This is a genomic window from Larkinella sp. (assembly GCF_965227735.1).
In the GTDB taxonomy this organism is placed as follows: Bacteria; Bacteroidota; Bacteroidia; order Cytophagales; family Spirosomataceae; genus Larkinella.
Window position 1 is genome coordinate 4,374,043 of record NZ_OZ245776.1, and the last position, 115,343, is coordinate 4,489,385.

The 115,343-nt window shown below is 53.7% G+C and carries 90 protein-coding genes (2 of these 90 only partly in view); 37 read left to right on the forward strand and 53 right to left on the reverse strand.

The window, feature by feature from the left end; all coding sequences use genetic code 11:
• Positions 1-895: the end of a TonB-dependent receptor domain-containing protein gene (locus ACO064_RS17165; RefSeq protein WP_421828476.1), read on the forward strand. It extends 1,508 nt beyond the left edge of the window; only the last 895 of its 2,403 coding nucleotides appear in the window; its start codon lies beyond the left edge, outside the window; the stop codon is at positions 893-895.
• A gap of 82 nt (positions 896-977) precedes the next feature.
• Positions 978-2,048, forward strand: a complete 1,071-nt coding sequence (locus ACO064_RS17170; RefSeq protein ID WP_421828477.1) for a fatty acid desaturase family protein — start codon at positions 978-980, stop codon at positions 2,046-2,048.
• Positions 2,049-2,162: 114 nt separating this feature from the next.
• Here the strand turns inward: ACO064_RS17170 and ACO064_RS17175 are convergent, their stop codons facing one another.
• Both ACO064_RS17175 and ACO064_RS17180 read right to left on the reverse strand, forming a co-directional pair.
• Complete coding sequence (locus ACO064_RS17175) at positions 2,163-2,591, reverse strand: DUF4345 domain-containing protein (RefSeq protein ID WP_421828478.1); 429 nt, start codon at positions 2,589-2,591, stop codon at positions 2,163-2,165.
• Positions 2,592-2,682: 91 nt separating this feature from the next.
• A complete protein-coding gene (locus tag ACO064_RS17180; protein ID WP_421828479.1) occupies positions 2,683-3,390 on the reverse strand; it encodes a MarR family winged helix-turn-helix transcriptional regulator in 708 nt (235 codons plus the stop codon).
• A gap of 198 nt (positions 3,391-3,588) precedes the next feature.
• On the opposite strand from ACO064_RS17180, the gene ACO064_RS17185 reads away from it, so the two are divergent.
• The 7 genes from ACO064_RS17185 (at position 3,589) to ACO064_RS17215 (ending at position 9,917) form a co-directional block, all read left to right on the forward strand.
• Positions 3,589-4,272: an ABC transporter ATP-binding protein gene (locus ACO064_RS17185; RefSeq protein WP_421828480.1), complete on the forward strand. Its 684-nt coding sequence runs from the start codon at positions 3,589-3,591 to the stop codon at positions 4,270-4,272.
• 4 nt (positions 4,273-4,276) lie between these two features.
• The gene (locus tag ACO064_RS17190; RefSeq protein ID WP_421828481.1) at positions 4,277-5,221 is read left to right on the forward strand and encodes an HlyD family secretion protein; all 945 of its coding nucleotides are present in this window, start codon (positions 4,277-4,279) and stop codon (positions 5,219-5,221) included.
• 20 nt (positions 5,222-5,241) lie between these two features.
• Positions 5,242-6,366, forward strand: coding sequence for an ABC transporter permease (locus tag ACO064_RS17195; protein ID WP_421828482.1), 1,125 nt, complete (start codon positions 5,242-5,244; stop codon positions 6,364-6,366).
• Between the two features lie 111 nt (positions 6,367-6,477).
• A complete protein-coding gene (locus ACO064_RS17200) occupies positions 6,478-7,836 on the forward strand; it encodes a TolC family protein (protein ID WP_421828483.1) in 1,359 nt (452 codons plus the stop codon).
• Positions 7,837-7,995: 159 nt separating this feature from the next.
• Positions 7,996-9,129: a hypothetical protein gene (locus tag ACO064_RS17205; protein WP_421828484.1), complete on the forward strand. Its 1,134-nt coding sequence runs from the start codon at positions 7,996-7,998 to the stop codon at positions 9,127-9,129.
• A 142-nt stretch (positions 9,130-9,271) separates the two neighbouring features.
• Positions 9,272-9,556 (forward strand): type II toxin-antitoxin system RelE/ParE family toxin, encoded by a 285-nt coding sequence (locus ACO064_RS17210; protein ID WP_421828485.1) that lies wholly within the window; start codon positions 9,272-9,274, stop codon positions 9,554-9,556.
• Between the two features lie 46 nt (positions 9,557-9,602).
• Entirely contained in the window at positions 9,603-9,917 is a 315-nt protein-coding gene (locus ACO064_RS17215) for a HigA family addiction module antitoxin (protein ID WP_421828486.1), read from the forward strand.
• A gap of 228 nt (positions 9,918-10,145) precedes the next feature.
• On the opposite strand, the gene ACO064_RS17220 is transcribed toward ACO064_RS17215, so the two are convergent.
• The 7 genes from ACO064_RS17220 to ACO064_RS17250 form a co-directional block, all read right to left on the reverse strand.
• A complete protein-coding gene (locus ACO064_RS17220; protein WP_421828487.1) occupies positions 10,146-11,705 on the reverse strand; it encodes an ABC transporter permease/substrate-binding protein in 1,560 nt (519 codons plus the stop codon).
• Between the two features lie 19 nt (positions 11,706-11,724).
• Positions 11,725-12,621: a DUF1207 domain-containing protein gene (locus tag ACO064_RS17225; RefSeq protein WP_421828488.1), complete on the reverse strand. Its 897-nt coding sequence runs from the start codon at positions 12,619-12,621 to the stop codon at positions 11,725-11,727.
• 54 nt (positions 12,622-12,675) lie between these two features.
• Positions 12,676-14,055: a dipeptidase gene (locus ACO064_RS17230; RefSeq protein WP_150878344.1), complete on the reverse strand. Its 1,380-nt coding sequence runs from the start codon at positions 14,053-14,055 to the stop codon at positions 12,676-12,678.
• 105 nt (positions 14,056-14,160) lie between these two features.
• Complete coding sequence (gene plsY, locus ACO064_RS17235) at positions 14,161-14,820, reverse strand: glycerol-3-phosphate 1-O-acyltransferase PlsY (protein WP_421828489.1); 660 nt, start codon at positions 14,818-14,820, stop codon at positions 14,161-14,163.
• A gap of 244 nt (positions 14,821-15,064) precedes the next feature.
• Entirely contained in the window at positions 15,065-18,250 is a 3,186-nt protein-coding gene (locus ACO064_RS17240) for a PVC-type heme-binding CxxCH protein (protein WP_421828490.1), read from the reverse strand.
• A 54-nt stretch (positions 18,251-18,304) separates the two neighbouring features.
• Positions 18,305-19,207 carry a ThuA domain-containing protein gene (locus ACO064_RS17245; protein ID WP_421828491.1) on the reverse strand — a complete coding sequence of 301 codons (903 nt, stop codon included), beginning with the start codon at positions 19,205-19,207 and terminating at the stop codon, positions 18,305-18,307.
• Positions 19,208-19,328: 121 nt separating this feature from the next.
• Complete coding sequence (locus ACO064_RS17250; RefSeq protein WP_421828492.1) at positions 19,329-21,233, reverse strand: sensor histidine kinase; 1,905 nt, start codon at positions 21,231-21,233, stop codon at positions 19,329-19,331.
• A 229-nt stretch (positions 21,234-21,462) separates the two neighbouring features.
• Here ACO064_RS17250 and ACO064_RS17255 point away from each other — a divergent pair, with 229 nt between their 5' ends.
• From ACO064_RS17255 to ACO064_RS17265, 3 genes are read left to right on the forward strand one after another with little or no spacing between them, the layout of a single operon-like run.
• Positions 21,463-22,023: a sugar O-acetyltransferase gene (locus ACO064_RS17255; protein WP_421828493.1), complete on the forward strand. Its 561-nt coding sequence runs from the start codon at positions 21,463-21,465 to the stop codon at positions 22,021-22,023.
• Between the two features lie 22 nt (positions 22,024-22,045).
• On the forward strand, positions 22,046-23,002 hold the full coding sequence (locus ACO064_RS17260; RefSeq protein WP_421828494.1) for an ABC transporter ATP-binding protein: 957 nt from the start codon (positions 22,046-22,048) through the stop codon (positions 23,000-23,002).
• A 12-nt stretch (positions 23,003-23,014) separates the two neighbouring features.
• Positions 23,015-24,574: an ABC transporter permease/substrate-binding protein gene (locus ACO064_RS17265; protein ID WP_421828495.1), complete on the forward strand. Its 1,560-nt coding sequence runs from the start codon at positions 23,015-23,017 to the stop codon at positions 24,572-24,574.
• A 327-nt stretch (positions 24,575-24,901) separates the two neighbouring features.
• Here ACO064_RS17265 and ACO064_RS17270 read toward each other — a convergent pair whose 3' ends face one another.
• The 15 genes from ACO064_RS17270 to ACO064_RS17340 all read right to left on the reverse strand — a co-directional run bounded on the left by ACO064_RS17270 (position 24,902) and on the right by ACO064_RS17340 (position 46,378).
• Entirely contained in the window at positions 24,902-26,587 is a 1,686-nt protein-coding gene (locus ACO064_RS17270) for a M28 family metallopeptidase (RefSeq protein ID WP_421828496.1), read from the reverse strand.
• 61 nt (positions 26,588-26,648) lie between these two features.
• Positions 26,649-27,440, reverse strand: a complete 792-nt coding sequence (locus ACO064_RS17275; RefSeq protein WP_421828497.1) for an SDR family oxidoreductase — start codon at positions 27,438-27,440, stop codon at positions 26,649-26,651.
• A 1-nt stretch (position 27,441) separates the two neighbouring features.
• Positions 27,442-28,386, reverse strand: a complete 945-nt coding sequence (locus ACO064_RS17280; RefSeq protein ID WP_421828498.1) for a Gfo/Idh/MocA family protein — start codon at positions 28,384-28,386, stop codon at positions 27,442-27,444.
• A gap of 32 nt (positions 28,387-28,418) precedes the next feature.
• Positions 28,419-29,357, reverse strand: coding sequence for a hypothetical protein (locus ACO064_RS17285; RefSeq protein ID WP_421828499.1), 939 nt, complete (start codon positions 29,355-29,357; stop codon positions 28,419-28,421).
• Entirely contained in the window at positions 29,354-30,319 is a 966-nt protein-coding gene (locus tag ACO064_RS17290) for a dihydrodipicolinate synthase family protein (protein WP_421828500.1), read from the reverse strand. The genes ACO064_RS17285 and ACO064_RS17290 overlap by 4 nt, the downstream gene beginning before the upstream one ends.
• 6 nt (positions 30,320-30,325) lie before the next feature.
• Positions 30,326-31,360 carry a hypothetical protein gene (locus tag ACO064_RS17295; protein WP_421828501.1) on the reverse strand — a complete coding sequence of 345 codons (1,035 nt, stop codon included), beginning with the start codon at positions 31,358-31,360 and terminating at the stop codon, positions 30,326-30,328.
• A gap of 11 nt (positions 31,361-31,371) precedes the next feature.
• The gene (locus ACO064_RS17300) at positions 31,372-32,637 is read right to left on the reverse strand and encodes an MFS transporter (protein ID WP_421828502.1); all 1,266 of its coding nucleotides are present in this window, start codon (positions 32,635-32,637) and stop codon (positions 31,372-31,374) included.
• A gap of 82 nt (positions 32,638-32,719) precedes the next feature.
• Positions 32,720-33,925, reverse strand: a complete 1,206-nt coding sequence (locus ACO064_RS17305; RefSeq protein WP_421828503.1) for a sialidase family protein — start codon at positions 33,923-33,925, stop codon at positions 32,720-32,722.
• 200 nt (positions 33,926-34,125) lie between these two features.
• Positions 34,126-35,763: a glycoside hydrolase family 32 protein gene (locus tag ACO064_RS17310; protein ID WP_421828504.1), complete on the reverse strand. Its 1,638-nt coding sequence runs from the start codon at positions 35,761-35,763 to the stop codon at positions 34,126-34,128.
• Positions 35,760-37,562: a hypothetical protein gene (locus tag ACO064_RS17315; protein ID WP_421828505.1), complete on the reverse strand. Its 1,803-nt coding sequence runs from the start codon at positions 37,560-37,562 to the stop codon at positions 35,760-35,762. Before ACO064_RS17315 ends, ACO064_RS17310 begins: the two co-directional genes overlap by 4 nt.
• Before the next feature lie 230 nt (positions 37,563-37,792).
• Positions 37,793-39,175, reverse strand: coding sequence for a sialidase family protein (locus ACO064_RS17320; protein WP_421828506.1), 1,383 nt, complete (start codon positions 39,173-39,175; stop codon positions 37,793-37,795).
• A 35-nt stretch (positions 39,176-39,210) separates the two neighbouring features.
• Complete coding sequence (locus tag ACO064_RS17325) at positions 39,211-40,551, reverse strand: sialidase family protein (RefSeq protein ID WP_421828507.1); 1,341 nt, start codon at positions 40,549-40,551, stop codon at positions 39,211-39,213.
• Between the two features lie 95 nt (positions 40,552-40,646).
• Positions 40,647-42,128 carry a RagB/SusD family nutrient uptake outer membrane protein gene (locus ACO064_RS17330; protein ID WP_421828508.1) on the reverse strand — a complete coding sequence of 494 codons (1,482 nt, stop codon included), beginning with the start codon at positions 42,126-42,128 and terminating at the stop codon, positions 40,647-40,649.
• A 14-nt stretch (positions 42,129-42,142) separates the two neighbouring features.
• On the reverse strand, positions 42,143-45,364 hold the full coding sequence (locus ACO064_RS17335) for a SusC/RagA family TonB-linked outer membrane protein (protein WP_421828509.1): 3,222 nt from the start codon (positions 45,362-45,364) through the stop codon (positions 42,143-42,145).
• A gap of 144 nt (positions 45,365-45,508) precedes the next feature.
• Positions 45,509-46,378, reverse strand: coding sequence for an AraC family transcriptional regulator (locus tag ACO064_RS17340; RefSeq protein WP_421828510.1), 870 nt, complete (start codon positions 46,376-46,378; stop codon positions 45,509-45,511).
• Positions 46,379-46,578: 200 nt separating this feature from the next.
• Here ACO064_RS17340 and ACO064_RS17345 point away from each other — a divergent pair, with 200 nt between their 5' ends.
• From ACO064_RS17345 to ACO064_RS17395, 11 genes are all read left to right on the forward strand, one after another.
• Positions 46,579-46,968, forward strand: a complete 390-nt coding sequence (locus ACO064_RS17345) for a RidA family protein (protein WP_421828511.1) — start codon at positions 46,579-46,581, stop codon at positions 46,966-46,968.
• Positions 46,969-46,983: 15 nt separating this feature from the next.
• Complete coding sequence (locus ACO064_RS17350) at positions 46,984-47,961, forward strand: 3-hydroxyacyl-CoA dehydrogenase family protein (RefSeq protein WP_421828512.1); 978 nt, start codon at positions 46,984-46,986, stop codon at positions 47,959-47,961.
• A gap of 9 nt (positions 47,962-47,970) precedes the next feature.
• Complete coding sequence (locus tag ACO064_RS17355) at positions 47,971-49,281, forward strand: aspartate aminotransferase family protein (protein WP_421828513.1); 1,311 nt, start codon at positions 47,971-47,973, stop codon at positions 49,279-49,281.
• A gap of 58 nt (positions 49,282-49,339) precedes the next feature.
• The gene (locus ACO064_RS17360; RefSeq protein WP_421828514.1) at positions 49,340-50,305 is read left to right on the forward strand and encodes a 3-hydroxyacyl-CoA dehydrogenase family protein; all 966 of its coding nucleotides are present in this window, start codon (positions 49,340-49,342) and stop codon (positions 50,303-50,305) included.
• A complete protein-coding gene (locus ACO064_RS17365) occupies positions 50,302-51,384 on the forward strand; it encodes a dipeptidase (protein WP_421828515.1) in 1,083 nt (360 codons plus the stop codon). Before ACO064_RS17360 ends, ACO064_RS17365 begins: the two co-directional genes overlap by 4 nt.
• Positions 51,385-51,474: 90 nt before the next feature.
• Positions 51,475-52,857 (forward strand): neutral/alkaline non-lysosomal ceramidase N-terminal domain-containing protein, encoded by a 1,383-nt coding sequence (locus tag ACO064_RS17370; protein WP_421828516.1) that lies wholly within the window; start codon positions 51,475-51,477, stop codon positions 52,855-52,857.
• Positions 52,858-52,881: 24 nt separating this feature from the next.
• Positions 52,882-53,631 (forward strand): phytanoyl-CoA dioxygenase family protein, encoded by a 750-nt coding sequence (locus tag ACO064_RS17375; protein ID WP_421828517.1) that lies wholly within the window; start codon positions 52,882-52,884, stop codon positions 53,629-53,631.
• 1 nt (position 53,632) lies between these two features.
• The gene (locus ACO064_RS17380) at positions 53,633-54,589 is read left to right on the forward strand and encodes a 6-bladed beta-propeller (RefSeq protein WP_421828518.1); all 957 of its coding nucleotides are present in this window, start codon (positions 53,633-53,635) and stop codon (positions 54,587-54,589) included.
• A gap of 103 nt (positions 54,590-54,692) precedes the next feature.
• Entirely contained in the window at positions 54,693-55,499 is an 807-nt protein-coding gene (locus ACO064_RS17385) for an HpcH/HpaI aldolase family protein (protein ID WP_421828519.1), read from the forward strand.
• Entirely contained in the window at positions 55,499-56,455 is a 957-nt protein-coding gene (locus ACO064_RS17390; RefSeq protein ID WP_421828520.1) for an aldo/keto reductase, read from the forward strand. Before ACO064_RS17385 ends, ACO064_RS17390 begins: the two co-directional genes overlap by 1 nt.
• Before the next feature lie 13 nt (positions 56,456-56,468).
• A complete protein-coding gene (locus ACO064_RS17395; protein ID WP_421828521.1) occupies positions 56,469-57,245 on the forward strand; it encodes an SDR family oxidoreductase in 777 nt (258 codons plus the stop codon).
• On the opposite strand, the gene ACO064_RS17400 is transcribed toward ACO064_RS17395, so the two are convergent.
• The 5 genes from ACO064_RS17400 to ACO064_RS17420 form a co-directional block, all read right to left on the reverse strand.
• Positions 57,242-57,931 (reverse strand): GDSL-type esterase/lipase family protein, encoded by a 690-nt coding sequence (locus ACO064_RS17400; protein ID WP_421828522.1) that lies wholly within the window; start codon positions 57,929-57,931, stop codon positions 57,242-57,244. The two genes, ACO064_RS17395 and ACO064_RS17400, sit on opposite strands and share 4 nt — an antisense overlap.
• A gap of 132 nt (positions 57,932-58,063) precedes the next feature.
• The gene (locus ACO064_RS17405; RefSeq protein ID WP_421828523.1) at positions 58,064-59,077 is read right to left on the reverse strand and encodes a D-2-hydroxyacid dehydrogenase; all 1,014 of its coding nucleotides are present in this window, start codon (positions 59,075-59,077) and stop codon (positions 58,064-58,066) included.
• Positions 59,078-59,082: 5 nt separating this feature from the next.
• Positions 59,083-60,339 (reverse strand): mandelate racemase/muconate lactonizing enzyme family protein, encoded by a 1,257-nt coding sequence (locus ACO064_RS17410; protein ID WP_421828524.1) that lies wholly within the window; start codon positions 60,337-60,339, stop codon positions 59,083-59,085.
• Positions 60,340-60,722: 383 nt separating this feature from the next.
• The gene (locus ACO064_RS17415) at positions 60,723-62,570 is read right to left on the reverse strand and encodes a hypothetical protein (protein WP_421828525.1); all 1,848 of its coding nucleotides are present in this window, start codon (positions 62,568-62,570) and stop codon (positions 60,723-60,725) included.
• A gap of 9 nt (positions 62,571-62,579) precedes the next feature.
• Positions 62,580-62,786: a hypothetical protein gene (locus ACO064_RS17420; RefSeq protein ID WP_421828526.1), complete on the reverse strand. Its 207-nt coding sequence runs from the start codon at positions 62,784-62,786 to the stop codon at positions 62,580-62,582.
• 76 nt (positions 62,787-62,862) lie between these two features.
• On the opposite strand from ACO064_RS17420, the gene ACO064_RS17425 reads away from it, so the two are divergent.
• A complete protein-coding gene (locus ACO064_RS17425; protein WP_421828527.1) occupies positions 62,863-63,234 on the forward strand; it encodes a hypothetical protein in 372 nt (123 codons plus the stop codon).
• 9 nt (positions 63,235-63,243) lie between these two features.
• On the opposite strand, the gene ACO064_RS17430 is transcribed toward ACO064_RS17425, so the two are convergent.
• Together ACO064_RS17430 and ACO064_RS17435 are read right to left on the reverse strand one after the other, a co-directional pair.
• On the reverse strand, positions 63,244-64,671 hold the full coding sequence (locus tag ACO064_RS17430) for a phytoene desaturase family protein (protein WP_421828528.1): 1,428 nt from the start codon (positions 64,669-64,671) through the stop codon (positions 63,244-63,246).
• 279 nt (positions 64,672-64,950) lie between these two features.
• Positions 64,951-65,172, reverse strand: a complete 222-nt coding sequence (locus ACO064_RS17435; RefSeq protein ID WP_421828529.1) for a hypothetical protein — start codon at positions 65,170-65,172, stop codon at positions 64,951-64,953.
• Positions 65,173-65,275: 103 nt separating this feature from the next.
• On the opposite strand from ACO064_RS17435, the gene ACO064_RS17440 reads away from it, so the two are divergent.
• From ACO064_RS17440 to ACO064_RS17470, 7 genes are all read left to right on the forward strand, one after another.
• A complete protein-coding gene (locus tag ACO064_RS17440) occupies positions 65,276-68,359 on the forward strand; it encodes a SusC/RagA family TonB-linked outer membrane protein (RefSeq protein ID WP_421828530.1) in 3,084 nt (1,027 codons plus the stop codon).
• A 140-nt stretch (positions 68,360-68,499) separates the two neighbouring features.
• Positions 68,500-69,921: a RagB/SusD family nutrient uptake outer membrane protein gene (locus ACO064_RS17445; protein ID WP_421828531.1), complete on the forward strand. Its 1,422-nt coding sequence runs from the start codon at positions 68,500-68,502 to the stop codon at positions 69,919-69,921.
• Between the two features lie 371 nt (positions 69,922-70,292).
• The gene (locus ACO064_RS17450) at positions 70,293-71,846 is read left to right on the forward strand and encodes a sulfatase (RefSeq protein WP_421828532.1); all 1,554 of its coding nucleotides are present in this window, start codon (positions 70,293-70,295) and stop codon (positions 71,844-71,846) included.
• Between the two features lie 92 nt (positions 71,847-71,938).
• Positions 71,939-73,504 (forward strand): sulfatase, encoded by a 1,566-nt coding sequence (locus ACO064_RS17455; RefSeq protein WP_421828533.1) that lies wholly within the window; start codon positions 71,939-71,941, stop codon positions 73,502-73,504.
• A complete protein-coding gene (locus ACO064_RS17460) occupies positions 73,467-74,594 on the forward strand; it encodes a formylglycine-generating enzyme family protein (RefSeq protein ID WP_421828534.1) in 1,128 nt (375 codons plus the stop codon). The genes ACO064_RS17455 and ACO064_RS17460 overlap by 38 nt, the downstream gene beginning before the upstream one ends.
• Positions 74,595-74,624: 30 nt before the next feature.
• A complete protein-coding gene (locus tag ACO064_RS17465) occupies positions 74,625-75,488 on the forward strand; it encodes a chromate resistance protein ChrB domain-containing protein (RefSeq protein WP_421828535.1) in 864 nt (287 codons plus the stop codon).
• A gap of 120 nt (positions 75,489-75,608) precedes the next feature.
• Entirely contained in the window at positions 75,609-75,806 is a 198-nt protein-coding gene (locus ACO064_RS17470) for a hypothetical protein (RefSeq protein WP_421828536.1), read from the forward strand.
• Between the two features lie 5 nt (positions 75,807-75,811).
• On the opposite strand, the gene ACO064_RS17475 is transcribed toward ACO064_RS17470, so the two are convergent.
• Positions 75,812-76,225 carry a c-type cytochrome gene (locus ACO064_RS17475; protein WP_421828537.1) on the reverse strand — a complete coding sequence of 138 codons (414 nt, stop codon included), beginning with the start codon at positions 76,223-76,225 and terminating at the stop codon, positions 75,812-75,814.
• Between the two features lie 322 nt (positions 76,226-76,547).
• Here ACO064_RS17475 and ACO064_RS17480 point away from each other — a divergent pair, with 322 nt between their 5' ends.
• Positions 76,548-79,928 (forward strand): putative Ig domain-containing protein, encoded by a 3,381-nt coding sequence (locus tag ACO064_RS17480; protein WP_421828538.1) that lies wholly within the window; start codon positions 76,548-76,550, stop codon positions 79,926-79,928.
• 52 nt (positions 79,929-79,980) lie between these two features.
• On the opposite strand, the gene ACO064_RS17485 is transcribed toward ACO064_RS17480, so the two are convergent.
• The gene (locus ACO064_RS17485; RefSeq protein WP_421828539.1) at positions 79,981-80,313 is read right to left on the reverse strand and encodes an ArsR/SmtB family transcription factor; all 333 of its coding nucleotides are present in this window, start codon (positions 80,311-80,313) and stop codon (positions 79,981-79,983) included.
• Between the two features lie 201 nt (positions 80,314-80,514).
• Here ACO064_RS17485 and ACO064_RS17490 point away from each other — a divergent pair, with 201 nt between their 5' ends.
• From ACO064_RS17490 to ACO064_RS17500, 3 genes are all read left to right on the forward strand, one after another.
• Positions 80,515-81,609 carry an efflux RND transporter periplasmic adaptor subunit gene (locus tag ACO064_RS17490; protein WP_421828540.1) on the forward strand — a complete coding sequence of 365 codons (1,095 nt, stop codon included), beginning with the start codon at positions 80,515-80,517 and terminating at the stop codon, positions 81,607-81,609.
• A gap of 349 nt (positions 81,610-81,958) precedes the next feature.
• Positions 81,959-85,027, forward strand: a complete 3,069-nt coding sequence (locus tag ACO064_RS17495; protein WP_421828541.1) for an efflux RND transporter permease subunit — start codon at positions 81,959-81,961, stop codon at positions 85,025-85,027.
• 331 nt (positions 85,028-85,358) lie between these two features.
• Positions 85,359-86,705 (forward strand): TolC family protein, encoded by a 1,347-nt coding sequence (locus tag ACO064_RS17500; RefSeq protein ID WP_421828542.1) that lies wholly within the window; start codon positions 85,359-85,361, stop codon positions 86,703-86,705.
• Positions 86,706-86,793: 88 nt separating this feature from the next.
• On the opposite strand, the gene ACO064_RS17505 is transcribed toward ACO064_RS17500, so the two are convergent.
• The 6 genes from ACO064_RS17505 to ACO064_RS17530 form a co-directional block, all read right to left on the reverse strand.
• Entirely contained in the window at positions 86,794-88,029 is a 1,236-nt protein-coding gene (locus ACO064_RS17505) for a sterol desaturase family protein (protein WP_421828543.1), read from the reverse strand.
• A 213-nt stretch (positions 88,030-88,242) separates the two neighbouring features.
• Entirely contained in the window at positions 88,243-89,403 is a 1,161-nt protein-coding gene (locus tag ACO064_RS17510; protein WP_421828544.1) for a methionine aminotransferase, read from the reverse strand.
• A gap of 168 nt (positions 89,404-89,571) precedes the next feature.
• Positions 89,572-93,588 (reverse strand): PVC-type heme-binding CxxCH protein, encoded by a 4,017-nt coding sequence (locus ACO064_RS17515; RefSeq protein ID WP_421828545.1) that lies wholly within the window; start codon positions 93,586-93,588, stop codon positions 89,572-89,574.
• 336 nt (positions 93,589-93,924) lie between these two features.
• Entirely contained in the window at positions 93,925-96,339 is a 2,415-nt protein-coding gene (locus ACO064_RS17520; protein WP_421828546.1) for a gliding motility-associated C-terminal domain-containing protein, read from the reverse strand.
• Between the two features lie 190 nt (positions 96,340-96,529).
• The gene (locus ACO064_RS17525) at positions 96,530-97,483 is read right to left on the reverse strand and encodes a D-2-hydroxyacid dehydrogenase (protein ID WP_421828547.1); all 954 of its coding nucleotides are present in this window, start codon (positions 97,481-97,483) and stop codon (positions 96,530-96,532) included.
• Between the two features lie 156 nt (positions 97,484-97,639).
• A complete protein-coding gene (locus ACO064_RS17530; protein WP_421828548.1) occupies positions 97,640-98,608 on the reverse strand; it encodes a YheT family hydrolase in 969 nt (322 codons plus the stop codon).
• A 63-nt stretch (positions 98,609-98,671) separates the two neighbouring features.
• On the opposite strand from ACO064_RS17530, the gene ACO064_RS17535 reads away from it, so the two are divergent.
• On the forward strand, positions 98,672-99,136 hold the full coding sequence (locus ACO064_RS17535; RefSeq protein WP_421828549.1) for a hypothetical protein: 465 nt from the start codon (positions 98,672-98,674) through the stop codon (positions 99,134-99,136).
• A gap of 23 nt (positions 99,137-99,159) precedes the next feature.
• Here the strand turns inward: ACO064_RS17535 and ACO064_RS17540 are convergent, their stop codons facing one another.
• The 9 genes from ACO064_RS17540 to ACO064_RS17580 form a co-directional block, all read right to left on the reverse strand.
• Positions 99,160-100,356 (reverse strand): retropepsin-like aspartic protease family protein, encoded by a 1,197-nt coding sequence (locus ACO064_RS17540; RefSeq protein WP_421828550.1) that lies wholly within the window; start codon positions 100,354-100,356, stop codon positions 99,160-99,162.
• 234 nt (positions 100,357-100,590) lie between these two features.
• Entirely contained in the window at positions 100,591-100,797 is a 207-nt protein-coding gene (locus ACO064_RS17545) for a hypothetical protein (protein ID WP_421828551.1), read from the reverse strand.
• An 89-nt stretch (positions 100,798-100,886) separates the two neighbouring features.
• Complete coding sequence (locus ACO064_RS17550; RefSeq protein WP_421828552.1) at positions 100,887-102,158, reverse strand: hypothetical protein; 1,272 nt, start codon at positions 102,156-102,158, stop codon at positions 100,887-100,889.
• A 212-nt stretch (positions 102,159-102,370) separates the two neighbouring features.
• Positions 102,371-102,769 (reverse strand): inner membrane protein YiaA, encoded by a 399-nt coding sequence (gene yiaA, locus ACO064_RS17555; protein ID WP_114404373.1) that lies wholly within the window; start codon positions 102,767-102,769, stop codon positions 102,371-102,373.
• Positions 102,770-102,958: 189 nt separating this feature from the next.
• Positions 102,959-103,414 carry a hypothetical protein gene (locus tag ACO064_RS17560; protein WP_421828553.1) on the reverse strand — a complete coding sequence of 152 codons (456 nt, stop codon included), beginning with the start codon at positions 103,412-103,414 and terminating at the stop codon, positions 102,959-102,961.
• Positions 103,415-103,539: 125 nt separating this feature from the next.
• A complete protein-coding gene (locus ACO064_RS17565) occupies positions 103,540-104,853 on the reverse strand; it encodes a MutS-related protein (protein WP_421828554.1) in 1,314 nt (437 codons plus the stop codon).
• 70 nt (positions 104,854-104,923) lie between these two features.
• Complete coding sequence (locus ACO064_RS17570; RefSeq protein WP_421828555.1) at positions 104,924-105,739, reverse strand: serine O-acetyltransferase; 816 nt, start codon at positions 105,737-105,739, stop codon at positions 104,924-104,926.
• A 64-nt stretch (positions 105,740-105,803) separates the two neighbouring features.
• On the reverse strand, positions 105,804-107,786 hold the full coding sequence (locus tag ACO064_RS17575) for a family 2A encapsulin nanocompartment cargo protein cysteine desulfurase (RefSeq protein ID WP_421828556.1): 1,983 nt from the start codon (positions 107,784-107,786) through the stop codon (positions 105,804-105,806).
• The gene (locus ACO064_RS17580) at positions 107,770-108,690 is read right to left on the reverse strand and encodes a family 2A encapsulin nanocompartment shell protein (RefSeq protein WP_421828557.1); all 921 of its coding nucleotides are present in this window, start codon (positions 108,688-108,690) and stop codon (positions 107,770-107,772) included. The genes ACO064_RS17575 and ACO064_RS17580 overlap by 17 nt, the downstream gene beginning before the upstream one ends.
• Positions 108,691-108,977: 287 nt before the next feature.
• On the opposite strand from ACO064_RS17580, the gene ACO064_RS17585 reads away from it, so the two are divergent.
• Positions 108,978-111,458 (forward strand): cation-translocating P-type ATPase, encoded by a 2,481-nt coding sequence (locus ACO064_RS17585; RefSeq protein WP_421828558.1) that lies wholly within the window; start codon positions 108,978-108,980, stop codon positions 111,456-111,458.
• A 101-nt stretch (positions 111,459-111,559) separates the two neighbouring features.
• Here the strand turns inward: ACO064_RS17585 and ACO064_RS17590 are convergent, their stop codons facing one another.
• From ACO064_RS17590 to ACO064_RS17610, 5 genes are all read right to left on the reverse strand, one after another.
• The gene (locus ACO064_RS17590; RefSeq protein ID WP_421828559.1) at positions 111,560-112,339 is read right to left on the reverse strand and encodes a GNAT family N-acetyltransferase; all 780 of its coding nucleotides are present in this window, start codon (positions 112,337-112,339) and stop codon (positions 111,560-111,562) included.
• A gap of 14 nt (positions 112,340-112,353) precedes the next feature.
• Positions 112,354-113,118, reverse strand: coding sequence for a glycosyltransferase family 2 protein (locus ACO064_RS17595; protein ID WP_114404368.1), 765 nt, complete (start codon positions 113,116-113,118; stop codon positions 112,354-112,356).
• On the reverse strand, positions 113,115-114,104 hold the full coding sequence (locus tag ACO064_RS17600) for a glycosyltransferase family 2 protein (protein WP_421828560.1): 990 nt from the start codon (positions 114,102-114,104) through the stop codon (positions 113,115-113,117). The genes ACO064_RS17595 and ACO064_RS17600 overlap by 4 nt, the downstream gene beginning before the upstream one ends.
• On the reverse strand, positions 114,088-114,903 hold the full coding sequence (locus tag ACO064_RS17605; RefSeq protein WP_421828561.1) for a phytanoyl-CoA dioxygenase family protein: 816 nt from the start codon (positions 114,901-114,903) through the stop codon (positions 114,088-114,090). Before ACO064_RS17605 ends, ACO064_RS17600 begins: the two co-directional genes overlap by 17 nt.
• Positions 114,904-115,069: 166 nt before the next feature.
• Positions 115,070-115,343, reverse strand: partial view of a hypothetical protein gene (locus tag ACO064_RS17610; protein ID WP_421828562.1) — the final stretch only. Its footprint extends 677 nt past the window's final position; only the last 274 of its 951 coding nucleotides appear in the window; its start codon lies beyond the right edge, outside the window; it ends in the stop codon at positions 115,070-115,072.

Here is a 115,343-nt window from a genome sequence, read left to right on the forward strand (position 1 = left end):
GCGGATGGAGATGACGAACATCAACGCCAATTTTATTTCGACCAGCACGAAATTTACCGACCGCTACCAGAATTTTCTGCCGAACGTGACCATTTCGAAGCGGTTTGGCGAAGAACGACGGCTGAAACTGAACTATAGCCAGCGGATTCAGCGGCCGTCTATTTTCTACCTGAACCCGTACGTCAATTACTCTGATCCGAAAAACATCCAGACCGGAAACCCGTATCTGGACCCGGAACTGGCGCATTCGGTCGAATTGTCGTACAGCACGTTTACCAAAGGCGGGACAACGGTGAACGCGATGGTTTTCGGACGGCAGACCAACAACGCCATCGAGCGCATCACGACGGTCGACACGAGCGGTATTTCGAGCAGCACGTACCGGAACATCGCCCAGAATTCGACCTATGGAATGAATCTGTTTGGGTCGGCGCGTCCGGTGAAACAGTGGAACATCAGCGGGTCGTTCGGGCTGAACTACAACATTCTGAACAGCAACGCCTTGAACATTACCAACGAAAACTGGAGTTACCGGGTTAACCTGAATACGTCGCTCCAGTTGCCCCACGATATCAGCCTTCAGGCCAACGGTTCCTACAATTCGCGCCGGATTCTGTTGCAGGGGCAATCATCCGGTTTTTACTACTACGGTTTTTCGGGCCGGAAGGAATTCAAGAAACAAAAAGTGACGATTACGGCCAGTGCCGAAAACCCCTTTCGGCGCTACAACACCATCGCGACCTTGCTCCGCACACCCACTTTCATCTCGGATGGCTCCAACTACAACGTCATCCGGAACATTCGTCTGTCGGTCAACTGGCGATTCGGAAAAATGAACGCCGGCCAAAACCGCGAGAAGAAAAAGATTTCGAACGACGACGGAAAGCAGGGGTAACAGGATAACTATCCCGGAATAAAGGCTTGGTTTTGGCTGAAAATGCCTACCTTACTCAGCAAATCACGAACTTTGTTTGCCAATGAGAAGATTGCCTGCCCTTCAGGATCCTAGTTCCGTAGCCCCTCCTTCCTCCGCTGTCGACCGTTTTTTACTGCGTTTTATCCGGGACAGCCGTGATCTGCCGTTCCTTTATCTGACGCTAAAAATCTCCTTTACGCTGGTCCCGCTGGGTATTTTGTTGTTCATCCCAGGCATTACCGGCTGGGTTTGGGGCGTATTGGCGTTTGCCTGTTTTGCGTCGTATGCGATCTATAAAGGGCCATTTGGACTCATGGTGCATTGCGCGGCCCACCGTCCGCTATTCAAACGGGAATACAGTGTGCTGAACTATTACATGCCGACGTTTCTGGCACTTTTCTTCGGAATGTCGCCCGACACCTACCAGAGTCACCACATCGGCATGCACCATCCCGAGAACAACATGCCCGAGGATCTGAGCAGTACGATGACCTATAAACGCGACAGCGTCAGGGGGTTTCTGATGTACCTGGCTAACTTTTTCTTTCTGGGCGTGATCACGCTGATTGGCTATCTGAAGCGGAAAAACCGGCAGAAAATGGCTTTCAAAGCCATGAGCGGTGAAATCCTCTTTTTGACGATGTGCGCGGTTCTTCTGTGGGTGAATGCCCCTGCCACGATTGTGGTGTTTCTGCTTCCGTTTGTCATGACGCGCGTTTTTGGCATGATCGGCAACTGGACGCAACACGCTTTTATCGACCGGAACGATCCGGCGAATGCCTACAAAAACAGCATCACCTGCATCAATGTCAAGTATAACCGCATGTGCTGGAACGACGGCTACCACATCAGCCACCACTGCCGCCCGGCCATGCACTGGAGCGAACACCCGAAGTTTTTCCTGAAAACCCTCGATCAGTATGCGGCCCACAAAGCCATTATTTTCGAAGGACTTGACTACGGACAGGTTTTTGGCTTACTCCTGAGCAAACAGTATCATCGACTGGCCGCCCACGTCGTCAACGTCAATGGGGCGTTTCAGAACGAACAGGAAATTATCGAGTTGATGAAATACCGGGTGCGGCCAATTTTGGAATGGAACCCGGAGAAGGCGTCAGTAGTTGCGGGGTAAGTAAAAAAGGAATTTAAAATGTAAAATGATGAATGCTAAATGTAAAAGTGTTTGGAACGCGCCAGCCCACTTTTACATTTAGCATTCATCATTTTACATTTTAAATTCCTTTTTTCATTCGTGGCTCCTCTGAACCGAAACCGCCGTGGTTCGGGAATTGGCCCGCAACAACACCAGCGCAATGACAAAAAATACTGATTCGGTCACCAGCCATTGCCGGCCAAAATCGCCCAGGGCTCCTTCGGCAAAAACCGTAATGGTGCGCGACAGCGCGTAAAAGCCCCATACCAGACACAGAAAAGCCAGGCCTTTGTTGACATCGGTCACCATCAAATACAGCAGGCTGATGACAATCGTTGCTCCCACGCCCCCATACACGCCCCGGATCGAGCTGAAGGCATCCGTGTTGGTAAGTTGGACATGAACCAGATCCATGACGGATTGGGGGTTGGAAAAAGCCATGATGCTGACCGTGAGGAGGGCCAGAGCCGAGAGCAGAATGAATCCCTGAGCGGCCCGTTTTACAATCGTTTGCGTTTGCATGTTCGTCGTAGTTGTTGGTTTACGAGGCAAAGTTGCAGACGTTTTTCGTCAGAAATCTTGGTCTTGACCAGGATTTTAGCAGAAGATCAACCTACGGAACCATCCGGTCATACACCTCGTCGAACCCGGCGTTTTTGCTCAGTTTGTAATGCTCCGCATGGTAGCGGTCGAGCTTGTCCAGAATCTGGATCAGCAGGGCTTTTTCACTCTCGGTCAACGAACTGTAGGCAACATCGGCCACCCGGTTCATCACCGGAAAACACTGCTGAAGAATGGTCAGGCCCGCTTTGGTGATGCGCAGGCGTTTGGAACGCCGGTCGTTTTCGTCCGGAAATTCTTCAATGTAGCCCATGCCCACCAGCCGGTTCACCACGTCGATTCCGGAGGCAAACTCCACCATCATTTCGTAAATCAACTCGCTTTTCTTGGGCGTCCCCATTTGCGCCAGCACAATCAGGTAAACCGGCTCGTCGATGCTTTTGAAGTTGAGCGGAAACATGGCCTTTTTGGAATAAAAATAACCATACTTCGACAACCGCCCGATCAATGCCGCCAGCCGCGCCGACGGCCGGATCTCGGTCAGCGACCGATTGGCGGTTCCCGTTAGGCTCTCCACCCATTTTTCATCGTATAACCCATCCGGAGAAGCCACCGGCTGGTGCTGGTTGAGGGTCGCGGGCTGCGCGGTTTCGGTTAAATAATGCAGGCAAAATCCGGCCACATCCGCATCGGGCGTGGCCTCACTATACCTGGCCCAGGCATTCACTAAATCAACAAGCTGCTGTTCTCCCCGGTCCATATTATTATGATTTCATACAAAATAACGGATAAGCACCCCTATTTAACTACGTAAATAAAATATTTTTTCAATTTTAGTAAACAATAATTATGTTTTCGTAGTAATATTGCAAATGTACACAGTTTATAATTACGAAAGCATAGTTTTGGTCCCCAAATAAAAATGCCACGACTGAATTTCTATACTCCTTCAAAACCAATGATAGCAGAACTGAAAAACGTTGGAAAGGAATACCAAACCGGCGACCAAACCATTGTGGCCCTGCAACCCACCACCCTGCAATTGAACGAGGGGGAACTGTTGCTCATCATCGGACCGTCGGGTTCGGGCAAAACCACCCTGCTCTCGCTGTTGGGTTGTGTCATCTATCCCAGCTACGGCGACCTTTGGGTCGATGGAAAGTATGTCAATAAGTTGAATCAGAGCGAATTGGCTCGTCTCCGGCTCAACACCATCGGATTTGTGTTCCAGAATTTCAACCTGCTGGCTCCTCTCACCGCCGAAGAGAACGTGATCATGCCGCTGAAACTACAGGGCGTGAACAGCTCCGAAGCCCGCGCCCGCACTGAACAAGCCCTCAAAACCGTGGGCATGACCGACCGGCGTAAAAATCTGCCGAAACAGCTGTCGGGCGGGCAGCAGCAGCGGATCGCCATCGCCCGCGCCCTCGTCACGAACCCCCGGCTGGTGCTGTGCGACGAGCCAACGGCATCGCTGGACAAAAATTCGGTGGGCATTGTCATGCAGGAACTCCGCACACTGGCCGACGAAGGCAAGTCGGTAGCCGTTGTAACCCACGATCCCCGCCTGAAACAATACGCCCACCGGATCGTGGAAGTCGATAACGGGGTAGTAAACGAAGTGAACGAATTTAACGACTAAGGCTATGAAACCGGTTTACTTATTTGGTCTATTGATTGGACTCGCGTCCTGTGGAGGTAGCAAAGACAAGACTGCGGAGTCGCAGGATTCTGTTCGGACGGTGCAAACGCCGAAGCGCATCGACGAGGTGCTGGGCATCGCGGTGATCGAACCGGCAAAACGGATCAGCCAGTTATCCGCCGAAACAGGTGGGCTGGTCAAGAGCATTGCCGTCAATATTGGTGAAGAAGTAAAAAAAGGACAGGTGATTCTGACGATGGATAACGCCGTCGAATCGGCTCAACTACGGCAAGCCAGCGTTAAAATCAAAACCCAGCAGGACGCCATCGAAACCGCCCGGCAAAACGTGCAGACGCTGCGCGTACAACTGCAAAAAGCCGAGGCCGATCTGCAACGCAACCAGACGCTGTTTGCCGGGAAAGCCCTGACGCAGAAGGATCTGGACGATTCGAAGTATGAAGTGACGAACCTGCAACAGCAAATCCGGGCGTCGGAAGCGCAGGTTCGGGAGGCTCAAGGGCGCATTAGTGAACTCCGGGCCGACGTCCAGTATGCCTCGACGGTGGCCGGGCTGAAAACCGTGAAAGCACCCGAAGATGGCACGTTGCTGAGTCTGGATGCCAAAGTAGGCCAGTTTTTGTCCAGCAACCAGTCCATCGGCGATTTTGCCCCGGCGGGTCCGCTGGTGGCCTTGACCGAAATCGACGAACTGTTTGCGCTGAAAGTGAAAGTGGGCCAGAAAGCCTACATCCGACCCCAGGGCAGCGACGAACGATTGACCACGGGAACGGTGGTGCTGACGTCGCCCTACCTCCGCAAAAAATCGCTCTTTGCCGACAATGCCGCCAACCTCGAAGACCGGCGCGTTCGCGAAGTTCGGGTACAACTGGACGAGCCAGGCAACGTCATCATCGGGGCCCGGGTCGAGTGTCTCATTTCCATTCAATAAGGTAAAAACCGCCTTTTGCCATGTTTAGAATTGCGTTCAAATTCATCCGGTATGATGTGGCCAAGTCGCTCGGCGCACTGGCTGGTATCGTGATTTCGGTGTTTCTGGTGGGGCAGCAGGCCGGTATTTTCATCTTCCTGACCGACGCCATGCGGAGCATTGTCGACAACAACAAGGGCTACATCTGGGTGACGGACGAAACCACGACCAACGCCAACCAGCTCAGCCAGCTCGACGTTCGGAAAGGCTACGAAATCGGTTCGCTGCCGGGCGTAGAGCGGGTTTATCCGGTGGTCATCGCCGGAGCCGGGGCCAAATTCGCCAACGGCACCACGAGCGGTTTTTCGCTGATCGGCTCCGAAGCCCCCGCTTTTGTCGGCGGCCCGTGGCGGCTCTACACCGCCAAACCGGCCGACATGATTCCGGAAGGCGCACTGATTACGGATTTCTACGACGCCAAAGCCCTCGGCGGACTCAAACCCGGCGATTATTTCGAAGTCAACGGAAAGAAGGTGTACAACGCCGGTCTGACGCGGGGTGCGCGCTCGTTTGGCGGGGGATTACTGGCGTTCACGACCATCGAACGCGCCCGGTATCTGGCCAACGTCCCCACCAACAAAGTGAGTTTTTACCTTGTCAAACCCAAAACTGGTGTTCTGGAGGCAACGGTTATTCGGCAGATTAACCAGAGCATCACCGGGGTCCGGGCCTGGAATGCCGACGATCTCTCGCAGGTTACGGTCAAAACCGTGTTGGCGACCAACGGCATTGCGGCTTCGTTCGGTAGTCTGATCGGTTTTGCGGTCATTTCCGGCCTGGTCATCATTGGATTAACGCTCTATTCGGCGGCCATCGACCGCATCAAGGATTACGGCACACTCAAAGCAATTGGCGCCACCAACGGTTACGTCAGCCGCCTGATTCTGACACAGGCACTCCTGTTTGCCGTCGTGGGCTACGTGGTTGGCCGGGGATTGGCCGAGGCTTTCCGGCTGGGCATTGCGCAGTCGGGAACGCTGTTTTTCTTCCCGATCTGGTTCGAATACGCCCTGTTCGTTATCACGCTGGTCATCTCGCTGGGCGGCTCGGTATTCGCCATCCGACGCATCAACTCGCTGGAACCGGCCACGGTTTTCCGGGGGTAGTATCATTGAGCGATTGTGTGACGGGGCCGCCAGCGCGGTGAGCTAATGAGTGGTCATGCCCGGCCATTCGTCTTCATTGGTCAATATTCTTTATTTTCAACAAGATACACTATGAAACCGGCCGTATTCCAACGTTCCTTTTTCTTCTTTAGCTTCATGGTGGTAGCCCGATTCGCGCTTTTGCTCGTCGGTCTGCTTTCATTCCATCACGCATTCGCTCAATCGCTCAATACTAAAATCACGCTCGCTCAGGCGTTGCAACAGGCGCAGGCGAACCGGCTGGAACTGACGAATCAGCGGTTGCAAACTCAGATTACGGAGAGTGACGAAGCCCGGCGACGCGCCCAATGGCAGCCGCAGCTCAATACCGGAGCCGATTTTCGCTGGAACACACAGATTCAGCGGAGCGTGATCAAAAATGCGCCGTTCGCCAACGGGCAGGATCTGGTGTTGCGGTTTGGGACACCTTTCAATAACGTTCTGAACGTTCAGGCCGAGCAGAAAGTCTACGACGCCCAAAGCCGCATCGATCGTTCGATCAACCGGTTGAATGCTGAAAACCAGCAAACCACACTGGAAACGCGAAACATTGAAGTACGGCAACAGGTGACCGAAGCCTATTACCAAGCGGTATTCAATCGCGAGAAACAGCGGCTGTCGGAACGCGCGCGCAGCCGGGCGCAGGGCTATCTGGAACAGGCGCAGATCCGTTTTCGGGCCGGGACGTTGCTGGAAAGCGAGTTCGACCGGTTTTCGCTGGACCTCAGCAATGCCGAACTGACCTACCGCAACGACCAGCGCGATTATGCGCTGAGTCTGGAAAATCTTCGGTACCGCATCAACGCCCCGCAACCCGTTGAACCCGCCGATTCGCTCCGGGCCTTGTTTGCGGAGTTTCAAACGCTGGAACTGGCTCCCGGCAATCGCCCGGAACTGCGGACGGAAGAACTCAACCGGCAGGTAAACGAACTCAACCAGCGCCGGGAGCAGGCCCGGCTGGTACCGGTCGTAACGGCCTATGGCGCCTACTTTGCCCAGCAATTTTCCGATGCCTTCAATCCGTTCCAGAGCGGAACCTGGTTTCCGTACAATTACGTGGGTCTACGGGTCAACGTCCCGGTGTTCGACGGGCGGCAAACGCGGCTGAACAAACAGGACTACGTCCGGCGGGCGCAGATCAATCAGAACACGCTTCAGCAATTGAAAAACGACTTTGACTACGAACTCCGGGCGGCCCGGAACACCCTCGATCAGGCCCGCGAGAACCTTGCCGAAACGCAGAAGAACATCACCCAGGCCCAGAACATTCTGGCCATCGACCGCGTCCGTTTCGACGCCGGGACGTTGCTGCTGGCCGACTTTCGCAACAGCGAATACAGCCTGCAACAGGCCGAAAACAACTACCTCCGGGCGGTTTATGACGTGTTGCTCGGGCAGGTTCAGGTTCGGAAAGCGTTGGGTAATTTGTAAAAATGGGTGTTCTGATTTGCAAAGAGATTGAGGAAACCCCGGCGATTGACGGAACCCGGCAAACAGAAGCTACTAAAGGTTTTTTAGAATGAGCGGTTCTTCGGAATAATTTCCATACGGGGTTTTCTTACTTTTGCCAATCACACAGTCAACGCCCTTATGAAACCGCAGGCCGAGCAGATTATCCGAATCGGGAGTACGAAAGACAAGGACATGCTGTCGAAACCCCAGAAGGAATTTAACCGCCTGACCCGGAAAATCGAGACGCTGGAAAAAGAACTGGTGGAATACCGGGAGGCTTCGACCCGCATTCAGCAACGGATTCAGACCGAACTCCTGCCGTTGCAAACGGAATTTCATCAGCAGCGGGCCGCGCTGGTTCGGGTTTTCGATCGCGCCCACGATTCCGGCGCGTTCAAGGCCAATGAACGGAAAAAACTGGTCGATATCATCCTGAATCTGACGTATGACCTCATCTCCGAACACGGTCTGAACGATCTGAAACCGATCTACGACAAGTATGATGCCGACGGTTTCGATGCCACCAATGCCGAAGCCGATGAACTGACGTCGGAAGCCATGAAGGCGATGTACAGCAGCATGTTCGGCGTTGAATTTGACGAGGATGCGGACGTAAGCTCCCCCGAAAAAATGGCGGAACACCTGCGGCAAAAACTGGAAGAACAGCAAACCGCCTTTGAGGAACAACAACGGCAAACCGAGGAGCGACGCGCCCAGCGGCCCAAAACCAAAAAACAACTGGAGCGGGAAGCCAAAAAACAGACCGAAGAACGCAGCATCACGAAAGCCGTGCGGACGGTTTATATGGATCTGGTAAAGGCCTTTCACCCCGACCGGGAACCCGACGAAGCCGAGAAACTACGCAAAACAGAGGTGATGAAGCGGATTACGGAAGCCTACGAAAAAAGCGACTTGCTGACCCTGCTCCGTTTGCAACTGGAGTTTAACCGAATCGATCAGGACCACCTCGAAACGCTGGCCGAAGAGCAGTTGAAGTATTACAACAAAATTCTGAAACAGCAGACGCAGGAACTGGAAGAGCAGCTTTACGGCCTGCAATCGCAGCTTGCAGCCATCAGTGGGAAATCCCTGCTGTTAGTGTCGTCACCGATGAGCCTGGAATTTAGCTTCAAAACCGACGTGCAGGAGCTGAAACGCAGCATCAAAAACCTGAAAAATGATCTGAAAGCCTTCCAGGATACGGCCGTGATGAAGCAGTGGCTGAAGTCGTACCGGATTCAGAAAGCCGGGGATTTTGACGGTTTTTTCTGACGGTTACCCTGTCAAAAAACGTTTCAAATTTTTTTATTTAAATAAGTTTCTTTATTTTTGATACCTGTTACGTAACAGGTAATTTACTCTTTGATTATATCTCGGGATAACGGCACAATTTTCCAGACAAAATCAAAGACCAATGATTGTATCATTCAAGCACAAAGGGTTGAAGCAGCTCTTTGAAGAAGGCACTGAATCGGGCTTACCATCAAAGCAGATTCCAAGGATAAAACATATTCTTTCTTTACTGAACGTTGCCAGAGACCCCAGCGGCTTAAATTTCCCCGGCTCCAACTTTCATCCTTTAAAAGGAAACAGGAAAGGAGAATATGCGGTCAGTGTAACGGGTAATTATCTTATAACTTTTCGCTTTGATAAAAAGAGAGCCGAAGCTCATGATGTCAATTACGAAGATTATCACTGAATTTATTTAAGTAAACACGTAGCGTGTTGGTTAAATCGAATGTAAAATGAGCACTATGTTTAATCCCTCTCATCCGGGTGCAATTTTAAAGGATTTGTATCTTGCTGGGGTTGGTTTGACGGTAACAGAAGCTGCAGCATCATTGGGCATCAGCCGAAAGACACTTTCTCAGATCATCAATGGTCATGCGGGAATCAGTCCACAGATGGCTCTCACTTTAGCACAGGCATTTCCTACATCAACGCCGGAACAGTGGCTTGATCTTCAACAGCAGTATGATCTGTGGCAAGCCCGGCAGAAGAAACAGCAGGTCATTGCTCCGCTTTGGCCTGCGAAAAGCAGGATTCCCGCTGCTCAGTAATTCACGTGAATTATGGATACGTTCAGTTCTGTTACGATGCCGTTAGGCATCTGATGTTTGTAGTAGGGATTTCGTATCCTTCCAGCCGCCTGCCGTAAGTAGGCAACGGTTGCCTACTTACGGCAGGCGGCTGGAAATCAGGCTATTGTTCTATAAACATTCCGTCTCTACGAGACGACACGAGCCATAATTCACTTTAATTATTTGTTATTTAGCTGGTTAACACTATTACCGGTCCAGATACCGCTTCAGATCCGAAATAGATTGGATGCCCAGTTGGTCGGCCTGCGCCCGGCGCATCATCAGGGCGTAGGTGTTATTGAAACCCAGCGGAGGCAGCCAGGTGAGGTTATACCGGTTTTGAAATTCACGGCTGACATACTGAAAAACCGCTTTTCGGTCGGATTTGATGGAATCGGCCAGGGCCGGGGGCGGTTGCAGAATCACGAGCAAACCCGTTCCGGTGTATTCCGGATAAAGGTCGATGTCGCCAGCCGCCAGGGCGTCGAAACAGATTTTGGTGCCGCCCAGACCGGTTTTTGTAACCACTTCCAGCGTCGTCCGGTTTTCGAGCAACTGCCGCAGAATTTCGGCCAGAATGTATTGTTCCGTAAAAATCTTGGTGCCGATCACGATCTTACCCGCCCGCTTCGTCTCCACCGGTGGAATCAGCAAACCGGTTTGCTGCAAAAACCGCCGGGCCACGGCTTCGGGCGATTCGTGCCGAAAATCCGCGCGGTAATTCAACTCCGTCATGACCGAATCCGACAGCCGTCCTTCCAGCAAACGCAGCGTTTTGGGAACATCGGGATACTGTTTCAAAACCGCCTGCCGAACCACCAGTACCGCTTCATAGGGCGGAAATGCGTTTCGATCATCCGCCAGAACACGCAACTGAAATGCTTTGATCCGCCCGTCCGTCGAATACCCGCTGATGAGATCGACTTGTCCACGACGAACCGCTTCGTACATCAGATTCTGGTCGATGAGTTTGGGCGTCATCCGCAAACCGTAGGCCCGAACCAGGCCCGGGTACCCGTCGGCGCGTCCGTAAAACTCGTGGGCAAAACCGGCTGTCAGCTTCGCCTGACTCCCCAGCGGCACCCAGTAAAAAGCCGACAGAAGGGGAGCAATCAGCAGAAAAACGAAGGCAATCCGGCGTAGCTGCAACCCCTGCAACTGTTGCAGCCGGGCCAGCAAAAAATCGAAGAAAATCGCTAACAAAGCCGCAGGAATAGCACCAGCCAAAATCATGTTGCTGTTGTTGAGGGCAATCCCGCCGAAGACAAATTCGCCCAGGCCCCCAGCGGCCACATAAGCCGCCAAGGTTGCCACGCCCACGTTGATGACGGTGGCGGTGCGAATCCCGGCAAAAATAACCGGCAGGGCCAGTGGCATTTCCACCCGGATCAGCATCTGGCCGGTGGTCATGCCCATGCCCAGCGCGGCTTCTTTCAGCATCGGACTCACTTCCCGAATGCCCACGTAGGTGTTGCGGACAATCGGCAATAAAGCATACAGAAACAAGGCGGTAATGGCGGGCCAGATGCCGATTCCCAGCATCGGAATCAGAAAACCCAGTAGGGCAATACTCGGAATGGTTTGAAGAATGCCCACGACCGCCAGAACGACGGAAGCCAAACGCGGGCGGTATGTGATCAGGATGCCCAGCGGAAGGCCAACCAGCAGCGCCAGGCAGAGCGACAGAAACGTCAGGCCGATGTGCGTCAGGGTTTGTTCGGCCAGTTTGTCCCGTTGTTGAACCAAAAAGTCGAAAAAATCCTGCATGGTTGTGCTTAGATAGCCCCTAAATCGGATTGAAATACACGCCGATGCCAAGCCAGCGGGTTTTCTGGTTTTCGTAGACGCTATAGGGCCGGAAACCGGTGTAACTTTCCAGCAGGAACGTCAGGTTGTTGGCCGTGCGACCCAGTTCCAGCCCCAAACCGGCTTTAACACCGGGCCGAAAGTCGGTTTGCTGCCATACTTTCAGGTCCACACCACCCACAAACCGGGCAAAGGCCTGCGACGGTTTGCGGTAATAAAAACCGGCCTGAGCGCTCAGCCGTTCACGTTCTGCCGGTTTTCGCAGACCAATGCCAACCCCCACATATTTCCGTAAACCGTTCTTTTCGTGGTTGTACGTCACGTCGATCACTTCGTAATTAACCGGGTTGGGCAGGTAATAATTGATCTGGTTGCGAAACAGATAATCGTCGCCGAGGTGCGACGAGAGGTGATACAACCGCAACCGCCAACTGTGGTTTCGGACTTTGATGTTGTAAAGAAAACTGAGCCGGTAATCGGTGTTCATCAACTGCCGTTTCTGCTTGTTCAGCTTGTCGTCGTGATACACTTCAAACTGCGTAAACGAGGCCACGTCGAACGAAAGCTCGCTGCTGCGGTCGGCGGATTTATACCAGCGAATCAGCGGTTTTCGAAGTCCAAACGCAAACGGAACGATGGTTCCGTCATATTTTTTGCCGTCCATCCAGTAGCCGGGCAACACGCTGACGCTGGTTTGGGCTTCAATCGGGTCCAGCAGAATGGGGTCGAAGAGGTGGCCTTTGGGCAGAAATTCCCGGCGCGGATACGTCGGCTGGGTGAGGGTCGCGTGGCGAATCACGAGGGTGTCGGGCAGATCCTGCGCCAACGTACCCACCGATCCGGTCAGGAGAAGAAAGGACAGTAAATAAAGTTTCATCGCGCAATAAAAACCTCCGGTTTTCAGGCCGGAGGGTGACAACAGAGAGTTTTTTTAAGCCTCAACGCCCGTTTTCTTCAATTCGGCGTAGTGTTTATAGAAATACGGAATGGTTTCGATTCCCTTGTAAAAATTGAACAAACCGTAGCTCTCGTTCGGCGAATGCAGCGCGTCGATGTCCAGACCAAAACCCATCAGAATGGACTTGACGCCCAGTTCCTGTTCAAACAGGGCCACAATGGGAATGCTGCCACCGCCCCGGGTCGGAATGGCTTCTTTGCCCCAGGCCTCACGGAAGGCCCGGCGGGCAGCTTCAAATTCGACCGAGTCGGTGGGCGTTACGTACGGTTGACCGCCGTGGTGGGGTGTTACGGTCACGGTTACCGTCGGCGGAGCGATAGAAATAAAATGCTTCGTAAACAGTTCGGTAATCTCGTCGGGGTCCTGGCGTGGTACGAGCCGCATGCTGATTTTGGCCTGCGCCTTGCCCGGCAACACGGTTTTGGCCCCTTCTCCAATGTAGCCACCCCAGATGCCGTTCACGTCCAGCGTCGGGCGAATCGAAGCGCGTTCGGGCGACGAATAGCCTTCTTCGCCAAAAACAGCCTTGAGGTTCAGATCGCGTTTGTATTCTTCTTCATCGAAGGGGGCTTCGGCCAGGGCCGCCCGTTCTTCGGGTGTCAATTCGTCTACTTTATCGTAAAAACCGGGGATCGTAATCCGGCCTTTTTCATCGTGCAATGAGGCAATCATCTGACACAGCACGTTGAGCGGATTGTGAACCGCGCCACCGTACACGCCCGAATGCAGATCGCGGTTTGGCCCAACGACTTCCACTTCGACGTAGGAAAGACCCCGCAAACCGGCTTCAATTGACGGCACATCGTTGGCAATGATGCTCGTATCCGAGATCAGGATCACATCGCACTTGAGTTTATCGCGGTTGGCGGCTACAAAATTGCCCAGGTGATCGGAGCCGATTTCTTCTTCGCCTTCAATCATTACTTTGACGTTGCAGGGCAAACCGTCGGTGGCCAGCATGGCTTCCAGTGCTTTGACGTGCATGTAAAACTGGCCTTTGTCGTCGCACGAACCCCGGGCATAAATGCGTTCGTTGCGAATGGTCGGTTCGAAAGGCGGGGTGTTCCAGAGTTCGTAGGGATCGGCGGGTTGGACGTCATAATGGCCGTATACCAAAACCGTCGGCAACGCATCGTCGATCAGTTTTTCGGCGTAAACGACCGGATGGCCCGGTGTTTCGTGCAGCGCAGCATTGTCGAGACCGGCGGCAGTCAGCTTATCCCGGACAAATTCAGCCGCCCGGCGCATATCGGGTTTAAATTTAGAGTCGGCACTCACGGACGGGATCCGCAGCAATTCGAAGAGTTCGTTCAGAAACCGCTCTTTATGTTCCGCAAAGTAGGTTGATAACATGGTGTTGACGGGTTTTTGTCGGACTGACAAAGGAAATAGTACCAAAAAATGACGCCCCGAAGTTAATCACTTCGGGGCGTCATGCAATCAGGAATAGCTTGAAACTTATTCTTCGTCTTCTTTCTTCCGGAATTTGATCAGCCGTGTCCGGCTTTCTTCGCCGTTCAACAGTCGGGTGATGTTTTTCTGATGGGTCAGGACCACAAACAGGAAAACGACTACCCCGAAAACAATCAACAACGGATGTTCTTTTTGCCCAAAAGCGCGCAGCAACAACAGCACCGGAAAGGCCAGGGCTGCCATCATCGAACCCAGCGAAACGTATTGCGAGGCAATGACCACCACCAGAAAAATACCGATGCAGACAGCAGCCACTTCGGGGTGAATTGCGAGAACCATACCCAGGAGCGAGGCAACGCCTTTGCCCCCTTTGAAGTCGGCCCAGATCGGGAAAACGTGCCCGATAACGGCCACAAGGCCAAAAACCAGTTTAAACGTCAGGATTTCGTGGGTTCCGATCACGTCGAAATACCACAGCAGGGAAGAAAGGATGGTGGCGGTGTAGCCTTTCAGCACGTCGATCAGCATCACGACCGTGCCGGCCCGTTTGCCCAGAACGCGAAAGGTGTTGGTCGCACCGGCGTTTCCACTTCCGTATTTACGAATATCTAATCCAAAAAAACCCTCTCCATACCAAACGGCAGTCGGAATGGAACCCAACAGATAAGCAAATAAAGTCGTTGCAACGATTAATAACACGTTCATTCAGGAAATCTACCGCTTCGGCGGTGCGATTGACATTGAGTAAATACTAAACTTAAACCACCTCAATGAGGTGCGCAGAGACTTAAAAGTAGGGATTTCCGGCGGGTTGTAACAACTCCTGAATGACAAATCTACGAAAAAAACCGAGTTTGTTACCGTTTAATAACACAAAAACCATGAAATGTATTCCTTTATCACCATTTTTTATGTGTTCCCCACGGTCGTCTGACCGTGGGGAACAGACTTATTTCTCCATCGGGTGTTCTTTCAGCAACTGATCCGGTGCGTAAAAATCCTTTTTGCTTCCAATAGCCGTCCGGACCTGTTTCACTTTGGACGGCAGGACGGCCGGCGCCTGGTTTCCGAATGAATTCCGGACGTAGGTCAACACCGCTGCGATTTCGTCGTCCTTCAGCAAACCGCCGAAAGGGGTCATCGGAACCTGTCCGGGGTAATTTTTCCCCGCTACTTCAATAGGTCCCAGCAGCCCGTTCAGCACAATTTTGATGAGACGATCCTCATTGCCGGACACCCACTTCGTGCCATTCAGCGGAGGAAAACCGGAGGCCGCCAGTCCTTTGCCGTCGGGCTGGTGGCAGGTGGTGCAATAGCCTTCCTTGCCATAAATCTCTTTGCCTTTATTAAACAGTGCCAGTTCAGCGCCTTTCAGCGTGGTTTTTTCAGCCACTTCTTTCACGGCTTTGACGTTGACGTCGTTCAGGTGAGCAACGGCGGTTTCGTAGGCGTGAATCATCCAGTCGTCGAGCGGTTTTTTCTTGGCTTCGGCCAGAATCGGCAGCCCTTTTTCCTTTCCGATCCAGGACGCGGCCACAATCGCGTCCAGCCGAACCCGGCTGTTGTCGTCTTTCACAGCCTGCATCAGCAAAGCCGCCTGATCGGGCACCTGGTGGCCCGTATACCGCACCACCTGAACGGCTGCGGCCCGGGCGTGATAATCTTTCGCCTTCAGCACCTGCCGTAGCAGCGTTTGATCAACCTTGTTCATCCCCCAACTCACCCACAAACCTTCCAGCAGGTGGTGTTCGTAGCGCGGATCGTTTTTGTCCAGTTTCGCCACCCAGGTTTTCAGCTTGGCCAACACCTGATTCACATCGCGGCCCCGCAGCTCGCGCCGGGTGCGGTAGCGGGTACGGTATTCGGGTAGCTTCAGATTATCCAGCAATTCTTCGATCGTGGCCCCATCCACTTTCGCCGGTTTCACCAGCGGACGCGAGGGATACGTAATCCGGTAGACCCGACCGTGGGAGTGATCACGCAGCGGATCGCGGGCGTTGTGCTGCATGTGGCCGATCAGAATGTTGTGCCAGTCGATCAGATACAGCGAACCGTCGGGCGCAAACTCCATGTCCACGGGCCGGAAGTTGCGGTCTTCGCTCACAACCAGATCCATCCGGTGCTGGCTTTTATAGCCGGTTCCGTCGTCGACCAGCGTATGTTCTTTCATGCCCAGAAAGCCGATGGTGTTGTTGATCAGGAAATCGCCCTGCAACTCGTCGGGAAAATGGCGGCTCGAAACAAACTCCAAACCAGACGTTGGCCGTACGCGGTGGGCTTCTTCCACCAATTGAACGGATTTATGCGTAGCCTGACCGTAGCGTGGCAACACCGTTCCAGGCATCATCCAACGAACATCGGGGCTGGAGGTTTCGGCAAAAAACGGCTGTCCCCAGTCGTCAAACGCAATGCCCCAGGGATTCGGAATGGACAGTTGTGCGGTGCGTTCCAGCTTGTGGCGTTGTGGCGTATAGCGGTAAAAACCGCCGTTGGTGGCCCGAACCGGCCCATACGAGGTTTCGACGTTAGTATGCAAAAACACGCCTTCGCCCGAATAAATGGCCCCGGAAGGGTCTACGCAAAAGGCGTGGCTGTTGTGGTGGGTGTCGTGGTCGTCGTAGCCACTCAGCAGAATTTCACTTTTGTCCGCCTTGTCGTCCCCGTTGGTGTCCGTAAAAAGCTTCAGATTCGTCCCCTGCGAGACATAAACGCCTTCTTTTGCAATTTCGAAACCCAGCGGCAGGTGCAATCCATCGGCAAAAACCGTCTCCTTGTCGGCCTTGCCATCGCCGTTGGTATCTTCGAAAATCAGAATCTTGTCATTGGGTTTCGAATCGCCTGGTTTGTAGTGCGGATAGCTCGGCATCACCGCCACCCAGAGCCGCCCCTTGCCGTCGAACGACATCTGCATCGGTTTGGCGAGGTTCGGAAATTCCTCCTCGGAAGCAAATAGTTCAATCTTGTAACCCGTTGGCACTTTGAGTTTTTCCAGAGCTTCTTTGCCGTAGAGGTAGGTCAAGCTGCCGTTTTTCTCCGGGTTGTAATTGGTTTTTACCGGCGGCAGGGGTGAGGTGTTTTTATCGGCCACCGCCAGATCCAGTTTCTCGCCTTTAGAAGCCGCCAGCCAGATGGCACTGTCCCGAATGGCGGTTAACTCGCGAATTTTCTGGATTTCGGCGGGGTAGTTTTCCGGACCAAACGGATTGTAGCGACGCCCGTAGACGTGAACGCCGTTCGGAATTTTGAAATCGTTGTGCCACATCCAGTTTTTTTCCATCACGGCCTCGTGAATCAGCTTCCGGTTGGCTTCCGCTTTGGGAGCTGCCTTGCCGAAAACCTGATCGACCAGCAAAAGACCCAATTTCTTGTAACCTTCTTCGTTCAACTGCGAACCGTCGATGGTCAGCGGTTCGGCGCTGTCGGCATACCACTGCTGGGAAGGGGTGAAGGCATCGACAAAGAGTACGTTGTTCTGCTCCGCCACTTCCTTCATGGCTTTGGTATACAACAGCAGGTTTTCATTCTCCTTTTTGCCGTTCGGCAGATCCATTTTGGCGGATAAATCCTCGAAGGCGATGGGCGAAACGATGGCGAGTTGCGGAGCGCTCGTGCCGTTGTATTTCTGGCTTAGCGTCCATTTGATGAAGGCGTCCAGTTCGGCTTTGTAGTTGTCCAGTTTGGCCGGTCCCTGAAACGATTCGTTGTACCCGAAAAAAGCGACGATGATGTCGGTTTTCAGGCGGGTGAGCCACTGGTCGGGCGTTTCGAAATGGCCTTCACTTTGGGAGGGATTGGCGTATTCGGTCTGAAATTTTTCGGCACCGGGAAACGCCCAGGGCAAATTCCGGCTGGCGTGGGGCCGAAAACCGGGGGTGTCGCCCCCGTCGCACATGTTCCGGATGAAGAGTTCGCTATCGGGGTAGCGAACCTGTAGTTCGGTCTCAAAATTGTCGTAATTCATCATTCTTGACCCCAGATTGTTGCCAAGCAGCATGATGCGCGACCCTTTTTTGAGCGGAATCGGTTCGGCTCCCGAAAAGAAACCCCGGTTTGATTGAAAAGCACTGAACGCGACGAGTCCCAATCCAACGGCAATCAGCAGTCCGATGAGGCTATTTTTCCTGGGTTTAGACATTTCTATAACTTCTAATGGGTAATACGGATTCGAAACGGCGGAACTTGGGGGCGACTATTTCACGATACCCCGGTAGGGCACATTGATGGCTATTGTGCCCTTCCATTTTTTAGGAACGGGTTTGCCCAGCAACCAGTGGATGGCATTGATGGTCAGCCGCTGAACACTTTCCTGCTGAAAATCTTCGGGGTGTCCGAGGGTGGTGAAGAACACCTTCGCATTGGCTTTATTTTTCCACGTCCAGGCAACCGGGTTATCAATGGCCGGTTTGTCCGGATTGACCGATTTGCCCATTAGCAGGAGCGTCGCATCCTTGGGGGGATAATCCGGACGGACCCGGTAGAGCCACGAAGACGCATGAAACGAAGGGGCTACGCCTGTCAGGATGGGGTTTTTGGCCGCTTCCGGAATGATTGTGACGTCGGTCGTGCTTTCGTGTCCGTAGTGCGTGTGCCCCGCCTTGCCCCAGCCGGGCGGTGAGCCAAACGCCCGTTCGCCGAAAGCATTCCATTCCTCCGAAGGATCACCTTTCGGGAAATTAAACGCGTGGGTAGACGTCCGGAAACCCATAACCGGTTTTCCGGATTTAAGGTATTCGTCGATGTATTGAAGTTGGTCGGGGGGCAGTTGCCGCCAGCGCAGGAAAAATACCGCCAGATCGGCTTCCCGCAGGGCTTCCAGACCGGGGATATTTTTTTCGGCATTCTGATTCGGCGACGACTTGATGACTTTCGTCCGGAAGCCATAATTTTTTTCCAATTCGGCCGCAATCAGCGGGAGGGTTTGTTCCCCGCTGTATTCATGGTCGCCCGCAACAAAAACGATATACGGTTTTTCGGCTTTTGCCGGTGATTTCAGTCGGTTGGCGAGGGCTTCGTTTTCGGCCAGGCTCAGCAAGCCGGCGAGTCCCAGCAGGCCGGAGGTCTGTTGTAAAAAAGCTCTGCGTTTGGTTTTCATGAAGGGTCGGTTTAGGATCCAGGTTCTAATCTGCCAAATTAAGGAAATTTGGGCGTGGATTTACTCGTGGGGGAGATTTTTGAACAAGGAAACGGATGGGTTTTGTGGAACGTCCATTCCGTCACGGAAGCTTTGGCGCGGGATTGGCGTAAGGGTAGGGCATTTCTACGCGGCTGACGGATTGAACCTGAAACCGAAGGGTTACCGTGGTGCCAGACCCCGGCTTGGAATCGATGTGAATCGTTCCTCCCAACGCAGTCGCCCGGTGGTGCTGATTGCGTAAACCGTGGCCAGTCGGGAGCGCATCCGGCGAAAAACCAATGCCGTTGTCGTGAATCATCAGACAAAGGGTGTGAAGATCTTCAGCCGCCAGCCGGATGGTTACCTCCGTTGCCCGGGCGTGTTTGACGATGTTGTGCAGGGCTTCTTTGTAGATCAGGGACAGGTTGCGCCACTGATCGGGTGGCAGGGTCGGAACGGGCACCTGAGCTGAAAACTCCAGAACCGGACGAATACCTGTATGCTCGAACACGCTTCCGGCCATGCTCCGCAGACGGTTGGCAACCGCGTCGGTTTGGGGCTGGTGGAGGGTTAAACTCCAGACGATGTCGCGCATCCGATCCATGATGTGCCGGGCGGTTTCGCCGATGGTGGTAAGGGCGGTTTGGGCCTGGGCCGGTTGGTGAGCCAACCGGCCTATTGCGACCTGGCTCAGGATGCTGATGCCGCTGAGTTCGGAACCGAGTTCGTCGTGCAGATCGCGGGCAATGTCGCCCCGGATTTGCAATAGTTGCGCCTGTTTGCGCTGATTTTCCTGCAACTGTTCGACCAGCGCCGTCTGCGTCTGCAATTTTTCCTGCATAGCCAGTTGTTGCCGTTTCGCCAGACCGAGCGAGAAGGCCAGCAACTCGGCACTATAGCTGGTGGCCCAGATCAGAACTTCCCGAAAATCCAGACCGGCCACGTCATAAAACACCTGCTGATTGATAAAACTGATCAGTGCGCCGGTGAGGAAAAAGACCATTCCCCAAAAGAGGTATTTGACCGTCGCATCGTAAAACCGCCACAAGACCCAGAGCGTAAACAAACCGAAAGCCATCAGGCTGACTTCGAGGCACTCGTAGGTGACAAACAGGAATAGACTCAGCAATCGCTTCATGGTAATGAAGAGGTCGAGAACCCCCAGTCCGAACAAAATCCAGCCCGTCCAGCGAAAAACCCGGTTCAAACGGGGGGCGCGGGTTTCCAGTTGCATGTAGGATCGCAAAAAAAACGTATAGGCCGATAAGGACCAGAAAAACGTGGTTAGTGAGACGCGTCCGGTAAAGCCAATCTCCCGAAAAACCGGCCACGTGTCAACTACGATGAACTCGTCGAGCATCAGCAACCGGACTAACACCAGCCATAGATAGAGCGCATAATAAAGAAACATCCGCTCGCGCAGCAGGAAGAATTGGGCGCTGGTGAAGAGAAACATCATCAGGATAATGCCCCAAAAAAACGTTTCACCCAGGCGATTTCGGTATTTGGATTCGTAGAGCCAGAGCGCTTCTTTGGCCTTGTAAGCCGCCGGGGTGAATAGCCTGACCGGAAACGTTCGGGCGTATACCCGCATCCTGTTCAAAATCTGGAGCCGGTATGCCGCCGATTGCCCCGGTTCGAGGGTGAACAGAACCAGATTTTTGTCGCGCAGGTAGGGCATCACGCGATCCGGCGGGGGGCGGGTCGCGGTCAACTGGCCCGTATAATCAAGTAAAATCAGCGTGTTACCCCGTTCCTGATACAGCCGGATTGAGTCGGCAAGGTCCCCAACCTCGATCACGACGGGCGCGGGTTGCGAACCGGGGTTTATCACAACAAACCGGTGTTCGGTGGTTTGCTGCGATGGGGTTAGCGTAGCAGGAAGGTCCGTCTGCTGCGTTGGTCCAAATGGGTAGACCAGTGGCTGGGCCAGGAGCGAATCCGCCAGAGCCAGGCAGACGATGAGCGTAAGAAGTAGTTTGCCGACGTAGGTAGCGGACCACATACTAACATTCGTTTCCTCAAGATAAAGAAACCATGTCTGAAAAAATGATAAAAATTCCATTCAGGCGGGTTAAATTGAGCGATCGGTTCCGGGCGGACGGGAATTGGTTGCAGTTTAGGACCAGAAAACACAAAACCGTTCGCTATCTTTTTCAGAAACAGGATGCTTTGTGCGGCAAATCGTATGATATTGGCTTGATTTATGACGGTATTTCTACCTAAAATCCGATATGAGCGAAAGGGAAAAAATGCTGGCCGGTGAATGGTATTGGGCCAATGACCCTGAACTGCTGGCGATGCGGGGGCGCGCCCGGGAATTATTCATGCAGTATAACCAGACCCTAAACAGTGAACAGCCGCTCCGGGAAGAAATACTGGGCATTCTGCTGGGATCATTTGGTAAAAATCCGGACATTCAACCGCCTTTCTATTGCGATTATGGCGCTTACATTCATCTGGGCGACACGGTTTTCATCAACTACAACTGCACCATTCTGGATTACTGCCCGGTCACCATTGGCAACAATGTGCTGATCGGCCCCAATGTAAGCCTGTATGCGGCTTCACACCCGCTACTGGCCAGTCACCGCATTCAGAAAGGGTCGGATATTGCCAAACCCATTACGATTGGCAACAACGTCTGGCTGGCCGGCAATGTCGTCGTTTGTCCGGGCGTAACCATCGGCGACAACACCACGATCGGGGCCGGGAGCATCGTGACGCGGGACATTCCGGCGAATGTGTTTGCCGCCGGAAATCCGTGCCGGGTAATTCGGGAAGTTACGGAATAAGCTGATTCTTAACCCTGTTTCTATGATTGCTGTTCGCCACCTGACCAAACAATACCCGACGCACCTGGCTGTCGATGACGTTTCCTTCGAAGTGGACGCGCGCGAAACGCTGGTGTTACTGGGAACCAGCGGTTCCGGCAAAACCACTACGCTGAAGATGATCAACCGGCTAATTGAGCCGACGTCCGGCGTCATCGAGGTGAATGGGGTTGCGATCGGCGAGCGGAAACTCCACGAACTCCGGCGCGAAATTGGCTATGTGATTCAGGAAACCGGCCTGTTTCCGCATTACACCATCGGCGAAAACATCGCCCTGGTGCCGAGGTTATTGCAATGGGACGAACGGAAGATTCAGGATCGCATTCGGGAACTGATGGTCATGCTCCGCTTGCCCGAAACCTTCGTGAAAGCCTATCCCGGCCAGCTCAGTGGCGGACAACGGCAGCGGGTGGGCCTGGCCCGGGCGCTGGCGGCTCAACCGTCGATTCTGCTGATGGACGAACCGCTGGGGGCGCTCGATCCCGTTACGCGGAGCGCCATTCGCCGGGAATTTCGGAATCTGGAAGAAATACGCCAAAAAACCATCGTTTTGGTAACCCACGACATCCGGGAAGCGTTCGAACTCGGCGACCGCGTGGCCTTGATGGACGGCGGACGCATCCAGCAGATCGGAACACCCCGCGAACTGCTTCTGCGGCCCGTCAATGAATTTGTCCGCAATTTTTTCGCCGATCAGTGGCTGTCGCTCCAGTTGCACGCCTTTTCGCTCCAGGATTTATCGCCCTATCTGCCCGACGAAGCCACTTCGCCACCCGAAGCGCGGCTTTTTCCGGCCCACACCCAACTGGCCGATGTCATGAGTGAACTTTCCGGCCCCGAATCCATCGTTTTCCAATCCAATCAACGGTTTATAACCATTCAGTCGGCCACGATCTGGCCCGCACTCGGGCAATTGCTCCAACATCAATCCGTATCGTAAACCGTACCGACCGTGCAGGAATTTTTCGAATTCATTGTTGAACATGCGGATAAACTGGCCGAACAAACGCTGACCCACATCGGCCTGACGTTCCTGTCGCTGTGCATCGCACTGCTCATTGGCATCCCGCTGGGGGTGCTGATCACGTTCCGCCCCCGCATCGTCGGCGTCGTTCTGGGATCGGTGGGTGTGCTGCAAACCATTCCGAGCATTGCCTTGCTGGGCTTCATGATTCCGCTGCTGGGGATTGGTCCGGGACCAGCCATTGTCGCCCTGTTCCTGTATGCGCTGCTGCCCATTGTTCAGAACACCTACGTCGGCATTCGGGAAGTGAGTCCGGCGCTGAAAGAAGCCGCGCGGGGCATGGGCCTCACGCCCTGGCAAGTGCTGGTTCGGCTCGAATTTCCATTGGCACTACCGGTTATTTTTGCCGGAATCCGCACCGCCACGGTCATCAATGTCGGCGTGGCCACGCTGGCGGCTTACCTCGCGGCTGGCGGACTGGGGGAGTTTATCTTTGGCGGTATTGCGCTGAATAACACCAACATGATTCTGGCTGGCACCATTCCGTCGGCCCTGCTGGCGATTTTGCTGGATGCCGGGCTGGCCCGTTTGCAGAAGCTGCGCGGTTTGGGTCGGTATCGCGTCATGGCGGTTTTTTTTCTGCTTGTGCCGGTTTTGTCGTCTTTCTATCTGCTGCCAGGCGCGGGTCGCCCGACGTTGAGTGCCGGTTTTGCCCACGAATTCTACGGGCGGGCCGACGGCTACCCGGCTTTGCTTCGGACGTATAACCTGCATCTGGCGTCGCGGCTGATCGACCAGAATCTGATGTACGAAGCCGTCCGCACCAATCTGGTGGACATTATCAGCGGATATTCGACCGACGGGCGCATCAAAGCCTTCAATCTGCGGACGCTGACGGACGATAAACATGCATTTCCGCCCTACGAAGCGGCTTTGGTCGTTCGGCAGAATACGTTAAAACAGCACCCGGAACTGCAACCCGCGCTGGATCTGCTGGCCGGGAAGCTTTCGGATTCATCCATGACCGAATTGAACTATCAGGTCGATCACCTGCACCAATCGCCAGCCGCCGTGGCCCGGCAGTTTCTGACCAGCGCCGGTTTGCTCCAAAAACCGGACGGACGGAAGCGGCAGGGGAAGATTGTGATCGGGGCGATGATTTTTACGGAGCAATACATTCTGGCCGAAATCGTGCGGCAATTGGTCGAAAACCGGACGGCGCTGGAGGTGATTACGAAAACCGGTCTGGGCGGCACCAAAATCTGCTTCGATGCCCTGATCGCCGGGGATCTCGACCTCTATCCGGAATACACTGGTACGGGTTTACTGGTCATCCTGCAACCTCCGCTGACGGTTTCGGATACACTGCAAGTGAGCACCAAGGCGGTTTATCAGTACGTCAGCCGGGAGTTTGACCGAAAATACCAGTTAAGCTGGCTAAAACCGCTGGGTTTCAACAACACCTACGCCCTGATGATGCGCGAGGCACAGGCGGCACAGTTGGGCATCCGGACCAATTCGGAGTTGAAGCAGTATCTGGATCGGTGATTTCGGTCTCATTTCATTCTGGCAGGATTCCAAATGCATCCGATTGATGACGGTTTAGCGTTTCCTGTAGCCCACGGTTTGAACCGTGGGTTAAAAGAAAATGGATGGTCAGAAAAACCGTTTTAACGGTTTTGAGATCCTGAAACCGTTAAAACGGTTTTTCTGACCATCATACTTCTCTTCCAGACCCACCGTTCAAACGGTGGGCTGGTTTTCCTGGACCATTTATGGTTTTCGTTTTTTTAATGCGGTTTTGACCTAAACTTCTTACGGTACTGAAAAATCCCATCTGAAATGCTACTACGTCAAATGTTGAATGGATGACAACTACTTCCCACTATCCGCCGAGACTTTACTCCCCGGTTTTGCCCCGAATTTGTTTCCGAAAAAATCACCCGGATTCCAGGTGGGCCGCTCCGGATGCTGGGCGGTCAGGTAACCGATCAAAAACTGAAGCTGGGCGTGTTTGGCGGCCGCGTTGAAATCGAACGGCTGGTCGATTTCGTCCTGGGGCGAGTGGTAGATGGTCGCCCGCCAGTTGAGGTTCAGCTTCAGTCCGTCGACTTGTGGATTGCCCGAATCCGTCCCGCTTTTGACGTAAATCGCCGGAATACCCTGCCGGACGAAGCTGAAATGATCGCTGCGCATGAACACTACCTGCTCCGGCATGGGGTCCTTAGCGACCTTCACGCCCAGATACGAAGCTGCGGTATTGACAGCTTTTGCCATGCTGGAATGCTCGTAGCCGTACGGCACAATGTCGACCAGCGGGTGAAAGAAAAACGGCATATCCAGACACAGGTTGGCAACGATCGATTCCTTCGGAACCGTCGGGTTGCTGGCGAAATAATCGGAACCCAGCAGCCCCATTTCCTCCGCTGTGACGCCTACAAACAGAATCGAACGTTTGGGCTTCGTTGGCAGTGATGCATACATCCGGGCCGCTTCGAGGTTGATGCCAACGCCCGACGCGTTGTCGTGTGCGCCGTTGTAAATGGAGTCGCCCTTGACAGGTCGGCCAATGCCGAGGTGATCGAGGTGCGAAACATACACGACGTATTCATTTTTCAAAACCGGGTCGGTCCCGGGCAGCACACCGACCACGTTATACCCGGCAATATCACCCCCGGATTTGGTTTCGGTTTTCATCCGAACCGAAAAATTCAGCGGAAACGTTTGCGGAATGCTCTTGTTGGCAGCCGCGATGACATCCGCCAACGTGTGGCCGGATTCGGCAAAAACCGTCCGCGCCGTTGAATCGCCCAGCGAAGCAACGCCTTTCAGTTCCGGGAAAACCCGTTGCGGTTTGCCGTCCTTGTCCAGCCAGCGGTAGGTGCCCTGCCGGGCGCGGGGTGCCGAGGCTTCCATGCGGTTGCGGACGTCGGTGGGCAGGCTGAACGAGATCACGCCAACCGCACCGTGGGCCGCAGCATTTTCCAGCTTGGCCGAACCGTGATACGCCCGTTGGTTGGACGGAAATGCCGCCGGTGCGCCGTTGAAATAGGCCACAATTTTGCCTTTGACGTCGATGTTTTTATAATCGTCGTAGTTCAGATCGGGTGCCGTGACGCCAAAACCGACGAAAACGACGGGCGCGGTGACCTCACTTTTTTCGCTGCCATATACCGGGGCCAAAATGTAGTTCTTTCCGAAGTTGAGCGTTTGCTCGCCCTTTTTGCCGATCAGCGTCAGCGAGCTGTTGTCTTCGTTTACCCGCCACTGGCGCAGCGGGACTTTCTGCAAATACGTCTGGTTATCGCCCGCCGGTTGCAGGCCGAGAGCTTCAAATTGTGCAATGACGTAATTGGCCGCCAGCCGGTAGCCGCGCGTCCCCGGTTTTCGGCCTTCCATGGCGTCGTCGGCCAGAAAGCGCATGTGGGCGCGAATGGCTTCCGGTTTTACGGATTGAACGGCGGTTTGGGCCTCGGCCGGAATGCCGGATTTGGCCTTATCCTGAGCAGAAACGAAGGAAAAACTGAGGAGGAAGAAGTTTAGGGTTAAGGCGGTTTTCATATCCGGTCGCAAATTTTCAAACAACCAAGATAAGAAGAACCCAATAGAATAACAGAAAATTCTACCAGGAAGTCCAGCCGCCATCCACAATCAAATTCTGTCCCGTCACGTACGATGCGGCATCGGAGAGTAGAAAAGCCACGGAACCTGCGATTTCGGGCGATTGACCCACGCGACCCAGGGGCGTTTTTTGCGCCAGCCGTTCGACAAACGCCGACTCGTTTTGCTGCACCGCGGGGTTGGGAAACGGGCCGGGCGAGATGCAATTACACCGTACGCCCTGCCGACCCCAATGCACGGCCAGATAGCGGGTCATCTGGATAATACCGGCTTTGCCGACACCGTATTCAATCGGATTTTTGTTCATCGGCGCTTCATAAGCCGCCGGATCGGGCGACACGGAGCCGTACATGCTGGAAAACAGTACGATGCTTCCCCGACCCAGTCGGGCCATTTCCTGACCGACCGATCGGGCGAGCAAAAACGTGGCCGTGAGTCCGCCGTGGTTCACGTCGTCAAAATCCTGCTCGGTCAACTCTTCCATTTTTTTACCAGTCGACGCGAACGCCAGATTGACCAACCCGTGTGGGACACCCCGATGCTGCATCTGTTCGCTGACAAATGCCTGAATGGCAGCACCCTGGCGAATGTCGAGGGTGGCCGGGACAACCTGCGGACCCAACTGGGCAGAGGTGACAAAGGCAGCCGCGCGGTCGTCCAGATCGGCACAGAGGACGCTGGCACCCGCAGCGTGAAGTAAGCGAACCGTGGCTTGTCCCAGATACCCGGCTCCGCCAATGACCCAGATGTCTTTCCCGTTCAGGCCGAAGGCATTCGTGAATAAATCCGCCATGCTACGAATTCAGATACACAATTTTGCCGCCCTGCGACAGGCTATCCCGGGCCGCCAGCAGGGTTTTGATGATGTTTTCAGTTTTGGCAAACGACAAGCGCGGCTGATTCTCCTCGACCGACCAGATAAACTCGATCAGGTTATCCCGAAACATGCCAAACCAGTTTTTGACTTCGATCAGCCGCCAGCCGTCCTTGCCAAACAACGAAATCTGGAACGTCAGGGCAATGTCCATGAACAGATGTACTGTGGCCTGCAAACCGTCGGCAAATTCCAGGTATACCACATCCCCGCCGTCGCGCCCGACGTGCCGGACCGAAACGGGCGTCGGATCGTCCAACACCATAAACAGCCCTTCGAGCATGTGAACCCCGTATTTGATCCAGTCTTTTTTTCCCACGGACGTGGCAAGTTGCAGTTTTCCCAGCGCGCCGAACTCGTTTTTAACCGCCCGCAATTCCGTTGCGTAGCGCATGGACGAGCAGGACATGATGAACTTGCCTTTGGCGACCTGTTCCGAAAAATACGCCAGATCTTCCGGGCTGCTGGCCAGCGGTTTATCGATAAAGAGCGGGATGCCCGCTTCGATGAACGGTTTGGCCATTTCGACGTGGTTTTCGGGGTCGTCGCGACCCAGAATCACGGCATCGACCTGCCCGATCAAATCCGTCATCTGATCGACAACGTGGTCGACCTGGACGGCTTTGGCGATGCTTTCCGAAATGGCCCGATCCTGCGTCCAGACGTGTGTCACCCGCGCCCCCGGAATGCCCAGCAGATCGCGATTGGCCGTCAGGTAGGCCGCTACACCGGGATACCCAACCCGATTGATTTCGGACGCATCAAAAAAACCGTTGATGATGGCCGACCAGGAGTACGGATGGGCATTGCCCGCACTCATTCCAATGATTCCGAGTTTTACCACTGTTTTATGGGTTGTATTCATATCCCGCCCGTGCGGTTTCAAACAAATGCGTTTTATTCCTTTTTCGCCGTAATCTTCAAAATCGCGTATGCAGCCCCGGCGCGCACATCGGCATTTTCATGTTTCAGCATCGGAACCAGAACCGGCAGATCGGCCGCAATGCCTTTTTCGGCCAGGGCGGTTGCCAGTTCCAGTTGGTCGCCGAGTGCCGGGGAGGCCTTAGCCGCCAGCATTTTGATCCGGAGCAGACGATACGGTTCCGACTGTCTGGCCTTCGGCGAAGCCGTTACCAAAGCCGCATGCACCAGATTCAATTGAAGGCCCGACGAAACCGGCTCCGACAAGGCCGCTTCGGCCAGACGGTTCCATTCGGCGGTGGTGAGCCCTCCCAAACGGCGGATGATGAAGGCACCGAGTTTTCGGGGGGCGGTTTCCTCCGACCGGGCGAGGGCCAGATTGAGAAATTTCTGCCGGTTGGCCGGAGCTGATTTCGCATCCGACAAGGTTGCTCCCCACAAGGTGTAGAGCGACAACGCCCGGTTTTCTCCGACAATCGCTTTTTGGGCGGCTTCGGCATCGACTGTGGTGGGTGAAATACCGAGTTTGGCCAGCGTTTCGGCGGCATGGATGCGGTCGGTGCCGTTGGGGTCGGCAAACGCTGCGGCAATTTGATCGGTCCACTTCTTCTTTTCTGCCGGGCTGGTGGAAGCCTGCGCCAGCACCCGCCAGATGCCGATGCGATAGGGTGATTTTTTCTCAAACTGCCGCAGTTCTTCCAGATACACTTCCTGAACGCCAGCCGGTTCGCCGATCCAGAGCAAATACTCGGCCGCGTGTACTTTAATCCATTCCTGCTCCGTCTTCAAAACCGTCCGGAGTTCCTGAAGACACTGGTTTCGCAAGGCGTCGGAGGTGGATTGGGCCGAAACCGGCGTAGTGGCGAGGTGAGTCATAAGCACAAAAAGAAATAGCGGGGTTTGGATTTGTTTCATTCGGGAACAAGGGTTGAAAAAGCCGGAATTAAGGCCCGCGCTCCGGCCCGGGCTGCTGCCACCCCGGACGCCGGAATGGAGCGATACGGCCAGCGCATCCGGCAATCGCCCGACGACCACCCACCCACGGCGGCCAGAAATTTATCGCAGGCCGGGTCGGCATATTTCTGGTCAAGGATGTACGGAACGATGTAGTCCGTCATGAATTGCTGAATGCGCTGTTCCCATTCCAGGGCCCGGGGCAGGTCGGTTTGCATCAGGTGGAACCAGTCCAGCGCCAGTTGCGGATGCAGGCAGGCGACGTTCGAATACGAACCGTGAGCGCCTTCCCGAAAACCGGTTGCCAGTCGGTGACCCGGAACAAAGACAGACAACCCGGCCATATGCTCGCGCATCTGCTCATACCAAATCGCATCTCCGCCCGCCACTTTAACGCCAACGAGTTGCGGCACCGCGTCTTTCAGCCGACCGAACTGCACCGGCGTCAGTCGCACTTTGGCGTGGGGAGGATTGTATAACACGATCCGCACGTCCGCCGAAACAGCGGCCATTTTCTTCAAAAACGCGATGGTTTCGTCTTCGGTGGGCGGAAACCAGTCGGGCAGAATGAGCTGAACTGCACCCGGTTCCTGCCGGATCGCCCATTTCAGACGGTTGAGCGAAATCCACGGACTCATGTGGCTCACGCCAATCTGAAACGGAAGACCGGCTTCGCGACAACGGTGGGCGAGCAAACGGTGAATACGCCGGAATTCGCTTTCAGTCTGGTTGTAAAATTCGCCCGCCGTGCCGTTGGAATACAACCCGTTGACGCCGAACCCGATGACGCGATCGATTTCCTTTTCCAACCGGTTGAAGTCGATGGAATCATCCGCGTTGATGGGGAGCATCAGCGTGGCCCAGGTGCCGCGAATATCGGCGGCTTCAAGCGGGCGGGTTGCGGAAGGCGGTTCAACAGGCATCGGGAACTAGTTAAGTTGATCGAGAGGAACCTGCGCCAGATAAATGGCGGATTTTCCGTCGTGGGTCGAATAATACGAAACCCAGAGTTTGTTCTGGTGAATGACCATGCCCGGATAGCTCGCATCGCCACTGCTCGGAAACGGAATTGTTTTGGTGATGTTGCCCTGCCGGTCGGTTAAATACAAGGCCATTTTGTTCGGTGACGCGTAGTTTCGGGAGCCAACCACCAGTTTCTGATCATTCAGAAACAGGAAGTTGGGTCCACCCAGCCGGATCGCCATTTTGTGGTACGTCCAGTTGGTGTAGGGAGCCGGACTTTCCGCCACGAGGCCCATCTGATCCTCGGCTTCCCGGCGAATCAGGACAACCATCCTGCCGGTTTTGTCGAACCGGATGGTCGATTCGTTGGGTCGGCCGGTTACATCGAGATCCGAGACTTTGTCGTATCGAATGCCGTCTTTGGTTTTGAGCAGGTAAATCACCCATTTATCGTCGGTCAACACCTGGTAGTCGATGGCGTAACCAACGCCGTTGTGCCAGGTGGTGCGCCAGATCCAGTCTTTGGAAGGCGAAATGGCCGGGTCGAGGGTCGATTTTTGAGGTTCCGAGAAGTTGGCTCCTTTTTTGTCGGAAAACGAAACCATCGGCGCAATCCGCTGCACTTTCACTTTGCCGCCCGTTGGTCCGAAAACCGCCCCGGCCATCGTCACCATCAGTTTTTTATCCGGCGTAATGGTCAGTTTCGGGTCGCGCAGGTCCAGGGTAGGAATGGCCAGCAGGGCGACGCTTTTCCAGTCTTTCCCATCTTTGGATTTCAGGATTCGTACTTTCCCGCTGTTGGTCGTATCGACGTGGGTTAGTCCTTCGCGAAAGGTGCAGTAGAATTCATTGTTGAACAAAACCAGGTCCGTAAACGCGCTGTGGGGCGGCTGGTCCCAGATTTTGGTAACTTTCACGTAGTCGGGAAAAGTACCGTCCTGCGCCAGAATCAGCGCAGAACGGCAAACGGTCAGGGTTAGGAGTAGCAAAAGTTTTTTCATCGTCTGGTAAATTAGGCTTCGGCCTTGAGGTTTGTTTGGGATTTGAGCAGAAACAGGAGGGCCGAACAGATTAGCAGCAAAACCGCAGCCACCTGGAACAACTGGCTGAAGCTCACCTGCGCATCCCGCAGCACGCCACCCGCATACAGCCCCAAACCGCCCACAATGCAACTGCCCAGATTCAGAATACCGTAGCCCGTGGCCCGATACCGTTCGTCGGCAATCAGACACAAAATCGGCATCATGTTGGTATCGCTGAACACCCGCGTGAAGGCGTAAAAGATGAATCCGACGATGGCGACCGGCAAAATGGGCGTGGTGCTGGCGAAGAAGATGGCCGGGGCTGCAATGCAAAGTGCAATGGCTGGTACCAGAATCCGGCCGCGCGGGTTGTTGCGACTGATGCGATCGGTGAGTGCCCCGCCGGTCAGAACGCCAACCAGGGCTGCGGTGTGGAAATAGCCGGTGGCGTATTGACCGGCTTGTGATTGCGACAGATTGAATTGCTCCTGGTAAAATGTTGGTAACCAGCCCACAATCAGCCAGCCGACCACGCCCAGCAAGGCCCAGAAAAGAAGCAGCAAACTGAAAGCCGGTTTGCTGAATAACATCCGGACTGCTTCGCCAAACCGCACGGTTTCGGCGGTTTTCGGAACCACGGTTTCCGGTTCGACCGGCCGGGGCGCATCGCGCAGGAAAAACGCCAGCACCACGGCATACACAATACCGACGAGTCCGAAGACGCTGAACGCGGCACTCCAGTCGCGGTTTTCGGCAATCATGCCGCCCAGAAAACCCAGACTTTGTCCGACCATGATCCCGGCAATGTGAATGCCCGTCGCCAGCGAGCGCGTGGCTCCCCGGTGGTAATCGACAATCAACGCCATAGCCGCCGGAATGTAACACGCTTCGCTGACGCCCATCAATGCCCGGGTCGCCAGCAACTCTTCAAAGGTCGTCGCGTGCGACGTCAGCCACGTGACCAGCGACCAGACAAACAGACTGCCGATAATCACCCGGCTCCGGTTGAAGCGATCGGCCAGAAAACCGGCATAAGGACTCAGAAAACCGTATACCCAAAGAAAAACCGCGGTGAGTAATCCGAACTGCGCGTCGGTCATCGGAATGGCCGCCTTGATCGAATCGCGCATCGTGGTGATCATGATCCGATCCAGGTAATTCAGGCAGCCGACCACGCAGAGCAGGGCAACCACGAACCAGGCCCGTGCGGGCAGGACGGCGGTTTTCGGAGAATCAAGGAGTGTGTCGGTTTTCATAACGAGTTAGCTGTTGCCCCCAACCCCCTAAAGGGGGCTTAAAACTCCGGATTGGAAGCCCCCTTTAGGGGGTTGGGGGTATTTATTTCAGTTCCAGAATCGATCCGGCAATCTGGCGGGTGCCGTTATCCAAATTAAAGTAATAAACCACCAGCACCCTTTTCTTGTCGAGTTGCACCGACCACGGATAGCCAATGTCGCCGTTGCCACCATCTTCCCGCAGGATGATTTCGGGGGCGGTTTTAAAATCGGTGCATTCCGCGTTCAGAATGCGGGCGCGGATGCCAAACGGTTTGTGGCGATAGCCGTAGACCAGCAACACCCGGTTGTCGGCCAGTCGCGTGGCCTGCATCGGATGGCCCTGAAAGCCCATCGATTCCCATTTAAAACTCTTTCCGCCGTCGGTCGAGCGGGCAATGCACGCCTGATCGTCCATATTCGCGGTACGCAAGAAACCGATGATATCGCCTTTGGGCGTTTCGTAGGCAGAAGCTTCGTTGAAGGCTATTTTATCGTCGATGGCTACGACACTTTGGTATTTCCAGGTCAGTCCTTTGTCGTCCGAAACGATCAGGTGGTTTGACGTTTTCTTCGGTGACTGGGAATCGCTGGCTGCCACCACCCAATAGATGCGACCGCTTTTGCCTTCGTATAACGCTCCCCGGTTGTAGGCCGGAATGGGTTCGCCACCCAGCGGACTAAAGTTGATTTCGGGCGTAATGTGAGTTGGGTAAATTGGCCCCTGCCAGGTTTTGGCCCCGTCGGTTGAGCGCACCAGGTAACCGCCCAGGAAAATGGCCCCGCTCGCTTCGAAGTACGGTTTTTTCAGATTCGCCATGCCGTCGGGACGGAGAAAAGCCCAGCCGTAGCTGGCACACAGAATATCCCCGTTTTTTAGTTGGATCAGACACGGGTCCTGCGAACCGCCAAAGGCGTGCGAGTAGATCAGTTCCGGCTCTTTCGTCCAGTTTTCGCCGTCTTTCGACCGGAGCGCCACCAGGTAGCTGTTCGGGTCTACGTGGTTGGTCCCTTTTTCACCGAAACCCTTCCGGTCGGGAGCCCGCCGAAAAGCCACCAGCAACTCGCCGTTTGGTTTTTTGACAATCGACGGAAACGAAGAATAAAACCGCTCATCCTTATAAATTACGAAATCCTTCACTTTCCGGGCAGGCGGAACATCGGTGGTCTGAGGGGTAGGGGCGTTCTCCGAAACAAATGACATCAGGCCGAGGGCAACAACGCCCGAAAGCAGGAAAAACGAACAGGTACTTTTCAGATTCACGGTCATGAGGGCGGGTTAGGGTTATCGGATTTCGTTTATCGATTTGAAATTGGGCGCTATTTTATTCTTTACGTTGGAACGTATGCAAAATTAAGTTTTGTCAACTCGTCATCCTGCTACTTTTGTTTCGATTTGTTGTACTATTTTTCAAAATTACCGACAGGATTACCGATTGGTCGGACGGTTTTTGAATGATTGTATCAATCTCAGGGTTTGGCGAACAGGTTTTCCAGTTGCCATACTTCCAGCGATTTGAGTGTGGCCGGGCTGCCGTGCGCCTGAATGGAAACGCCCTGGCTGTCGTTGCGACCCGGATACATCCGCACCGCCACGCACTGACGACCGTTCACAAACACTTCGACGATGCTCTTGTCGACAAAAATCCGCAGGTCCACGAGTTCGCCTTCTTTCAGGAGTACCGAAGCAGTTTCCGGCACCCGCGACCGGATGCCTTCCAGCGTCGAAGCGTTCGAGTTGTCGATGGAAATGGCACTGTATTGCACGGCTTTGGGTTCGGACCGATCCCAGAAACCGCCGTTTTTGTAAAATAATATCCGGGTGTATTCCTCTTTTCCCGGTGACCGCAACACGTTCAGTTCAATTGTGGTCGAATTTTTTGGATCAATAACCGCGTGCATCTCCAGCGCATTCCCGGAAACCGTCGGCAACACAATTTCCTGATTGGCGGGCAAGGCCGTTTCGGCCACGGTTACTCTTTTCGACCGTAAAGACGCCAGGTCGCCGATGGGTTCCTGCAGGAGCTTTCCGTTTTCATCCAGCGTCAGCAGCCGGGGCAGGGTCATGATCCGCCCCCAGGTTTTGTCGGACTTGCCTTCGTTGATGTTAAAAATGGTGACAATACCGCCCTTACCGTCGGGATAGCCCGCGGGCGCGTGCACACCGTTGGGCAGCATCGGCCCGTGGTTGAAATTGCCGCCGTCGGTGACAATGAATTTGTCATTGACCTGATCGTAATCGCCAATCATGTACTTGCCGCCACTCATGTGACTGAAATGCAGGAGGATATACTTTCCTTTGTCGCCGATCGGCCAGAAATACGGGCAGGCACCGTCGTCCCCGACCATCCCGTAGCCATCGTTTTCGATGAACGGATGAAGATACTGCCAGTTGGCCAGATCCGGGGAGCGAAACAGAAACAGCGCCCGAACCAGTTTGCCACCCGGCCCAACCGGGCGCTGACCCGCCAGCACGCTGTAATAGTGATCGCCTTTCTTCCAGATGAACGGATCGAAGACGTTGTACGGCAATTTTTCGCCCGGTTTTGGAATCGGGATGACCGGTTTTCCAGTTACTTTGGTCCAGTTTAGCAACAGCGGGTCGGTGGACGTGGCCACCATCGAGCCGGAACCCACGCCGTGGTACATCGCGATCACCCGGTCTTTTTCCACGAAGGTCGAACCCGAATACACCCGGTCTTCGGGGTTGGGGTAAATGGCGTACGGCAAATCGCGCCAGTGAATCAGGTCGGTACTAACGGCATGGCCCCAATGAACGCGCGGATCTTCCGGCGGAAAACCCTGGTAAAACAGGTGCCAGCGGCCCTGCCAGAAGCACAACCCGTTCGGATCGTTCATGATTCCTTCCGGACTCACGTAATGGTACGTGGGCCGGTGGTGATCTTCGGCGAGTTCTTTGCGGGAAGCATCAAACCGCTTTAGCATCGGATTGACTTTCAACTGCTTTTCCTGCTCCGCCAGCGTCGTTCCAAAGGTGTAAAACGGCACTTTGGAAGCCCGGTTTTCCTGCGCCATCGTGAGCGAAGAAAATAGCGTTTCTGCGATCAGAACAACAGAAACTATGTTTTCGGCTAATCGACCTCTCATTTTGCTTCCTTCAGATTAAACGTGGTGCTGTGGGCCATCGACACGATCATTTGCTGGTCTTTGACGGCGTTGCTGCTGCCGACGGGTACGGTTTTGTCCTGAATCCAGGCAACAATGCGCGTCTGCACCCGGCCCTTGATCACCGTCCCGGTTTCCCGATCCACCCACTGTTCGCGTTTATACAGAATCTTCCCACCGTGCTCGTTGAAAAACCGGTAGCGGGAACCGCCCACCTGCCGGGCTTCTTCGTCGGGTAACAAATCCTCCACCCGAACGCCCAGGTCACTGAGCCAGACTTCGCCGGTGGCCCGAATCAATCGACACGCCCGGCCTGCCAGTTCGGTGTCGCTGATGTAAGTCATGCTCATGGTAATTGGTTTAACCGGCGGCAAATCCGTGCCGTTCAGCATCGGAACCCGCACGGTTTCAAGGCTTTCCCAGTGATCGCCCGGACGAATGCCATCCACCGGCAGCAGCGGCACCAACACCGGAATATCCGGAGCCAGCCACTGAGCCGCCTGGCCCTTCGCGTCGATCTGACTCACTTTTCCCTGCCGACTGGCCACGAAGTTAATCTGCTGCTTTTCCTGCGGTCCTTCCTCGAACCACCGAAAACCGTTCACCTCGGCGGTCAGCGGAGCGGCTTCTTCGGCACCGTGTTTTCCCACTTTCAGTGCCAGGCTGGCTGTCGCTTCCAGATACGGCATGTTCGTAGCCGGTCGGGGTGAAAATAGCTTGAAATGAGGATGTTCGACTTTCGTCAGCGTGTTCGTCACCGGAATGCCCTGCAATTCGGCCACGGTAACTTCGTACGTGAAGGTTTTGCCCGCTGGCAACTGGGGGCCTTTAACGCCCTGGTCGGGTTTTAAATACCGGAACAACTGCTTTAGAATCCGTTCGTTTTCGGCCCAGGGGCGCGACATGTTGCCGGTCCACGAACCGTTGTCGCCCACCAGAATGAATTTCCCTTTTCCCGGTCGCGTCATCACGATGCCGGGGCCTTTGACGTTGCGGTCGGGGTAGCCCGCGTCGGATGCGACCTGCATCAGAACCGTCGGATTTTTGGCTTCCGGCAAAATCTTAAGCGTGCAACCCGAACCGTAGTGAAAAATGGGTACGTCGTAGAAATACGGGTGGTTTTCGCCAATGACCACGTCGGAATAATGCGTATCGTCGCTGTTCCAGTCGAGGCCGAAACTGCGCACCAGTTTGCGCAACTGGACACCTTCAAAATCTTCAGCAGCCCGGTCGTCGCCCCCGCTGTTGATCATCACCATCAAACTGCCGCCTTTCTCGACATACCGCCGGAGCATTGCGATCTCAGCATCGGTGATGAGGTTGGCCGTGGGGTCCAGTTTCGGATTGTCGGGATTGACAATGACAACGGCGTCTTTCGTCGCCAGCAGGGTTTCAGAATACGGTTCCTGCGCCATCGAAATGGCAAATTCTTTTTCCAGGGCCACAAAAACCGGGTCGAACGTGTTGGTGTGTACAAAATCGTCCCAGCCGTAGCGACCGTTGATCGTGGTCCAGGAACCCGTCACCATGTAGTTGCCGACTTTGGTGCTCGGTCCTTTGCGGTGGTAATAATCAAACAGCAACGTTGGGGTCGGAGCCGCTGGCGGACTGTATAAAAAAGGGATAGCTTCTTTCTTTGGCTTTTTTTTCGCTTTCGCCGTCTGATTGGAATCAGCGACCACCGGGTTTTCGTACGCCCGATTCGGCTTCCAATCCGTTGCTCCGGCGGAAACCGTATAGCCAAGATAAAATAATATAAAAAGACAATTACGGTGGGTCATGATATATGAAATTGAGAATTCTAAAACCGTCTTATTCATCCCTGTCGCGTAGCGACAAAATGTTTGTAGGAAAATCCGTGCCGGGAATGAAACCTGGTCGCGTAGCGACCGAACATACCCGCCAGAACAGGTTCGATCGCTACGCGATCACGACCACAACAAAGGCAATCCGGCTACAAACATTTGATCGCTACGCGACCAGCCACTACCCCGAAGACAGTGGTCTCTTTTCAAAGCGGAGAAACCGTAACCTCCCGGACTTTGATGGCTTTGCGGGTTTGGCCCTGCGCGTTTTTGTGCATAAAGTCGGAATAAATCACCAGAAATTTGTCCGGCCCGGTGGCCAGCAAACCCGTGTAGCCGCAGGAAACCGGTTCGTTTTTGCCCCGATCGTTTTCGATGTACGGTTCCGAATCGGATTGGCCGAAGGACAGCATCTCGAAACCGTTGGTCCATTTCTCGCCTTTGCCGTCGTTCGAAAACCGGAGCTGAACGCCGGGCCGACCCGCCGAAACCACCGTGACGCCGTTTGACAACTGCAACAAGCGGGGCAGCACGCCATTGGGCGTAATGACGGTCGGTTTGGTCCAGGTTTTCCCCTGATCGGTGGAACGGCTGGCGTACATGGGACCGCTGTAAATGTCGTGCGAACGGATGACGCTGAGGTAGGTGCCGTCGGCCAGAATTTCAAAAGCCGGTTCGGTAAACCAGTACTTGTTCACGCCGTTGGTGTCGATTTTGGTGTCGGGCTGGTACGGAATGCGGCTCAGGATTTTCCAGGATTTTCCCGAATCTGTGGAACGATAGAAGAAAACCCCACCCTTGATGTCCACACTGCCGTCTTCCCGAATGTGGAATCCCGGATAAATACAGGCCACGACCGCACCATCGGCGGCTACTTTCATATCGCCCCACCACACCACCGGCACCATGCCGCGCAGGCTGTAGCGCAGGGCCTGCGGATCATCGAGTGGGGCGTGCTCTTCCTGCCAGGCGGTTTCTCCTTTCTTTCGCCGGGCCAGAAAAACCCCCTGCCGACTCGCCGGCATTTCCGACAGCTTAAAAAACTTGTGTTCGTATTTTCGCCGGGTCATCGAGCCCACCGATTGGGGCATCGCCAGCTCGGATTCTTTGAGGGGCGTTGGGGTCAGGATTTTAATGCGGTCGCCATTGGGCAGCAACAATCCTTCATCAGCGCCGGTTTCTTCCCAGCTTTTCGGGTTTTGTTTCCAGGTTTTGCCGCCATCGTTGGAAATGGACGAGGGCGACAAAGTATTTCCGTAGGATTCCATCGCGTCTTTGGCCATGTGCCATTTGGCCAGAACGGAGCCATCGGCGGTGCCGGCGATGGTTGGAAACTGAAAAAAGCCCCATTCTTCCACTTTATCGGCGACACTCACCACCGCCGGTTCACCCAGCGTTACGCGGTATTTTTCCCGGCCATTCTGTTTATACAGAACATCGGTTTTGCCATACGCCGGAATCCCGTGCCTGATGACGGAAAGGGGCTCATTTCGTTCGGTCCATTCCAGGGTGAGGGGCGCTGCTTTTTGGCCGGTTTTGCAGCCGCCCAGCAAAAGCCCGAAAAGAAGCAGGAGGTAGGGTTTTGTCATTGAAAGTGAGGGTGTTGAGCAAAGAAAAGAGGTGATTAGCGGGGAGAGACCGTGATCTCCCGAACCTTGATGGCTTTGCGGATTTCGCCTTTTTCGTTCTTATATTTGAAATCCGAGTAAATCAGTAAAAATTTGTCTGGACCCGTTGCCAGCAGTTCAGGATACCCGCAGGAAACCTGGTCTTTTGGGTCACCGAAGGGCAGCATTTCGAAGGCGTCGGTCCATTGCAGTCCGTTCGACGTCGTTGAAAAACGGAGCTGCATTCCGGGTCGGCCCGAGGCCAAGGCCGTGACGCCGTTGCTTAACTGCAGCAATTTGGGCAACACGCCGGAAGGGGTAAACACCTTTGGCTGGCTCCAGGTCGCTCCTCGATCGGTCGACCGGCTGACGTACATGGGGCTGTTGCCTAGTCCGTCGGTGGTTCGCAGGACGCACAGGTACGAACCGTCTTTCAGAATTTCGAACGCGGGTTCCGTAAAACCCAGGGCGAGCCGTTTGTTTCCGTTGGGGTCATGGGTCAAATCCGGCGCATAAGGAATCCGACCAACGATTTTCCAGGTTCTGCCCTGGTCGGCGGATCGGTAAAAATGCACCCCGGATGCGGCCACTTTTCCGTTTTGAAGCGAAAAACCGGGGTAGGTTCCCGTCATGATTGCCTTCGTCGGCTCGATTCGCATGTCGCCCCACCATACCAGTGGAAAGAGCTTGTCGTCAGTGTAGCGAACCGCCGTTGGATCAATGAGTTGATTGTGTTCCAGCGTCCACTCTTTCTGGCCTTTTTTCAGGCGGTTGATATAAACGCCCTGTAGCTTTTCCGGTAATTCATCCACTTTGTAATAGGAAAAACTCCGGCCGTACGTTTCCGGCGTTGTTCCCACTTTTTTGGGGAGCTTCAGGGTGCTGGTGTCGAGTGCGGCTGGCGTATAGTTTTTGATCCGGTCGCCATTGGGCAGCACCAAACCATCGCCCAGCGGTCGTGAACCCGGGTGAGGGGTCCAGGTTTTGCCGCCATCGGTCGAAACAGCGTAGCCATTGCTATCCTTGCCATAGCTTTCGGCATGATCGGTGTGCATGGCCCACGATGCCACCAGCGTGCCGTCGACATTGCGGTAAATGGTTGGAAACTGGAAATAGCCCCAGCCTACTGCTTTATCCGCTACTGCCACGACAACAGGCTGTCCCAGCGTTACCCGGTATTTTTCCTTGCCATTCTGTTTGTAAGCGACCTCCGTTTTGCCATAGGCCGGAATGCCGGGCGTGATGACGGAAAAGGATTGGTTTTTCTTTTCCTCCCAGCTCAGGGAAGGAGCACCCGGTTGTTGGCTTTTGCCAACCAGCGAAAGGGTGCAAAGCAGAATGACAAGAGATTTATTCATGGGGGTCAGGAGTTCAGCCAGAGGAGGGGAGCGATCAGAAAAAACGGGCAACCAGCGCACGTTTTTAAATGTGCGCTGGTTGCCCGGGTGGATACTTAATAACCGGGATTCTGCTTGATCTTCGGTTCCAGGCTCAGTACGTTGCTCGAAATCGGGAACAGCAGCAGGTGATCCTTACCTTTCTGGGTTTGCAGCGACGGAACGATGTCGAACGCTTTGCCAAACCGGACCAGATCCCACCAGCGTTTGCCTTCCAGCATCAGTTCCAGCAGCCGTTCTTTCAAAATGGCCGCATCGTTGGTCTCTTTGGTTCCGTTGACAAATTTGTAGGCATCGAATTTCGCCCCGTAGGCCCGTTGACGCACCAGGTTCATTTCCGTACTCGGGTCCTGACCCAGGGCGTTTTTGGCTTCAGCTTTCATCAACAGAACATCCGCATACCGATACAGAATGATGTCGTCGACGAAAAACCGGACGCCCCCTTCAACGGTTCCCTGTCCTTTTGTCTGCACCGAGATGAAATAGTTACGGGCGCCATTGGTACCGGTCGTATAGACCTCGTGAAAAGTACCGGCCCGGCGTTGATCATCGACCGAAAACTGATTGCGGACGAGCGCGCTGGGTTCCCAGACGTTGTTTCCACCCGACACCCCGACGATGGCTTTGGAGGCAGCCTCGGCGTTGGCCGGTAAGGCTCCAACGGCCATGTAGATGTTATTGAAGTAGTTGTCGCCGACTTCCAGATACCGGAAGCCCACCGACATCAGGATTTCCTTGCTGCCTTTGTTGGTATATTTGAACAGACTGGCATAGTCGGTCAGCAGCGAAACGTCGGCTTTGGCCACTTCGTCGCAGGCCGCCAGGGCCGTCGTGAAATCCGCCTGTCCACCGTTGGTGCGTTTGCCCGTCCACAAATACACATCGGCTTTCAGTGCATTGACCGACGGTTTTGACCACATGCTCCGGCCATTGGTAAAATTGTTGTCCGGGAAAAGTTGGAGCGCTTTTTCAATATCTTCTTTGATCAGCTTAAAAACATCCGCAGCGGGCGATCGTTCCAGAAAGGTCGTTTCCGGGTCATAGCCTTCGGTGGGCAGGGTCCGCAGTGGCAAGTCGCCCCAGGTTCTGACCATGACGAAGTAGAGAAACGCCCGCATGGCGTAAGCCTGCGCCAACGTGCTGTTCTTTACGTTTTCCGAACTAAAGGTAATCGTCGGCGCGTATTTCAGAATCAGGTTGGCGGCATTGACCGCCGAATACAAGCCGATCCAGTCGGGACCGGCACCGGCCTGGTTGAGGGTGTTCAGATAAAAGCGGTCATAATCCAGGGTGCCGGCCAGCGACTTCTGCATGACTTCACTACGGCCCTCACCGTAAATATACAGGTTGAGCAGGGCTTCGTTCCGCAGTTTGACGTACATCCCGTTCAAACCGCCTTTGGCGTCGTCTTCCGTTTTCCAGAACGATGCATTGGTGATCACGCTCGTCGGGTCGAGCATCAATTGGTCCGTGCAGGAGGTGGTACTGATCAGCAGACCCAGTACTAATCCCGAAAGAAGTTTATAGGGTGATTTCATGGTTCAGTGCGTGATTAGAAGGTAAGAGAAGCGCCAAACGCGATGTTTTTCGGAATCGGATACCGTCCGTTGTCCCGGTCGCCATCTTCCGGATTCAGTCCTTCGTAGGCCGTAAAGTAATGCAGGTTGTTGCCCGTCAGGTTGAAGCGGAGGTTGCTGATTTTAAATTTCTGCAAAACCGCCGACGGTACACTGTAGCTGAGCGTAACTTCCCGCAGACACAGGTAATCGCCTTTTTCATAATAGGTGGAATTGGTCGTTAACTCATGCCAGGCCGTTCCACGCCAGTTGCTGTAGTTTCCGATACCCGGTTGATACTGTACCATGCTGGCAACATCACCCTGTTTTTTCCAGGATTTTTCGACCATTTCCTTCGTCATGCTCACCCCGGCCCACTGACCGTCCATGAACGCCCGGGCGTAATTGTAAATGGTGTGGCCGGTTGCATAGTCCATTCGAACGACAAAATTAAAGTTCTTGTACGACAGGCTGCTGGAAAAACCGCCCGTCCAGACCGGGAACGGATTGCCCATGTAAACGCGGTCCCGTTCGTCGATGATGTTATTGCCATCCACATCCTGGAAGATGGCGTCGCCACCGTATTTGGTTTTATCGGCGTAGGTAATCATCTGATCCACCGGTGCCGATTTGGCGGCTTCGTCGGTGGCATAGACTCCAATCTGGTTCCAGGCATAGTGATCGCCAATCCGTCCTCCTTCGCGCAAACCACCCCCCCAGACATACGATGCGGTGGCGGGGTCATACACATTGTACCCGCCGATCCGGTTATTGGGCGTGCCGTTGTAGGGCAAGGTCAGGATTTTATGCCTGGTTTTGGCCGCATTCAGGCCAACCTGCCATTGCAGTGGGGAAGAAGGGGGTAGTATCTGCGCGCTAAGTTCGAGTTCAACGCCTTTGTTTTCGAGGCTACCCAGGTTCGTAAAGATGCTGGAGAAACCAGTCGATGGCGGTAGCGTCAGGCTGGTCAGCAGGTTGTCGGTCACACGCCGGTACACATCGACAATCACATTCACCCGGCTTTTGAACAAACCGAGGTCGGCCCCCACGTTAAAGGTTTTGGACTGCTCCCATTTCAGCGACGGGTTCGGAATCACGGTATTCTGCACGGCTGAAATGCCCAGATAGCGGGCACCGACGCCGTATTCTCCCTGCGACTGGAAGTCGGAGAGTCCGCTGATGTTCCCGTTGACCCCGTAGCTTCCGCGTAGTTTGAGCTGAATCAAATCGGCGGGCAGGGCATTCCAGAATTCTTCATGGTGCAGGTTCCAGCCGACCGATACCCCGGGGAAAAAGCCCCATTTGTGATTGGCTCCCAGGTTGGAAGCACCGTCGTAGCGGGCATTCAGAGAGAATAGGTATTTCTGTTTGTAATCGTAATTGACCCGGCCAAAATACCCCAGAATCACCTGATCACTCACCGAACCGCCCACCGAAACCGGCGTGGTTGCCGCATTCAGCGTCGGAATCAGGTCCGTAGCCGCTCCCTGGCCGCTGGCCGTCATGGCGTAGCTATTCCGTCCAAAGTAAGAAAAACCGGCCTTTACCGACAGATTATGGGAGGTGGCAAATGTTTTGTCGTACGATAAAACCGCATCGGCCTGATACTGGGTTAATTTCGTATAACTCGCCGAGGCTGCCCGGGTGGTTACCGCCGTGGTTCCGTTGAAATACGATGGCAGGAACGAATAGCCATCCGTAGCCAGTTTATACATCGAAATCTGTGGCTCGAACGAAAGACCCGGCAAAATATCCCAGCGACCACCGACCGACAGCGTCATGTTTTCGATGGAATTCCCCCGTTTGTCTTTGTTCAGGAAGTACGCGGCATTTCCGTTACCCCGGTTGGCACCCGGTGCCATCGTTCCGTCTTCATAATACAGCTTCGAGGTCGGCACGTTGGCGGCAGAGCGGTAGAAAATCTGCGAAATGTTATACACTTCGTTGTTGCTCGATCGGGTGAACATCGTCCGCCCGAAGAACGTCAGGTTGTCCCGCACTTTAAGCTCACCGTTCAGGTTAAACGTCAACCGGTCATACTTGGTCGTAATAACCGTTCCCTGATTATTCAGATACCCCACACCCGCATTGAAAGTCGCTTTTTCGGTACCACCCGTCAGTGCTACATAGTGATTGTGCGAAACGCCGTCCTGATAAATCAGTTTCTGGAAGTCGGTATTTTGAAAAATGATGGTTTTGGATGAATCCAGCGGGTCCGGCATACTTTCCCAGCCTTCGTTCAGCTTGTGTTTGTTGGCTTCCGACAGATACTGGGTCGTGTAAATCGTGTTGTTGGTCAGGTCGTTACCAGTTCCGGCCCCGGTGGCCAGTGTCAGTTGGCGCGTAGCCGTCGGGTCTTTTTTAGCCGAGCGAACCGCCCCAAGTCGTTGCAGGTAAATGTAGTCGCGGGCATTCGCCATTTCATACATTTTACCCGGTTTGGAGAAAACCAGGTCGTAGGAATAGGTTACTTTGGTTTTGCCGCTTTTCCCGGTTTTGGTGGTGATGATTACGACGCCATTTGACCCCCTGGCGCCGTAAATAGCCGTCGAAGCGGCATCTTTTAATACTTGCAATGATTCAATGTCGTCGGGGTTGATGTCATTCATGTTGGTCCGAATGATCCCGTCGATGATGTAGAGCGGAGCCGCGCCGTTGGGATTGTTGATGGACGTTCCCCCGCGAACAATGATCCGGGGAGCTGCGCCCGGCTGACCGCCGTTGGCGGGAGCCTGCACCCGAACGCCCGGGATGTTTCCCTGCAGGGCCGAGGCTGCGTTGGCATACGGCGTGTTCTCCAGCACTTTGGTGTCGAGCTTGGAAACAGAGGTCGTCAGCACTTCCCGCGACTGGGTGCCGTAACCGACCACCACCACTTCGTTCAGTGTTTTGCTGTCGCCTTTCAGCGTAATGTCCAGCAGGGCCTGGTTTCCGACCGTGATTTCCTGCGACTCATACCCCAGAAAACTGAAGACCAGAATCGACTGGTCGCTGGGTACGTTGATGGTGTACTGGCCGTTGGCATCCGTGGTGGCCCCGCTGGTTGTTCCTTTCACAACGATGCTGACGCCGGGTAAACCTTCGTTCCGTTCATCGGTAATTTTGCCTTTGACCGAGCGCGCTTGTTGGGCGAAAACAGCGAGGCTACTGAAGAGTAGCGTAACCAACAAAAAATAGCGCTTTCCGAAAGAAAGAGCAGGTAAAGTTTTCTTTTCCATAGTATCTTAGATAGAAAGTCATACCAAATTTGACGATAGCAAAATTAAGTTTCGGTTCTATCGCATCCTGCTACTTTTATCTGTATTTGTAATACTATTTTTCGGAAAAGCCGGAAAGGTACTTTTTTTCGGAAGAAAAGCGGATTAGACGAGATTCAGCGTCTTTCGGTACTCGCTGGGCGTCATGTTCTTGATCTTTTTGAACTGCCGGTTGAAGTTCGCCAGGTTGTTGAAACCGCTTTCACCGGCGGCTTCGACAATGTTCAAATCTTTCTCGGATATTAGCTTGCAGGCGTAGCCAATGCGAACGGTATTCAGGTATTCGACAAAGGAGACGCGGTAGTGTTCTTTGAAAAAACAGCAGAAGGTCGTCAGGGCCATGTTGGCAACGCTCGCAATTTCGGGCAGCGAGATTTCTTCCTGGAAATTCTGCATAATATACTGGTTGATTTTTCGCAAATGGTCGGAGGATTTAAGGTGGGTATTCTGAACATAACCGGGACTGGCCAGTGATTCATACTCAGTGGTTTGTGCGAGAAGATCAAAAATGGATAACAGCGACGACAGGCGTTGTAAACCGTTCATCGTCAGCATCCGGGTCATCGTGTCGGCGATCTTTTCCCGCGTCTCACCCTTGATCACCATACCCCGGTTCGACCGCATCAGGAAACTCCGGAAGGCTTCCATCTCGGGGATTTCCATGAACGTTTTGCCCAGAAAAGAATCGACAAACTGGACGACGATGGCGTTGGCCTGGTAGTCGGCTTCTCCTTTGAAAAATTCGGGGTCGTTCACCCAGACGTGGGGCAGCGAAGGCCCCATGAACACCAGATCGCCCGCGTCGAAATACCCGATATGATCGCCCACCATCCGGCGACCGGTACTTTTTAGCACCAGCACCAGTTCAAACTCAGGATGGTAGTGCCACGGACAGGGGAAAAATTGGCCAATCTCCTGAAACACAATAAAAGATTTGTCGTATTCCTGTGGTAACCGAAATTCGATAGTTTTCATGGCGAATCGGACGTATAAAGTAAAACCGCTCAGTAAGTATAGTATAATTGTTGAATTCGTCAGAAACTTATGAAGAATAGTATCAGAAATATGGATAAAAGTAACAGAAATAGCAAACTCTCACAACTACTTTTGTTGATACGTACAGGGTCGACCAGTCGGCCCTGATGAATACAACCTTTCTATCTGCTTTTTCACGCATGAGTAAAACAAAAGTGATTCACCCCGACCGTGACCCTGCCTTTGCGACCGGAGCCTATTCAGACGGGGTGATTGCCGGCGGCTTTCTATTTGTCAGCGGACAGGCGGCCGTCGACTTTAAAACGTCTCAATTTGTGCTGGGTACCATTGAAGACGAAACCCACCGTACCTTACAGAATATCAAAACGATTGTGGAAGCAGTGGGAGCCACGCTGGCGGATGTGGTCAAATGCACTGTTCACCTGGCTGACATCGCCGAGTTCGACCGCTATAATACGGTGTATGCCCAGTATTTTCCGGGGATCAAACCGGCCCGAACCACCGTGCAATCGGTGTTGGCAGAGGGGTTGAAAGTAGAAATTGATTGCATTGTTAAACTCCCGGCCTGAAAACCTGTTCGGCGAATGGATGAGACTATACAAACGAGTGAGATCAGCGTAGGCGTTGTGGGGCTTGGGTTGATGGGCAGCAGTATCGTGGCCGCCCTGTTGATGGCTGGTCATCCGGTTAAAGCCATCGCCCCCCTGCCCAATGAGCTGGCCGACGCCCTCCAGCGCATTACCAGTCAACTGCAACACGGCGAAGAAGCCGAACTGCTCACGCAACCGCTGGAAAAAACCGTAGCCTTGCTGACCCTTTCGGCGGATTATGACGAACTGCGCGACTGTCGGCTGGTGCTGGAGTGTGTCACCGAAAAAATACCGATCAAACAATCCGTTTACGGGAAAATAGCCGCCGTGGTGAGCACCGATACCGTGCTGGCCAGCAATACATCGGCCATTCCGATCAGCATGCTGCAACAGTATGTGCCCAATCCGGAGCGGTTTATGGGCGTTCACTGGGCCGAACCGGCCTACATGACCCGGTTTATGGAAATCACCTGCGGCACCCACACCTCGGTGGATCTGGCCGACTGGGTGTTTCGATTGGCCCACCACTGGAAAAAAGAGCCTACCCTGTTACGAAAGGACATTCGCGGTTTTGTGACCAACCGCCTGATGTACGCCATTTACCGGGAAGGCCTGCACCTGGTGGAAACCGGGGCCGCCAGCCTGGACGATGTCGACAAGGCATTTCGCTACGATGCCGGTTCCTGGATTACGATGATGGGCATTTTCCGGCGGATGGATTACACCGGTTTGCAGGATTACCCCGAAATTTTCCGGCGCATTTTCCCCCAACTGAGCAATTCCGAAGAGGTTCCGGCGCTGATGCAGCAACTCGTCGACCGGCAGTTGCGGGGGACGCAGAGCGCGCAGGGCCTGTATGACTATACCGAAGAAGAAGCGAAGGAGTGGGACAAAGCCTTTGCGGTTTTTAATAAAGACATCTATCAATTGGCCGCCCGGTATCCGTTCCGGACCGACCAACGAATCGGTTAAACCAACGTAATGACACACTACACCGAATCGGCAGCCTTGCTCGAACGGGCAAAAAAAGTGCTGGCCGGGGGCGTTTCGTCCGAGTTTCGCAAGTACAATCACCCCCACGCCATTTTTTATACGCACGGAAAAGGAAGCCGGATCTACGACGTAGACGGCAATGAATACCTGGATTTTACGCTGAGCCAGGGGCCGCTGCTGCTCGGGCATTCGCACCCGGAGGTGTTGCAGGCCATCCACGACTATTCCGAACAGGGCCAGCTTTTTGCCGGCCAGCACCACAAAGAAATTGAACTGGCCGAAAAACTGGCCGACCTGATTCCGTCCGCCGACCTCATGCGGTTTTGCCTGGACGGTTCCGAGGCCGTGCAAACCGCCTTTCGGGTGGCCCGCGCCAAAACCGGCAAAACCAAATTTCTGCGTTTTGAAGGGCATTACCACGGCTGGCTCGACAATGTCGCCTGGGGACTTTCCGCACCTTCGGTTGATGCACTGGGCGACCGGGAAGACCCGAACGTGTATCCCTGGAGCGCCGGTCTGGCCCCAAATTCCCGCGATGAATTCATCATCCTGCCCTGGAACGATCTGGAACTGGTTCGGAAAACCGTCGCGGAGCACCACCACGAACTGGCCGCCATCATTACCGAGCCGATTATGTGCAACAACGGCTGCATTTTGCCGCAGGACGGTTTTCTGCAAGGCCTCCGCGACCTCTGCGATCAGTACGGAATTGCCCTGATTTTCGATGAAGTCATTACCGGTTTTCGGGTTTCGCTCAAAGGCGCCCAGGATTATTTCGGCATCACGCCTGATCTGTCCATTTTTGCCAAGGCCATCGCCAGCGGTTATCCCATCAGCGCCATCGTTGGCAAACGTGAGTGGATGCAGTTGATCGAGGAAGCGAAAGTGATCCACGCGGGCACAATGAACGCCAGCAACCCGACCATTGCGGCTGCTCTGGCCACGATTCAGGTGCTGGAAAGAGACCAGCCGTATGAACGCATGTACCGGTTTGGTCAAAAGCTGATGACGGGCCTGGAACAGGCCGCAGCCGAAACGGGTCAGAACCTGCGTGTGCAGGGGCTCGGGCCGATGTTCCACGCCGGTTTTACCGACCAGCCATCCGCAACCGATTACCGGGGTACGCTGGCGTATAACCGGGTTAAACTTGCTAAATTCATTGCGGGTATGCACGATCGGGGCGTCCGGGTCATTGGCCGGGGGCTGTGGTACATCAGTGCGGCCCATACCGAAGAGGATATTGATCACGCCATAAAGACCGCCCGGGAAGTGCTGGGAAGTGAGGAACTGGGCTGGTAGCAATCCGAAAAAAAGAGAGCTGCTGCGCTTATTTCCTGCGTTTTAACACCAACGAATTATGGGTAACACATCACCTGAAAAAGAAGAGATCCTGGTGACGGGCTGGGGCAAACGGACAACGGGGATCATCGCCTGTTTGCGCCAGGCCGGCCACCCGGTTACGGTATATAGCACCCGCCCGATTGAAACGACCGACTGTGGCCCGGTTTCGCCGGCGCGGGTGGAAATCGATGCGTCGGACCGGCAGGTGAAGGAAATCCGGCACCTGGATAGTCCGTTGCCGGTCCATCTGGTCATTGCCGATACGGATGAGCATGAGGCTCAGAAAAAAGCACTGATCCGGCAACTGGAAGCGGTTCTTTCGCCGGATGCCCTGATTGCCATCAATACCGAAAGCATTCCGCTCAGCAGTCTCCAGCAGGACGCCCGTCATCCGGAACGGATCATCGGCGTGAACTGGACCGAACCCGCCGATACGACGTATTTTCTGGAAATCATTACCAACGAAAAAAACGACTCCAAGCGGGTCGATGCTTTTCATACGACGGCGAAATTGTTCTGGCAAAAAGACCCTTATGTGATTCAGAATGACACCGGTATTCGAACCCGGATGCTGTGCGCCATGATTCGGGAAGCGTTTTATCTGGTGGAAAACGGCTACGTTTCCATCGAGGATGTCGACCGCGCCTGCCGGAATGATCCGGGTTATTATTTACCCTTTTCGGGCAATTTTCGGTATATGGACCTCATGGGCACGTTCATTTACGGCGTCGTCATGCAGGATTTGTTTCCCGAATTGTCGAAGGCCCGTCACATTCCCCGGTTTTTTACCGAAACCGTGGAGCAGGGCGGTTTGGGCATGAGTACCGAAAAAGGACTCTACGCGTACGAACCCGGAGAGGTGGAACAATGGGACGAATCGTTTCGGGAGTTTAGTCTCCAGATTCAGGAGTTGATCAGCAAATACCCGTTCAATTATGCCGAAGTTCCGCAGCAGGCCAGCAAACAGACCGTGGTGGTATGACGAAGCGTCTGATTTTTGATGCCCACCTCGACCTGGCGATGAACGCCCTCGAATGGAACCGGGATCTGTCGCGCCCGCTGGTCGAAATCCGGCAGCGCGAAATGGGGATGAAGGACAAACCCGACCGGGGTAAAGGCACCGTCTGTTTGCCCGAACTCCGGAAAGGTGGTATCGGTCTGGTGGTGGCCACGCAATTGTCGCGGGTGACGCCCTACGGCAGTTCGCTGCCCGGCTGGCACTCGCCACAGCAAGCCTGGGCCATGACGCAGGCACAACTGGTCTGGTATCGCGAGATGGAAGCCCTCGGCGAGATGGTCCAGATCACCAACCTGGCGGAACTGGAAGCCCATCTGGCGTTGTGGAATAATACGGAACAACCGGACGAAGAAAAACCGATCGGGTATATTCTGAGTCTGGAAGGGGCTGATTCGCTGGTGGATGTGTCGTATTTGCACCGGGCTTATGACTACGGGTTGCGGGCGGTGGGACTGTCGCATTTCGGGCCGGGCCGCTACGCGCCGGGTACCAAAATGGAAGGGCCGCTAACGCCGTTGGGGCTGGAATTACTGGCCGAAATGGATAAACTCAACCTGATTCTGGACGTCACCCACCTCACCGACGAGGGGTTCCGGCAGGTGATGGATCGCTATCAGGGGCCGGTTTGGGCCAGTCACCACAACGTTCGGAAGATTGTTCCGAACCAGCGCCAACTGACGGACGAGCAGATTAAACAACTCATTGAACGGGACGCGGTGATTGGCGGAATGCTCGATTGCTGGGCGATGGACATCCGGTTTATCGATACGGTTTCGGACCCCTGGCAACTGGACATCCGGCTCGAAAACCTCGTCGATCACTGGGATCACATCTGTCAGATGGCCGGCAACAGCCGTCACGTGGCCATCGGGAGCGATCTGGACGGTATTTTCGGAACCGAACAGTCGCCCTGGGACATGAACTCGATTGCCGATCTGCGGAAATACGAGGACATTTTGGCCCGTCGGGGTTACCAACCCGCCGATATCGACAATATTTTTCACGGAAACTGGCTGCGGTTTTTACGCAAAGCCTGGAAATAAACTACCTCTACCCCCAACCCCCTGAAGGGGGCTTAAAAATGGCAGAGCTAAGCCCCCTTCAGGGGGTTGGGGGCAAAACCGAACGAAACGATGAACTTTCAGGCCGGAGCGGCTCAGGTAGATATTACGCCCCCGTTGGGAACATTGATCAACGGTGATTTTATCACCCATTACGCCCGCTATATCCACGACCCCTTGTATGCCAAGGCGTTGGTACTGCAACAGAACAACACGCTGGTGGCTCTGGTGATGGTCGACATCTGCGCCATGCCGAAGGATTTGTTGGACGAGGTCAAACAACTCATTCAGAATCAAACCGGTATTGCCCCCCAAAACGTTCTGATTGCCAGTACGCATACCCACGCGGCTGGCTCCGTCGCGAGTCTGTTGCTGGGAGCGGCCGATTTGCCCTATCGGCAAAAATTACCCGGTTTCCTTGTAGAAGCCGTCGTGGAAGCGACGCAGCAACTCCTTCCGGCCAAAGTCGGATTCGGGGCGGTGGAAGTGCCGGAACATGTGGTTTGCCGCCGGTTTTTCATGAAGGAAGGCTATGCCGCTAAAAATCCCGTCACGGGTGGACTTGATGGCGTGAAAACCAATCCGTTTGGCGATGAGCAGCAGATCGACCGGCGCGTGGTTCCCATCGATCCGCAAGTGGGTTTTCTGGCCGTGAAAGGGCTGGACGACCAATGGATCAGCGTCCTGGCGAATTACTCGCTGCATTACGTCGGCGATTGGGAAAACGGCACCATCACCGCTGACTATTTCGGGGTGTTTTCCGATGAACTGCGCCGTCAACTGGGAGCGGGTTCGGCGTTTGTCGGCATGATGAGCAACGGCACGAGCGGAGAAGCCAACATCTGGGATTTTCTGGACCCCGACCGCTATCCGAAAGACCATTTCGCTAAAAGTAATCTGATCGGCAAAGACATTGCCGCCCGGGTTGGCGAAGCATTGCAAACCGTTGACTGGCAGACGAATCCAACCATTTTTGCCCACTACGCCGAGGTTCCGACGGGCGTTCGTAAGCCGTCGGCCGTTGAACTGGAAACCGCCCGCAGTGTGGTGGCCGTATCGCAGTATGAAGCCATTCAACAGGTCGATGCCGATGCATTGCACCGGATTTATGCCCGCGAACAGGTGTTGCTGAATGACTATCCGGACACGATTCTGTTTCCGGTACAGGCCATCCAAATCGGTACCGGGCAGATCGGGGCTTTGGGCGGAGAGTTTTTTGCCGAAACCGGTTTACGGCTCAAGCAAAACCGGTCGGGCAGCCCTTATTTCACCATCACAATGGCCAATGGCTACGTGGGCTACGTGCCACCCGCTCATGAAATTCAGCGGGGTGGTTACGAAACCTGGCGGTGCCGGACCAGTTTTCTGGAGTTGAGCGCCGAGGAGCGCATTCGGACCAAACTGGTTGACTTGCTGGATAAAAAGGAGTTAGAGGCAGTAAACTACGAAGTATAACGATCAACTAACGGTTTAATTCGCATGGAAACAGGAAACGCGCAAGACCTGAAAGAAGCCTTTCGCCGGGACGGATACGTTTTTCTACCCGGTTTTTTATCCCCCGCCGAGGTGGGTGAACTCAACGAACAGGTTAAAAAATTTATCAGCGGGGAGGTTCCCGTTATGCCCAAAGAACTCGTCTTTTACGAAGACAGGAACGATCCGGCGACCTTGAAGCAGCTCATCGATATGCAGAAGTACAATGCCTATTTCGATGTGATGCTGAATAACAGTAAATTCAAGCAAATTGCCGAGTTTCTGCTCGACGATGCGGCTATTCCTAAAACCCTTGAATATTTCAATAAACCGCCCAAAATCGGCAAGCCGACGCCCCCGCACCAGGACAACTACTATTTCATGCTGAAACCGACCGAAGCGGTGACCATGTGGCTGGCGCTGGAGGACGTCGACGCGGAGAACGGTTGCGTTCGCTACGTGACCGGTTCGCACCGAAACGGCATTCGACCGCACGGACGGACCCAGACGCTCGGATTTTCGCAGGGCATCACGGATTTCTGGACCGAAGACGATCAGGCCAAAGCCGTCGCTTTTCCCGCCAAACCGGGTGATCTGCTGATTCACCATTCCATGACGATTCACTGGGCCGAAGCCAACCGCACCGAAAACCGCACCCGCAAAGCCATTGGGCTGATTTATTGGGCCGAATCGGCGAAGGAAGATGCGGAAGCGAAAGCGGCTTACCAGAAAAAATTGCACGCTGAAACCCTCTGAGATGAGCGATCCGGACACGCTTATTGGTCACGGCTCCCACCAGTATCAGGTTTTCCCGGACTGGGGCAAGCTGAATCCGGCGACGCATCCGGTGAAGGATTGCCACGAAATGGTGATTGACGCCAAAGGCCGGATTTTTATGCTGACCAATGAAACCCGCAACAACATCCTGATCTATGACCGGTCGGGAAAATTGCTGGATTCGTGGGGAACGGACTATCCGGGCGGCCACGGTTTGACATTAGTTAACGAAAACGGCGAAGAGTTTTTGTTGATTACGGACATTGATCGCCATCAGGTCATTAAAACGACGCTAACAGGTCAGGTTGTGATGACGCTGGATTATCCCCGGGAAATCAGTGCCTACACCTCCGCCGACCAGTTTCTGCCGACCCAAACCGCCGTTGGTCCGACCGGCGATCTGTATGTAACCGATGGCTACGGGTTGCAATACGTCATTCAGTACACCAGCCGGGGCGAATACGTCCGGCACTGGGGCGGGCGGGGCGACGAAAACGGGCAGTTCGACTGCGTACACGGAATTGCGCTCGACACCCGAAAACCGGATGAGCCGAGCCTGCTGATTACATCCCGGAATCACAATGTTCTGAAAAGATTCGCACTGGATGGGCACTACGTCAGCACGATTCCGCTGCCCGGCTCGTTTGTGTGCCGGCCGGTACTGCACAATCAGTATGTTTTTGCGGCTGTTTTTCGGTCTACCACCAACCGGACTATTGGCTCTGGTTACATCACGATTCTGGATGAAAACGATCGGGTGATCTCGACGCCGGGCGGCACCGAACCGATCTATGAAAGCGGTATCTTACAAACGCAATCGCAACACAGTCCGGTTTTTGTGCATCCGCACGACGTTTGCATCGACGCGGACGAGAATGTGTACGTTTGCCAGTGGAATGCCAACAACGTATATCCCATGCAATTAAAGCGGGTATAAAAATACCCCCAACCCCCTGAAGGGGGCTCAAAAAATCCGGATGTTTAAGCCCCCTTTAGGGGGTTGGGGGTAAACTCTAAAAACCGGAAAAACAGATTTTACCATGAAAATGCGCGAAAGCCGGGTATTGAAGAAGTTACGAGCTGGCGAAGTGGTCAGTTGTTTTAAAGTGAATTTTGGCGATGGTCAGGCGTCCGAACTGGTGGCCTTAACCGGTTTTGACTGCATCTGGATCGACCGCGAACACCAGGGACAGGATTGGTCGGTGGTGAGTTCGCACATCTGGGCGACCAAATCGCAAGATGCCGACATCATGGTTCGGGTGCCGCGCGGCAGCTACAGCGATTACGTCAAACCGCTGGAACTGGACGCCACCGGTATTCTGGTGCCGCACTGCATGGGACTGGAAGACGCGAAGAAAGTAGTTCAGATGACCCGGTTTCATCCCCTGGGCCTGCGGGCCATCGACGGCGGCAATGCCGACGGTGCCTACACCAACCTCGATTTTCACGAATACCTCCGGCAGGCCAACCAGCAGCGGTTTGTGGCGCTCCAGATCGAAGACCCCGAACCGCTCGACGAACTGGAGGAAATTGCCGCCCTCGACGGCGTGGACATGCTCTTTTTCGGCCCCGGCGATTTCAGTCAGGCCATTGGTGCGCCCGGCGAGTGGAACCACCCCCGACTCGTAGCGGCCCGCAAACGCGTCGCCGAAGTGTGTATCAAACACGGAAAATTTGCCGCCACCACCGGGCCTATCGACCGGCTGGAAGAGTTCGTGGCGATGGGCTACAAGTTCGTCAGCGTGGGTGCCGATGTCGTGGGCGTCAGTAACTATTGTCACGGTCTGGTCAATCGCTTCAACAAAGAAACAGCACCGGCTCAATCGGCTCAGGGAGGGTATAAATAATGAAAAAAAGGGAACTGGGAAAAACCGGTATTGCGGTTTCGGAGCTGGCTTTCGGTGGGGTTGAAATCGGATTGCCCTACGGCATTGGCGTCAAAAGCGCGGCCGATATGCTGTCGGAAGATGAATCGATTCGTCTGCTGCACGAAGCCACGGAATCGGGCGTCAATTTTTTCGATACGGCCCGGCTGTACGGCGCGAGTGAAACCATCATGGGCAAAGCCTTTCGGGATCGACGCGAACAGGTTATCATCGGAACCAAATGCCGCCAGTTGCGCGATGGAAACGGTGCGTTACCGAACGGTTCTGATTTAAAAAAGCTCATCAAAACCTCACTGCTGGAGAGCCTGACGGCTTTGCAGACGGATTACGTGGACATTTTCATGCTCCACCAGGCCGATCTGGGCATTTTGGAGAATGACGAAATTCCGCAAATTTTTGCCGAGTTAAGAGCAGAGGGTATGATTCGGAGCACGGGCGTCTCGACTTATTCCGTTGAAGAAACGCAGAAAGCCATCGAAACCGGCGTGTGGAACGTCATTCAACTGCCGTTCAACCTGATGGACCAGCGACAGGCGGCTTTGTTTCCGGCTGCGGCTGAGAAGGGCGTCGGTATCGTCGTTCGGTCGGTTTTGATGAAAGGCTTGCTGACCAGCAAAGGCCAGCACCTGCACCCGGCTCTGGCCGATGTCGAAAACCACCTTCGCCGGTTTGATGAGCTGGTGGCTACCGGTTTTCCGGATTTGTCGACCCTGGCCGTTCGGTTCGTGGCGACTTTCCCCGAAGTATCTTCCCTGTTGGTAGGCATCGACAAATCGGACTATCTGCACCAGTCGCTGGCGGCTGTGAACGGTTCTTATCTGGATACTGAAAATCTGGTTCGGGCGAAAGATCTGGCTTATCCCGACCCCACTTTTCTCAACCTGCCCCACTGGGACCGGATGGGCTGGTTAAACTAACGGCAACAACCTCATGCATATCAACGATTTATTCAATTTAACCGGCAAAGTGAGTCTGGTAACGGGTGGCGCGGGCAACTACGGAAAGTGCATCGTGGAAGGGCTGGCGGAAGCGGGCTCAACGGTGATCACGGCTTCCCGAAACCTGGCCGCCGGGCAGGACGTGGCCAACCAGTTTCAGGCCCGTGGGCTGCACGTGTTTGCCCTGCCGGTCGATCAGGGCGATCCGGATTCGGTTCAAAACCTGAAAACCCAAATTCAATTGCAGTTTGGCAAGCTGGATGTGTTCGTCAACAATGCGGTTTCGCGGCCCATGAAGGGCTACGATGCGCCCCTCTCGGATTTTGCGGAATCGATGCGGGTCAATGCCACCGGTTCGATGGACATTCTGCGCGAAATGGCTGACCTGATCGTGCAGGCGGGTGGTGGCAGCATCATCAACATCGGCTCAATGATGGGCATGTTCGGCCCGGATTTATCCAATTACGAAGGTACCACGATGGGCAATCCGCCCCCTGATTATTTCTTCCACAATGCGGGTTTACTCAACCTGACGAAATACATGGCGCAGATTCTGGCGGGGAAAAACGTGCGCGTCAACTGCGTCAGTCCGGGTGGTTTGTTCAATCACCAACCCGAACGGTTTCTGGAGAATTACACCAAAAAAGTCCCCCTGCGACGCATGGCGAACCAGGACGACATCAAGGGCCTGATCGTGCTGCTGGCTTCCCAGGCGGGGGCCTACATCAACGGCGAAAACATTCTGATGGACGGCGGTTTGAACGCCTAATGCCGCCATTTGACGTATTTCCCCTTGCTCAGTACCTCCGCCCACCGATGGTAACCCGCCAGCGTCAGGTGGACGCCGTCCCAGGAATATTCTTTTTTGAGCTTCCCGGTTTCGTCCACAAAATGCGGGTGGAGGTCGATCACTTCAAAGCCTTCTGTTCGGGCCATCTCTTTCAGGGCCGCATTCAACGTCTGGATGTGGCCCTCTTTGTTATAGTGGCTCTTGAGTTTCTGAAACGAATCGTTGGTCGGCAGCAGCGTCTGAAAGTAAATCCGGGTGTTCGGCGTACCGGTTTTCAACCGTCGGGCCATTCGCCGGTAGTTTTGCAGAATGACGGCGTCGGGGATGTTTCGCGCCAGATCGTTGATGCCAATCAGGATAAAAACCTTTGCCGGTTTTCCCTGAATCACTTCATCGAGTCGTTCCAGCACGCCGAAGGTGATGTCGCCCGGAATACCCCGGTTTTTGTAACGCGTATCGCCCAGCAAATCGCTCCAGTCGGCCCAGAATGTCAGGCTGTTGCCCAGAAAAACCACGTCTTTGCGGGAATGCGGCAGCGACCGGAACAGATCGACCCGGGCCTTATAAATGTCGGGCCGAACGGTGCTATCCCAGTGGATTTCCTGCGCAAAAACCGACCAATTCCCAACCCACAGAAAGGCGATGAACGCTGCGGTTTTTATCATAACCATATATATTTTACCAATAGGAGTCCGTTACGCGGCCAGTCATCGCATTGTTTAACAGCCCACGGTTGAAACCGTGGGCTGGTTTTTTCTTGATCCGGTTCTGCGGCCTTTTCGGCTTCGTCCGTTCGGTCAATTCCCCGCCAATTGCGAAACTGTCAACTCATTCAGCAACGGTTTGCCCTGTTGAAACCGCTCGACATTTTGCAGAAAAATCGACGAAACCCGCTCCAGAAACCGGGGGCTCAGGCTGGAACCCGAAATGTGGGGCGTCAGGATGACTTTCGGGAAGTGCCAGAGCGGATGTTCCGGTGGCATCGGATAGTGGTAGTGCGTGTCGAGGGCCGCCCCCGCAATCCAGCCTTCCGCCAGGGCTTTGATCAAGGCGGCTTCCTGAATCAACGGACCCCGCGCCGGGTTCAGCAAAAAAGCCGTGGGTTTTAGCTGCCGCAATTCGGATTCGCCCAGGATTCCCGTGGTGGTTCCCGTTTGCGGAATCGCCATCACCAGAAAATCCAGACTCTGTAAAAACGCTTCTTTTTCGGAACTGTAAAACACGCGGTCGGGCAAATTGCCTTCGGGATCACCGGTTCCGGGGACGTTGTAAACCGCATCCCGCGGCTGGATCGGTTGCCGAACCAGCACATGAACCGTCATGCCCAGCGCTTTGGCCAGCCGGGCGGTTTCGCGGCCAATCCCGCCGTAACCCCAGATGCCGACCACCGAACCGCGAATTTCGTTCTGAAACCGGGCCGACCGATTCCAGATCTGACCCTCCTGATTCCGAACCAGACCGCGCAGGTCGCGGGCCAGATTGATCATCATGGCGATGTTCCATTCCGCAATCGGCACGTCGAAAACGCCCAATGAGTTACAGGCCCGGACGCCCCGTTCCACCAGATTTTTGCCAAACAACTGACTGTACCCCGCCGAACTGATCTGCACCAGTTTCAGGCGTTTCATTTCTTCGTGATTCTCTGGCAGAAACGTGCAGAACAGGACATCGCAATCCTGAATCTGGTCGATCGGCAACGGGCGCGCTTTTTCTTCCGGCTGTTCTACAACCGCGACCGAAACGTCCGGAAGGTGCTGCAACGAACGGAGAACCGGTTCATACACCGGCATATCAATCAAGACTTTCAGCATGGTTTTCAGGTCGTCAGGATTTTGCCGGGAACGCTGTTGAATTCACCGCTGCCGGGAATAAACGGAAACCGGCGAATCGTCGCTTCACTCAGTTCAATACCCAAACCCGGTTTTTCGGGACGAACTACGTAGCCATTTTTCATTTGTAAACTGTCGCCGATGACTTCGCTGTGCAGCGGGCCGTAGGCCGGGGCGACTTCCAGAATCACCGTGTTCGGGCAGGCAAAACCGCAATGAATATTCTGCATCTGCGAACCGCCCGCACCCCAGGCATGGGGCGCAATTTTCTGTCCGCGCTGGGCCAGACGGGAGGCCACCTGCATGAACTGATCCAGACCGGCGGTAAAGGAGGCATCCGGCTGGCCGATTCCGAAGCTGTCCTGCTCGATAAACGTCTGCCATTCGCAAACTGCTGTCAGGCATTCGCCCCCGGCAATGATCGTTTGGGTGTTTCGGCGCAGTTCGGCGTAGAGGTCGGGGCGGGTATAGTGCAGCGGTTCTTCCAGACAGAAAAGACTGTACGGTTCCAGCGCCCGGGCGACCGCCGTGGCGGTTTCGAGTCCCCAGGTCAGCGTCGGGCTGTTGCCCATGTGGGCATCAAACAATAGCCAGAGGTCGTTGCCAAACTGCTGACGGACATACGCGGCTTTCGTCGCTTCCAGATCAGCCGCTTCCGTGGGGTCGATGGAAATTTGAAAACCGCCCTCTTTCCAATACGCCCCGGCTCCGATTTTAACGCCCCGAAATCCCAGCGATTGGTAAAAGGCCACTTTATCGCCCAGTTTTTCCAGTGGATAGTTACTCGGGCCACCCGTCGCATAGCAGGGAAGTTGATCCCGGGCGGCAAATGGGTTTTCTGCGGTTTGTGGAAAACCGCCCTTCCAGGCTTCGCCCAGTAGTTTGTAAACCGGAACGCCCATCAATTTCCCTTTCAAATCCCACAAAGCGGCTTCGATTCCGGCCAGCACAATGGCGCCCAGGCCGACGCGGCACCAGAAATTACCGCACTGGTACATCCGTTGCCACAATTCCGGAATATCCTCGACGGTATTGCCGATCAAAACCGGTTTAAAAAATTCCACGATGGCAGGGACGCCTTCCGGGAAAAAATACCCGGCGTAGGTTTCGCCCAAACCGGTCAGCCCAGCGTCGGTTTCGATGCGAATAAAAGCCGCACTGCGCAGTTGACGCGCTTCGGAAAGATAGGGGTCGTTCGTGCAGGGACCCGTCAGCAGGATGGTTTCGACGTTGGTAATTTTCATTAGTTGCTTCGGTGACTTCTTTAAGAAACCGCTTAATTAGTTGCCCCAAAGCGTCGGGTCGGCCACTAAAGGCGGTTTTTAACAATTCGAGTACTTTTAGCCCCTTCAGAGCTAATCTTGCAGGGATCTTGCAAATTTACCCCGGAGGGGTCTTCTGTTAATAGTCAAGTGTTCCAACACGTTGTTCCAGCCCCGGCAGGGGCGTCCTCAATCAAAGTCACACTTTAGGACGCCCCTGCCGGGGCTGGACGAATTGCAATTATTGTGGTCCTATTAACCGTGAACTCCTCTGGAGTTACTTTTTACCAATCATTTTCATTACATATAATTCCGTGCAATAGTAGCCTTTCGGGACCGGGCCGATGCTTCGGTTGGGGCAACTTTCAAACCGCTTTGGATTGAACGGCGATTTCAAGAGCCGCCACCGTAATGGGTTCTTTGCTTTGGTTTTCAACGACAATTTTGTTCCAGCCGTCGGTGATGAGCGAAACCGGAAACCGGTAGGTGTAGCCCACGTGATCTTTGGTCAAATGCGTCAGCGAGCCGCAGGGGCGGAGCAGTTTGTCGGTCGATTCGTTCTGGAGATTCGGCCAGCAACCGTTGACCGAAACCGGCATATACATCGGTTTTTCACCGGCTTTCAGCACCACCTGCACCACCAGTTCCAGATTCTGGTCGGCGGGTTCGGCGCTCATCGCCAGTTGGAACGAACGTTGTGCAAAAGGGCCGATGCTGGCGGGCAACTGGGCGGGAAGCTCAAACGGGGTTGGATTGAAAAATGCCCCGGCAGTGCTGAAACAATAGTGTTTGGGTTTTCCCCGCAGGAAATCACGCTTGTCGATGTCGCGCAAGGCCGTGTAATCGGACCGAATGCCCGGAATTAGCGGTTGATCGGTACAGAAAAAGTTGAACCATTCGATGCCCTGCGCGCCCATCGCCAGTTTCCCGGCCGCATTGGCCCGCACAATTTCCGGACTGGCGCTAATGTACCGCATCCGCTCTTTGACCGTTCCCGACTCGTTCTGCGTAGGCAGGCTGTTGGCACCGTCGTCCACAGAACCGTAGATGGTCACGCGGTCGCCCAGGCGTTTCCGGAATTCGTCGTGCGGCATGTCCCAGGTCGTGGCCCAGAAACCCGCCGGAATGACGAAATCGAGGGTGCCTTCCTGACACAACGTGACCACATCCACGCCAATGGCTTTCAGTTGATCGAGTGCCCCCGGAATGCGCATTCCGAACGGATACGGTTTTCCGGTTTTCTTCGCCTGACGCTGCGTGAGCGCGCGAATCTGGCGAAACCAGTCGTTCATCATCGCGATGGTTTCGGGCGAGGCACCGGGTTCGCAGCAGAGCGGTTGCCGCCACCAGTCCAGTTCCAGACCTTCATAATCGTAATCTTCCACCACTTCCCGAATCTGCTCGAACATCAGGGCGCGCACTTCCGGTTTTTCGTAATTCAAACCAATCCGGTCCTGCGCATTCTGCAGCCCGTATGAAGCGTGTTTAAGCCGCATTTCTTCCTTTTTGAAGAGCGGTAGGTTGAAAAAGCTGCCTTCCGGGTTCCGGCTGCCGTGCATGTCGTTCATCCGGATGCTGACCCAGGGCGATATTTTCCGGCGTCGGCACGCTTTCGAGGTTTCGGCCAGCCAGTCCACGCCCGCATCGATCAGATCCTGGTAGCGGTTCATGAAGCGGGTGAAATTGTCGAGGAATTCTTCCACCGCTTCCGGCTCCGTAATGCCCTGACAGACGGCGTGACCCCGGAAATAGTCGCGGTCACCGCGTTTATAACCATCGAGAATGCTCGGAATCTTCTTACTGGGATACCAGGCCCGGTTGGCATTGGCGTTGATCACGAAGGTATCAATCCCGTTGTCGGCCAATAAATCTACGTAACGATGAATCGCTTTGGCTTTGAATGGCCCGCCCACCGCTACGGGTTTGGTACCCATTTTCCCGGTGCGGGGATTGGCCACGGTTTTCAGCGAATAGTCTTCGGGTTGCCAGAGTTCCGGATTGTAAAAATACACACAGGTATCACCGTTGAACAGGTTGCGGTGTTTGTCCAAAGCCGGTTTTTTGGGCGGTGTCGCCCGTTGCTCATCCGTTTCCGAAGTCGATCCATTGTCTGATGAATCTTCCAGCAGATTTGGCAAGACCGGAACGGCCGTGGCACTGATCAAACCCGCCCGCAGGAAGTCTCGCCGGGTTTTCATTTTTTCAGATTTCATGACAACGCGTTAAGGGAAAGTGGGGTGATTTACACCAGTGGGGTCACCGATATTGTACAAAAGTAACTTCTGCCGGTTGGCTATTCTCTTACTTTTAGGTGCAATTCTGATACTTTCTTTCAGGCAGAACGGCATTTGGGCGAAGACATCCTGCAACCCGCCGGGGTTTACCGGGGTATTCCTGCCGTTTCTCAAAAGTGGCAGGGATTGACTCATTTGTGACAGCGTTTTCGCGTCCAAAAGCGGACCTTTAATTCATCCAAAACGGACAACAAACCAAACTTCCTACGCCATGAAAACGATCCTCCACTCCCTGTTCGTTGCTTCTTCCCTGACGCTGGTGAGCGTTCCTTCTGCCCAGGCTGACCTCTACAAATCCGTCGCTCCCAAAGAGGTGACCGAGGTGGCTGCGCAGAATCGATTGAAAAATGATCTGACGTATTCGACGGCTGCCTATAAACATCCGAATAAAATAACCGCTGCCCGCCAATGGGAGCCGGAATCGGGGGTCGAATTTCGCATACGGAACCGCAAGGCGCAGGAAATTACCGGCTACCGGGAACACCAACGCCGGGGTGGTTTGGGCGATACGGCCATTGCGATCCCTTCAAAACCGGCTTTGGTAAACCGGAATTATAAGCCGCAGAATGGAATGGTTGATTAGTCGCAAAAATTACCGGGTAAAAACATCCTTTAAGGCTCTTAGCGCGGCATGATGCCCGCACATGCCGTGCACACCGCCCCCCGGTGGGGTCGACGATGAGCAGATGTACAGTCCTTTTGCAGAAGTCCGGTAGGGCGACCAGCGCAGCGCGGGCCGGGTGAAAAGCTGACCGATGTCGATGATGCCGCCGTTGATGTCGCCCCCGATGTAGTTGGGATTGTGCGCTTCCATCTGGGCGGGATTCATCGTGTGCCGGGCCAGAATCCGGTCGCGGAAACCGGGTGCAAACCGTTCGATCTGGTCTTCGATGGCGTTGGTCATGTCCACCGTCGACCCGTTGGGAATGTGGCAATAGGCCCAGGCGGTGTGCTTCCCCGCTGGTGCCCGCGTCGCATCAAACAGGCTTTGCTGGGCGAGCAGAACATACGGTTTTTCGGGATGCTGGCCTTTCGAAGCCCGTAATTCCGAGTCGGCAATTTCTTCCAGCGTATTGCCCAGGTGAACCGTACCGGCCTGCCGACAGCTTTCTGCGGTGAACGGAATCGGGCCGTCCAGCGCCCAATCGACCTTGAAAACGCCCATGCCGTAGCGGTATCGGTTCAGTTGCCAGCGATACAGCGGTGAAAACCGGTGTCCGGCAATTTGGAGGAGCTGTTTGGGGGTGATGTCGAACAGAACCGCTTTCGAAGAGGGCAGTTGCGCCAGCGAAGAAACGTAAAAATTCGTTTCGATTTTGCCGCCCAGCGCGGTAAAGTAAGCGGCTAACGCCCGGGCAATCTGCTGCGAACCGCCTTTGGGCAATGGCCAGCCCCGCACGTGGGCCGCCGTCATCAGCACGACGGCAATGGCCGAGGTCGTAAAATTGGACAATGGTTGAATCGAATGGGCGGCCATGCCCGCCAGCAAGCCTTTGGCCTGTTGCGTCTCGAATAATTTCGCCAGCCAGGTCACCGGTGGCAGGGCTTTCAGGCCGAATTGGGCAAAATCGAGCGGGTGTTTAGGAAAGGTCAAAGGACCCAATACGTCGAAGTCGATGCGCGGCCATTGTTCGATCAGCGGTTTGAACAGATTGCGATACGCTTTTTCGTCCGGCCCCAGCGAACGGGCGGTTTCTTCCACCGATCGGGTCAAAATAGCCGCTGTGCCATCGTCGAACGGATGGGCTGCGGCCACTGGCGGCTCGATGTATTCCAGACCATATGTGTCGAGGGGTAGCGTCCGGAAAAACGGCGAGTTGATTGCCAGCGGGTGAATGGCCGAACAGGTGTCGTGCATAAAACCGGGCAGCGTCAGTTCTGCCGACCGCAGTCCGCCCCCGATTTCGGGTTTGCCTTCCAGCACCAGCACCGAAAGCCCGGCCTGCTGCAAGGTGATGGCGGCTGCCAGCCCATTCGGACCTGAACCCACAACGACGGCGTCAAAATCAGTTTTATGCATGACGTGAAAAAAGGATTGTTACGCAGAGTCAATCGGAGGAAACCAGAGTTAATCAGAGTTTTTTCTTTCTTTTTTCTCTGATTAACTCTGCGTAACCATTTAAACTTTCCGGCCGGAACAGCACCTGCCCGTTGGGTTTAACTTCCCAGGCCGTGATAGGGTTCAATTGATAACCGCTATCTGTAGGGAATACAATTGCATGAATTGAACAATATCTTTAATTTATCGAATTTGTCGACGGTTTAGCTTTGATTTTGACGCTGATAAATCCTTTCTTTGCTACTCTATTAAATAAATAGAGCAAGAAGAAAATAATTCGACTCCTTTCATTGGACTGTCACCATGAAAACGTTTACTCACCTGAACAAACATTCCCACTTGACACGCACACTGTCTAAAGGGTGTTGCTTGTCCTGTTTGCCAACAGCCTTTTCTTCCTGCTGTTGTTGCTGTCTGTAATCTTCTCTCGTTCATTTCATTGTTTTCATCATAAGTCAGCATGCTCCTGGTTCACCCGGTGTGTTCTGAATTGATTCTATTATTATAGTATTTCTATAGGATTACTAGTTAAATTTTTGTTTTACAAGGTTACCAATTAGTCACCATGAGACATTTTTATGTGTTTGATTATGAGAGGATTCTGCTCCGGTGGGTCTTTTCGGTTTTTCTACTTTTGACCACATTGGTTGGGTATTCGCAAGGTCCGGTTAAAGGGCAGGTTATTTCTGAGGACGACCGCCAGGGTATTCCGGGGATCAATGTACTCGTCAAAAACACGACCCAGGGCACCGTCACCGACGCGGCTGGAAACTTCCAGATTCAGGCGTCTCCGAATGCCGTGCTGGTTTTTTCGGGTGTCGGTTTTATTCGCCAGGAAGTGCCGGTCAACGGCAAGAGCCAGTTGGACGTGAAACTGGTGGTGGATAACCGGCAACTGAATGAGGTGGTCGTCGTTGGCTACGGCACGCAGAAAAAGAGCGATTTGACTGGCGCGGTGAGTTCGCTGGATTCAAAAGAATTCAACAAAGGAGTGCAAACGTCAGTGGATCAGTTGATTGCCGGGCGGGCCGCCGGGGTGCAGATTACGCAGGCCAGCGCCGAACCCGGTGGGGGCGTCACCATCCGCATCCGGGGGGCCAACTCCATCAACGCCAACAACGAGCCGCTGTATGTGATCGACGGGTTGCCCATCGACAACTCGCCGGTGGTACCTAACTCGCCGGTTATTACGGACGGAGCGGTTCGCAACCCGCTCAATGCGCTCAATCCCGCTGACATCGAGTCGATCGAGATTCTGAAAGATGCGTCGGCCACGGCCATTTACGGATCGCGGGGTGCCAACGGCGTCATTCTGGTGACGACCAAAAAAGGGACAAAAGGCAAGCTGAAGGTCAATTACAATGCCTACACCGCTTTTCAGAACATGACCAAAACGATTCCGATGCTGAGCACGCAGCAGTACATCAGTTTGCTGAACGATCTGAAAAAGGACCAGGGACTGGCGCCGGAATTTACGAGTGAACAAATCGCGGCCATTGGTAACGGAACCAACTGGCAGAAGGAAATTTACCGGCCGGGCTACACGCGCAACCACCAGTTGGCCTTTTCGGGCGGGCAGGATAAATTCAACTACTACGCGTCGGTCAATTATTACGATCAGAAGGGCGTCATCATCAGTTCGGGGATTAAAAAATACATTGGCCGGGCCAATCTGACCTACAACGACGATCGGTTCAAGTTTGGGCTGAATCTGAATTCGAGTCTGGTAAAAGACGATTTTGTACCGAACGGCGTCAGCATCAACGAAGGAGCCGGGGTGGTCAATACCGCTATTTTTCAGGACCCGACCCTGCCGATCAGAGACGCGAATGGCAATTATGCCCAGACGCTGATCGTGAACCTCGAAAACCCGGTGGCACTGGCCAACGAAGTGACGGATGTGGCCGAAACGAACCGCACGTTCGGGAATATTTTTGCCGAATACTTCATTTTGCCCGAACTATCGGTGAAAGTCAATGCCGGAACAGATCGTCAGAGTGCCCGTCGGGATAGCTACCTTTCCCGCCAGACCCGTCGCGGCCAGGCCACCAACGGGATTGCCGACGCGCAATCCAGCAACGCCAGCAATTACCTGCTCGAATTGACCGCCCGGTATAGCAAAACGTTCAGCGACATTCACAAAGTCGAAGTGTTGGGCGGTTATACCTACCAGCAGTTTGAGAACAATTATATCGGAGCCGGTTCGCAGAATTTCTCGTCGGATGCATTGTTGTTCAATAATTTAGCGGCCGGTGCCCGCTCAACCTTCGATGTGGCTTCGGGCCGGAATCAGAACCAGTTGCAGTCGTATCTGGGTCGGGTTAATTACAATTTGCTGGATAAATATTTGCTGACGGCTTCGTTCCGGGCCGACGGTTCGTCGCGGTTTGGCGAGAACAACAAGTTCGGTTTTTTTCCCTCTGTGGCGCTCGGCTGGCGGATTAAGGAAGAGGATTTCCTGAAAAGCGTGACGGTTTTGTCGGATCTGAAACTGCGCGGGAGCTACGGATTAACGGGAAATCAGGACATCGGGAGTTACAAATCCCTTGTGTTGCTGGGGCCGCAGGGGAACGCCATTTTCGACGGCGTTTCGTACGTCGGCGTCTCGACGACCCAATTGCCCAACGCCAATTTGAAGTGGGAAACTACCGGTCAGCTCGACATTGGTCTTGATTTCGGTCTGTTCGGAAACCGTCTGACGGGTTCGATCGATTATTTCAATAAAAACACGAAAGACCTGCTTTTGCAGCTTCCCGTTCCGCGCACGACCGGTTTTTCGACCACCTTCAAAAACGTGGGCGGTATGAAAAACCAGGGGCTGGAAATCACGCTGAATACCGTCAATATTCAAAAACCGTTCACCTGGCGGTCGTCGGTCAACTTCTCGCTGATTCGCAACGAAGTGACTGATCTGGCGGGGCTTCCCTACATTCTGCAAGGCGAAGCCGGTTTCTCCAAAGACTTCAGCATCATCCGCAAAGGCGAACCACTGAATTCCTTTTTCGGCTACGTCATCGACGGCGTTTATCAACTGGGCGACAACATCAAATCGTCTCCGCAGCCGCTGGCCAGCCCCGGCGATTACCGCTACCGGGACGTCAACGGCGACGGACAGATTACGACCGCCGACCGCACGATTCTGGGCTCGCCGTTCCCGAACTACACCTTTGGGATCAACAACGATTTCGCCTACGGTCCGTTGACGTTCTCGTTCTTTTTGCAGGGCGTGCAGGGCAGCAGCGTTTTCAACCTGAACCGCACCGAATCCGAAAATCCGATTTCGTTCCGGCGCAACCGCCTGGCCGAATCCTACACCGACCGCTGGACGCCCACGAACCCAACCAACGCCAACCCGTCCGGGATTGCGCCGAAGGTGGCGTATGCGACCAACATCAACAGCCGGGCCGTGGAAGATGCTTCGTTCATTCGTCTGAAAACCATTCAGTTGGCGTATAATCTGCCGCTGGCAAAACTGAATTTCATCCGGAGTGCCCAGCTTTATGTGACCGGTCAGAACCTGCTTACGATCACAAACTACACCGGTTCTGATCCCGAAGTGAGCGCGTTCGGTACGTCGAATGTCCGGGCGGATTACAATTCGTATCCGCTAACGCGAACGTATACCGTGGGTCTGAATCTTAATTTTTAATCCGTTTTGCCCCTAAATCCCCTGAAGGGGACTTGGACGATGACATTCCAGATTTAAAGTCCGGCAGCGGCCGACCGTCCTTCAGGGGATTTAGGGGCAAAACGAAAGAACTAAAAGTCATTCAAGATAGTAAAAATCGCATGAAAAAGATATTCTATTTACTCGTTATCAGTTTGTTGTCCAGTTGCGCCGACCCGCTACAGGAAGAAGTCTATTCCGCGTTCGGACCCAACAACTTTTTCCAGAAAGCCGACGATGCCGAAGGCTTGTTAAACTCGGCGTATGCGGTGGAACAACGCCGGGGTTTTCGGAATTATCTGCTGATGGCCGAGGTCAATACCGACCTGCTGATCGACCGGGAAGGCGGTTTGCGGAGTCTGGCGCAACCGCTGGAAGATTTTACCTGGAACGCATCGCACGAATTTTTCGAAACCGCCTGGACCCTGCACTACCGGACCATTTACCGGACGAATCTGATTCTGGATCAGGTGCCCGCCATTCCCATGAACGAAACGCGGAAAGCCCAGATTCTGGCCGAAGCCCGGTTTTTACGCGCCAGCGCCTACCAGACCTTGTATGAATTGTTCGGGCCGGTTCCGCTGATCACCAGCAGCACCATCAGCAGCGACGACCGGCCCAGCCGCGCCACCAAGGAAGAGTTTATTGCTTTTGTCGAAACCGAATTCAAAGCCGTTGCTGACATCTTACCAGCCGTCTCGACCCAATACGGACGGGCTACCAAAGGGGCCGCTCTGTCGTTGCTAACCCGGTTTTACCTGAACAACAAGAAATGGCAGGAAACGGCCGAAACGGCGAAGAAAGTAATCGATCTGAATGTGTATCAGTTGTTTAGCACAACGAATCGGACCAATCTGTTTGACATTCCCAACGAAAAAAACAGTGAGTTTATTTACATTCGTCCGAATCTGGCTCAGCCGGGTTTAGGCGATAATTACATGCCGCACGCGGCCCCGCCGAATTACAAGTTCAAAACCGCCCCCAAAACCAATTATGCGACGCAACTGAAGACATTGACGGCTTTTTACAATACCTTCGACCCGGCTGATCAACGGCGGCAGGCTATCATTACGGAGTACGAGGATGTCAACGGAAAAATTATCAAGCTCGGAACCGATGATGTTCGTAGTTTTAAGTTCAAGGAGGACCTGAGCGCGACCGGCGAAGTGATGGGCAACGATTTTCCAGTGTATCGCTACGCCGACATCCTGCTCAGCCGCGCCGAAGCCCTCAACGAACTGAGCGGCCCAACACAGGAATCCATTGACCTGGTCAACCAGGTGCGGACGAAAGCGGGTGTTTCCTTACTAAAACTTGGCGATTTTACGTCCAAAGACGCGTTGCGGGCGCATTTGCTGAAGGAACGCGGCTGGGAATTTTTCTCGGAAGAGCTCCGTCGCCAAGATTTGATCCGGCATGGCAAGTTCATCGAATACGCCAAAGCACGCGGAAAAGTCGCTTTCGATTACCAGGTGTTATTTCCATTGCCACAAAGCGAAATCGACCGGAACCCGAGCCTAAAACAGAATGAAGGCTATAAATAAACGAACTCACACTCCCAAAAAAAGCCCAAAGGGCTGACATCATTAGCCCCGGGTAACACCCGGGGATTGCCGGGAATGGCGGGGTTCAACCGGGGGGCGCGATGTTAATCCGGGAATGGCGATATTCATCCGGGGGGCGCGATGTTCATCCGGGGATGGCGGGGTTCAACCGGGAATGGCGATGTTCACCCGGGGGGCGCGATGTTCATCCGGGGGGGGGGCGATGTTCATCCGGGGATGGCGATATTCATCCGGGGATGGCGATATTCATCCGGGCACTCCTCGCAAACCCCGGGTGTTACCCGGGGCTAATGATGTCAGCCCGTTGGGCTTTTTGGACGTGGTAAATAGAGGCTCAAAACCTTGTAGAGATGGACAAATTTTTGAAAAAAACCGGGTTGATCATCGGCTTTTTAGCGCTGGCAACCGGCGGTACGTTCGCCCAAAAACCAGCACCGACACCGCCCAACATCGTGGTTTTTCTGGTCGATGACATGGGTTGGCAGGACACGTCGGTGCCGTTCTGGAAGCAGGTGACGGAGCTGAACCGGCGGTATCGGACGCCCAACATGGAACGGCTGGCGCGGGAAGGCCTGAAGTTTACAAATGCCTACGCCATGCCGGTTTGTACGCCCACCCGCACGAGTCTGCTGAGTGGCGTCAACGCGGCCCACAGCCGGATTACGCACTGGACATCACCCAATAAAGACAAAAACACCGATTACCCGGACACCACATTGAATCCGGTCGACTGGAATTACAACGGCTTGAGCCCCGTCGCCGGAATTGAACACACGTTTCACGCGACGCCCTTGCCAACGTTGCTGAGTCAGAACGGCTATTACACGATTCACACCGGAAAAGCGCACTTCGGCTCGGCGGGAACGCCAGGTTCCGATCCGAAAAACCTGGGGTTTCAGGTGAACATTGCCGGGAATGAAATCGGGCATCCGGCCAGCTACTTGGGGACCGATAACTACGACCGTCCAACCAATGGGAAACCCAGCCGAAATGCCGTTCCGGGCCTGGAAGCCTACCACGGCAAAGACGTTTTTCTGAGCGAAGCACTCACCCGCGAAGCCATCAAAGCCGTGGAGGTACCGATTCAGAAAAAACAGCCGTTCTTTCTCTATTTCAGTCATTACGCCGTTCATACGCCGATTATGGCCGACAAGCGGTTTGTCGATAAATACCTGAAAGCCGGTTTGGACAGCACCGAAGCGAAATACGCATCGCTGGTGGAAGGCATGGACAAGAGCCTGGGCGATCTGCTGAATTTTCTGGACGAACGCAAGCTTACGGACAATACCGTGGTGATTTTTATGTCCGACAATGGCGGGTTGAGTACCACGCCGTTGCGGGGCGGAAAAGAACACACGCACAACTTGCCGCTGCGGGCCGGAAAAGGGTCGGTCTATGAAGGCGGGATTCGCGAGCCGATGCTGGTGCGCTGGCCGGGTGTGGTCAAACCGGGTGGTGTGATGCAGCAGTATGTCATTGTTGAAGACTTCTTCCCGACCCTTCTGGAGATAGCCGGGGTGAAAAAACCGGCGGTGGCCCAGCAGGTCGATGGCCGGTCGTTTCTGCCGTTGCTGAGAAATCCGACCCTGAAAGACACAACGCGGGTGCTCGTCTGGCACCACCCCAACCGCTGGATTCCGGCGGAAGGCCCGATGCTGCACTGGGCGAGCGGGATTCGGCAGGGCGACTGGAAACTGGTGTATGACCATCGCACTGCGGCCCTGGAATTGTATAACCTGAAAAGCGATATTGGCGAACAACAAAATCTCGCAACGGCGCATCCCGATAAAGTAAAACAGCTCGCTTTATTGCTTACTAAGCAGTTGAAAGGCTGGAACGCGCAGATGCCGACGTTCAAAAAAACCGGTAAAGTGGTGGCGTGGCCGGAAGAGGTAATTCAGTGAACGGTTTTCGGTTTATAGTAATGACTGTCCTTTAGGGGAACGGGGCAATTCGTAAGTGCAACAGAATTTTCAGACGTAAATCCTGAACGGTAATGAATCTAAAAATTGGAGTAGGAGTCCTTGTAATAATTTCGGCGCTGGCGGCCGTGTTGGTAGTGATTCCTGGGTATTCGCCGAAGGAACCGGAAACCGTTCAGGCAACCCGACCTAATGTGATTTTTATTTTTTCCGACGATCACGCCTACCAGGCCATCAGCGCCTACGGCAGCAAACTCGCCAAAACGCCCAACATCGACCGGATTGCGAAAGAAGGAGCGATTCTGCACAACAACGTCGTCACCAATTCCATTTGCGGACCCAGCCGGGCCACGCTTCTGACCGGGAAATACAGCCACCTCAACGGCTACAAAGTCAACGAACGGAAGTTCGAAATCAACCAGCCGGTTTTTCCGGAAGAATTGCAGAAAAACGGCTATCAAACCGCCTGGATCGGAAAAATGCACCTGGGCAGTTTGCCCCACGGTTTTAATTACCTGAACGTGCTGCCGGGGCAGGGGCATTATTACGGCCCAACGTTTATCAATTCCAAGGGCGATACCACCCGGTATCCGGGCTATGTAACCAACGTCGTGACGAAACTTTCGCTGGATTGGCTTAATCAGCGGGACAAGTCGAAACCGTTTTTTATGGTGGTAGGACACAAGGCAACGCACCGCGAATGGTTGCCCGATTTGCAGGATCTGGGAGCCTATGACCAGGTCAATTTTCCGCTGCCCGCGACATTTTATGACAACTACGAAGGTAGAGAAGCGGCCAAAAATCAGGACATGACCATCGACAAAACGATGCGCTTGAAGGAAGATCTGAAAATACACGCCGATTACGAGAAGAGTGGAATCTATAACCGGTTTTCGCCCGCCGAGAAAAAAGCGTTTTATGACTATTACGAGAACAAGATCAGCAAGGAGTTTGACGAAAAAAAGCTGAGCGGGAAAGCCCTGGCCGAGTGGAAATTCCAGCGGTATTTAAAGGATTATCTGTCCACGGCCAACTCGCTGGACCGCAACATCGGTGAACTGCTGGATTACCTGGATCAATCGGGTCTGGCCAAAAATACCGTCGTCATTTATGCTTCCGATCAGGGTTTTTACCTGGGCGAACACGGCTGGTTCGACAAGCGGTTTATTTACGAACAATCGCTGAAAACGCCGTTTGTGATCCGGTATCCGGGCGTGATCAAACCGGGTACGCAGGTCAACCAGCTCGTTTCCAACATCGACTGGGCTCCAACCGTGCTGAACCTGACAGGAACCGCCATCCCGAAAGAAATCCAGGGAGAATCGTTTCTGCCGTTGTTGACGGGTAAAAAAGTGGCCTGGCGCAAGGATGCGTATTACCATTACTACGAATATCCGCAGCCGCACCATGTGTATCCGCACATTGGATTGCGGGGGGAACAATACAAACTGGTGCGGTTTTACGGGCCGAAAGACTACTGGGAACTGTTTGATCTGAAAAAAGATCCGCAGGAACTTCGGAACCTCTACGGCGTTAAAGGGTATGAAGCGATTACCGCTGACCTGAAAACAAAACTGAAGGATCAAATCCGGAAATACAAGGATGATGAAGCACTCAAAATTGTGGAAAGTGGGATCTGACAGGAGATATGGGTGTTCTCTGACGACCCTGTTTTTTGGCATTTTTCTGGCCGGACTGGTGGGTTGTAATTCGCAGAATCAATCAGCAGAAGAGGCCGCAAAACTTGACAGTGCTGCGCACTGCGTGGCGAAGGGAATGCCATCGCGGTCGGCGGCTGTTCGGCAGGCGGCTTCCGTAACGGCGTCGGGCGAAAGCGGCACGGACGACATGGTGTTGATTCCCGGCGGATCATTTCAGATGGGTTCCGATGAGTTTCCCGATTCCCGCCCGTTGCACACCGTCAAAGTAAACGGGTTCTGGATGGACAAACACGAGGTGACCAATGCCGAATTCGCCCGGTTTGTGGAAGCGACCAAGTACGTAACCGTAGCCGAACGACCGTTAAATCCGAAAGATTACCCCGGTGTTCCGGCGGATAAACTGGTGCCGGGTTCGGCGGTTTTTACGCCCCCGAATCAGCAGGTGTCACTCGAAAATCCGCTGGTTTGGTGGCAGTATGTCGCCGGAGCCAGTTGGAAACATCCGGCGGGGCCACGGAGTGATCTGAAAGGACGCGAAAACCAGCCGGTGGTACACGTTTGCTACGAAGATGCGGCTGCCTACGCCAAATGGGCCGGAAAGCGACTGCCAACCGAAGCCGAGTGGGAGTTTGCCGCGCAGGGCGGCAAAGGCAACCGGAAATACTACTGGGGCGAAGAACTGAAACCAGCGGGCAAATGGGTGGCCAATATTTATCAGGGCAATTTTCCGAACCAGAACACGACGGAAGACGGTTTTGCCGGGATTGCGCCGGTTCAGACATTTCCGGCCAATCCGTACGGCTTGTATGACATGGATGGTAACGTCTGGGAATGGTGCCAGGATTTATACCGGCCTGATTATTACCGGAATAGTCCGAAAGAAAATCCCAAGGGGCCAACCGATAGCTATGACCCCGACGAACCCGGCGCGGTCAAATACGTGCAGCGGGGCGGTTCTTTTCTGTGCAGCGATCAGTATTGCATCCGCTACAAAGCCGGGAGCCGGGGCAAGGGCGAAGTGAGCAGCGGGAGCGACAACCTGGGCTTTCGGTGTGTGCGGGATCAGTAGTGAAACCGGTTCTCTTTTTCCTGTTTTCCGATGAAATGGATCACCCGCGAACGGCCGAAAATTGACCGCATTGCCTGTCCCTGGCTCATCAGGCGGTTTATCGACCCCGAAGCCGAGATTATTTTTGTGCCTGATTCACAGGTGAAATTGCAGGCAGAAACGCTTCAGGCCATCCCGTTCGACATTCCCGGCGTCGAATTTACGCACTACGAAAACCAGTGCACATTCGACTATTTTCTGAAAAAATACGACTTGAAAGACCCGGCCCTGCACGTCATGGCGCCCATCATTCGGGGAGCGGATACCGACGATCATGCCGTCGCCAGTCAGTCGGCCGGTTTGTGGGCCATTTCGGCGGGCATGGCGTTTCTGATCCGGGATGACTATGAATTGCTGGAAAAAGGGATGTTTATCTATGATTCGCTCTACAGTTGGGCCACCTATCTGCCGCAGGTGAAACACGTCCAGAGCCCGGCAGAACACCTGTTGTTGCAAATTTACCGCACCTACCTGACCCAAAAAGGCGAAAAAAAAACGAAAGCTCCTGCCTGGACCGCCGAACTGCGGGGTATGATTCAGAATCACATCGATACCAATCTGAGTTTGAATCTGAAGACGGTTTCCGAAGATTTGAACATCAATCCGACGTATTTGTCACGGGAGTTTTCCCGGTATTTCGATGACCTCTCATTCGGTGAATACATCCGAAAACGCCGGATCGAAAAAGCGATTCAACTGCTCGAAACTTCCACCCATTCCCTGTCTGAAATCGGGTACCTGACCGGTTTTTCGGACCAGAGCCATTTTACCCGCATTTTCCGGCAGCACACCGGAAAAAGTCCTTCTGAGTTTCGAAAAAATCTCGCCAAACGTAAATCCGATTCCAAAGGTTAATTCTGTTCTATTTTGCCACCGCAAGACTTTCTAGCATTGCAGTAGGATGCCCGTCGATTGATCCGGGCTGAAAACGGGACCAGCAAAGTCGCGAATCTGTTGTTCCATCCCGGCGTTTTGGTGAGCCTGGGACAAGGTTTTACGCTGGCAGGGCGGGCGGCTTTCGAAACCGCCGGGCGCTACGGTTTTACGCCGGTGTTGAACAAGATTGTCAAAAAGAACAAAAACAGCGGGTATTTCGTGGCTGTGCCGGTGCGGTTTGGCAACAACCATCCCACCAACGTCACCATCGGTTTTCAGTTTGGCATCAGCTTCTGAACCGCTTATTCCGCCGGTTTTACCTCTTTCACCATCTGTGCCGTAATCAGTTTTTTGTCGGACGCATTCCCCCACGAATTCAGGATGTAATTCATCACATCGGCCACTTCCTGCTCATTCAGACCAGGTTCCGGCATCATATTGTCGTACGTAACCCCGTTCACCTGAATTGGCCCCTGCAAGCCAAATTTGATGGCCTGAATGGCTTTCAGTGGTGTTTTGAGCAGATAGTCGGATTTTGCCAGGGGCGGAAACGTCTCAACCACGCCCTCACCTTTGGCCATGTGGCAATTGATACAATTCCCGGCATAGAGCGTTTTGCCCCGCGCCATACTTTTTTCCAGCTCATTTTCCGGATCAGGCAGCATGGCGGAACAAAATACAAGGCCTGAAAACAGCAGAAGCAGGGGTTTCATCATGGTAAAAAGATCGAAATTCTGTAAAGGAAATTTTTAGTTGTTGTTACTCCGGATTCGAACTGTTAAACGGGATAATCCGGTTGCAAGTTCACGAATCCCCTTTTCTCCAAAACCAAAGGTGGAGTCTGTTCTCCGCCGTATCAGCCTCTCTTTCTGCGTTTTAGGGGTATACTACCCATTTGGAAAGCTTCCCTGCTTTTTTTAATACAAGTAAAAAAAGGAATGGCTCAATTATTGCCTCCGACTACCGGTAATTGGTCGTGCATCAGGGGCTGAAAAGGCCCCTTGTGAATCCGGTTCTTATCTACTCAACGTAATTTTTATGCATTCAACATTTTACCACCTGAAAAGGCTGGCTTTCGTGTCGGCACTCTTGCTTTTTCATCTGCATGCCTGGGCTCAGCTCAGCCTGACTTCTCCCCTCAACCGAATCGTTTACCAACGCAATCAGAGCAACAAGGCGGCTATTCCGATCCGGGGCAACTGGCCCGCCAACACCACGCGGATTGATGCCCGAGCCGTCGCCCGGAATGGACAGGGCCAGACGACGGGCTGGTTTACCATTGCGACGAGCGCCCAGGACGGGCAGTTTCAGGGGAGTTTGCCAGCCTCCGGGGGGTGGTATACCCTGGAGGTGCGCGCCATGGCGGGCAGCACGCCGGTCGGCACCGCCAGCATCGAACGGGTGGGTGTCGGTGAGGTGTTCGTGGTGGCCGGTCATTCCGTTGCCCAGGGTCAGGAGAACAACCTGGCTGGCAGCGACGACGATCGGGTCAATACGGTACCGGTTTTCCCGGAAACCCCCGCTTATTCGTCTTATGAAAGCACTGCCAATCCAGTCTACCTGCCCCGCAGTTTTGGACACTACGAATCAGGGGTAACGCCCGCTCCATTCGCGCATGGCACCTATTTCTGGGCCAAAATGGGGCAGTATCTGACGCAGCGTCTGAATGTCCCCGTTCTGCTTTTCAATGCGGCCTATGGGGGAACCAGCCTGGAACACTGGGCTAAATCTGCCCTCGGGCAGTCCTTTGAGCATCCTTTTATTAATTCGTCCATCCGAATGCCGTATATCAATGTCAAGAATACGCTGCAGGTCTATTGTAGCCAAACCGGTATTCGCGGCATTCTCTCCGACCAGGGACAAAATGACTGGAATAATACCAATGAAGATCTGGTTTTGCAATACTACCAGACCTGGGTCAATCAAACCCGTACTGATCTGGGTTTTCCGTCGCTGGCCGTGGTGGTCAATCGGCAAACGCCCTACAAAACACGTCCTGTGATCCGACGTGCGCAGGAACGAATGATTAAAACGCCAAATTGTTTCCCCGGGCCTGACTATGATCTGCTGACGTCCAACGACCGGGCTGATGGGATTCACCTGACGTTAGCGGGAGCTGCAAAAGCCGCCCAATATTGGTCGAATGCCCTGAATGATGCCTTCTTCTCGAATTCGACTCCGTATGTGTTGCCCGCTCTTTCTACGGCACAACCGGTTGAGGAAATTCCAACGGAAAACCCGCCCGTGACGGGCAACTTCGACGGGTATCTGACACAGGAAGTCAGTTGCAGCACGCTTTCGGGCTGGGTGTATGACCGTAACAAACCAAATGCCGCTTTTACGGTGGAGTTCTTCGACGGCCCCTCCATTGCCGAGGGCACCCCGATCGGTTCCATCCTGGCCAGCGACTTCCGGCAGCATTTGAAAGATGCGGGCAAGGGCAACGGGGAACACTGGTATGATTTTCCCATTCCTGCCGGACTAAAAGATGGACAAAATCACCGCATCTGGGCGCGGGTGCAGGGGTCAACGTTTGTATTGAAGTGGGCTCCCAAAACCATCAACTGTCCCGGAACCAGCGTTCCCCCTGCGAATCAGCTCCCGGTTCCGCCTTCGGTTTCGGCCCTGGCGGCAACCGTCGATGCCGGGTTCATCACGAATCCGCTGGCGGTGTTCACCGACCCGGAAAACACGCCCCTGACGTATGCGCTGACGGGACTGCCCGCCGGACTGGGTTTTGACAGCGGCACGCGGGTTATATCCGGGACACCAACCACAACCGGCACGTTTGAGCTGACCTATTCGGCCACCGATCAGGCGGGAGGGAAAAGCAGTACGGTTTTTTCGCTGGTAGTCAATCCTGCGGCCCAACCCACCAATCAGCCGCCGGTGGCGCCCCCGGTTTTTGCGTTGACCGCAACGGTCAATGTGGTATATGCTCCGGCGGCTTTGCCCGTTTTCACGGATCCGGAGAACAATCCGCTGACATACACATTGACGGGATTGCCGTCGGGTCTGTCCTTCGATGCGGGCAATCGGACCATTTCCGGAACACCGACGCAGCCGGGCAGCTTTCCGCTGGTTTATCAAGCCAGCGACGGAAACGGGCAAACCCGCCTGACGATTACGTTGACAGTAGGTGGTGAAACGCCCGTTGTTTCGGGCGTTTTTGAGGGGTATCTGACGCAGGAAGCGAGTTGCAGTACGCTTTCGGGCTGGGTGTATGACCGCAACAAACCAAATGCCGCTTTTACGGTGGAGTTCTTCGACGGCCCCTCCATTGCCGAGGGCACCCCGATCGGTTCCATCCTGGCCAGCGACTTCCGGCAGCATTTGAAAGATGCGGGCAAGGGCAACGGGGAACACTGGTATGATTTTCCCATTCCTGCCGGACTAAAAGATGGACAAAATCACCGCATCTGGGCGCGGGTGCAGGGGTCAACGTTTGTATTGAAGTGGGCTCCCAAAACCATCAACTGTCCCGGAACCGGCGTTCCCCCCGCCAATCAGCCTCCGGTGGCTCCGGTGGTTTCGGCGCTGACTGCCACGGCCAACGCGGCCTATACCTCCGCAGCCTTACCCGCTTTTACCGATGCCAATCAGGACCCGCTGACGTATGCGCTGACGGGCTTGCCAGCCGGACTGGGTTTTAACGGTGGCTCGCGGATAATCAGTGGCACAACAACCAGCCAGGGGACGTTCAGCCTGACATATTCGGCGACCGACAGCAAAAGTGACGCCGTGGCGACTACAGTCCTGTTGACGGTCAACGCCGGTGGGAGCGGCCCGGTCGATCCTCCGCCGACCAGCGGAGGCAGTGGTGCGGGTAACTACGAAGGCTACCTGGATGTGGTCAGTTGTACCGGCATTCGGGGCTGGATCTGGGACCGCAACCGCCCCAACATGCCCATTACCGTGGAGTTCCTGGATGGCACAACGGTGATCGGTCGCACCGACGCCAACATTTTCCGCCAGGATTTGCTGAATGCCGGCAAGGGCAACGGAGTACATGGCTACAGCTTCGATGTACCGGTTTCGCTGAAAGATGGTCAATCCCACGCCATCAGCGGCCGGGTACCGGGAAGCAATTTTACGTTGAAGTGGTCGCCCAAAACGCTCACCTGTCCCAACGGAAGCCGGCAAGGGGTCGAGAGTGCCGAAACGAGTCTGGACCTGAGCGTGAGCCCCAACCCCAGTCCTGGCCTGGTCGAAATCCGGTACCGGGTTATTCCCGACCAGCGGGCTGATTTGCAGATCGTCGATCCGATGGGTCGAACCGTCTGGCAGAAATCGGTGACGGGAACGGGTCAAATCGAGCGCGAAGCCGTCGATCTACGTTCATCAGGAACGGCACTGTATCTGATTCAGTTGAAAACGGACCAGCAAAACCTGACCAAACGCCTGTTGATGAGCCGGTAAGAAAGGGGAGTTGATGGCATAAAAAAACCGGTCTGCCAACAGACCGGTTTTTTTATGAATGCTGTTCCAGCGGTTTTTCAGCATCGGCGGCTTTCAAAACCGCTTCCAAAACCCCCGGAAATTTAGCTTCAATTTCCGTCAGCCGCAGCGAAGTAAGGCTTTGGGTACCTTCCGTTCGAATGCGAACGATGCCCGCTTCGCGCAGAACGCGCAGGTGGTGCGACATGGTGGATTTGGCCACCGGCGTCGGAATCGCCCCGCAGGGTTGCTCGCACATTTTGGTTGCCAAACACTGCACAAAGTTTAGCCGGACAGGGTCGCTGAGTGCGTGTAACAGACCGGTTAGCGTAATCTGGTCGAAGGTAGGGTGCTGATACGGTTTCATTTGAGTCTTTCCATTTCGTGCCGGTAGCTGCTGCAAAAATGGAGTAGCTACATGAATTGATACTACAACGATGAAGAACGGATAAAAAATTCAATTCTTTTTTAGAATCATGGAACCGATTTTATCGACCACATTGTTCGACATCCATAAAACAATAAAGTTCGATAGTTATAAAACATTAGAACGATAAGCAAAACCTCTATGGAATCGCAACAATCAACCATCCGTACAACGTCACTCATGATCGGGATCATCGTCCTGACGGTGGCCTTTTTCGTATTCACACCAAAACTATTTTCGAATAAAACGGAACCGATCAAAAAACAGGCCGTTAGTTCGGCACTCGCCAACGATCCACGGATATTGGCAGATATTTTCGTGGTAAAACCGGAACTCGTGACGGACGAGTTGCAAACCACCGGCACCATTGCTGCCAATCAGGAAGTCGATCTGGTGAGTGAAGTAGCCCGCAAATTGACGCGAATTTATGTTCGTGAAGGAAGCTATGTGAATCAGGGTGCCCTCCTTTTTAAACTGGACGATGCCGATTTGCTGGCAAAAAAGAAAAAAATCGCGCTTCAGGAAAAACTGGCCCGCATCGACGAAAAACGGTTCCGCGAGTTACTGTCCACCGAAGCCGTCAATCAGCAGGAATACGACCAGATTTTGACGAACCTGAACGTTTTGCAGGCCGAACTGGCGATGGTGGACGTCGATCTGGCAAAAACCGAAATCCGCGCGCCCTTTTCCGGCAAATTGGGTCTGAACAAAGTCGATGTCGGGGCCTACGTGACGCCCTCGACGGTTTTGACGTCACTCGATGATGTGAGTCAGGTCGAAGTGGCGTTCACCATTCCCGAAAAATACGCTTCTGCCGTTCGGATTGGCCAACCGATTCAGTTTACGACCGAAAACAGCAGCCAGCCTTTTCACGGAAAAGTGGTGGCCACCGAACCCAAAACGGATCTGAACACGCGGAGTTTGCTGGTAAAAGCCATTAGTGCCAACCGGGGCGGCAAGCTCATCCCGGGTTCGTCGGCGAAAATCGCCTTCACGCTGCACACGACCAACGACGGTATTCTGATTCCGACGCAGGCTCTGATTCCCAGTGCCAAAGGCTATTCGCTGTTTGCACTCAAAAACGGGAAAGCCGACCAGCGGGAACTGAAAACCGGTAACCGGACCAAAGGAACCGTTCAGATTCTGGAAGGCCTGTCGCTGGGTGATACGGTTTTGACCACCAATCTGCTGCGCCTGGAATCGGGTGTGCCGGTGAAAGCTGCCAGTTTGAATTGACGAAGTGTATCCATGATAATTGCGTATAAGCCATGAAATTCCGTCAATTCGGCTCTGGAGGAGCCAAATGTTATTAGTAAATCGGTTCATTAGCCGAATGCAAGCTCCGGAGGAGCGATCTGTTCATAGCTTTCCAAGCCATTAGTGAATTCAAGCCCCGGCGGGGCGGCCTGAGTGCGTAAGAAAAGGACGCTCCTCCGGAGCTTCGGTAAATTTTGCGGATGGTTTTGCTATTGACATGCTACCCCGCCGGGGTAAAACAAACACTTCTATTTTCTGCGTATACTAACAATCGTTACATCCCATTCTGCTTGTTCATTTCGAATAAGGGATATTAATACAACCAACCATGAGTTTATCAGGAATTAGTATTCAGCGGCCCGTGCTGGCCGGTGTACTCTCCGTGTTGATTATTCTGTTCGGAATTGTCGGGTTTTCTTACCTCGGAATCCGGGAGTATCCGGTCACGGATTCGCCCATTGTCACCGTCACGACTACCTATCCGGGTGCCAGTCCCGACGTGATTGCCTACCAGATTACGAAACCGCTGGAAGAATCCATCGGGGAAGCCAACGGCATTCGCACCATTTCGTCCGTTTCGCGGGAAGCGGCCAGCGTCATTACCGTCGAGTTTAACCTGGATGCCGATCTGGAAGCGGCCGCCAATGACGTTCGTGACAAAGTGACCAAAGCCCGGCGGTTGTTGCCCGGTGACGTCGATGCGCCCATCGTGGAAAAAGCCAATGCGGGTGATATTGTGATCTTTATGGCCGTCGAAAGCAAAACCCGGAGCATTCTGGAAGTGAGCAACATTGCTTCGACGGTGATAAAAGAACGCATGCAAACCATTCCCGGTGTGAAGCGCGTGGGAATTGCCGGCGAAAAAAAATACGCCATGCGGCTGCGCATCGACCCCTCGAAACTGGCGGCTTACCAGCTAACGCCCTCGGATATTGAACAGGCGTTGCGCAAGGAAAACGTCGATTTGCCATCGGGCCGGGTGGAAGGGGACCAAAACGAGCTGACGGTTCGGACGCTGGGTCGACTGACCCAGGAAGCGGATTTTAACAACATGATTATCCGACAGGAAGGCAGCACGATCATTCGGTTTAAAGACATTGGATTTGCGGAATTGGGGGCCGAAAACGAACGAACCGCCATCCAGAACAGTCTGAAAGGAAATTCACCGACGATCGGTGTTTTCGTGGAACCGCAGCGGGGTGCTAATGCCGTCGCCATTGCGGATGAGTTTTACCGGCGATTGAAAGAACTACGCAAAGAAATCCCGGCGGATTACGAACTAACGATTGGCAAAGACTTTACCGAACCCATCCGCGATTCCATTGCCGAAGTGGAAGAAACCCTGTTCATTGCCTTCGGATTAGTCATTCTGATTCTGTTCATTTTCCTGCGCGACTGGCGTTCCACCATCATTCCGGTGGTGGCCATTCCGGTTTCTATCATCTCGGCTTTTTTCATCATGTATGCGGTCGGCTATTCCATCAACATCCTGACGTTGTTGGCCTTAGTGCTGGCGATTGGCCTCGTGGTCGATGACGCGATTGTGGTGCTGGAAAACATTTACGCCAAAGTCGAAGAAGGCATGAGCCCGATTCAGGCGGCTTTCAAAGGGTCGTCCGAAATCTATTTTGCCGTTATTTCGACTACGATCACGCTGGCAGCGGTTTTCCTGCCGATTCTCTTTTTACCGGGCATTACCGGCAAGCTCTTTCAGGAATTTGCCATCGTTATGGCCGGTTCGGTGCTGGTATCGGCTTTTGTGGCGCTGACGCTGTCGCCCATGATGAGCGCGTATTTGCTGAAACGGCAGGAAAAACCGAACTGGCTGTACCGCAAAACCGAGCCGTATTTTGTCGGGCTGAACCGGGGTTATGAAAAATCGCTGGCGTGGTTTCTACGGTTTCGCTGGACGGCTTTCGTCGCGCTGGCGGCCACGTTTGCTTTGATTTACGTGATTGGCAAACAACTCCCGTCGGAACTCGCGCCTTTGGAAGACCGCTCCCAGATCAGTCTGGCGGTTTTGGCTCCCGAAGGCTCGTCGTATGAATACACCGAAAAATACATGAGCGAAATCGCCAAATTTTCGGTCGATTCCACACCCGGTTTGTTCCAAACGTACTCCATTCTGGCGTTGACGTTTGGCCCCCCGGCTCCGGTCAACCTGGCGATTCAGAATACCTTTCTGAAAAAAGCGGATCAACGAACGACAACGCAGGCCGATGTCTTCCAGATTTACGCCCGTAATGCGCAGAATTTCAGGGGCGTACTGGTCTTTCCGGTTCAGCCGCCAACGATTGGTAGCCGGTTTGGTCAGGCGCAACCCGTTCAGTATGTGTTGCAGGCGCAGAATCTGGCGGCCATCACCGCAGTGTTGCCCAAATTTCTGGCCGAAGCCCGAAAAAGCGACGTTCTGCGGTTTGTCGATTCGGATTTGAAAGTGAACAAACCCGAACTGGTGCTGAAAATTGACCGGGACAAAGCCGCCGAACTGGGGATTTCCGTCGCCGAAATCGCCCGCGGTTTGCAACTGGCGCTGAGCGGTCAACGCTATGGCTATTTCATTTACAACGACCGGCAATACGAAGTCATCGGGCAACTGCAACGCCAGGAACGCGATACGCCGTACGACCTGAAAGCGATGTTTGTCCGCACCCGAACCGGCGACATGGTTTCGCTGGACAACCTCGTTTCGTTCCGGGAAAGCATCAGTCCGGCGGCCATTTACCGCTACGATCAGGCGATTTCGGCGACGGTTTCGGGTGGTCTGGCACCGGGGAAAACCATTGGCGACGGCGTGGCGGAGATGAACCGCATCGCGAAAAAAATTCTGCCGCCCACCATCAAAACCTCGCTGGCCGGTGAATCAAGGGATTTTTCGGAGAGTTCATCCAGCCTGTTGTACGCCTTCATTTTCGCGCTGGTCTTGATTTATTTGATTCTGGCGGCCCAGTTCGAAAGTCTGGTCGATCCGTTTATCATTCTGCTGACGGTGCCGATGGCTCTGACCGGTGCGCTGCTCAGTCTCTGGCTTTTCGGTCAAACGCTGAATATTTTCAGCCAGATCGGGATCATCACGCTGATTGGTCTGATTACGAAGAACGGTATTTTGATTGTCGAGTTTGCCAATCACAGCAAGGAACAGGGACTGAGCACGCTGGAAGCCGCCAAAGTGGCCGCAGCCTCGCGGTTCCGCCCGATTCTGATGACCAGTTTAGCCATGATTTTTGGCGCGATTCCCATTGCGCTCACCGAAAACAGCCGTAATTCGCTGGGAACGGTCATCGTCGGCGGTTTGCTCTTCGCGGGTTTGCTGACGCTCTATATCATCCCCGCCGTGTATTCCTATTTTTCCCGGGTTCCGAAGGCGAAAAAAGAAGAGGTGCTGGAACTGGTATGACAATTCTGTGGAACGGTATACGATTGATCCCGTAGGGATGTAACAGCGCAGCGTCGGTAGCAACCAGAACCCGCCTTCGTCAACCCGTGTGCCGTTAGGCACATAACCGGTCGCGTACCTGACGGCACGCTGGCACAGAAAGACACCTTTACCTACCGACGCTGCGCTGTTGCATCCCTACGGGATGAAATGGTTGTCGAAGACGGGTTTCGGTTTCTACCGACGCTGCGCTGTTCCTCTCTACGGGATAAATCGTATACGATTGATTGCGTAGGGATGTAATGGATTGACGATTTGATAAATCACACATTAACAATAGCTTATCTTTCTTATGAAACCGCTTTTTTATAAAATTCTCCTTTTTACCATCTCTATTCTCCTCCTTACTGGAAAACCGGCTTTCGCGCAGGTGCGACCGTTGACGATGGAAAACGCCGTGAAACTGGCGCTGGAGAAAAACCGTGATTTGCAGGTGGCGACCCTGGAAACCGCCAAGTCGACGCAGAAAGTCCGCGAAGCCCGGAGTTACGCCTTACCCACGGTAGCTGCTTCGGCGCAATACCTGTATTTTCCCCAGAAACAGGTTTCGTTTTTGCCAGGCAGCTTCGTCGGTCTGGGCGAAAACCAGTTGGCAACGTTCCGGGTCGGCGGATCGAATGCGTTTGTGGGTGGTGTTGCCGTGTCGCAACCGCTTTTTCAGGCGGGTATCCGTTCCGGAGTTCGGGCCGCGCAGATTTACGAAAACGCTTCGGCCGAGGGCCTGAACGAGGTCAGGGCCGGGGTAGTTACCGAGGTTAAAAAAGCCTATCTGGATGTGCTGATTACGCAGGAACAATTGCGGCTTCAGCAGCAAAGCCTTTTGCGCAACGAGCAAGCGTTGAAAGATTCCCGATCGTTGCTGGCGCAGGGCCGGGCGTCGCGGGTCGATACCTTGCGGGCTTTTGTGTCGACCGAAAATCTGCGACCGGAAATCAGTCGCCTGAGCAACCGGGTGGAAATCACCAAGACGATCCTGAAACGGACGATGGGGCTGGACGAGCAGGAAGCGATTGAATTGCAGGATTCGTTACGGTATGATAAAACCGGGTTTGTCACACCCGGCACCGATGCGTTTTTTGAAGCCGTTCAGGCACGCCCGGAAGTGCATCGGCTGGAATTGACGGAGAAACTGAACCGCGAGCAGATTGCGTTGCAAACCGCCGAACGCGCGCCCAAACTGTCGGCGATTGGCCTGCTGCAATCGCAGGCACAGGCCAATCATTTAAAGCTGGCGGACTATAGCTGGCCCCTCAGTTCGTACGTCGGTCTGCAAGTGAACGTGCCAATCTTCAGCGGTTTCCGCACGGTTTCCAGAATTCAGCAGGCGGTTATTACCCGGCAACAAAGCGAAACGCAGTTGGTCAATTTGAAGGAGATCGTTCGTGCGGAGGTCAAAATTGGCCTTTCCAACGTGGAAGAGGCCCGGCTTCGCATCGAAACCCAGCGGCAAACCGTAACCGTGGCCGAGCTGGGTTACCGCATCACCCGCGACCGCTGGAAACAGGGTATTGCGTCGCGGCTGGAGCTTTCCGACGCCGAACTGTCGCTCACCCAGGCCAAATCCAACCATTTGCAGGCGGTTTATGATTTCCTGACGGCGTCGGTCGAGTTGGATAAGGTGATGGGGCGGATTCGATAAAAAGGGAGAAGAAAGAGGATAGACAAGAGAATAAAGACGGAACCGCTGTGTTTAATGGTCTTTATTCTCTTGTCTATCCTCTCTTGTCTTAATAAGATACCGGGCCGTAAACCAGCCGCAAATACCGTTTCTGCAAGTTGGAAAAATACGTCCAGAGGAGTAAGGATCCAATGAACAGGGCGCTGAACGACAGGGGATCGTGTAGGTACGGAATGGCCATCAGAATCAGTAGCGAAAACCGGCTGATTTCCAGGTAAAACACCCAGTTCCGCTGTTCGAGCAAGGCCCCGCAGTTGACCAGCGTAATGAGGATGAACAGGGAAATCAACACCTGATGGTAGGCCATAATGTGGTTTTCCAGAAGCAGGAAAAAAAACAGAATCGACAGAATACCAATCAGTTGTCCCAATACGTAACCCCGGAACCGGCGACTGGTGGCATGAACGGTCGAGCGGGATAAATAGCGTTTTTCCAGTACGTCCCGAACTTCCGGGTCGATGTCGTCCGGGCGGCCAAAGAGGACCTTGATTTTGGGAACAAAACCCGGTGTGCGCCGAACGGTTTCGGCCAGTTCCATCATAAAATGGAATTGCTGCCACAAAAAACTGTGGCTTTCGAGCGGTTTGGTCAGGCCGTAAACGAGTTCTTCGGCATCTTCTTTTTCTTCGATGAACGTGCCGAACAGTTTGTCCCAGATGATCAGGACATCGCCGTAATTTTTGTCGAGGTATTCGGGGTTGCTGGCGTGGTGAACGCGGTGGTGCGAGGGCGTCACGAGGATGTATTCCAGCCAGCCGAGTTTGCCAATGGTGCGGGTATGAATGAAGAACGGGTATAAACCGTGCAGAATCAGCATGGTCGAAATCATCCCGGCCGGAAATCCGATCAGGGGCAAAATCGTCCAGAAACCGGTCCGGATAACGGCTTGAAAAACTGTGATCCGGGCCGAGGTCGTGTAGTTGAAATCCTCACTCTGGTGGTGAACAACGTGGGCGCTCCAGAACAAATTGATCTCGTGGGCCAGCCGGTGGTACCAGTACCAGACCAGATCGGTCGCCAGAAACAGCGCCACCCAGCCCAGAATACCCGGTTTCAGATCAAAAATCGCGTAGTGTTTGTGAATGTAGTCGTAGACGAAATAAAAAGCGCCGACGGTGAAGGTGTCGAGCAGCCGTTCGGCAATGCCAACGTTGATGTTGGCGACGGAATTATTGAATCGAAAATAGTCCTTTTTCTGCCATTTGGAAACCAGATATTCCAAACCCATAAAAAACAGAAAAAAAGGAACAGCCAAAGCCATCCAGTTTAGTCCCAGTGATTCCATATGTGTTGTCTACAAAAAATTATAAAAAAACTGATTAGAAGATTATCTTTTAACCGTTTTCATACGTGAGTCTGTGTCACTCGTTGCCGCTTCATTCTGCGAATAACGTATATACGCATTGAAACAGTTCGCTCAGGGGTTATCTTTCTTTAATGATATTTGTCACCCGATTTAATTTGCACTTTATCCGGCTAATCGCGATGGAAATTCCGGTCATAACCGGCAAAGGCGTTCTCCGGCCTCCCGCAACACATCGTCGTCTTTGGCAAAACAGAAACGCAGGATGTTGTAGTCATTTTTCTGGCGATAGAACACCGAAACCGGGATCGATGCGACGCCGATCTCTTTGGTCAGCCGGATTGCCAGGTCGTAGTCGGGTTCATCCGTAATGGCCTGATAAGAAACGGTTTGGAAGAAACTTCCTTCCGTGGGCTGGAACTGAAACCGGGAGCTGCGGAGGCTGTCAAGAAACAAATCCCGCTTGCGTTCGTAAAAGTCCGGCAGCGTTTCGTAGTGTTCCGGATTTTTCAGATAATCAGCCAGCGCATACTGAACCGGTGTGATGGTACTGAACGTCAGGTACTGGTGAATTTTACGAAACTCTACGCTTAATTCTTTGGGTGCCAGGCAATACCCGATTTTCCAGCCCGTAACGTGAAACGTTTTCCCGAAGGAGCCGCAGACAAACGTCCGTTCCTGCAAAACCGGGTGGGTCGCCAGCGAGCGATGCGGGCGGCCATCGAATCGGATGTGTTCGTAGACCTCGTCGCTCACGATCCAGATGTCCCGGTGGTGCACCAGCGCGGCCAGTTGTTCCAGATCGTCTGCCGTCCAGACGCGCCCCGTCGGGTTGTGGGGTGTATTGACGATGATAAGCCGGGTTTTGTCCGTAATTTTCCCGCGAACGTCGGCCCAGTCGATGCCATACGTTGGGGGTGTCAGCGTGACGAGAACCGGAATGCCGCCGTTCAGTTCGATGGCCGGGACGTAGCTATCGTAGGCCGGTTCGAAAACGATGGCTTCGTCGCCGGGCCGGATCACCGCCGTAATGGCGGCAAACAAGGCTTCCGTAGCACCAGATGTAACGGTTACTTCGCTTTCGGGATGGTAGGAGACACCGTAGAGTTGTTCCGTTTTCCGGGCTAATGCCTCGCGCAAGGCAGGCACGCCCGTCATGGGGGCATACTGGTTAAATCCTGTTCTGAGGTATTTTTCCACCAGCGCCACCAGCTCCGGCGAGCAGTCGAAACCGGGAAAACCCTGCGATAAATTAATGGCCCCCGTGTCGGTCGCCAATTTCGACATAACCGTGAAAATGGTCGTTCCAACCCACGGCAATTTGGAGGCCAAGGTACGCGATGTTGCTACATTCATGGGCTTACATGACAAGGTCAATGGTCTATCGTGCCAATAGAGTCGATTGATTACGGCAGTGATTTAGCCCGATTGACCCTGAAAAGTACAAAAAAATAGAATACGTCAATCAGTACTATACTTTTTCTATGAAAATTGTAGGGATAAGCTGATCCAACCAACACCTACTCAGTTGACCGGCGGTTTTACTACTTTCAGAATGCCTTTCATCACCCGCCAGTGGCCGGGGAAAGAACAAATAAACGGATAATGGCCGGGAACATCCGGGGCTTTGAACTCGAGCCGGTAGTTTTGGCCCGCATTGACCAGTGGTGTCGCAAACAGGACTTCGGGCAGGTTGGGAACAAAGTTCTTCTCAAAACCGTCTTTGAGGGTCGCCATGGCGTCGGCGGCCTGGCCCACTTTCTCCACGGCATCGGGTTTCAGAATGACCACATTATGGGGCATCAGGTCCGGATTTTCAAATACCAGCGAAACATACCGGCCGGTCTGCATGCGGATGGTGTCCTGATCGAAAAGCATTTTGGCCGGAACAGCCGCCAGCCGAACCTCTTTCGTTCCGCTGTTGTCGAGAATGGCCAGCGGAGCAGCGGCTTCCCGGGGCGGTAATTTTTGCGCCAGTTTTTTGCCGAGCGTAATCGCCTGGTTGTACGGCATAGTATTCCGCTGATTATCGGGCGTAGTATCCAGCCAGGCCATAAAATTTTTCAGAACCGCACCGCGTTCGGCCTCGTGGACCGGCATCGAAAACAACACCTCGTAGGCCGTGGCATAAACCGGATAAAAGGGCGAAACCGTTCCTGTCAGACCCAAATCCGACTGTTTTTTTCGGAGTTCTTCGGGCACCTCGCGGGTCAGTGTTTTTACTTTTTCACGAAGCGCGGTTTGCAGATTTGGATCGGTCAGCCTGGAAATACCGTACAGGTAATTCACGAGATTCGCCGTATTCTGAGAAGCCGTATACCAAACCCGCTGATCCGACTGGTCGAGGGTAATCAGGGCTGCAAAAGCGGCTGATTGGGTCGAATGATTACCGATATTTAATAAGCCAAGAATTTGATTTTCAGCCGCTTTCAACTCCGTCGGGTTCCAGTTCAACAAAATGGAAACCATGTCATTGCCACCGGTTTGCCCGCTTTTGTCATCTTCCTGCTCCGGTTTTTTAAGTAGGGTTCCGATTAGAAATTCCACCGGGCTGATCGACCGTTCCTGGGCCAGCGTTCGGATGGCCTGCACTTTCAACGCCGGTTTTACGTTTTTTTTAGTGAGCAAAGCGTTTAAAACCGTACTCGTTTGGGGCAACGATTGCAGTTCATCGGCCGTGGCGCGTTCCAGCAGATAGGCAGCGGCTTGGGGGTTGTCGGTCAGAAACGCCGGATTTTGTTTAAAACCGGCAAGCCAGACCGGTTTTAAATACGTAAACGTCTCATTGATCGCGTAGTCGAGGGAATAATCCGTCGGATATTTCAATACATCCAATGCCGTGGTTAGGGCTTTTTCACCGGAAAAATGGCTCAGGGCAACGATGGCCTCAAGTCGAACCCGGGGCGATTCGTCGTTGATTCGCTCCCGGAACCGTTCCAGCGGATTGGTCAGCCGGTCTCTCCAATAAAAAAGTACGCGGGTCGCAGCCGCTCTGGCCCGGTAGTTTTTGGCGTGTAACAAGGTCGTCAGCAGGCTTTCATCGACGATGTCGAAATCCTGAAAAAGCCACAATGCTTCCAGTTGATGAAGCTCGTAGTCGGGATGGTTTTTGTCTAAATTGGTGACCCATTTGCGAAGTTCCGGTATCACTTTTTCCGGACGCTGTTCGCGGAGCCGCATCCGCGAGCGATACCGAAACCGATCTTCGTACCCTTTCAGATTGTTCAGTAAGTTCGGAATGGTCTGCCCGGAAATGTCTCGGGTTTTTAGCAACAGATTGGCTTTGTAAGTGATTCGCCAGATGCGTCCGTGTCGTTTGTCGCGGGCCGGATCGCGCGGTGGGTTTTCGCCGTGCGAAATCAGTGGATTGTACCAGTCCACCACGTAAAGCGCGCCGTCGGGGCCAAATTTCAAATCAACTGGGCGAAAGTTCGGGTCCGACGATTGCAGCAGCGGTTCTACTTCCTTGCTCGTCAGTCCCGACCCGGTTTCGATGAGCTGGTGCTGTTTGATTCCTTGAAAACCGATGGCGTTGTTGATCAGGAAATTACCCTGCACATGGTCCGGGAAATGACGGCTCGACACGATTTCGATGCCCGCCGTCGGGCGCACCCGCGTCGTGGTAAACGTGTTGATTCGGGGGTGTTTATCGGGGTAATCGATTTTCCCGCGCAGGGGTGTGGCGTCATAATTCGATCCGTCCGACGCATCGGCGATCAGGTGAATGCCCCAGCGCTGGAACACATTGCCCCAGGGATTATTGTAGCCGTACGAAATATACTGGCTCAATTTGCCCGTTCGGGGCTCGTAGCGGTAGGTGGCACCGGTGTAGGTACGCACCGGACCGTAGGGTGTTTCGACCTGCGTGTTCAGGAACGTTCCTTCGTGAAAATAAAGTGCGCCGTCCTGTCCGTACGTAAACGCGTGGGTGGCATGGTGGCTGTCTTCCGCGCCGAAACCCGTCAGAACCACCTCGCGCACATCGGCTTTATCGTCGCCGTCGGTGTCTTTCAGAAACACAATATCCGGTTCCTGCGACACGTAAATACCGCCGTTACCAAACTCAAACCCCAGTGGCAGATACAGATTGTCGGCAAAAACCGTGTGCTTATCGGCGCGTCCGTCGCCGTTGGTATCTTCCAGAATCAGAATCTTGTCGTGTACCGGAATGCCCGGAATGTGTTGCGGATAGGTCGGCATTGTGGCCACCCACAATCGTCCTTTGGCATCGAACGCCATCGCCACCGGTTTGGCCAGCGGGAAGTCTTTTTCGGAAGCAAACAAATTGATTTCGTAGCCTTTGGGTAACGTAAACTTCTCGGTCGTAGCGGGTTGCAATGGACCTTCGGCAATGGAATGGTGGTGGGCGTGGGCTTCTTTGGCGAGTGGTCGGCTTTGTTTGCCGGTCATGTGCGTCACCAGAAAAGCCGCCTGAGCCGCCGGGTTGGATCGCTCGTCCACAATCGCCAAGGCCCGGTTGTACGCTTCGGTTCCTGAGCTTTTCCCCAGTTTCCAGACCACTGAATCGAGCGACGCCACCATCCGGTTCAGTTTCCGCAATTCGGGTGGGAACGAGATGACGCCGAACGGTTCTTTCCGCCGACCATAGATGTATTCGCCATTGACGGCCCGCCAGCGGTAGAAAAAATGATCGTCCTTCATTTTAATCACCTGCCGTAGCTTTGTCGAATGCTCCGTTGTGAGGTTTACCGCGACGGTTTTAGGGTCGAAACCCAGTTGCCGCGCCATCCAGCGGGCCGTTTCCTGATAGCCTTTGTCATTCAGGTGAATGCCGTTGATGGTGATGAAGCCACCCGGTTTTGCGGTCATCCGGGCCAGCGAAGGCTTGAACAAATCGATGAAAACAAGTTGGTGCGATGCCGCAACTTTCCGCATGGCTTCGGTATAAACCGCCAGGTTCTCGTTGTGTGAAACCGGGTCGGGCCAGTGTCCACCGAGTTTTTCGTGGGCAATGGGCGAAACCAGCACTAGTTGCGGGACCGATTTTCCGTTGAATTTTCGGGCTTGCAGGAGCTGAATAAACCGGCTTAAATCCTGTTCAAACTGCGGCAATCCGGCTTTTCCCTTGAACGATTCGTTCATGCCGAAACACAGGAAAATGATGTCGGCTTTCTGTTCCGTTAAATCATGATACAAACCTTCGATGTTGAGGGCCACCGGCATTTTGATCGGTTTGTCGTACCAGCTTCGGAACGACAGGTCCTGCGGATCGTCGGTTGTTTTGGGGGCGTCTTCGCCAAACCACGGAAAGTTGAGAGGACGCGGTTGTAACGCCACTTCGTCGGCGCTCCAGCCCATGTTCCGCAGGGTCAGTTGCCGGTCCGGGAAATTCTTCTGGAGTAAGGTCTCGAAATAATTGTAATACCGCATCCGGTCGGCAAAGGTGTTGCCGAGCAGAATGATGTGGTCGTTTTTTTGGGGATTGAATACCGCAGCCTTGTTTTGTCCCGTTGCCGGGTTCGAGGCAAAATAATTGAGTAGGAGAATCAGAAGGCTGGTTTTCAGGAAGTACCGGTTCATGGCTCAGGCGTTGGTATCGGGTAATTCATCCGTAAAAGCCGGTAGCCTTTTAGATACTACTTTCCATTCGATAATCACCCTCAGGATTTAGCCATTCTGTTTACCCCGGAGGGGTATTCTGTAAATAGAAACAGTCGGTAAATCCGTATTCCAAGCCCCGGCAGGGGCGTCCTAATAAAACGTAGAACGCCCCGCCGGGGCTTAAATCGGCGGTATAGATCGTGCATTTCTATTTACAGAATACCCCTCCGGGGTAAAAAATAGCTAAAAATCCAATCCATTAGATCAAGCGGATTCGATGGAATATAATTTGACAAGAACGAATAGCGAAGCGAATCAATACGTTACCAAAACCGCTCCCCGATATTCCGGCAGCAAAGGCTGGTTGGTTCTGATCAGGTAATGGTAACTCCCAGACTGAACCTTCTGGCTGCGGTAGGTGCCATCCCACGGTTTGTCGTAGCCTTTCGAATGAAAAACGACCTCACCCCAGCGGTTGTAAATCGTGATTTCGCAATCGGGAAACTGATCGGTATTGCGGATTTCAAACGCGTCGTTGATGCCGTCGTTGTTGGGTGAAAAAACGTCCGCAATGAACATCCGTTTCAGCACATCGACCAGCACACTTTTCTCCGTCCGGCAATCGCCGGGGGCCAAAACCGTCAGTTTGTAGGTGGTTGGAGCTTCTGGACTGGCCTCCGGATTCAGGCTGGTGGGGTCCGACAGACTTTCAGGTGGCTCCCACAGAAAACCAGTGGTTTGTCCCTTGACGGTTGGCTTCAGCGTAACCGTACTGCCCATCAACACACTTACCCGCTCCGGCAGGTTCACATCGGCGGGCGGTTCAACCCGGATTTGCCGGCTGATCGTAACCGGACAGGCCGAGGTTCCGGCATAGGTGTAGGTAATGGTGTGCAAACCGGCTCCGGCTTTGCCGGGATCGAACTGACTGCCCGTTACCCCCGGCCCCGAAAACGTCCCACCCGCCGGGCTGGCCACCAGCAGCAGCGGTTCGGAGCGGGTCGCACACACGGGAGCCAGGCTGTCGAACTGCATGGCCGGACGCGGAATGATCGCCAACGTTAAGGGAGCCGAGAGAGCCTGACAGCCGTTGCCGTCCGTAATCCGAACCTGATAGGTGCCCCCTTGTCCGACCAGCCGGGTGGCGGCATCACTCGTGTTGAGCGAGGCCGTATTGAAGTACCATTCATATTGATACGAGCTGCCGACTGTGGCATCCAGCCGGACTTCCTTGTCCTGACAAATCGCCGAAGCCGAACTGGTCAGCGTCGCTTTGGGATTCGGATTGACGACAACCGAGAGGCTGTCGCGGTTGGTACATTCCAACGAGGATGTGGCCCGGACGCCGTACAAACCGGTTTTGGTCACGGTGAGCGAGGTGCCGGTGGCGCCCGGCAAAACCGTACCGTCCGCCGTCCATTGGTAGGTCACCGCGTTCTCCTGCGGAACCGACAGCACCAGTGATGCTCCTTCGCAAATGGGCGGTTTTTTATCTGGTGTAATTTTGGCTGCGGGCGGAGGCAAGACCCTCGCCCGGGTGATTTTTGACGTGGTATCGTTGCCGCAGGTGGTGGCAAAACTCTTCACGACCGCATAATCGCCAGCTTCCGTGACGGTCAATGTCGGGGCGGTGGCCCCCGGAATGTTGGAGCCGTTGCGTTGCCACTGATACGACCAGAGCGGGTTTGTCTCGGTCGAAAGCAGGGCAGTGGCCCCTTCGCAGAAAGGCAAATCCAGCGTTTCGACGTTTCGGTAACTGATGATGGGCGGGGGGGGCGTGTTGTTGCCGCAGTCGACCACCGGCATCTGGAATTCGCGCCGGATGGCACCAATCCGAACGCCGTTGCGGTATTCTTCGCACAAGACCGCAAAAATGAATAGCCCCGTCTGGCTGGCGGTTACGCTCAACTGACCCGTTTGCGGATCAATTTTCAAGGCAGGATTTCCGGGAATGGAACTGGCAGCACTGTAGCCCGGCGACCAGTTTACTTCCGGATAAGTCGTGTGCGAACGCCCGTCGCCAACGGTATTCTGGGGGGTATTGTCGGTGTAACCGGCCAGTGGCGTAACCAGTGAGTAGCGGAGTTGATCACCATCGGCGTCGGTGGCGCTGAAATCCAGTTTAAACGGTTTGCCAACGCAGATGTATTCACCGTTGGGAAAGTTGAACGCCGGGCTGGAGTCGAGAAAGGCGGAACCGCTGCGCACGATGGCCGGAAACTCCATGTAAAACACCATGCCTTCGCCACCGGGATTTTGGATGTTGCTGATGTCGGCACTGCGGCAACAGCGATCCCAGACCACGTAATAACCGCCGGGATCGTTGTAGGTGGCCGGATTCAGGTAAACGTCAGTGCTGTAGTTCATGCCCAGAACACTCAGGTTGCGCAGATCGGCGCAGGCCTGGTTGTCGTACCGAACCCGCTGGGAACCAGTTTGCCGGACGGTTGCGGTATTGACGCGGACGTGATCGCTTTTCCGGAAAATATAGAGGATAATCTCGCGTTCGTAGGTGTCGGGCGTGGAGTTGGCCTGATCCAGATACAAGGTGAGCGTCAGCGTGTAGTAATTGGTACGGGTCGTGGCCCGCAGACTCATATCGCCCCCATAAATGTGTTTCCCGAAGCCATCTTGTGGCAGAGCAAGGTTCAGAAATAGACTAGAAACGGCAACCCAAAGCCACCGAAATGCCGGAACACCTGGCGTGAACCGACCCAACAACACAGTCATAATACAGTTTCGTAGAAGGTTGAAGCATAAAAAATTTGCTGACGGAATAGGGTGCGTATTCTTATGAATCGAAAATATACGAAGTTTCGAGTCTATAAGTTACCGAAATTGACGGAACGGTATACTGTATAAGACCGAAAAGCCCCGCAAAGCGTTGCGGGGCAAAGAAAATAGGAGAGAGTCTGGTGGGCTAATTCACAACGTTCCGCGGTTTCCCGGCGAAAAAAGCCCGAATGTTTTCGGCGGTTTCGTGTAAAAGCCGCTGGCGTGATTCCTGCGTGGCCCAGGCCAGGTGGGGCGTAACGATGCAATTCCGGGCCGAAAACAGGGGATTGCCCGCCGAAGGAGGCTCTACCGTCACGACGTCGAGTCCGGCCCCCGCCAGCCGATCCTGATTCAGCGCTTCGGCCAGATCGGGTTCGTTGATGAGGGCTCCCCGGCTGGTGTTGATCAGAAAAGCCGTGGGCTTCATCCGGCTCAGCAGCTCGCGGTTGACAAAGGCCCGGTTTTCGTCGGTGACCGGGCAGTGCAGCGACACCACATCACTTTCAGCAAAAAGTGTTGCCTGATCGACGTAGCGAATACCGGCTGGCGGCTCCTCGTCGGTGTGACGGCGGTTGACGAGAATGGTCATGCCAAAAGCCAAACCAATGGAGGCCACGCTTTTTCCAATGTCGCCAAAACCGACGATGCCCAGCGTTTTACCGGCCAGTTCGACCAGGGGCGTTTTCCAGTAGCAGAAATCCGGATTCCGGGTCCAGTCGCCCGCCCGCACACTGTCGGCGTGTAAGCCCACCCGGTTGGTGAGTTCGAGCAGCAATGCAATGGTCAACTGAGCCACCGACGGAGAACCGTAGCCTTTCACGTTCGTCACGACAATGTCGCGTTCGCGGGCGGCTTTCACGTCGATGATGTCGTAGCCGGTGGCCGTCACGCCGATGTACCGCAGTTTGGGAAGCTGTTCCAGCGTCTCGCGGTTCATTTTTACTTTATTGACCAGCACCATATCGGCCTCTTTCAATCGCTCGATCAGTTGGTCGGGGGCGGTGCGGTCATGCAGCGTAACGTTGCCGAGGGATTTGAGGGGCGTCCAGTCGAGGTCACCGGGGTTCAGGGTATAGGCGTCAGCGTAAACGAGGTTCATGGGCAAAGGGGAAATGATGCTGAAAGATACGGGGAAAATGGGCTTCGTAGAATGATAAATATCAAATGATGAATGATGAATGTAAAAGTGCCGGATTGGAAACTACTTTTACATTCATCATTCATCATTTGATATTTATCATTCTTTATTTTTTTCCTAAACAGACCCAATCACAAACGCCAATGCCCGGCGTTCGGCCCACGAGAATTCATCCCCGCGAACGGCAAAACCCACGTGTCCGCCGGTTTTGGGCGTTTCGAGGTAGAGATGCGGGTGTTTTTCGGCCAGCCACGCGGGCGAACATTCGGGCGATAGCAACGGATCGTTCTGGGCATTGATGAGCAGCGTCGGAACGGCGATCCCGGCCATGTAGTTAACGGCCGAAGCTTGCGTGTAGAAATCATCCGCATCACGATAGCCGTTCACCGGAGCCGAAAAATGGTGGTCGAAATCGCGCCAGAGCCGGACTTTTTGCAGATTGGTCATGTCGAGTTTTCCCGGAAAGAGGTCGGCTTTCTGCTGCATTTTAATGATCAGTTTCTTCATAAACCGATTGCGGTAAAACCGGTTTCGGGGCAGGTCGAGCTGTTTAGCACTGGCTTCCAGGTCCGTCGGCGACGAAACCGCCACGACTTTCCGGATGACGTCGGGCAACTCCCTGCCGTGAACCCCCGCGTATTTGAGCACGATATTTCCGCCCATGCTGTAGCCCACGAGCGCCACTTCGCGGTACGGTTTGGTCCGCAGCACGTGGTCGATCACTTCGGCGATGTCGCCAATTTCGCCGTGGTTGTAGAGCCGGAACGCCCGGTTCATTTCGCCACTGCACGAGCGGCAGTTCCAGGCCAGCACATCCCAGCCCTGCCGGACAAAAAGTTTGGCCGTTGCTTTGATGTAATGCCGGTTGGAGTCGCCCTCCAGCCCGTGGGTCATAATGACCAATTTATCACGTCGTCGGTCGATCCAGTCGAGATCCACGAAATCGCCGTCGGCCAGTGTAAGCCGTTCCCGTTCATACACCACGCCATCTATTTTGCGGAGGATGCTGGGAATAATGGTCTCAAAATGACCATTGATCAAATACCGGGGCGCTCCGGGGTAAGAAGAATGTCGGAGAACCGGCATGCCGTAACCTTTTAGTCGTTAATGCTGTTAATTTTAACGAAATTTAGTCCGGTTGGTTCCCTTATGGAAATTGCAAAGTATTTATCGGTTTTAGTAGCCAGCATGCTGAAGTTTGTTGGCGGCCCCGTAACCGGCGTCGCGGTGGGTCTGACGTGGCTGGAAACCTGGCTGTTTACAGTGGTCGGGATGATGGCCAGCGTGGTGCTGGTGACGTATGCGGGCACGGCCCTGCAACTTCTGATGGCCCGGTTTCGGCGTTCGGCTCCCAAGCGGTTCACTTCCCGGACGCGGCTGGCGGTGAAGATCTGGAAACGCGCCGGGATGGTGGGCATTGCCTTCCTGACGCCCCTGCTGTTGACGCCTATCGGCGGAACGATCCTGGCGGTTTCGTTTAAGGTAAATCGGTCACTGATTTTCAGTTATATGCTGATCAGTGCCGTATTCTGGGGCATTGTCTTTACGCTGGCGATCTATCAGCTACCGGAACTGTTCAGCCGCTTTGGCGGGAATGGGCTTTTGCGGAAGTGAGGGAAAGTAGTGGACGCTTGTTGCTATGGTGATACTTTTGAAGAATAAGCGTAGTGGTTATTTGGGAAATCAATCCTCAGTAATCCTTTAATAAATGGACGATTACCCATTATTCCGGTGGTTGGTATCAGAAACACATCATCCTCCCGGTTGGTAATCGGTAAATTTTTACAAGGCAGTAAATAACCGTCTTGCATAAGATTTAAATGCTTCACCCGGTTACCTATTCGTATTGAAATGCCTTTGTTGATTCCCCTTATAACGAAAAGTTTTCTACCAATTGGCAACGGCTTCAGTTTCGTTATCGCCTTTTTATTTAATTCGAATCCATCTGATCCCGAATCATAAAACACGTCCAGTCGTTGGTCGTTTGCCACTTGGATCGCCATCATTGGCATACATAAACCAAATAAGTTTTTCGTTAGCGAACTGTCAACAACGGATTGATCTATTGTGAGCCGGGTTTGCGGAAAGTTAACAGTATAAGAAATCTGCCGGAGTACATCCAATCCGATTGCGCCGTCTATATGTCTGAATGGAAATGAGGAATAGCAGTAAACAGGCCAGTTTTCGAGCAGAATATTACCCAATTCAAGGTGTTTAATTGAAGAAATAGCTAGCTGAGTTGAACCAGTTGCTGTGCTGACAGGGCTATTACTTTCGTGGATTACCAGTCCCAGTTCGGCAGCTAGCTGTCGGCTAATAGCAGTTCTCGAAAAACCGGTATCTAGCACAAAATTCTTGTGTCGACCTTGAATCAATACGTCCACTACTATCAGGCTTTTGCGTCTGATTGTAAACGGAATGGTGCAACTAGCGGCTTTAATAGTGAGCATGGGTGATGGTAAAGAGTTGAAAAATAGGGCGTCACCATAGAAGTTGATCTTACTGTTCGTTTTTTGAGAAAGGTCAAGTAAGTTTTGAAATTGATTCTGGAAGAAGTAGAGAAGCGCTAGTTGAGATTGAGCCGGTTTTGCTAGTGGATTGATGGTGTCAGTGGCGATGGGATACAGCAGGGTTGCACTTTGGGCAAACTGATTTACCAATCCCAATTCCAGGGCTTTGAAAAAATTACGCGCTGGCTTATCTACATTTGTGGTATCAAACCAAAACGGTTGGTTGGATTTGTTGTACCAGTAGGTGGTTGTTTGGGCTTGTAAATTTGAAATAGCCAAAATTAGGGCGAACTGAAGGCAGGTCTTAAAAAGAATAGATGGCATAAACTGATTTGTAATAAGTTTGCACAAACATGTAATGTGCTTGACTTTGAAGCAAAATTTTAAAGCATCGTCAATATCATACCGGAGTTGTTCAACCGATTTGGTGGGAATGGGGTTTTGAGGAAGTGAAGGGAGTTTTATAGGAGTAACAGGTTAGAGATACTCCAGTAGGAATCAACTCTCTGGCGTTTGTGCTTTTGCCGATGCCGGGCGGCCCCGCAACCAAATAAATCGTCATCGAACGACCACAATCTGGCCATTTTTGTACTCCGCGACCGTATGTCCATCTGGACGCTTATAGACTAAAGGCTGGTTAATGGAGAAAAGATAATCCCGCGCATTTTGAGCGCACTGCTTTTGCCACTGAATTCGTTCCTTAGGGTTCATCGTGCGCGGATCTTTGACCATTTTTCCGGTCTGATAGTGAACGTCGTTTGTCATGGCAGCATTCTTTTTACACAAAAATAACTAACTACGGCTTTTTACCAGTATACTATACACGATTGTATCTCGGGAGTGAGGCTCAGTTGTCACAAAAACACGGAATAATACCCTTTCTTGCCCTGCACAACGGCACTGAAAATCAACCGCTCATTGCCAACCCAGCGCGGTGCAAACTCCTCCGATGGGTTCAGACCCGGCAGCAGCTTGATTTGCCGAACCTGGCCCGTCGTCAGATCCCGAACCCAGAGGCTGTACGATTTCGCGAGATGGTCGGTTCGGGAACTCAGGAACGCCAGCATTTTGCCGTTGGGCGAAAACGACGGATGGGTATCGATCCAGCCGGGTTGCGTTTCAAAATAACTCAGTTCGCCACGTCCATCGGGCGAATATAACGAAACCGTCGCCCGCCACTGGTCGTTGACGTTGGCGTTGCGGGCGCGGGATACGGCAATAAACTGGCCATCGGGCGACCAGTCCACGAGGCTTCGCCGGATGTAGTTCGATTCGCGAACGGGCAGGACGGGAGTAAGCGCCGTGGCGGTACCACCCGCCGTCGCTATTTTCCACAAGCGGGATTCTTCGTTGGAAACTGTCGTGTACGCCAGCCACTGGCCATCGGGCGACCAGGCTATTGACACAATCCGGGTCGCATCCGCAACAGGAAGCGTTCGACTCATTTCAGTCACCAGATCATACACCATGATTCCGTTCTCCGTTCCGGAAGGGTAAGCCAACTGTTTGCCATCCGGCGAAAACACGGCTCCCGCACCCTGGCGATTCACGAGTGTTTTAGTGATGGGCTGCTCATTTTGCAGATTGGCAATGTACAACGGAGTGACATATGTACCGGGCGTTTCCTGAACAAAGGTAGAATAGGTTGATTTCGTGCCATCCGGGGTTACATCGCCCCCGAAGACGTCTTCTAAAAAGCCAAATCCAGGATAGTAAGCCGATTGCGAAAGAAACGCGGTGCTGGCCATAACCAGATTGGAGTTCACGGGGGGCGCCCCTTCGTTTTTCGAGACAATGCGGGCCACGATTTGCTCGCCCATCTCCGAAGCTGGAATCCGGATTGATTTTTCGTCAGCGTCGAGGATTCGGTACGTGTGAAACGTTCCTAACTCACTTTTGGCAATCTGAACGGCATATTCCTGGGCTTCTACGTCGGCAAGATCGGGGCAGGGCGATGTAATGCAAACCACCCGATTGGGTTCCCAACTCAGGTCATAGAAAGCGCCTGATACCACAATCTGCAACATGACGGGGCGTACGCGTTTGGTCGGATCGACGGCTTTCTCCTTGCAGGAAAGGAGGATCGTCAGCAGAAGCAGCAAGGGCTGTGAAAGAAAGCGTTTCATCGTAAAACCGGATGCCTGGTTGGTTCGAGTGAAGACCCGGATTGCATCACAAAGGTTGCAAAACGCCATGAAACGTAAAAGACCCGCGACCGGCTGAATTGGTCAACCGGTCAATCGGGTTTGGTACTCAAACCGGAAAGGAATCGACAAAAGGAAAAGCCGGTTTTTCTGATTTCTAAAAACCGCTCCTACCAGGCTTATTCACCACCAAGTCAATCTTTCTTCGCAAATTCCTGGTTATCCCGCGTGTTTTTCTGAACGGCGATGGCTCCGAATAAACCGAGCATGAAGGCAAACGCATAGAACCCTTTTTCACTCGGCAACAGCGTCGCGTTCCACAGGCCAATGGTCAGCAGCGTAATGGCGAGGAGCGTTGAAAACCAGCAGAGGCCGTAATAAATATCCGTCACCGGGTAGCCCTCCAGCCGGTCCCGGACGCTTTTCTGCAACGATACGACGGAGAAAAGGCCCATCATCAGGACGGTAAAGTAGAATCCCTTTTCGTTTAGGAGCATTTCGGAGCGCCAAAGCCCGATTAGATACCCAATCATGCCGGTGCCGAGTGCAACCCATGACGCGCCGACAAAAGCGGCCGATGTTTTCTGATTCATTGTGTTGTTTTCTGTTTGTAGTGTGTAACGCGGTTGTTTCCCGTCGCGCCCGTAAACCGGGTCGACTGGCAGCAGCGGTTACAAAAATAGCTTCGGAATGAAGCCGTCGGTAGCGCCAGTTTCTAACGAGTTACTTTGAGGCTACAAATGGTGGTTTTCAGGCTTCCGTTGGTAGCTGGAACCAATGAATTACTTACAAACCGCTGTTTGATCAGCAAGCCGTTTCGATAACCGGTCCGACAGTTTTCCGAGGGCGGTGGAGTCTTTCAAAATACCATACCGTTCCACTTGATGAACCACTCTCCCGGCGGTCACCCTGATGGAAACCGAACCCCGGTCGCAGCACTCCCCCACGGGCGTGGAACGTTCTTTAAGGTAACTTTTCCAGTCAATTCCCTGAATCAAGTCTCGCCAGTCGGCGGTAGAAACCGGATTTCGGCAGATGACCCCAGGTCGATTGCTCTGCGTTAAGGTATATTCCGTTGGGGTTACGGCAAGGTTCCAGGTCCATCCAGCAAAACCGAAGTAGGAGGAATATTCAATGCGGGTTATGTTTTCAGGCGCAATCTCCTCCGGTTTCGTACAGGCACTGATTGCAGTAAGGAGACTGTAATACAGCAATTTGTGGAGCAATTTGGGGGACATAGTTTTGTGTGTTTAGGAAGGGAGCAGACCGTTTTCTTTTTTCATGAGACTCCTGTCGACGGAAAACCGTTGGAATTGGCTTGTGCAATCACAAATATAGTCATTCCAATTTTTGATAAAGGCCGCTATAACCCATTCAGAATCCCCGTTTGCGCCAGCAAAACCAGACCGGTTCGCTCGGCCGCCAGGCCCGGTTCAATTTGGTGGTTGCACACGACTTTTCCATCGACGATCTTCGTTCTGAAGCAGTTAAGCTGCACTGTGTCGTTGTTTCGATACGTCGCACTGATTTCCGGGAGGTGGGACGAAACCAGGAACAGACTGCCGCGCTGCCGGATGAACGCATCGATCACCTGCCGCGAACACGCCAGCGCGTCTTCCGGGTTGGTTCCCCGAAACAGCTCATCGGCGATGACGAAAACCGTCTGGTGATCGGCTATCGCATCGGCCACGGCTTTGATGCCCATCAGCTCACTGTAAAAATGACTATGCCCCAATTCCAGGTTATCGCTGAGGTGAATGCTGGTGAATAAACCGTCGAAAAAGTTAATTTGCAGTGATTGAGCCGGTACTGCCAGACCGAGATGAGCCAGGTAAACAGCAATTCCGCACGCTTTCAGGAAGGTGGTTTTTCCACTCATATTTCCCCCGGTCACCAAAGAAAGGCAGCCGGGAGCGGTCAGGCTAAAGTCGTTGGTGACAGCCGCATCGAGCAGGGGATGTACCAGCCCGGTAACCTGAAAAACCGCCCGTTCAGTCTCGACGAAGCGGGGGTAAACCCAACCGGCGGTTTGTATAAAACGAGCGAGGGTGCAGTACGCATCCAGTTGATACAAAGCGTCGAACACAACCCGAACCGCGTCGTTCTTCTGGCGTCTGAGGATAAAGTCGGCTTGTAGAACCGAGACCGCATGATCCGAATCACGCAGAGCGATCCGGATAGCCGGATCGTCGAAGAAAGTATTCAATGTAGCGAAAACCGTCTGGAGCGAGGCCGGAAGCGGCTTCACCGTACTGAGCCAGTCGATTTTTTCTTCGATGGCCCGCAAAACAAGCTGGATTGCAGCCGTTCCGCCCCGCAGCCGGTTGAAATCGTGCGGATGAAACCCGGAAAACCACCAGGCTCGCTGTTGCCGTTTCAGCCAGCCCGTTGCCGAACTCCAGGCCAGGTTGCTGATCAGGTGGTTTTCGGCAGCCAGCACATATGCGTGGGCGACGTCGATGGCAAGTGGTTTTAGATACCGGGTTACAAACTGGAAAAGCGCCTGCCGCTCCTCAATCTCCTTGAGCGTATTACAGGGCGAAATCAGGAGACGTTGGAGCGCATCCCGTCCTCCATACGTTCGCGTTTTACCAAAAAGGCCCAGAATGCTCTTATCAGCCGGTTGCTGGGGCAGCAATTGCAGTTCGTGTAACGTGCGCGTAGATGGTTTTTTCATGGTTGGCGGTGTGGCGGCAAACCTACCAAAACCAATCGGCAGTCATTTGTTAAAAAATCACAAAACTACCTTAGTCCAGAACCGGTTGTTTCACCTCAATACGAAGCTGGTGGGTGTTGAATACCTGCGAATTGGGGGCCACACTTTTGGTTAAAAACACACTGCCGCCAATCACGCTGTTTTTACCGATGACGGTTTTGCCGCCGAGGATTGTTGTGCGGGCATAAATGATGACATTGTCTTCGACCGTGGGGTGGCGTTTGGTTTCGGCTAGTTCTTTGGCTACCTGCAATGCGCCCAGCGTAACGCCCTGATAAATAGATACATTATCACCAATGATAGCGGTAGCACCAATCACAATGCCGGTGCTGTGATCGATCATGAAGGGAACACCGATCTGAGCCGCCGGGTGAATGTCCGTGCCGGTATTGCGGTGGGCGTTTTCACTCAGAATCCGCGGTAAAACGGGAATATTCAATTCCGTCAGCCGGTGGGCAATTCGGTAAACGGCAATGGCATAAAAGCCGGGATACGAGACAATGACTTCGTGAACACTGGTTGACGCCGGGTCGAATTCATTGATTTTGTTCGCGTCGCGCCGGAGGTGGTTGTAAATGGTTTCCAGCGACTCATAAAAAGACGCTACCGTCGCTTCAATGTCAAATTTTTCCGGATCCATATAGCTCAATAGAATGTTTTCCAGATCGATTTGATTCTTTTTCAAAATACCGATGTAGGTTTCTTTCTTGTGTAGCCGATTGTTGGGAAACAAAAACTCAAGGAGGTTATCGAGCCAGGCAATGGAATCCTGAATCTTGGGTGTGGCTTCCCATTCCGCCTTGTGAGTTTGGTGAAGAACATCGATAAATGCATTGACCGTTGACATAGCGTGCGATTGGTTGGAATGCCTGAAAACTGGCAAGAGGTTTAGCCCTGCCAGCTTCCAGCGTTTACTTTTTCTGACGATTACCCGACAAACGGTAGAGAGTAGAAACCAGCGTATCCACATCCGAACACGTATTGTAAAACGCTAAAGAAGGTCGAACCGTACTTTCTAATCCAAACCGTCGCAAAATAGGTTGTGCACAGTGGTGGCCCGTGCGCACAGCGATGCCTTCCTGGTTAAGCGCCTGACCCACTTCATCATTGGAATAGCCTTGTAGTGTAAACGACAGCACGCTGGCTTTGTCGGGAGCGGTTCCAACCAGCCGTAAACCGGGAACCTCTTTCAACAACCGGGTCGCATAGACCAGCAGGTAGTGTTCGTATTGACTGATGAGATCGATACCCAGTTTGCTGACGTAATCAAGCGCTGCCCCCAACCCGACGGCATCGGCGATATTGCCCGTACCGGCCTCAAAGCGGGAAGGCGCGTTGTGGTATTGCGTGTGCTCGAACGTAACATCCTTGATCATGTTGCCGCCACCCTGCCAGGGCTGGGTTTCGTTCAGCAGATCTTCTTTGCCGTAAAGGACGCCGATGCCCGTTGGACCAAAGACTTTATGGCCCGAGAACACAAACCAGTCGGGGTTGAGCGAACGGAGATCGACCCGCATGTGTGACACCGATTGCGCGCCATCGACCAGCACTTTGGCCCCCGCCAGGTGCGCCAGTTCGATGATCTGTTTGGCGGGTGTTACCGTGCCTAATGCGTTGGATACCTGCGTAAACGAAACCAACCTGGTTTTGGGATTCAGCAATTTGGCGTATTCATCAAGCAAGATCTGCCCGTCATCGTCGACTGGAATAACCCGAAGTTTTGCGCCTTTTTTGGCGACTAACTGCTGCCACGGAACAATGTTGGCGTGGTGTTCGAGGTGGCTGACGATGATTTCGTCGCCGGCCTGCAGGTGCTGTTCGCCCCAGCTTTTTGCCACCAGATTGATGGCTTCCGTCGCGCCCCGCACAAACACAATTTCGTTGGTCGAACCGGCATTCAGAAACTGGCGGACTTTCTCACGGGCCTCCTCGTACGCATCCGTCGCCCGGGCGGCCAGTTCGTGAGCAGCCCGGTGGATATTGGAGTTCTCATGCTCGTAAAAATAGCTGATTCGGTCAATGACCTGCTTCGGTTTTTGCGTTGTAGCCGCGTTATCCAGCCAGATCAACGGGCGGCCATTGACGCGCTCCTGCAAAATGGGAAAATCCTTTTTGACCAGATTGACATCAAACGGCGGACTTCCCAGACTGCTTATCCCGTGGCGGTTCGACGGAGCCGCCGTTGAAAACGGATTCGTTTCGTGAACGTGCGGCAACGAATGATTCCCGGCCAGAAAATAATACTCGTTCAACCCGGAAGGAGCCGAAACCGGTAACTGTGGCTGAACGGCAAAGACGTTGATCGACGCGAGTGCCTGGGTTAAGTCCGTTTCGAACGATTGATCGGCAAATGGCAAAGCAAAACCCGCGTGGTTCTTTTGGGCGACGGACGGTGAAATACCGCTTCCAGCCACTGACTGCGGCACCTTACCCTGGCTCGCAAAATGCGGATCGGGTAAACTGGTCTGCGGATTGGCCAAATCGACGCCATTACCCTGATGCCCGGCCGACGGTGAAATACCGCTTCCTGCCACCGACTGTGGCACTTTACCCTGGCCAGCAAAGTTTGGGTCGGTCTGGGTCGTCTGCAGGGGCGCCACGTTGAAGACATTTCTCTGCTGGATCGCCGATGGTGAGACCCCGCTTCCGGCTACCGATTTCGGGATTTTCCCCCCGGCAAAATGCGGGTCGGGCAAACTGGTCTGCGGTTTTTCGAGATTAAACGCGTTTCCCTGACTTTGCCAGGGGGCAACGTTTTTTGGCTCAGCCTGCTGCGGAGAAATTCCAAAGGTCGGAACCGAACTGCCCGGGAGCGCTTTGAAAAATTCGTTCGCTAAATTTTCAAGGGCTTCCGTATCCAGAAAACCGTCGGCAGGATTAGTATTTATATTCATGATACTTGCCAATTTCGACCTCTTCCAGTACGGCAATCGCATCGTCTACCAATACGGCCAGAGAACAATACAAGGAAATCAGATAAGACGCAATGGCTTTTTCGTTGATGCCCATAAACCGGACCGACAAACCCGGCGATTGTTCACCCGGTAAACCTGGCTGATAGAGGCCCACAACGCCCTGACGGCTTTCACCGGTCCGAAGCAGCAGGATACTTGATTTGCCGTCTTCAATGGGCACTTTGTCCGAAGGAATCAGCGGCAGACCGCGCCATGTAATGAATTGGGAGCCGAAAAGCGAAACGGTTGGTGGGGGGACACCCCGGCGTGTACACTCCCGGCCAAAGGCGGCAATGGCCAGTGGGTGGAGCAGGAAGAAACCTGGTTCTTTCCAGACTTTGGTAATCAGTTCATCCAAATCATCCGGCGTGGGCGCACCCGTCCGCGTTTTGATGCGCTGAGCCGGAGCAATGCTGTGTAATAAACCGTATTCTTTGTTATTGATCAGCTCACTTTCCTGCCGCTCTTTAATGGTTTCAATCGTCAGGCGCAACTGTTCGCTAATTTGGTTGTACGGTTTGCTGTATAAATCCGATATCCGTGTGTGTACATCCAATACTGTGTTAACGGCACTGAGATTGTATTCCCGCGGATTCTCGATGTAATCGACAAACGTCTGAGGCAGAGGGCGTTCGTCACGACCGGAGCAATCTACTTCGACGTTATTGGCGTCTTTTACTTTGTTAAGCCGATAAACGCCCGATTCAACCGGAATCCAGTTTAGCAAATGCGTCAACCAACGCGGAGTAATGGTTGACATCTGAGGCACGGTACGGGTTGCGATGGCCAACTGCCGGGCTGCAACGTCACCGAGAGCGGTTTGTTTTTTGTTTAGTTCTGCCATACATATGTATGTGTTTATAGATTAAGTATATAGATTTTGTATAGTGATTGGGCATCAGCTAACGCAATCCACGATTATGGTGCAATAATAACGGATTTGTCAAAAATTAATAATCCGAATCTTTAAAACAGATAAAAAAAGCGGATGATCCGAAAATTCAATGGGTTTGATTTTTTCGTATTCATCATGACGTGTATAGCGACCAGTCTGTTCAACATCACTCGGTTTTCCGTTACAAGATCGTATCTTTCCGACCATTCGTTTCCCGTAGCCTTTCCCGCCGAAAAATGCCGACCACTTTCCAACCCTTGCAGGGACTTACAGACGACGCCATTGTCCAGGCACGCGCTGAACAGGGACGAAATGTCCTGACCACAGATGCCCGTTCGGGCCTTTTTGCAACAGTCCGGGAAGTTGCTACCGAACCCATGTTTATCCTGCTGGTCGTGGCCTGTACGATTTATTTCGGGATTGGTCGGCTGGAGGAAGGCATCACGCTGATTGTGGCCCTTTTTCTGGTGGCCGGTATTTCGGTTTACCAATCCGTTCGCAGCGACCAGGCCTTGGGGGCTTTGCGGGACCTGACCCAGCCCAAAGCGCAGGTTCGGCGCAATGGAACATTGACCACGATTTCGGTGGAAGACATCGTCGTGGGCGATGCGGTGCTGGTCGAAGAGGGCGAAAGCATCCCCGCCGACGGCCAAATTCACGAAACCAATGACTTTTCGGTAGACGAATCCATCCTGACCGGCGAATCAGTTTCGGTTACCAAAAGACCCGGCGACCCGGTTTTTGCCGGCACCAACACGGCATCGGGCAGTGCGTGGCTAACCGTTACGGCGGTTGGTGGCCAAACCGAACTCGGACGCATCGGGCGAAGCATCGGCACCATTCTGACCGAAACAACGCCCCTGCAACGGCAGATCAACCGGTTTGTCATCCGCATGGCCTGGATTGGCGGAGGAGCATTCGCGCTGGTGTGGGCCATTAATTTCGCCCGCTCCGGCGATTGGGTGACGGCTTTGTTATTCAGCCTGACGCTGGCTATGTCGATTCTGCCCGAAGAAATTCCGGTGGCATTCAGCAGTTTCATGGCATTGGGAGCCGCCCGGCTGAGTCGCATGGGCGTTTTGACCAAGCAACCGCAGACGGTCGAGAGCCTGGGTTCAGCTACTGTGATTTGTACCGACAAAACCGGCACCATTACGCAGGACGGCATGAGCGTCCGGCAGTTGTACGATGGCGCAACGGATGTACTGGTCCCGCTGCCCGGTCCGTTGTCCGATTCGGCGACACGGGTGCTGGAATACGCCCGCTGGGCGAGTGAAACCGAACCTTTCGACGCCATGGAAAAAGCCATTGTGGCGGCTTTTTCTGAATCCGATCCGGCTAAAACGGTGAATCAGTACCCGATGGTGCAGGAATATCCGCTGGCGGGTATTCCCCCCATGATGACCCACGTCCGGCAAGCACCACACGGCGAGGTGATGGTGGCGGGGAAAGGTGCCGTCGAACACATTCTGGCGGTTTGCCGACCTAACCCGGCGGTGGCTGATCGAATTCGTCAGCTAACCAGACAGTTGTCAGAAGGCGGTTTTCGGGTTCTGGGCGTGGCCAAAGGAACCTACGAACCACCCCATTTTCCGGCGGAACAGGATGATTTTACGTGGACCTTTCTGGGACTCATTGCTCTTGAAAACCCGCCTAAACCCAATGCCGGTGCGGTGATCCGGGCGTTTACCGAAGCTGGTATCGAGGTGAAAATGATCACCGGCGATTTTCCCGAAACCGCTCAGGCCATTGCCCGGCAGGTGGATTTACCTGCAGCCGACGCGTTTGTGACGGGCCAGCAGGTGATGGAAATGGACGATGCGACGCTCCGGCAGCAGGCAAAGCAAACGGCGGTTTTTGCCCGCATGTTTCCCGAAGCCAAATTGCGGGTGGTGGAAGCCCTCAAGCAGAACGGCGAGGTGGTGGCCATGACCGGCGACGGGGTCAACGACGGCCCGGCGCTGAAAGCCGCTCACATTGGCGTGGCGATGGGAAAACGCGGCACTGAAGTGGCGCGTCAGGCGGCTTCGCTCGTGCTGGTCAACGACGATCTGAGCAGCATGGTCGATGCCATTGCGCAGGGTCGCCGGATTTACCAGAACCTCAAAAAAGCCATTGCCTATATTGTTTCCATTCATATCCCGATTATCCTGACCGTGGCGGTGCCGCTGCTGGCGAACTGGAAATGGGAAAATCTGTTTACGCCCATTCACGTCATTTTTCTGGAACTGGTGATGGGGCCGACCTGTTCCATTGCGTTCGAAAATGAACCCGCCGAAGCGGGGCAGATGCGCCAGCCGCCCCGACCACTCACCGACACCTTTCTGGCCGGGCCGGAACTGGGGCGGAGCATTGCGCAGGGGTTGGGAATCACCCTGGCCGTTCTGGGCGTCTATTACGTCGCCATGCAGGCCGGGGGAAGCATGGAGTTGGTGCGGACGCTGGTTTTTTCAACTTTGGTCTTGAGCAACATCCTGTTGACGCTGGTAAACCGATCGTTTACGCAGTCGGTGTTTCAGACCATTCGACTCCCAAACCGCCTGTTGTGGCTCATGCTGGGGCTGACTTTTGCGCTCTTGCTCGTGACCTTGTTTGTGCCACCCGCCCGGGAGTTGTTCGGGTTCGTTTCCATTCCGGCATCGTCGTTGGGCTGGTGTGCGCTGGCTGCGCTGGTTGGCGTGGGCTGGATCGAGCTTTACAAAGCAGTTCGGTTCTGAATTTTGCTGGTCTATGGGGTGCTCGATGGTAAGTATTCGAAACAAGAACCGCCCGCATCAACGGGTAACGGCAGTTACCGGAAGATTATTCCGGCTCTATATCATGCAAGCTGGTATTCGTAATAGGTAGTAATAGCCCGAAAACCGAATTTCTGATAAATCCGAAAACCATCTTCCGAAGACTGCAGGAGTGCGGTTTTATACCCGGCCTGTTTCGCGTAATTTAAAGCCTGACGCATCAGTGCGGTTCCAATTCCCTGGCCCCGAAAAGCCTGGAGGGTAGCCAGACTGTAGATGCCAACGGTTTGAGGATCAGATGGAAACAATTCGAGGACGGAAACCGGCTGGCCTTCCCAATCATACACCAGAAACACATTTTGTGGAGAATTCAGCAAAGTCGCGGCAACCCGTTGGTAGTAGATTTCCACCTGATGATCCGGCGGGGTCCAGTTCCGGGCGATTATGCTGGCAAACTCCGCCAGATTTTCCCGGTTTTTGACGACCCTGATTGCTGTGTGATCCGAATTTTCGATTGGGCAGTACGCATCCAGTGCCAGAATCATGCCCGGATCAGAACCCACGCAAACCGCCCCCAGTTCCTGCAAATGCCTCCGCGTCGTTTCGGTGGCTGCGGCTTCGCTGAGCCAGAAACAGAAGGGCAACCCGGACTCTTTCGTGTAGGCAACCACAGTTTTCAGCGTGTCAAAACCGGGCTGACTGGTGTTCTGAATGTGGACGATATTGAAGGTGTCGGATGGTAACTGCGCATTGACGACCGTGATTCCGTCGTTGGTCCAAACGTTCATGCCCGCGGTTTGGGCAGCCAGCGCCTGAATGTGCCGGTTGAAATTGTCGTCCAGAAGCTGTTCCGGCGTACCCATAATCAGCGAGTGAACTACCGGCTCACCGGTGCCACGGGCTTGGCGGTTTTTTTCCGGTAATCGCCCCGAGACAGGTATTTTTCGATCAGGCAGTACAGCAGAATGAAGAAATACCGGCTTCCCATTTCCTTGATTTTCAGCTTCGACTCGCCGTATTTCCGGTTTGTCCAGCTATTCGGCACCACGGCGTAGTTGTAGCCGCGCACCATCGCTTTCAGCGGCAGTTCAACGGTCAGGTTGAAGTGGGGCGACAGGAACGGTTTGAGTCCTTCCATCGTCTCGCGTTTGTAGAGTTTGAAGGCGTTGGTCGTGTCGTTGTAGCGAATGCCCATCATCATCCGAACGATGAAGTTGGCCGTCCGGTTGATCACTTTTTTCAGTTCGGGATAATCGATCACTTTGCCGCCTTTGCTCCACCGGCTGCCAAAAACACAGTCATAATCGCCTTCCAGCATTTTGTTGTAGAACTTCACCAGATCCTCCGGATCGTCGGACATGTCGGCCATGAAAACCGCCACACAGTCGCCCGTAAACCGTTCCAGGCCGTAGCGGACGGCGTATCCAAAACCGTTCGGCCCCGGATTCGTGTAATAGACCAGGGTCGGAATTTCGTGCGTTAGTTGTTCCAGCACCTGCGCCGTCTGGTCTTTGGAATTGTCGTTGGTGACGCAGATTTCGTGCGGAATACCGTATTTGGCCAGCGTTTGGTACAACGACCGCAGCGTTTCAGGAATGGATTCCTGTTCGTTATAAGCTGGAATAACTACACTTAATTTCATAATCGATCCATTAAACGGTAAGGCATTAACCGGATGGCACTGTATACTTTCATGAGCGGTGCCGGCACAATGTAATTTTGTATGATATCCTTGGCAATCGACGATTTGGGCTTTCCCATGTACAGATACTTCAGGGCGATGCCCGCCCGGCGGAAGTAACTTTCGCTGTACTGGTTCGCATCCAGCATCAATTTATAATACCGGGCGATGTTTTTGCGCAGTACTTTGTCGTACTTGTAATCCAGTTCGCGGTTGATGTTGGAATACATCAGAATCCGGTTGTTCAGAAACTTCCGGTCCTTTTCATTGTCGGCATAACTGGCACCGCCGAGGTTTTTCCGGTACACCGACATCACCTCATCAATATATCCAATCAAACCGGCTTTGGCCAGCAGCACATTCCGCGGAATGTCGCCACTCTGGGACTGGTAATACCAGGCCGGATACGCCGGGATGGCGTTTTTTCGAAACATGATGCTGGAGGTGGCCATGAAAAAAATCTCATCCTCCCCAATCAGATCATCCATCGTCACCACCGGTTTTTTGTCTTCAACCAGCAAAACGGAATCGTACTTTTCGTCTTCAAACACCACCCGGGCGTTGGTGAAGCAGCACGAATAGTCGGGGTGCTGGTCGAGCATATCGGCCTGCTTTTGCAATTTATGGGGGCTGATCCAGTAGTCATCACCGTCCATTTGCGCAATGTATTCCCCCCGGGCCGCTTCAAATGTACTCAGGGCATTGTGCATCCCATTGTTGCCCATATTGGTCGGGTGCAGCAGCAACCGGATTTTATCGGGATAGCGAGTCTGGTATTCGGCCAGAATTTCGCGGGTGTTATCTTTCGATAGATCGTCGCCCACAATCACTTCAAAATCGAAGTTCGTCTGCTGACTCAGAACGCTGTCTAACGTCTGACGAACAAATTTGGCGTGATTGTAGGTAACGATACAGACGCTTACCTTCATCTTAATTGAAGATTTCATTCATCTGATTCACCGCCGGAAAATCGGGCGTAATCAGCTCGGCCTGGGGTTTGTAGATATACGCTAATGGATAGCCCCGGTCGATGAATGTACTTTCCAATAAGTTGTTGTAACGAAGCTGAACCGACCAGCGAACCGATTCCGTCGAGTTTAGTCCGGAACGGTGAACCAGAAATGCGGAGAAAAACAGCACATCGCCTACTTCAAACTCCAACTGTTGCCAGTCGTCGGTCAGCAGTTCGTCGGGAATGGTTCCGATGTAATCCACTGAAGTTGAGTCGTATAGGCCTGTGCGGTGGCTTTGTGGTAAAATCTGAAGTGCGCCCAGATCCGCTCCGGCCGGCACCAGCGGAAACCACACCACCACACTGTCGAGTGATCCCTGACCCGTGCGCCAGTCCTGGTGCGCACCCAACCGCCAGTAATCGTCGCGTTTGGCGAGGTGGCGGCTGTTGAACATCATGGCGGGCCGAACGCCGATTACGGGATACTCCAGCCCGAGCTCTTTCAGGGTGTCCGTTATGCGGGAATCCGTACCCAGCCGGTGCAGCGAAACCATGTGCTGAACCTGTTTGCCAGTGTTGGCAAAGGCCGTGAAATCGGCGGCAAAAAACCGGTACATGGCCTGTTCAAACGACGGCAGATCGTCGATGTCCACCGATTCGCCGAGGGTCCGTTGAATCTGATAGGCAAAAATCTGGCGGCCTTCCCGGTGGATAGCCGTAATCAAGTCCTTATCCAGAAAATTTTTCAGCAGAACGTACCCTTCCTGCTTGTATGAATCGCGGAGTGATGCCATGACGGTATGAATGAGTTAAAATAGTATTAAACTAATGTAAACGATGTGGACGTATCTCGACAAAGGTACCGTACCTCACTGGTAATGTCAACTTAATCAGCGGCATTTTAGTAAACGAACCCTTCGATTAGAATGGCCTGCCGGTTAGTCGTTATGGAATAATTCCTTACTCCTCCTCTGCCTGAACGGCGTAGCCGAAGCCCGAAGCGCCAAAACCGTTGCCGTTGTAGAGCATCGTCCACTGGCCGTGGTGCTGGAAAAGGTGGCAATAATCCATCATGGACGAATCCCAGTCGTCCGTCGACCGCTCGATACCAGCCTGGTTGTCTTTCCGGTCCCAGGTAATGCCGTCTTTCGATTCTGCATAGCCAATGCGGTAACTCTTTTCCACGCTGGTCCGGAAGTCGGTGGCACTCCGGTAGGAGTAATACATTTTGTAC

Excerpts from the sequence above, each read along its gene's own strand:
- ACO064_RS17170 (WP_421828477.1), top strand. The coding sequence starts at position 978 with ATGAGAAGATTGCCTGCCCTTCAGGATCCTAGTTCCGTAGCCCCTCCT.
- ACO064_RS17175 (WP_421828478.1), bottom strand. The coding sequence starts at position 2,591 with ATGCAAACGCAAACGATTGTAAAACGGGCCGCTCAGGGATTCATTCTG.
- ACO064_RS17180 (WP_421828479.1), bottom strand. The coding sequence starts at position 3,390 with ATGGACCGGGGAGAACAGCAGCTTGTTGATTTAGTGAATGCCTGGGCC.
- ACO064_RS17185 (WP_421828480.1), top strand. The coding sequence starts at position 3,589 with ATGATAGCAGAACTGAAAAACGTTGGAAAGGAATACCAAACCGGCGAC.
- ACO064_RS17190 (WP_421828481.1), top strand. The coding sequence starts at position 4,277 with ATGAAACCGGTTTACTTATTTGGTCTATTGATTGGACTCGCGTCCTGT.
- ACO064_RS17195 (WP_421828482.1), top strand. The coding sequence starts at position 5,242 with ATGTTTAGAATTGCGTTCAAATTCATCCGGTATGATGTGGCCAAGTCG.
- ACO064_RS17200 (WP_421828483.1), top strand. The coding sequence starts at position 6,478 with ATGAAACCGGCCGTATTCCAACGTTCCTTTTTCTTCTTTAGCTTCATG.
- ACO064_RS17205 (WP_421828484.1), top strand. The coding sequence starts at position 7,996 with ATGAAACCGCAGGCCGAGCAGATTATCCGAATCGGGAGTACGAAAGAC.
- ACO064_RS17210 (WP_421828485.1), top strand. The coding sequence starts at position 9,272 with ATGATTGTATCATTCAAGCACAAAGGGTTGAAGCAGCTCTTTGAAGAA.
- ACO064_RS17215 (WP_421828486.1), top strand. The coding sequence starts at position 9,603 with ATGAGCACTATGTTTAATCCCTCTCATCCGGGTGCAATTTTAAAGGAT.
- ACO064_RS17220 (WP_421828487.1), bottom strand. The coding sequence starts at position 11,705 with ATGCAGGATTTTTTCGACTTTTTGGTTCAACAACGGGACAAACTGGCC.
- ACO064_RS17225 (WP_421828488.1), bottom strand. The coding sequence starts at position 12,621 with ATGAAACTTTATTTACTGTCCTTTCTTCTCCTGACCGGATCGGTGGGT.
- ACO064_RS17230 (WP_150878344.1), bottom strand. The coding sequence starts at position 14,055 with ATGTTATCAACCTACTTTGCGGAACATAAAGAGCGGTTTCTGAACGAA.
- plsY (WP_421828489.1), bottom strand. The coding sequence starts at position 14,820 with ATGAACGTGTTATTAATCGTTGCAACGACTTTATTTGCTTATCTGTTG.
- ACO064_RS17240 (WP_421828490.1), bottom strand. The coding sequence starts at position 18,250 with ATGTCTAAACCCAGGAAAAATAGCCTCATCGGACTGCTGATTGCCGTT.
- ACO064_RS17245 (WP_421828491.1), bottom strand. The coding sequence starts at position 19,207 with ATGAAAACCAAACGCAGAGCTTTTTTACAACAGACCTCCGGCCTGCTG.
- ACO064_RS17250 (WP_421828492.1), bottom strand. The coding sequence starts at position 21,233 with ATGTGGTCCGCTACCTACGTCGGCAAACTACTTCTTACGCTCATCGTC.
- ACO064_RS17255 (WP_421828493.1), top strand. The coding sequence starts at position 21,463 with ATGAGCGAAAGGGAAAAAATGCTGGCCGGTGAATGGTATTGGGCCAAT.
- ACO064_RS17260 (WP_421828494.1), top strand. The coding sequence starts at position 22,046 with ATGATTGCTGTTCGCCACCTGACCAAACAATACCCGACGCACCTGGCT.
- ACO064_RS17270 (WP_421828496.1), bottom strand. The coding sequence starts at position 26,587 with ATGAAAACCGCCTTAACCCTAAACTTCTTCCTCCTCAGTTTTTCCTTC.
- ACO064_RS17275 (WP_421828497.1), bottom strand. The coding sequence starts at position 27,440 with ATGGCGGATTTATTCACGAATGCCTTCGGCCTGAACGGGAAAGACATC.
- ACO064_RS17280 (WP_421828498.1), bottom strand. The coding sequence starts at position 28,386 with ATGAATACAACCCATAAAACAGTGGTAAAACTCGGAATCATTGGAATG.
- ACO064_RS17285 (WP_421828499.1), bottom strand. The coding sequence starts at position 29,357 with ATGAAACAAATCCAAACCCCGCTATTTCTTTTTGTGCTTATGACTCAC.
- ACO064_RS17290 (WP_421828500.1), bottom strand. The coding sequence starts at position 30,319 with ATGCCTGTTGAACCGCCTTCCGCAACCCGCCCGCTTGAAGCCGCCGAT.
- ACO064_RS17295 (WP_421828501.1), bottom strand. The coding sequence starts at position 31,360 with ATGAAAAAACTTTTGCTACTCCTAACCCTGACCGTTTGCCGTTCTGCG.
- ACO064_RS17300 (WP_421828502.1), bottom strand. The coding sequence starts at position 32,637 with ATGAAAACCGACACACTCCTTGATTCTCCGAAAACCGCCGTCCTGCCC.
- ACO064_RS17305 (WP_421828503.1), bottom strand. The coding sequence starts at position 33,925 with ATGACCGTGAATCTGAAAAGTACCTGTTCGTTTTTCCTGCTTTCGGGC.
- ACO064_RS17310 (WP_421828504.1), bottom strand. The coding sequence starts at position 35,763 with ATGAGAGGTCGATTAGCCGAAAACATAGTTTCTGTTGTTCTGATCGCA.
- ACO064_RS17315 (WP_421828505.1), bottom strand. The coding sequence starts at position 37,562 with ATGACCCACCGTAATTGTCTTTTTATATTATTTTATCTTGGCTATACG.
- ACO064_RS17320 (WP_421828506.1), bottom strand. The coding sequence starts at position 39,175 with ATGACAAAACCCTACCTCCTGCTTCTTTTCGGGCTTTTGCTGGGCGGC.
- ACO064_RS17325 (WP_421828507.1), bottom strand. The coding sequence starts at position 40,551 with ATGAATAAATCTCTTGTCATTCTGCTTTGCACCCTTTCGCTGGTTGGC.
- ACO064_RS17330 (WP_421828508.1), bottom strand. The coding sequence starts at position 42,128 with ATGAAATCACCCTATAAACTTCTTTCGGGATTAGTACTGGGTCTGCTG.
- ACO064_RS17335 (WP_421828509.1), bottom strand. The coding sequence starts at position 45,364 with ATGGAAAAGAAAACTTTACCTGCTCTTTCTTTCGGAAAGCGCTATTTT.
- ACO064_RS17340 (WP_421828510.1), bottom strand. The coding sequence starts at position 46,378 with ATGAAAACTATCGAATTTCGGTTACCACAGGAATACGACAAATCTTTT.
- ACO064_RS17345 (WP_421828511.1), top strand. The coding sequence starts at position 46,579 with ATGAGTAAAACAAAAGTGATTCACCCCGACCGTGACCCTGCCTTTGCG.
- ACO064_RS17350 (WP_421828512.1), top strand. The coding sequence starts at position 46,984 with ATGGATGAGACTATACAAACGAGTGAGATCAGCGTAGGCGTTGTGGGG.
- ACO064_RS17355 (WP_421828513.1), top strand. The coding sequence starts at position 47,971 with ATGACACACTACACCGAATCGGCAGCCTTGCTCGAACGGGCAAAAAAA.
- ACO064_RS17360 (WP_421828514.1), top strand. The coding sequence starts at position 49,340 with ATGGGTAACACATCACCTGAAAAAGAAGAGATCCTGGTGACGGGCTGG.
- ACO064_RS17365 (WP_421828515.1), top strand. The coding sequence starts at position 50,302 with ATGACGAAGCGTCTGATTTTTGATGCCCACCTCGACCTGGCGATGAAC.
- ACO064_RS17370 (WP_421828516.1), top strand. The coding sequence starts at position 51,475 with ATGAACTTTCAGGCCGGAGCGGCTCAGGTAGATATTACGCCCCCGTTG.
- ACO064_RS17375 (WP_421828517.1), top strand. The coding sequence starts at position 52,882 with ATGGAAACAGGAAACGCGCAAGACCTGAAAGAAGCCTTTCGCCGGGAC.
- ACO064_RS17380 (WP_421828518.1), top strand. The coding sequence starts at position 53,633 with ATGAGCGATCCGGACACGCTTATTGGTCACGGCTCCCACCAGTATCAG.
- ACO064_RS17385 (WP_421828519.1), top strand. The coding sequence starts at position 54,693 with ATGAAAATGCGCGAAAGCCGGGTATTGAAGAAGTTACGAGCTGGCGAA.
- ACO064_RS17390 (WP_421828520.1), top strand. The coding sequence starts at position 55,499 with ATGAAAAAAAGGGAACTGGGAAAAACCGGTATTGCGGTTTCGGAGCTG.
- ACO064_RS17395 (WP_421828521.1), top strand. The coding sequence starts at position 56,469 with ATGCATATCAACGATTTATTCAATTTAACCGGCAAAGTGAGTCTGGTA.
- ACO064_RS17400 (WP_421828522.1), bottom strand. The coding sequence starts at position 57,931 with ATGATAAAAACCGCAGCGTTCATCGCCTTTCTGTGGGTTGGGAATTGG.
- ACO064_RS17405 (WP_421828523.1), bottom strand. The coding sequence starts at position 59,077 with ATGCTGAAAGTCTTGATTGATATGCCGGTGTATGAACCGGTTCTCCGT.
- ACO064_RS17410 (WP_421828524.1), bottom strand. The coding sequence starts at position 60,339 with ATGAAAATTACCAACGTCGAAACCATCCTGCTGACGGGTCCCTGCACG.
- ACO064_RS17415 (WP_421828525.1), bottom strand. The coding sequence starts at position 62,570 with ATGAAATCTGAAAAAATGAAAACCCGGCGAGACTTCCTGCGGGCGGGT.
- ACO064_RS17420 (WP_421828526.1), bottom strand. The coding sequence starts at position 62,786 with ATGAGTCAATCCCTGCCACTTTTGAGAAACGGCAGGAATACCCCGGTA.
- ACO064_RS17425 (WP_421828527.1), top strand. The coding sequence starts at position 62,863 with ATGAAAACGATCCTCCACTCCCTGTTCGTTGCTTCTTCCCTGACGCTG.
- ACO064_RS17430 (WP_421828528.1), bottom strand. The coding sequence starts at position 64,671 with ATGCATAAAACTGATTTTGACGCCGTCGTTGTGGGTTCAGGTCCGAAT.
- ACO064_RS17435 (WP_421828529.1), bottom strand. The coding sequence starts at position 65,172 with ATGCTGACTTATGATGAAAACAATGAAATGAACGAGAGAAGATTACAG.
- ACO064_RS17440 (WP_421828530.1), top strand. The coding sequence starts at position 65,276 with ATGAGACATTTTTATGTGTTTGATTATGAGAGGATTCTGCTCCGGTGG.
- ACO064_RS17445 (WP_421828531.1), top strand. The coding sequence starts at position 68,500 with ATGAAAAAGATATTCTATTTACTCGTTATCAGTTTGTTGTCCAGTTGC.
- ACO064_RS17450 (WP_421828532.1), top strand. The coding sequence starts at position 70,293 with ATGGACAAATTTTTGAAAAAAACCGGGTTGATCATCGGCTTTTTAGCG.
- ACO064_RS17455 (WP_421828533.1), top strand. The coding sequence starts at position 71,939 with ATGAATCTAAAAATTGGAGTAGGAGTCCTTGTAATAATTTCGGCGCTG.
- ACO064_RS17460 (WP_421828534.1), top strand. The coding sequence starts at position 73,467 with ATGATGAAGCACTCAAAATTGTGGAAAGTGGGATCTGACAGGAGATAT.
- ACO064_RS17465 (WP_421828535.1), top strand. The coding sequence starts at position 74,625 with ATGAAATGGATCACCCGCGAACGGCCGAAAATTGACCGCATTGCCTGT.
- ACO064_RS17475 (WP_421828537.1), bottom strand. The coding sequence starts at position 76,225 with ATGATGAAACCCCTGCTTCTGCTGTTTTCAGGCCTTGTATTTTGTTCC.
- ACO064_RS17480 (WP_421828538.1), top strand. The coding sequence starts at position 76,548 with ATGCATTCAACATTTTACCACCTGAAAAGGCTGGCTTTCGTGTCGGCA.
- ACO064_RS17485 (WP_421828539.1), bottom strand. The coding sequence starts at position 80,313 with ATGAAACCGTATCAGCACCCTACCTTCGACCAGATTACGCTAACCGGT.
- ACO064_RS17490 (WP_421828540.1), top strand. The coding sequence starts at position 80,515 with ATGGAATCGCAACAATCAACCATCCGTACAACGTCACTCATGATCGGG.
- ACO064_RS17495 (WP_421828541.1), top strand. The coding sequence starts at position 81,959 with ATGAGTTTATCAGGAATTAGTATTCAGCGGCCCGTGCTGGCCGGTGTA.
- ACO064_RS17500 (WP_421828542.1), top strand. The coding sequence starts at position 85,359 with ATGAAACCGCTTTTTTATAAAATTCTCCTTTTTACCATCTCTATTCTC.
- ACO064_RS17505 (WP_421828543.1), bottom strand. The coding sequence starts at position 88,029 with ATGGAATCACTGGGACTAAACTGGATGGCTTTGGCTGTTCCTTTTTTT.
- ACO064_RS17510 (WP_421828544.1), bottom strand. The coding sequence starts at position 89,403 with ATGAATGTAGCAACATCGCGTACCTTGGCCTCCAAATTGCCGTGGGTT.
- ACO064_RS17515 (WP_421828545.1), bottom strand. The coding sequence starts at position 93,588 with ATGAACCGGTACTTCCTGAAAACCAGCCTTCTGATTCTCCTACTCAAT.
- ACO064_RS17520 (WP_421828546.1), bottom strand. The coding sequence starts at position 96,339 with ATGACTGTGTTGTTGGGTCGGTTCACGCCAGGTGTTCCGGCATTTCGG.
- ACO064_RS17525 (WP_421828547.1), bottom strand. The coding sequence starts at position 97,483 with ATGAACCTCGTTTACGCTGACGCCTATACCCTGAACCCCGGTGACCTC.
- ACO064_RS17530 (WP_421828548.1), bottom strand. The coding sequence starts at position 98,608 with ATGCCGGTTCTCCGACATTCTTCTTACCCCGGAGCGCCCCGGTATTTG.
- ACO064_RS17535 (WP_421828549.1), top strand. The coding sequence starts at position 98,672 with ATGGAAATTGCAAAGTATTTATCGGTTTTAGTAGCCAGCATGCTGAAG.
- ACO064_RS17540 (WP_421828550.1), bottom strand. The coding sequence starts at position 100,356 with ATGCCATCTATTCTTTTTAAGACCTGCCTTCAGTTCGCCCTAATTTTG.
- ACO064_RS17545 (WP_421828551.1), bottom strand. The coding sequence starts at position 100,797 with ATGACAAACGACGTTCACTATCAGACCGGAAAAATGGTCAAAGATCCG.
- ACO064_RS17550 (WP_421828552.1), bottom strand. The coding sequence starts at position 102,158 with ATGAAACGCTTTCTTTCACAGCCCTTGCTGCTTCTGCTGACGATCCTC.
- yiaA (WP_114404373.1), bottom strand. The coding sequence starts at position 102,769 with ATGAATCAGAAAACATCGGCCGCTTTTGTCGGCGCGTCATGGGTTGCA.
- ACO064_RS17560 (WP_421828553.1), bottom strand. The coding sequence starts at position 103,414 with ATGTCCCCCAAATTGCTCCACAAATTGCTGTATTACAGTCTCCTTACT.
- ACO064_RS17565 (WP_421828554.1), bottom strand. The coding sequence starts at position 104,853 with ATGAAAAAACCATCTACGCGCACGTTACACGAACTGCAATTGCTGCCC.
- ACO064_RS17570 (WP_421828555.1), bottom strand. The coding sequence starts at position 105,739 with ATGTCAACGGTCAATGCATTTATCGATGTTCTTCACCAAACTCACAAG.
- ACO064_RS17575 (WP_421828556.1), bottom strand. The coding sequence starts at position 107,786 with ATGAATATAAATACTAATCCTGCCGACGGTTTTCTGGATACGGAAGCC.
- ACO064_RS17580 (WP_421828557.1), bottom strand. The coding sequence starts at position 108,690 with ATGGCAGAACTAAACAAAAAACAAACCGCTCTCGGTGACGTTGCAGCC.
- ACO064_RS17585 (WP_421828558.1), top strand. The coding sequence starts at position 108,978 with ATGCCGACCACTTTCCAACCCTTGCAGGGACTTACAGACGACGCCATT.
- ACO064_RS17590 (WP_421828559.1), bottom strand. The coding sequence starts at position 112,339 with ATGGGTACGCCGGAACAGCTTCTGGACGACAATTTCAACCGGCACATT.
- ACO064_RS17595 (WP_114404368.1), bottom strand. The coding sequence starts at position 113,118 with ATGAAATTAAGTGTAGTTATTCCAGCTTATAACGAACAGGAATCCATT.
- ACO064_RS17600 (WP_421828560.1), bottom strand. The coding sequence starts at position 114,104 with ATGAAATCTTCAATTAAGATGAAGGTAAGCGTCTGTATCGTTACCTAC.
- ACO064_RS17605 (WP_421828561.1), bottom strand. The coding sequence starts at position 114,903 with ATGGCATCACTCCGCGATTCATACAAGCAGGAAGGGTACGTTCTGCTG.